This is a genomic window from Luteimicrobium subarcticum (assembly GCF_002798015.1).
GTDB lineage: Bacteria > Actinomycetota > Actinomycetes > Actinomycetales > Cellulomonadaceae > Luteimicrobium > Luteimicrobium subarcticum.
The window spans coordinates 1-115,343 of the sequence record NZ_PGTZ01000012.1; the positions used below are offsets into that span (position 1 = coordinate 1).

A 115,343-nucleotide genomic window follows, 5' to 3' on the forward strand; every position below is an offset into this window, starting at 1 on the left:
CCTCGGAGTAGTTCTTCCTGACCATAGTTCTCGGATCATCTCGCTTCCCCAGCAAACGCTGGAATCAGCGTGTCCAAGAACCGGGGTCAGGCCCCGGTGTACGCGGTGGAGGACTGGTTGTCCTTCACGGTCGAGACCGACCCGGCACCGTTCGCCCCCGGGCCGACGTACGTGGTCGAGGTCACGACCCCGTTGCCGTCGGTGTAGGCGATGGTGCGGCCCCAGGCGTCGTATCCGGTCGAGACTCGCCCGGTCTCGCCGCGGGTGGACGGGTTCTGCGTGCCCGAGTAGTCCACAGCCCCTGTGGCCGAGCTGTAGTGGGTGAACGTGTCGTCCACGGGTGTCGAGCCGGACAGGCCGGCCACGGCGGTGTGCACGAGGGTCGCGCGGCCCGCCGGGTCGAACGTCGTCGCGTTGGTGGGTTGAGACTGCCGTCGATTCTGCGTGAAGACCGCCAGAACGCCACCGGCACGACACGACGATTCGTCGGAGAGTTCGCTGGGGTTAACCACGCCACCACCCGACGAACAGGTCCAGCCGCGCGACTTCGCCCTCCTACTGGGCGAGGTCGCGGCGCAGCGCGGTCGCGCCGTGCAGGTACACGTGCTTGACGTCCGCACGGGGCACGTCGAGCTCCGCGTGCGCCATGATCCGCACCACGCGCGGCAGCGCGCCGGGGACGTCGATCTCGACGGCGCACAGCAGCGGCACGTCCCCGAGCCCGAGCTCGCGCGCGGCCGCAGCGGGGAAGTCGGACCGCAGGTCGGGCGTGCAGGTGAACACGATGGAGATGAGCGCATCGGTGCTGATCGCGTTCTGCTCGAGGACCGCGGTGACGAGCTCGCGCGTGCGGTCGAACAGGTGCTCGCGCTCGTCGACGTCGAGCTGGGTCGCGCCCCGGACCGCGCGCACCGGGCTCACAGGCCGACCCCCGCCATGAGCGACCCCAGCTCCTCGCGGCCGAGGACGCGGGTGGACCCCGGGCGCAGGGTGCCGAGCCGGACGGGCCCGAAGCTCGTGCGCAGCAGGCGCGTGACCGGGAACCCGAGCTCCTCGAACAGGCGTCGCACGATGCGGTTGCGGCCCTCGTGGAGGGTCACCTCGACGAGCGACTGGTCGGGGGTGCGGTCCACGACCTTGTACGCGTCGGGTGTCGCGAGCCCGTCCTCGAGCATCACGCCCGCCTTGAGGGTGGCGCCGAGACCGTTCGGGACGCGGCCCTGCAGGGTCGCGAGGTACGTCTTCGCGACCTCGTAGCGGGGGTGCATGAGGCGGTTCGCGAGCTCGCCGTCGTTCGTGAGCAGGAGCAGGCCCTCGGTGTCGAGGTCCAGGCGGCCCACGTGGTACAGCCGCTCGTTGCGGTCGGCGACGAACTGCCGCAGGTCCGGGCGGCCCTCCTCGTCGTCCATCGTCGAGACGACACCGAGCGGCTTGTTGAGCGCCACGGTGACGAGCGACGTGTCGAGCTGGACGCGCAGCCCGTCGACGTGCACGACGGCCTTCTTCGGGTCGACGCGGACGCCGAGCGCGGTGACGCGCACGCCGTCGACCTCGACGCGACCGGCGGCGATGATCTCCTCGCACGCGCGGCGCGAGCCGTACCCCGCGGTCGCGAGCACCTTCTGCAGGCGGACGCCGTCAGGGTCGTGGACGTCACGCGGCGGAGTGCCGCCCTGGCGCGGCGGGGTGCGGTCGTTGCGGGGGCTCACGGGTTCTCCTGGTCGGTGGTGTCGACGAGGGCGTCGTCGAGGACGGGACCCCCGAGGACGTCCGGCCCGAAGGTGTCGAGGTCGGGCAGGTGGGGGGCGAGCGGCGGCAGCTCGTCGAGCGACGTGAAGCCCATCCGCTCCAAGAAGTATCCCGTAGTCCCGTACAGCACCGCACCGGATGGCTCGGTGCCGACCTCCGCGACCAGCCCGCGGGCCGCGAGGGTCCGCATGACGCCGTCGACGTTGACGCCGCGCACGGCGGAGACCTGCCCCCGGGTCACGGGCTGGCGGTACGCGACGACGGACAGGGTCTCGAGGGCCGCCTGGGTGAGCCGGGCCGTCTGCCCCTCGAGGACGAACCGACCGACGACGTCCGCGAACGCGGGCGCGGACCACACCCGCCACCCGCCACCGGCCTCGCGCAGCTCGAAGCCGCGCGGGCGCCCGCCGGACGCCCCGCGGTACTCGTCGGCGAGCTCGCGCAGCAGCTCCTCGACCCGCGCCGCCGGCAGCCCGAGCACGCTCGCGAGCTGGGCGACAGGCTGCGGCTCGTCGACCACCATGAGGACGGCCTCCAGCGCGGCGCGCGCCCCGCCGGGCAGGGTCTCCACGTCGAGCGCGGGCTCGGCGTCCGGACGGGGCACGGCATCAGCGAGGGGCTGGGCGACGGCGTCGGCGTCGGCGTCGGCGACAGACTCGGTGGCGGCCTGCTGGCTCATACGGGGACCTCCGTGGTCTGCTCGCGCGCCGACGGGGCGTCCCCGTCGTCGTAGTCGGTCGTCACGCTCACGTCCTCGTCCGCCCCGGCCCACCGGACCGTGAGCTCGCCGAGCGCCGCCACCTGGTCGAACCCGACGGCCCCCTCGCGGAACAGCTCGAGGAGCGCGAGGAAGCGCGCGACGACGACCAGCGTCGAGTCGGCGTCCGCGACGAGCGCACGGAAGGTCAGCGCGCCGTCCCGCCGCAGCCGCTCCGCCACGAGGACGGCCTGCTCGCGCACGCTCACGGCCGGCGCGTGCAGGTGGGCGAGGTCCACCCCGGGCGGCGGGGGCTTGGGCGCGAGCGTCCGCGCGGCGAGGGCGGCGAGCTGGTCCGGGCCGAGCTGCCACACGAGATCGGGCAGCAGGGCCGCGAACCGCGGCTCGAGCGCGACCGTCCGGGGGAACCGGCGGCCCTCCGTCGCGAGCCGCTCGCGCACCACGTCCGCGACCTGCTTGTACGCGCGGTACTGCAGCAGCCGGGCGAACAGGAGGTCGCGGGCCTCGAGGAGCTCGAGGTCCTCCGCGTCCTCGACGCCCGTGGACGGCAGCAGGCGGGCCGCCTTGAGGTCCAGCAGGGTCGACGCGACGAGCAGGAACTCGCTCGCGGTCGACAGGTCCCAGCCGGGAGCGTCGGCCCGCTCGGCCGCGCGGATGTAGGCGATGAACTCGTCGGTCACCTGCGCGAGCGCGACCTCGGTGACGTCGAGCTTGCGCTGCGAGATCAGGGACAGGAGCAGGTCGAACGGGCCGCTGAAGTTGTCGAGGTGGACCTCGAACGCGGCCTCGGACCGGTTCTCAGGCGGCGTCGCCACGCGCGACGAGCTCCCGGGCGAGCTGCCGGTAGGCGGTCGCGCCCGGGTGGGTGGGCGCGTACACGGTAATGGGCTCGGCCGCGACGGACGCGTCGGGGAACTTCACGGTCCGGCCGATGACGGTGTGGAACAGGGTGTCGCCGAACGCCTCGTAGACCCGCTGGACGACCTCGCGGGCGTGCAGGGTCCGCGAGTCGTACATCGTGGCGAGGATGCCGTCGACCTCGAGGCGCGGGTTGAGCCGGTCGCGCACCTTCTCGATCGTCTCGACGAGCAGGGCGACGCCGCGCAGCGCGAAGAACTCGCACTCGAGCGGGATCATCACGCCGTGCGCCGCCGTGAGGGCGTTCACGGTGAGCAGCCCGAGCGAGGGCTGGCAGTCGACGAGGATCACGTCGTACTCGTCCACGACGGACCGCAGGGCCCGCGACAGCACCGACTCGCGGGCGACCTCGCCGACGAGCTGGACCTCCGCCGCCGACAGGTCGATGTTGGCGGGCACGAGGTCGAGTCCCTCGACCTCGGTGCGCCGCAGCACGTCGTGCAGGTCGACGTCGCGCTCCATCATCGCGTTGTAGACCGTGAGGTCGAGCTCGTTCGGGTTGATGCCCAGACCGACGCTCGCCGCGCCCTGCGGGTCGAAGTCGACCACCAGCACCCGACGTCCGTACTCCGCGAGCGCCGCCGCGAGGCTGATCGTGGTGGTGGTCTTGCCGACGCCACCCTTCTGGTTGCACATCGCGATGATGCGAGCGGGCCCGTGCTCGGCGAGCAGCGCCGGTTCGGGGAACTCGGGCAGGACGCGCCCGACGGGGTCGTGGCGGACCTCTGCGCCGTCGGTGCTGCCTGAGCCGTCGGTGGCGGCGACTGTGTCGTCGGTGGCGGGCTGGTCCGTGTCGGCCGCGTACCCGTGGGCGCCGGCCGGCGCCGGGCGGACCGGCTCCTGGGTGCTCTGCGTTGCCTCGGTGCTCACGTGGCCAACGTACCTCAGGGCTCCGCCGGGGCCGCGAAGGTCGAGCGGCGCGTCCCGGACGGCCGACGCGTCCGGCCCGCACGCGCACCGGGCACGGGTCGGGTCAGCCGCGGGCGCGCGGGTGCGACGTGAGGTAGACCTCGCGCAGCGCGTCCGGGGTGACCTGCGTGTAGAGCTGGGTGGTCGTGACGGACGCGTGCCCGAGGAGCTCCTGGACCACGCGGACGTCCGCTCCCCCGGCGAGCAGGTGGGTCGCGAAGGAGTGCCGCAGGGTGTGCGGGGAGACGTGCTCGCCGAGGCCGGCGGTGTCGGCGGCGCGGCGCAGCACGGCCCAGGCGCTCTGCCGGGACAGCCGGTCGCCGCGCGTGTTGAGGAAGACGGCGGGGCCGCCGCGCCCCGTCGCGGCGAGTGCGGGCCGGGCGCGCACCAGGTAGGCGTCCACGGCAGCGACGGCGTAGGAGCCCACGGGGACGACGCGCTCCTTGCGTCCCTTGCCGAAGAGGCGGACGGCGGGGGCGGCGCCGGTGAGGTCGACGTCGTCGACGTCGAGGCCGACGGCCTCGGAGATCCGGGCGCCGGACGAGTACACGAGCTCGAGCAGGGCGCGGTCGCGCAGCGGGCCCGGACCGTCGCCGCTGCCGGCGGCGTCGAGCAGGCGGGCGACGTCGTCGACGGCGAGCGCGTGGGGCAGGCGCCGGGGCCGCGCGGGCGGACGGACGTCGCGGGCCGGGTCGGTGGGCGTGTCGCCCTCGGCGGCGAGGAAGGCGTGCCAGCCGCGCACAGCGGCGAGGCAGCGGGCGGCGGACGCGGCGGACAGGACGGCGCCGTCGTCTCCGGTGCGCACGGCCACGAGGAACGCCTCGACGCAGGCCGGGTCGACACCGGTGACGCCGGTGACGCCGCGGGCGTCGAGGAAGCGCAGGTAGCGGGCGAGGTCGCGCCGGTAGGCGGAGGTGGTGTTGCGCGACAGCCCGCGTTCCACGGTGAGGTGCGCGAGGTACTGGTCCAGCGCCTGCTCGGGCGTCCGCGCCGGGCTCACCCGGAGGTCACCAGGGCAGGAACACGTCGACGCACACCGCGACGGACAGCAGCGTCAGGTAGGTGATCGACGCGTGGAAGACCTTCATCTCGTACAGCTTGGCCTTCTGCGCGCCGGCCTCGTTGTTGTGCTCGGCGCGGCGCAGCATCTGGACGCACAGGGCGAGGAACCACACACCCAGGGCGAGCGCCACGACGGCGTACACCCAGGTCATGTGCGCGAGCGGCACGAGGAGCAGCGAGCACACGATCATCGCGACCGTGTACCAGACCATCTCGCGGGCGACGCGGTCGTCCTTCGCGACGACGGGGAGCATCGGGACGCCCGCGTTCGCGTAGTCGCGGCGGAACTTCATCGACAGGGGCCAGTAGTGCGGCGGGGTCCAGAAGAACACCACGCCGAACAGTGCGACGGGCGCCCAGGACACGCCACCGGTGACGGCCGACCAGCCGATGAGGACGGGCATGCAGCCCGCGATGCCGCCCCACACGATGTTCTGCGGGGTGCGGCGCTTGAGGATCATCGTGTAGCCCACGACGTACAGCAGGATCGCGCCGACGGCGAGCAGCGCGGAGGCCACGTTGACGAACGCGACGAACCACGCCATCGAGACGACGCCCAGGCCGAGGCCGAACAGCAGGGCGGCGCGCGGGCTGATCTCGCCGGTCGCGGTGGCGCGGCGACGGGTGCGGTTCATCACCTGGTCGATGTCGCGGTCCAGGTAACAGTTGAGGACGTTCGCCGACCCGGCGGCCAGGGCGCCGCCGACGAGCGTCGCGACGACGAGCCACCAGGACGGGAAGCCGCCCTGCGCGAGGATCATCGTCGGGATGGTCGTGACGAGCAGCAGCTCGATGACGCGCGGCTTGGTGAGCGCGACGTACGCGCCGAGCCGGTGTCGCCACCCCGCCCCCGTGACCTCGGCGCCGCCGCCGTCACCGGAGCGCGCAGGTCGCGAGGTGCCGTCGACGACGGAGGCCGTGTCGTGGCCGGGTGCCTGGCTCATGGTGGTCACGCGGGATCCGTGTTCCGTTCGGCTGCGAGGGGATGTGCTGGGGGCGCGCCACCGGGGCGCGCCGCACCCGCTCATGGTACGTCGTCCGGGGCGACGGCGGGCGCGGCGGCGCCCCGCCCGTCCGTGCGTCGGACCCCGAACTGTGATCCGCTGAACGGACACGGCCCGGCAGCGGTCCCGCGCTGTGGGTAGGCTGGACATCGCTGCGCGGTCCGCCCTCAGACACGCCCGCCAGCACGTCCCGTGCCCGCTCCCCGCGCCGTCTCCTGACGCGCCCCGCGGGCCGGGGTGTCACACACGTCGTGACGAACCGCACACCCGCGGTGCGTCACGACGCCACGTATCGGTGCCGCGAGGGCTGCGCTCCTCGCGCGGGAAATGAGGTTCGGTGAACGCGTTCACACCAGCAGGTCTGCCGCTCGAGTGGTCGGAGCTCGACGACCAGGCCGTCAAGACCATCAAGGCCCTCGCGGCCGACGCGGTCGAGAAGACCGGCAACGGGCACCCCGGGACGGCGATCTCCCTCGCCCCCGCGGCCTACCTGCTCTTCCAGAAGTTCCTGCGCCACGACCCGTCGGACCCCCAGTGGGTGGGCCGCGACCGGTTCGTGCTGTCCGCGGGCCACTCCTCCCTGACGCTGTACCTCCAGCTCTTCCTGTCGGGCTACGGCCTCGAGCTCGAGGACATCGAGTCGCTGCGCACGTGGGGCTCCAAGACCCCGGGCCACCCCGAGGTGGGCCACACGGACGGCGTCGAGATCACCACGGGTCCGCTCGGCCAGGGCCTCGCGTCCGCCGTCGGCATGGCCTTCGCGGCGCGCCGCGAACGGGGCCTGCTCGACCCGAACGCGGCCGCGGGCGAGAGCCCGTTCGACCACACCGTGTACGTCATCGCGGGCGACGGCGACCTCCAGGAGGGCGTGACGTCCGAGGCGTCGTCCCTCGCGGGCCACCAGCAGCTCGGCAACCTCGTCGTCATCTACGACCAGAACCACATCTCCATCGAGGACGACACGAACATCTCGTTCTCCGAGGACGTGCTGGGCCGCTACGAGGCGTACGGCTGGCACACGCAGCGCGTGGACTGGACGAACGGCGGCACCGGGTACACCGAGGACGTGCAGTCGCTCGCCGAGGCTGTCGCGGCCGCGAAGGCGGAGACGGGCAAGCCGTCGATCATCGCGCTGCGCACCGTGATCGGCTGGCCGTCGCCCACGAAGCAGAACACGGGCAAGATCCACGGCTCCGCGATGGGCGCCGACGAGGTCAAGGGCCTCAAGACCGAGCTCGGCCTCGACCCGGAGGCGTCGTTCGCGGTCGCGGGCGACGTGCTGGCGCACGCCCGCGAGGTCCAGGACCGCGGCACCGCGCTGCGCGGGACCTGGCAGACGGCGTTCGACGCGTGGACCGAGGCGAACCCGGAGGGTGCGGCCCTCCTCGAGCGCCTGCGCACCCGCACGCTCCCCGCGGGCTGGACGGACGCGCTGCCCGAGTTCCCGGCCGGCAAGGACGTCTCGACCCGCGCCGCGTCGGGCAAGGTCCTCGCGGCCCTCGCCCCCGTGCTGCCCGAGCTGTGGGGCGGCTCGGCCGACCTCGCCGAGTCGAACAACACCACGATGGAGGGCGAGCCGTCCTTCATCCCGGGCGAGCACTCCACCAAGGCGTGGACGGGCAACGCGTACGGCCGCACGCTCCACTTCGGCATCCGCGAGCACGCCATGGGCGCGATCCTCAACGGGATCGTGCTGCACGGCGGCACCCGTGCGTACGGCGGCACGTTCCTCGTGTTCTCCGACTACATGCGCCCGGCCGTGCGGCTCGCCGCCCTCATGCAGATCCCGACGACGTTCGTGTGGACGCACGACTCGATCGGTCTCGGTGAGGACGGCCCGACGCACCAGCCCGTCGAGCACCTCGCGGCGCTGCGCGCCATCCCGGGCCTCGACGTGATCCGCCCCGCGGACGCCAACGAGGTCGCGTGGGCGTGGCGCACGCTCCTCGAGCACACGGACCGCCCCGCGGGCATCGTCCTGACGCGCCAGAACATCCCGGTGTTCCCGCGCGGCGAGGAGGGCTTCGCCGACGCGTCCGGCACCGCGCAGGGCGCGTACGTCCTCGTGGACGCCCCCGAGGGCACGCCGGACGTCATCCTCCTCGCGACCGGCTCCGAGGTGCAGCTCGCCGTCGAGGCGCGCGAGCAGCTCGCCGGCGAGGGCGTCGGCGCACGCGTCGTGTCCGTGCCGTCGCGCGAGTGGTTCGACCAGCAGGACGCGGACTACCGCGAGTCCGTGCTGCCCGCCGCCGTGAAGGCCCGCGTGTCCGTCGAGGCCGCGGTCGCGCAGGGCTGGCGCGAGCTCGTCGGCGACGCCGGCCGCATCATCAGCCTCGAGCACTTCGGGGCGTCGGCCGACTACAAGACGCTGTACCGCGAGTTCGGCATCACGGCGGACGCCGTGGCCGAGGCGGCCCGGCAGTCCCTGGCCGCCGTCCGCGGCTGAGCCACCCGGTGGCGGGTGACCGGCGCACGTGCGCCGGGCACCCGCCACCGACCCGGCCCGCCCGGCGGGCCACGCAGGACCCGTGCGACGTCGAGAGGAAACGATCACCGTGACCGACAGCAACACCGACAGCACCACCCCCACCCGCGCGCTCTCCGAGGCCGGCGTCTCCATCTGGCTCGACGACCTGTCGCGCGAGCGGCTGCGCTCCGGCAGCCTCGCGGACCTCGTCGCGCGCCGCGACGTCGTGGGCGTGACGACGAACCCCACCATCTTCGCCAAGGCCCTGTCCGAGGGAGACGCGTACGACGAGCAGCTCGGCGCCCTCGCGGGCGCGGGCGTCCCGGCGGACGAGGCCGTGTGGACGATCACGACCGACGACGTCCGCGCCGCGGCCGACGTGCTGCGCCCCGTCTACGACGCCACGGACGGCGTCGACGGCCGCGTCTCGATCGAGGTCGACCCGCGCCTGGCGCGCGACACCGACGGCACCGTCGCGCTCGCCCAGCAGCTCTGGAAGGTCGTCGACCGTCCCAACGTCATGATCAAGATCCCGGCCACCGTCGAGGGGCTGCCCGCGATCACGCGCGTCCTCGCCGAGGGCATCTCCGTCAACGTGACGCTGATCTTCTCGCTCGAGCGCTACGGAGCCGTGATCGACGCGTTCGTCGACGGCATCGAGGGTGCCCGTGCGGCGGGGCTCGACCTGACGCGCATCGGCTCGGTCGCGTCGTTCTTCCTGTCGCGCGTGGACACCGCGGTCGACAAGGCGCTCGAGGCGGACGGGAGCGAGGCGGCGCTCGCCGAGCGCGGCACCGCGGCGCTCTCCAACGCGCGCCTCGCCTACGAGCTGTTCGGCGAGCGCTTCGGCACCGACCGGTGGCAGGACCTGGCCGCCGCGGGCGCGCACGTGCAGCGGCCGCTGTGGGCCTCGACCGGCACCAAGAACCCGGAGTACTCGGACACCCTCTACGTCACCGAGCTCGTCGCGCCGCACGTCGTCAACACGATGCCCGAGAAGACCCTCGACGCGGTCGCCGACCACGGCGACGTCACCGGCGACACGATCACCGGGACGTACGACGCGTCGCGCGCGCACCTCGCGGCCATCGAGTCGTCCGGCGTGTCCATGGCCCAGGTCACCCAGCAGCTCGAGGACGACGGCGTCGCCTCGTTCGTCACGAGCTGGGACGAGCTGCTCGAGACCATCACGGCCGGGCTGGCGCAGGCCGGCGACGGTGCCGGGGCCTGACGCCCCGCCCCGCACGGATCACCCGACGAGACAGGAAGCACCAGTGAGCCCAGCCAAGATCAGCGCGGGGAACAACCCTCTGCGGGACCCGCGCGACCTCCGTCTGCCCCGGATCGCCGGCCCCTGCGGGCTGGTCATCTTCGGGGTGACCGGAGACCTCGCCCGCAAGAAGCTCATGCCGGCGGTGTACGACCTCGCCAACCGCGGGCTGCTGCCCCCCGGCTTCGCGCTGACCGGGTTCGCCCGCCGCGACTGGGACGACCGGGACTTCGCCAAGGTCGTGTACGACGCGGTGAAGCAGCACGCGCGCACGCCCTTCCGGGAGGAGACCTGGCGTCAGCTCGCCGAGGGCATCCGGTTCGTGCAGGGCGAGTTCGGCGACCCCGAGGCGTTCGAGCGCCTGCGCACGACCGTCGAAGATCTCGACCGCGACCGCGGCACCAACGGCAACCACGCCTTCTACCTGTCGATCCCGCCGGGCGCGTTCCCGCAGGTGTGCGAGCAGCTCGCCAAGTCCGGCCTGTCGCACTCGAGCGAGGACGCGTGGCGCCGCGTCGTCATCGAGAAGCCGTTCGGGCACGACCTCGCTTCGGCCCGCGAGCTCAACGACGTCGTGTCGCAGGTGTTCGACCCGGACGCCGTGTTCCGGATCGACCACTACCTCGGCAAGGAGACCGTCCAGAACATGCTGGCGCTCCGCTTCGCGAACCAGCTCTACGAGCCCATCTGGAACGCGAACTACGTCGACCACGTGCAGATCACCATGGCCGAGGACATCGGCATCGGCGGGCGCGCCGGCTACTACGACGGCATCGGCGCGGCCCGCGACGTCATCCAGAACCACCTGATCCAGCTCCTCGCGCTCACCGCGATGGAGGAGCCCCTGAGCTTTGACGCCGCCGACCTGCGCGCCGAGAAGCTCAAGGTGCTCCGGGCCGTCCGGCTCCCCCACGACCTCGGCAAGCACACAGCGCGCGGCCAGTACGCGTCCGGCTGGCAGGGCGGCGAGGAGGTGCTCGGCTACCTCGACGAGCAGGGCATCGACAAGAAGTCGACGACGGAGACGTTCGCCGCGGTCCGCGTCGACATCGACAACCGCCGCTGGGCCGAGGTGCCGTTCTACCTGCGCACCGGCAAGCGCCTCGGTCGGCGCGTCACCGAGGTCGCCGTCGTGTTCAAGCGCGCGCCGCACCTCCCCTTCGAGTCGTCGCAGACGTCCGAGCTCGGCCACAACGCGCTCGTCATCCGCGTCCAGCCCGACGAGGGCGTGACCATCCGCTTCGGCGAGAAGGTCCCCGGGACCGCCATGGAGATCCGCGACGTCACGATGGACTTCGGCTACGGCCACGCGTTCACCGAGTCGTCCCCGGAGGCGTACGAGCGTCTCATCCTCGACGTGCTCCTCGGCGACCCGCCGCTGTTCCCGAGCCACGACGAGGTCGAGCTGTCCTGGAACATCCTCGACCCCGTCGAGAACTACTGGGCGACGCAGGGCCAGCCGGACCAGTACCGGTCCGGCGGCTGGGGCCCCGCGTCCGCCGACGAGATGATGGCCCGCGACGGCCGGACCTGGAGGCGACCGTGATCATCCACCTTCCCGAGACGACGGCGAACGACGTCGGCAAGCGGCTCGTCAAGCTGCGCGACGAGGGCGGCGCCGTGACGCTCGGTCGCGTCCTGACCCTCATCATCCGGGTCAACGAGGACGGCCTCGAGGAGGCCGTGCAGGCGGCGAACGACGCGTCCCGCGAGCACCCCTGCCGCGTGATCGTGGTGTCGCCCGTCGGCGCGCGCAACCACAAGGCGTCGCTCGACGCCGAGATCCGGGTCGGCGGCGACGCGGGCGCCAGCGAGGTCATCCTGCTGCGTCCGACCGGGCCGATCATCGACCACGTCGACACGCTCGTGACGCCGCTCCTGCTGCCCGACGTCCCGATCGTCGTGTGGTGGCCGTCGGAGTCGCCCGAGCGGCCCGCCGAAGACCTGCTGGGCAAGATCGCGCACCGGCGCGTCACCGACTCCACCAAGGAGACCGCCAGCGAGAAGATGCTCCGCCGCCTCGCCGAGCAGCACGAGCCGGGCGACACCGACCTCGCGTGGGCGCGGGTGACGCTGTGGCGGGCCCTCATCGCGGCCGCGCTCGACCAGCCCCCGTACGAGGACGTCACCGAGGTGGTCATCGAGGGCGAGTCGGGGCACACGTCGATCGACCTGCTCGCCGCGTGGCTCGGGCTGCGCCTGAAGTGCGCGGTGACGATCCGCCGGCACCGCGACGCCGACGCCATCACCCGCGTCGAGCTGCACCGTGCGAGCGGCCCGATCGTCCTCGACCGGCCGGACGGTCGCGTCGTGACGATCTCGCAGCCCGACCAGCCCGACCGCCACGTCGCGCTGCCGATCCGGCTCCTCAACGAGGCGCTCGCCGAGGAGCTGCGGCGGCTCGACCCCGACGAGACGTTCGGCGAGGTGCTCACCCAGGGCCTCGCGCGGATCGACGCCGCATGAGCACGCCGCGGCGCGTCGTCGTCCACCCCGACGCGGACGTCCTCGCGCAGGCTGCGGCCGCCCGGCTGCTCGTGCGCCTCACCGACCTGCAGTCCGTGCAGGGCGACGCGCACGTCGTCCTCACGGGCGGCACCGTGGGCATCAAGACGCTCGCGGCCGTCGCGGCCAGCCCGCTCGTCGACGCCGTCGACTGGTCGGGCGTCCACCTGTGGTGGGGCGACGAGCGCTTCCTGCCCGACGGCGACCCCGACCGCAACGAGACGCAGGCGCGCGACGCGCTCGTCGACTCGCTCGTGGCCGCGGGGGCCCTGCCCGCGGGGAACGTCCACCCGATGGCGCCGTCCGACGCGGTGAGCTCGCCCGAGGACTCCGCAGCCGCGTACGCGGCCGAGCTGGCCCGGTTCGCGGGCTCCTCCGGCGGGCTCGACGTGCCGCCCTTCGACGTCCTGCTGCTCGGCATGGGGCCGGACGGCCACGTCGCGTCGCTGTTCCCGGGGCACCGGGAGCTCGACGCCGAGGGAGTCGCCACGGTCGGCGTGCACGGCTCGCCGAAGCCGCCGGCCGAGCGTGTCTCCCTGACGTTCGACGCGATCCGGGCCGCCCGTGAGGTGTGGGTCGTCGCCGCGGGCGCGGAGAAGGCTGAGGCGGTCGCGCGGGCGCTGCGCCAGGACGACGTCCACGCCACCCCCGCCGCGGGGGCCGTGGGGACCGACGTCACGCTGTGGCTCGTCGACGCCGCGGCCGCCGGCACCGACGACGCCTGATCCCGCCCGTCATGCCAGAACGCCCGCCCCGGATCTCCGGGGCGGGCGTTCTGGCATGTCGGGCAGGCCCGCGTTCGCGGGCGGTGCGGTGTCAGCCGCCGCGGCGCGCGCGCAGCGCGGCGAGGGCTTCCTCGAGCAGGGCCGCGCCGTCCTCGTCGGTGCGACGCTCCTTCACGTACGCGAGGTGGGTCTTGTACGGCTCGTGCCGCACGGGCGACGGCGGGTTCGCCTGGTCCGTGCCCGCCGGAAGACCGCAGCGCGGGCAGTCCCACGTCACCGGGATCTCGACCTCGCCGTCGACCGCGAACGTCGGGCTCGTCTCGTGCCCGTTCGCGCACCAGAACGTCACCTTGAGCCGCGGCGCGACCTCGCCCCGCTCGGTCTCCCCCATCGGGCCCGCGCCGACGCGCGAACCCCGGATCGCACTACCCCCAGCCACCTCGCGCGCTCCCTAGTTGATCTTCTCGATGAGCCCCAGCAGCACGATGCACGCCGTCCACGTGAGGGCGATGATGATCGTGATGCGGTTCAGGTTCCGCTCGGCGACCCCGGAGCTGCCGGCGCTCGACGTGATGCCACCACCGAACATGTCGGAGAGACCGCCACCCTTCCCCTTGTGGAGCAGCACGAGCAGCACGAGCAGGAAGCTCGTGAGGACCAGAAGGACCTGAAGGGCGATGCGCAGGGCGTCCACGTGAATGCTTCCTCGAGTTCCGGGTGTCGAACAGGACAAGAGTAGGTGAGCAGGGGCCGATCCGACGAACCCGTCCGCGGCGGCGCCCGGAGGCGCCGCCGCGAGCACGAACGGTCAGACCGCGTGCCCCTGGTAGCGGGCGATCTTCGCGAACTCCTCGGGGTCGAGGCTCGCACCGCCCACCAGGGCACCGTCCACGTCGGGCTGCGCCATGATCGACGCCACGTTGCCGGACTTCACCGACCCGCCGTACAGGACGCGGACGCCGTCAGCCAGCTCCGCGTCGTAGAGCTCGGCGAGGCGGGCACGGATCGCACCGCACACCTCCTGGGCGTCCTCGGGGGTCGCGACCTCGCCGGTGCCGATGGCCCACACGGGCTCGTACGCCACCACGGCCTGGGCGGCCTGCTCGGCGGGCAGCCCGTCGAACGCGCCGTCGACCTGCGCGAGCGTGTACGACACCTGGTCGCCCGCCTTGCGGACGTCGAGGCCCTCGCCGACGCAGATGATCGGGACGATGCCCTGACCGAACGCCGACTTCGCCTTCGCGGCGACCAGCTCGTCCGTCTCGCCGTGGTACTGACGACGCTCGGAGTGGCCGATCACGGCGTACGAGACGCCGAGCTTGGCGAGCATGACAGGCGAGATCTCACCCGTGTACGCGCCGTCGGTGTGCGCCGAGACGTCCTGCGCGGCGTACTTGACCTGCAGCTTGTCCGCGTCGACGAGCGTCTGGACGCTGCGCAGGTCCGTGAACGGCGGCACGACGACGACCTCGACGGCCGAGTAGTCGTGCTTGCCGTCCTTGAGGGTCCACGCCAGCTTCTGCACGTGGTGGGTGGCCTGGAGGTGGTCCAGGTTCATCTTCCAGTTGCCCGCCATCAGCGGCGTGCGGGGGGTGCTCACAGGTGTTCTCTTCTCCGTGCTCGGGGGCCGTGACGGCCCCCTCGGGTCTGGTTGCGAGGGGTCAGGCGCCGAGGACCGCGAGGCCCGGCAGCTCCTTGCCCTCGAGGAACTCGAGGCTCGCGCCGCCACCGGTCGAGATGTGGCTGAAGCCGTCCTCGTCGAAACCGAGCAGGCGCACGGCCGCAGCCGAGTCGCCACCGCCGACGATCGAGAACGCGCCCTGTGCGGTCGCGTCGATCATGCCCTGCGCGACGGCGCGCGTGCCGCCCGCGAACGCGTCGAACTCGAACACGCCCATGGGGCCGTTCCAGACGATGGTCCGGCAGTCCAGCAGGGTGTCGGCGAACTGCTGCGCCGACTCGGGGCCGATGTCGAGGCCCATGGTGCCGTCCGGGATGGCGTCCGCGGCGACCGTGGTGTGCGGCGCGTCCGCGGCGAACGACTCCGCGGCGACGATGTCCGTCGGCAGGACGATCTCGACGCCGTTCTCCGCTGCCGTCGCGAGGTAGCCCTTGACCGTCTCGACCTGGTCCTCCTCGAGCAGCGACGAGCCGACCGAGTGGCCCTGCGCCTTGAGGAAGGTGAAGACCATGCCGCCACCGACGAGGATCTTGTCGGCCTTCGTGAGCAGGTTCGCGATGACGCCGAGCTTGTCCGAGACCTTCGACCCGCCGAGGACGACCGCGTACGGGCGCTCCGGGGACTCGGTGGCCTTCGAGAGCGACTCGACCTCCTTGAGGACGAGCAGGCCCGCGGCCGCCGGGAGCAGCTTCGCGACGTCGTAGACCGACGCCTGCTTGCGGTGCACGACGCCGAAGCCGTCGGACACGAACGCGTCCGCGAGGGCGGCGAGCTCGCCGGCCAGCTCCTCGCGCTCCGCGTCGACCTTGCTGGTCTCGCGCGCGTCGAAGCGGACGTTCTCGAGCAGCGCGACCCGGCCCTCGCCGAGGGCCGCGACCGTCGCGGTCGCCGAGGCGCCCACCACGTCGTCCGCGAGGGCGACGTCCTGGCCGAGCAGCTCGCCGAGCCGCTGCGCGACGGGGGCGAGCGAGTACTTCGCGTCCGGCTCGCCCTTCGGGCGGCCGAGGTGGGCCGTCACGACCACCTTCGCGCCGGCGTCGACCAGCGCCGTCAGCGTCGGCAGCGAGGCGCGGATCCGACCGTCGTCCGTGATGGTCTGCCCGTCGAGCGGGACGTTGAAGTCGGACCGGACGAGGACGCGCTTGCCGCGCAGGTCGCCGAGGTCCGCGATGGTCTTGACTGCCACGAGGGACTCCTTCAGGGGGTGCCGTGGGCCGGCCGCCGGCCGGTCGCGTGCGGGGGCATGACGACGCCCGCGGGGCACCACGGCGGAGAGCCGTGGTGCCGCGCGGGCGCCGGTGTCACGGGTGTCGCTCCGTACGGGGCGAACGGGTCGTCGTCAGAGCTTCTCGCCGACGAAGACCGTCAGCGCGACGAGGCTGTTCGAGTAGCCCCACTCGTTGTCGTACCAGGAGACGACCTTGACCTGGTCGCCGATCACCTTGGTGAGCTTCGAGTCGAAGATGCTCTGGTGCGGGTTCGTGACGATGTCGCTCGAGACGATCTCGTCCTCGACGTACTCGAGGTGACCCTTGAGCGCGCCCTCCGAGGCAGCCTTGACCGCGGCGTTGACCTCCTCGACCGTGACCTCCTTCGAGGCGGTGAAGGTGAGGTCCGTGGCCGAGCCCGTGATGACGGGGACGCGGAGCGCGTAGCCGTCGAGCTTGCCCTTGAGCTCCGGGAGGACCAGGGCCACGGCCTTGGCCGCACCGGTCGACGTCGGCACGATGTTCTGCGCGGCGGCACGGGCGCGGCGCAGGTCGCCGTGCGGGCCGTCCTGCAGGTTCTGGTCACCCGTGTAGGCGTGGATCGTGGTCATGAGGCCACGCTCGATGCCGATCGCGTCGTTGAGCGCCTTCGCGAGCGGGGCGAGGCAGTTCGTGGTGCACGACGCGTTGGAGATGACGTGGTGCGCGGCCGGGTCGTACAGGTCGTTGTTCACGCCCATGACGAACGTCGCGTCCTCGTTCTTCGCCGGGGCGGAGATGATGACCTTCTTCGCGCCGCCGGCGATGTGCGCCTTGGCCTTCGTCGCGTCGGTGAAGAAACCGGTCGACTCGATGACGATGTCGGCGCCCAGCTCGCCCCAGGGGAGGTTCGCGGGGTCGCGCTCGGCGAGCGCACGGATCTTCTTGCCGTCGACGATGATGTTGTCGTCGTCGTAGTCGACCGTCTTGGGGAAGCGGCCCAGCACCGTGTCGTACTTCAGCAGGTGCGCGAGCGTGTGGTTGTCGGTCAGGTCGTTGACGCCGACGACCTCGATGTCCGCACCGGACTCGACCAGAGCCCGGTAGAAGTTGCGACCGATACGGCCGAAGCCGTTGATACCGACGCGGATGGTCACTGTGCCCTCCTAGGGCGCGTCGGTGTTTCTCCGACGCACACGGTTGTTGTCGAACGTGTCGTACATCGGCGTACGGGGACGACCGTTCGTGAGCATGCCGCAGCCTGGGGAAAGAGCGGGACATAGTCAGGACGGTCGCCCGACATGACCAAGCCTATACCGGATGACGGAACGCGACGCGGTGGTGTCCTGCAGCCGAGACGCTCCGTCCCGCACCCCGCACGATAGGCAGGAGTGCTCACAGACCGCCGCAGCCGCGCGGGCGCGCGACACAGCCGATCGACGTGCCCGACCGGGCCGCCGGGACCGTCTCAGAGGTCGAGCAGGTCCGGGGCGAGGCCCGAGGTCGTCCCCGGGATGCCGAGCTCCTCGGCGCGCTTGTCCGCGGTCGCCAGCAGCCGCCGGATGCGGCCCGCCACCGCGTCCTTCGTGAGGGGCGGGTCGGCGCGCTGGCCGAGCTCCTCGAGCGACGCGTCCTTGTTGGCGAGCCGCAGCTGGCCCGCCTCGCGCAGGTGCTCGGGGACCTCGTCGCCGAGGATGTCGAACGCTCGTGCCACGCGGGCACCGGCGGCCACGGCCGCCCGCGCCGAGCGGCGCAGGTTCGCGTCGTCGAAGTTCGCGAGACGGTTCGCGGTCCCCCGGACCTCGCGGCGCGTGCGCCGCTCCTCCCAGACCACGACGGTCTCGTGCGCGCCGAGCCGCGTGAGCAGCGCGCTGATGGCGTCGCCGTCGCGGATGACGACCCGGTCGACACCGCGCACCTCGCGGGACTTCGCCTGCACGCCGAGGCGTCGCGCCGCGCCCACGAGCGCGAGCGCCGCCTCCGGGCCCGGGCACGTGACCTCCAGGCTCGCCGAGCGGCCCGGCTCGGTGAGCGACCCGTGCGCGAGGAACGCGCCGCGCCACGCCGCCTCCGACTCCCCCGCCCCCGCGGCGACGACCTGCGGGGCGAGACCGCGCACCGGGCGTCCCCGACCGTCCAGCAGACCCGTCTGCCGGGCCAGCGACTCGCCGTCCCGGACCACGCGGACCACGTAGCGGCGCTGGCGCTGGATGCCTCCGGCGGACTTCACGATGACGTCGCTGTGGTGCCCGTAGACCTCGAGGATGGCCTGCCGCAGCCGGCGCGCGGCCGCGGCGGTGTCGAGCTCCGCCTCCACCACGATCCGGCCCGAGATGATGTGCAGGCCGTTGGCGAACCGCAGCATCGCCGCGACCTCCGCCTTGCGGTACGACGGGCGTTCCACGGGCAGCCGCGCCAGCTCGTCCTTCACCTGTGCCGTCAACGCCATGGGGTCATCCTGCCATCTCGGCCACCGCGACGTTCACGTCACCGGCCGCCGGTGCGGGCGTCAGTCGGCGCGGCGTCCGACGTCCCCGAGGAAGCCCTCGAACACGTCACGGTAGGCACCCGCGAGCCGGAGCGGGTCGTGCCGGGCCGTGCCGTCGCCGCGGCTGACCTGGCGCAGCAGGAGCCGCGCCCCGAAGCGGCCCGCGGCGTCCGCCAGCGTGTCGAGGTCCTCGACCGCAGACGGGTCGGCCACGACCACGTCGATGCGCAGCTCGGGCGCGTACCGGTGCAGGACCTCGAGGTGCTCCGTGCTCGTCAGCCCGTCGGTCTCCCCGGCCTCGGGCTCGAGGTTGAGCGTGACGCAGCGCCGCGCGGGCGTCTTGTGCAGGGCGGCGGCGAGGTCCGGCACGAGCAGGTGCGTCAGGACCGACGAGTACCAGGACCCGGGCCCGAGCACGACCCAGTCCGCCGCCTCGACCGCCTCGACGGCCTCCGGGCACGCCGCCGGGTCGGACGGTGTCATCCGCAGGTCCATGATCCGGCCGGGCGCCTTCGCGACCTGGCTCTGGCCGCGGACGGTGACGAGGTCGTGGCCGACGCGGCAGTCCGCCTCGATGCGGAGCGGCTCGAGCGAGACCGGCAGCACCCGCCCCCGCACGCCGAGCAGCTGGCCGACCCAGTCGAGCCCCGCGACGGGGTCGTCCAGCATCTCCCACAGCGCCGCGATGATGAGGTTCCCGACCGCGTGGTTGTCGAGCGGTCCGTCCGTGGCGAACCGGTGCTGCATCAGGTCGCGCCACGTGCGTCCCCAGTGCGTGTCGTCGCACAGGGCGGCGAGCGCCATCCGGAGGTCGCCGGGCGGCAGGACGTCGAGCTCGGAGCGGAGCCGGCCGGACGATCCGCCGTCGTCGGCGACCGTCACCACGGCGGTGAGGGTGCCGGCGACGAGCCGCATGGCCTCGAGGGACGCGGCGAGCCCGTGGCCCCCGCCGAGCGCCACGACCGACGGACCGGAGGCGCGCTCGTGGCGCCCGGTGGCGGGCCCCCGGGCGCCCGGGCGTGCCGCGGCGCTCACTCCTTCCCCAGGTCGCGAGTGGTGACGAGCACGCGCTCGCCGGTGTCGCGGAGCCGTCGCGCCATCTCCTCGGCGACGGCGACGGAGCGGTGCTTGCCACCCGTGCAGCCGACGGCGATGGTGACGTTGCGCTTCTCCTCGCGCAGGTACCCGGCGAGGACGGGCTCGAGCGCGGCGAGGTATCGCTCGACGAACTCGGTCGCGCCGGGCTGGGAGAGCACGTAGTCGCGGACGGGTTCGTCGCGCCCGGTGAGGTGGCGCAGCTCGGTGATCCAGTAGGGGTTGGCGAGGAACCGCATGTCGACGACGAGGTCGGCGTCCAGCGGCAGCCCGTACTTGAACCCGAAGGCGACGATGTTGATGCGCAGCGTGTCGGGCGCACCGTCGGCGACCGCGGCCCGGACCTCGCGGGCGAGGTCGTGCACGGACAGCGTGGACGTGTCGATGACGACGTCGGCGTGCTGCTGGACCTTGGCGAGGAGGCGTCGTTCGGCGCCGAGGCCGTCGAGGATGCGTCCTTCGCCCTGCAGGGGGTGGGGGCGGCGGACCTGCTCGTAGCGGCGGACGAGGACCTCGTCGGACGCGTCGAGGTAGAGGATGCGGAAGAAGACGCCGACCTGGCGCAGGTGCGCGAGCACCTCGTCGAGGTCGGAGAAGAACTGTCCGCCGCGGGCGTCGACGACGGCAGCGATGCGCTCGACCGAGCTGTCGCTGCGCGTCATGAGGTCGACGAGCGGCACGATCATGCGCGGCGGGAGGTTGTCGACGACGTACCAGCCGAGGTCTTCGAGGACGGCGGCCGCGCGGCTGCGGCCGGCGCCCGACACCCCGGTCACGAGGACGAGCTCGCGGTCGTGGTGCGCGGGGGGCGCGGTGGCGGCCTCCACGGCGGGGATGCCGGCGGGGACGGTCAGGGGGTCGGGCTCGGTCGTCACGTGTCCAGCATGCCAGCAGGCGGCTGCCGCGCGGGCGTGTCCTGGTCGGGCGCGCGGGCGGCCGTCTCCGGCTCGGGCGCGCGGGCAGCCGTCTCCGGCTCGGGCGCGAGGGCGGCGACGACGGCGCGGGCGAGCGCGTCCCCGAAGCCGGGGACAGTCGCGATCTCCTCGGCGCTGGCGGCGCGCAGCCGCTTCACGGAACCGAACTGGCGCAGCAGCGCCTTCTGCCGGGCCGGGCCGAGGCCGGGGACGTCGTCGAGGACGGAGACGGTCATGCCCTTGCCGCGGCGCGACCGGTGGAACGTGATCGCGAACCGGTGGGCCTCGTCCCGCACTCGCTGCAGCAGGTACAGCCCCTCGGAGGAGCGTTCGAGGATCACGGGGTACTCCTCCCCCGGCACCCAGACCTCCTCGAGGCGCTTGGCGAGGCCGCAGAGGGCGACGTCGGTGATGCCGAGCTCGTCGAGCGCGCGGGCGGCGGCGGCGACCTGCGGCGGGCCGCCGTCGACGACGACGAGGTTCGGCGGGTACGCGAACCGCTTGGCTCCCGCCTCGGCGGGCACGGCGCCCCCCCGGCCTGCGGCGTCCTCCTCGACGGAGTCGAGCTCGACGTCGGACTGGCCGTCGCGGTCCTGCAGGTAGCGGCGGAACCGTCGCGTGATGACCTCGTGCATGGCGGCGGTGTCGTCACGGGCGCCGTCGCCGTCGGGGCCCCGGACGGAGAACCGGCGGTACTCGCTCTTGCGGGGCAGCCCGTCCTCGAAGACGACCATCGACGCCGACTGGTACGTGCCCTGCGTGGTCGAGATGTCGTAGCACTCGATGCGCAGGGGCGCGGTGTCGAGGTCGAGCGCCTCCTGGATCTCGCGGAGCGCCTGCGACCGGGTGGTGAGGTCGCCCGCACGGCGGGTGCGGTGCAGCGCCAGGGCCTGCTCCGCGTTGCGGTGCACCGTCGCGGCGAGGTCGCGCTTGTCGCCGCGCTGCGGCACCCGGACGGACACCCTGGCGCCCCGCAGTCCGCTGAGCCACGCGACGACGTCGTCGAGGTTGCTCGGCAGCTCGGGCACGAGGACCTCGCGCGGCACCGCGTCGGACGTGCCGCGCTCGTCGGGCACCGCGGTGCCGTACACCTGCTGGAGGAGGTGCTCGACGAGGTCGGCGTCCGTGACGTCCTCGACCTTCTCGACGACCCAGCCGCGCTGGCCGCGGATGCGACCGCCGCGCACGTGGAACACCTGGACGGCCGCCTCGAGCTCGTCGCCCGCGAGCGCGAACACGTCCGCGTCGGTGCCGTCGCCGAGCACGACGGCGTTCTTCTCGGTGGCCCGCTCGAGGGCGGCGATGTCGTCGCGCAGGCGGGCCGCCTGCTCGTACTCCATCGCCTGGGCGGCCTCCTGCATGCGTGCGGTGAGCCTCTTGACGAACTTCGCGGTGTCGCCCGCCATGAAGTCGCAGAAGTCGGCCGCGAGCGCCCGGTGCTCGTCCGCGTCGACGCGGCCGACGCAGGGTGCGGAGCACTTGTCGATGTAGCCGAGCAGGCAGGGTCGTCCGGTCTGCTGGGCGCGCCGGAACACGCCGGCGGAGCAGGTCCTGATCGGGAAGACGCGGAGCAGCAGGTCGAGGGTCTCGCGGATGGCCCAGGCGTGGCCGTAGGGGCCGAAGTAGCGGGTGCCCTTGCGCTTGGCGCCCCGCATGACCTGCGCGCGGGGGAACTCCTCGCCCATCGTGACGGCGAGGTACGGGTAGGACTTGTCGTCGCGGTACTTGACGTTGAACCGCGGGTCGAACTCCTTGATCCAGGAGTACTCGAGGGCGAGCGCCTCGACCTCGGTGCCGACGACGGTCCACTCGACCGACGCGGCCGTGGTGACCATGGACTGGGTGCGCGGGTGGAGGTTCGCGACGTCCTGGAAGTAGTTCGCGAGGCGCGAGCGCAGGTTCTTCGCCTTGCCGACGTAGACGACGCGCCCGTGCGGGTCGCGGAACCGGTAGACGCCCGGGTCGGTGGGGATCTCTCCCGGCGCGGGCCGGTAGGTCGCAGGATCGGGCATGCCCCGAGCCTAGTTCGCGGGGCCGACACCGACGCCGCCGGCCGGGGACGACGGACGCCCGCCCCCGGGGTGCGGGGACGGGCGTCCGACGTGTCAGCGGGTCGTCACGGCCAGTAGGCGTCGAAGTTCTTCGTGAACGGGCTCCCGTTGTACAGGTCCCAGTTGATCGACCACGTCATGAGGCCGCGCAGACCCGGCCAGGTGCCATGGGTCTTGTAGCTGCCGCACCCGGTGCCCTTGGTGAGGCAGTTGAGCGTCGTGGTGACGTCGGCGGGCGACGTGTACCCGTTGCCCGCGTACGAGTTGGCGGGCAGGCCGATGGCGACCTGGTCGGGGCGCAGCGCGGGGAACATCTTGGTGGTGTCCTTCGCGACCGGGAACCCGGTGAGCAGCATGTCCGTCATCGCGATGTGGAAGTCCGCGCCGCCCATCGAGTGGTACTGGTCGTCGAGGCCCATGATCGAGCCCGAGTTGTAGTCCTGGACGTGCAGCAGGGTGAGGTCGTCGCGCAGCGCGTAGATGACCGGGAGGTAGGCGCCGCAGCGCGGGTCCTGCCCGCCCCACGGGCCGGAGCCGTAGTACTGGTAGCCGTTCTGGACGAAGAACGTCTCGGGTGCCATCGTCAGGACGAACCCGGCGCCGTACTTCGCCTTGAGGGACTTGAGCGCCGAGATGAGGTTGACGACCACCGGGGTGGTCGGGCTGCGGAAGTCGTTGTCACCCGTGTTGAGCGACAGCGAGTGGCCCTCGAAGTCGATGTCGACGCCGTCGAGGCCCCACGTGTCGATGATGGTGCTCACCGAGCTGACGAACGCGTCGCGCGCGGCGGTCGTCGTCAGCTGGACCTGGCCGTTCTGCCCGCCGATGGAGAGCAGGACCTTCTTGCCGGCGGCGCGCTTCGCGGCGATCGCCGCCTTGAAGTCGGCGTCGGACTCGACGTTCGGGCACTCGCTGACCTTGCACCGCGTGAACCGGATGTCGCCCGACGTGACCGACGTCGGCTCGCCGAACGCGAGGTCGATGACGTCCCACGACGACGGCACGTCGGCCATGCGGACGTACCCCGCCCCGTTCGCGAACGACGCGTGCAGGTAGCCGACCAGCGCGTGCGTGGGGAGCGCGCCGCCGCCGGTCCCCCCGCCGCTCGTCGCGGTCGTGGCGGTCACGGCCGACGACTTCGCGGACTCGCCCGCGGCGTTCGTGGCCGTCACCTGGAACGAGTAGGCGGTGGCGGCCGCCAGCCCGGACACCGTCGTCGACGGGGACGTGGTCGTCGACACCTTCGTCCCGTCCCGGTAGACCGCGTAGCCGGTGGCGCCCGAGACGGCGTTCCACGTGAGGGGAACGCTGCTGGTCGTCGTCGTGCCGGCGGCGAGGCCCGTGGGCGCGGCCGGCACGGTCGGCGTCGTACCGCCGGACGCCGTCGTCGCGCTGACGGCCGACGACTTCGCGGACTCGCCCGCGGCGTTCGTGGCCGTCACCTGGAACGAGTAGGCGGTGGCGGCCGCCAGCCCGGACACCGTCGTCGACGGGGACGTGGTCGTCGACACCTTCGTCCCGTCCCGGTAGACCGCGTAGCCGGTGGCGCCCGACACGGCGGTCCATGACAGCGGGACGGACGACGACGTGGCGGTCCCGACCTTCAGGCCGGTCGGGGCCGCCGGGATGGTCGGCGTCGTGGTGCCGCCGCCGGGACCGACCAGGCTCACGTCGTCGACGACGTACGCGGGCTGGCCGTACCAGCCGTGCAGGAAGATCGTCGCGGTGGAGGCCGTGGCGGACGTCGTGAACGTCAGGCTGAGCTTCTGCCACGTGGCGGCCGACGGGGTCCAGGTCGTCACGGGAGACGCTGTGGCACCGCTCTCGCCGAGGTAGACGTACGAGCCCTGTACCCACGCGCTGAGGGTGTAGGTGGCGTTCGGCTGGACCGTGACGGTCTGGCTGCACTGGGCGTTGTCGCTGCCGGCGGGCGTGGCCTTGAGCGCTCCCGTGCCGGTGTGCACCGGGGTCGAGACGGCCTGCCCGCTGCTCGCGGCGCACGACCATCCGGTGAGGCCCGACTCGAAGCCGCCGTTGGCGGCGAGCTCGCCGTCGGCCGCGCCCGCCGGGCCGGCGACCAGCACGGCCGCTCCGGCGAGCACCGCGGTGGACAGGAGAGCGGCGACCCGGGCGAGCCGGCGCCGTCGTGCTGTGGTGCGTTCCATGATCGACTCCGTCGTCGCAGGGATTGATGCACAGGTATTTGTTAGCGGACCTTTCTCCCGTCCGCCCACGGCTGTCAAGAAGGCGTCCATCTGCCGGACACGTGTCCGCGCGCGGCGAGATGTCTTGATCGTCCGAATCATCGTTCCGTACCCGCGGAACCGGTCACGGCGTCGATCACGGTGTCGGTCCGGCGCCTCGAACTGTGACGCGCATCACGGCTGGCTAGGGTGGCGGCCATGAGCGCACAGCACGGGTACCACCTCCAGGTGCGGTGGACGGGAGCCGGCGAGAGCGGCACGTCGTCCTACACCGCGTACAGCCGCGACCACGACGTCACCCTGCCGGGCCGTCCCCCGCTGCCCGGGTCGGCCGACCCGGCGTTCCGCGGCGACCCCACCCGGTACAGCCCGGAGGAGCTGTTCGTCGCGAGCCTCGCGCAGTGCCACATGCTCTGGTTCCTGCACCTGGCAGCGGCAGCCGGGGTGGTCGTGCGCGAGTACGTCGACGACGCGTCCGGCAGCATGCGGGTCGAGTCCGGCGGCGAGGGCCAGTTCACCGACGTCACGCTGCGCCCGCGAGTCACCGTCGACGTGGTCCCGGACGGCGCGCGCCCGGACGACGCCGCGCTCACCGCGCTCCACCGGCGCGCGCACGACCACTGCTTCCTGGCGCGGTCGGTGAACTTCCCCGTGCACGTCGAGCCGGCGCCGCCGCACGTGGCCTCTCGCACCACCGCCTGACGACCCTGGGCCGGCGCGCGTCGGGCGGTCCGCGTCAGGCGGTGCGGCGCTCCGCGGTCCCCGGCTCGCCGGCGCCCAGCACCTCGGCGAGGAACCGGCCCGTGTGGCTCGCGGGCACGGTCGCGACGTGCTCGGGCGTGCCCTCGGCGACCACGAGACCGCCGCCCGACCCGCCCTCGGGGCCGAGGTCGATCACCCAGTCGGCCGACTTGATGACGTCGAGGTTGTGCTCGATGACGATGACGGTGTTGCCCTTGTCCACGAGGCTCTGGAGCATCAGCAGCAGCTTGCGGACGTCCTCGAAGTGCAGTCCCGTCGTCGGCTCGTCGAGCACGTACACGGTGCGGCCGCTCGACCGCTTCTGCAGCTCGCTCGCAAGCTTGACGCGCTGCGCCTCGCCACCCGACAGCGTCGGCGCCGGCTGACCCAGGCGGACGTACCCGAGACCGACGTCGACGAGCGTGCGCAGGTGACGGGCGATGGCGGGGACCGCCGCGAAGAACTCGGACGCCTCCTCGATCGGCATGTCGAGCACGTCCGCCACGGTCTTGCCCTTGAAGTGCACCTCGAGCGTCTCGCGGTTGTACCGCGCGCCGTGGCAGACCTCGCACGGCACGTAGACGTCCGGGAGGAAGTTCATCTCGATCTTGATGGTCCCGTCACCCGAGCACGCCTCGCAGCGCCCGCCCTTGACGTTGAACGAGAACCGCCCGGGCGTGTACCCGCGCACCTTCGCCTCGGTCGTCTCCGCGAAGAGCTTGCGCACGTGGTCCCACACGCCCGTGTAGGTCGCCGGGTTGGACCGCGGCGTGCGCCCGATCGGCCCCTGGTCGACGTGCACCACCTTGTCGAGCTGGTCGAGCCCGGTGACACGCTTGTGCCGGCCGGCGACCTGGCGGGCGCCGTTCAGCTCGTTCGCCATGACCGTGTAGAGGATCGAGTTCACGAGCGTCGACTTGCCCGAGCCCGACACGCCGGTCACCGCGGTCAGCACGCCGAGCGGGAACGACACGTCGACGTTCTGCAGGTTGTGCTCGCGCGCGCCCACGACCGTCACCTGGCGCTTCGTGTCCACCGGGCGGCGCTCGCCCGGCGTCGCGATCGAACGGCGACCGGCGAGGTACGCGCCGGTGAGCGACGTGCTGGAGTCGAGCAGGCCCTGCAGGCCGCCCGAGTGCACGACGTGCCCGCCGTGCTCCCCCGCGCCCGGGCCGATGTCGACGATCCAGTCGGCCGTGCGGATCGTGTCCTCGTCGTGCTCGACGACGATGAGCGTGTTGCCCAGGTCGCGCAGGCGCGTGAGCGTCTCGATGAGGCGCCGGTTGTCACGCTGGTGCAGGCCGATCGACGGCTCGTCCAGCACGTACAGCACGCCCACGAGACCCGACCCGATCTGGGTCGCGAGCCGGATGCGCTGCGCCTCGCCGCCCGACAGGGTGCCGGCGGGACGCTCGAGCGACAGGTAGTCCAGGCCGACGTCGAGCAGGAACCCGAGCCGCGCCGCGATCTCCTTGAGCACCTCGGCGGCGATCTGCCGCTCGCGCTCGCCCAGCTCGAGCGCGCCGAGGAACGTGTGCGCCTCGCGCAGCGGCAGGCGGCAGACCTCGGCGATGGAGCGGCCGCCGACCTTCACCGCGAGCACCTCGGGCTTGAGCCGCGCGCCGTCGCAGGCCGGGCACGGGACCTCGCGCATGAAGGCCTCGTACTTCTCCTTCGACCACTCCGACTCCGTCTCGGAGTGGCGGCGCTCGAGGAACGTGATGACGCCTTCGAAGCCCGTGGAGTACTGGCGCTCGCGCCCCCAGCGGTTCTTGTACCGGACGTGGACCTTGTGGTCCTGCCCGTGCAGCACCGCCTTCTTGGCGCGCGCCGGCAGGGCGCGCCACGGCACGTCCATCGAGAAGCCGAGATCGTCCGAGAGCGCCGACAGCACGCGCTCGAAGTACTCGGACGAGATCTGCGCCCACGGCGCGACGGCGCCCTCGGCGAGAGTCTTCTCGTCGTCGGGGACGACGAGCTCGGGGTCGACCTCGAGCCGGAACCCGATGCCGGTGCACTCCGGGCAGGCGCCGTAGGGCGCGTTGAACGAGAAGGTGCGGGGTTCGATCTCGTCGAGCGTGAGCTCGTGGTCGTTCGGGCAGGCGCGCTTCTCGGAGAACCGGCGCACGCGCTCGAGGTCGTCGATGTCGGCGTCGACGAGCTCGACGAGGACGATGCCGCCGGACAGCGGCAGGGCGGTCTCGACGGAGTCGGTGAGGCGGCGCTGCACGCCCTCGCGGGCGACGAGGCGGTCGACGACGACCTCGATGTCGTGCTTGAGGTTCTTCTCGAGCGTGGGCGGGTCGGTGAGGCTGACGACCTCGCCGTCGACGCGAGCGCGGGCGAAGCCCTTGGACTGGAGCTCCTTGAACAGCTCGACGTACTCGCCCTTGCGGCCGCGGACGACCGGGGCGAGCACCTGGTAGCGGGTGCCCTCGGGCAGCTCGAGGACGCGGTCGACGATCTGCTGCGGGGTCTGGGCGGTGACCTTCTCGCCGCAGACCGGGCAGTGCTGCGTGCCGGCGCGCGCGAACAGGAGGCGGAGGTAGTCGTAGACCTCGGTGATGGTGCCCACCGTCGAGCGCGGGTTGCGGTTGGTCGTCTTCTGGTCGATCGACACGGCCGGCGACAGGCCCTCGATGAAGTCGACGTCGGGCTTGTCCATCTGCCCGAGGAACTGGCGCGCGTACGCGGACAGCGACTCGACGTAGCGGCGCTGCCCCTCGGCGAAGATCGTGTCGAACGCGAGCGACGACTTGCCGGACCCGGAGAGGCCGGTGAACACGATGAGCGCGTCGCGCGGCAGGTCGAGGTCGACGCTGCGCAGGTTGTGCTCGCGGGCGCCCTGGATCACCAGACGATTCGAGAGACGGTCGGAGGAGTGCGCGACGGCGGAGTTGGTCACCACGACATCGTAGGTCGCCCCACCGACACTCGTACGGGTGTTCGAGGTGACCCCGGACACGTCGCGCGTCGGGTGCGAGGATGTGCGCATGGTGCACGACGACCTCGGTGACGACCTCTGGACCCTGCCCACGCTCACGGTGCGCGCGCTCCACGTCGGGCCCATGGACAACGTCGCGTACCTGCTGACGTGCCCGGTCACGGGCACCCAGGCGCTCGTCGACGCCGCCGCCGAGCCCGAGCGGCTGCTCGCCCTGGTGGCCGCCCACGGCACGGGGCGGCTGGAGACCGTCGTCACGACCCATCGCCACCCCGACCACGTCGGCGCGCTGGCCGCGGTCGTGGCCGCGACCGGGGCCCGGGTCGCCACCGGCGCCGAGGACGCGGACGCCGTCACCGAGGCCACCGGCTGCCCCGTCGACCTGCGGCTCGGGCACGCGGACCGGTTCGTCCTGGGCGGCGCTCTCCTCGAGATCGTGGCCCTGCGCGGCCACACGCCCGGGTCGGTCGCGCTCGTGCACGGCTCCCCCACGGCGCCCGCCGTCCCCGGCCACCGCCCGGACGCCCCGCAGGACGTCCCGGGCGGCGTCGTCGTGCTCACGGGCGACTCGCTGTTCCCCGGCGGCGTCGGGAACACGCAGCACGACCAGGCCCGTTTCACCGCGCTGCTCACCGACGTCCGCGAGCGCCTGTTCGCGCCGTACCCCGACGCGCTGGTGCTGCCCGGGCACGGTGCCCCCACGACGCTCGCGACGGAGCGACCGCACCTCGACACGTGGGAGCAGCGGGGCTGGTGAGGCTGCTTGAATGACCCCCATGCCGTTCTTCGCCGTGTCCTACGCCTACTCCGACGACGTCGCGCTGCGTGACGAGCACCGGCCCGCGCACCGTGCGCACCTGCGCGAGCTGCTCGACGCGGGCGTGCTCGCCGCGTCCGGTCCGCTCGGCGCGGCCGAGGGCGAGCCGGACGGCGCGCTGCTCGTCGTGCGCGCACCCGACGCCGACGGGGCGCTCGCCGTGCTCGACGACGACCCGTTCCTCGCGACCGGCGTCGTCGCGGCGCGCTCAGCCCGCCGCTGGGACCCGGTCATGGGGCCGTGGTCGGACGAGCTCTGACCCTTCGCCCCGGACGTGAGCGGCGGCGGACGGGTCAGTCCGCGTCCCGGGCGGCGTCGCGCGACGTCTTCCACAGGCTCGCGGCAGCCGTGACCGCGAGCACCAGGACGATGACGGCGAGCGACACCCACGTCGCGATCTCCGGGACGTCGACGGGTTGCCCGCCGTTGATGAACCCGACCGTGTTCTCGTGCAGCGCCTCGAGGAAGAGCTTGACCCCGATGAACGCGAGGATGACGGCGAGCCCGACGGGCAGGTAGACGAGCCGGTCGAGCAGCCCGCCCAGCAGGAAGTACAGCTGCCGCAGGCCCATGAGGGCGAGCAGGTTCGTCATGAACACGATGTACGGGTCCTGGGTGAGGCCGAAGATCGCGGGGATCGAGTCGAACGCGAACAGCAGGTCGGTCGTCCCGATCGCGACGAACACGAGCAGCAGCGGCGTGAGCAGGCGGCGCCCGTCGACGGTCGTGACGAGGTGCCCGCCGTCGTACCGGTCGGTCATCGGCAGGACGCGGCGCGCCACGCGGACGAGAGCGTTCTCGCGGTACTCGTCGTCGTCCCCGCCGCCGCGCACCAGCTGCGCGGCCGTGTACACGAGGAACGCGCCGAACAGGTAGAACACCCAGGTGAAGTGGTCGATGATCGCGGCGCCGAGCGTGATGAAGACCCCGCGGAGCACGAGCGCGACGACGATGCCCACCATGAGCACGCGTTGCTGCTGGTCCCGCGGCACGGCGAACGACGCCATGACCAGCACGAACACGAACAGGTTGTCGACGGACAGGCTGTACTCGGTGAGCCAGCCGGCGTAGAACTCGGTGGCCGGGGCAGAGCCGGCGACGGCCCACAGCGCGACCCCGTAGACCAGCGCGAGCCCGACGTAGAAGCCGATCCATGCGGTGCACTCGCGCACGCTCGGCACGTGCGGGCGCCGCGCCACGAACCACAGGTCGGCGAGCAGGAGCACCCCGAAGACGGTCAGGCTCGTGGCCTCGAACCAGCCGGGGATCTCGTGCACGGCGTCAGGCGTCCTTCCGGGCGTCGGTCGGTGCCTCGGCGGGCGGTGTCGCGGCGGCCGCCGCGCGCTGGCGGCGGGCGTCTACCCACAGGCTGAGGACCGTGGTCACCGTCAGCACGACGGCGATGTAGCCGAGCGAGAGGGCCGTGGACACCTCGGGGACGTCGACGTGCTCGCCGCCGTTGACGAACGGGAGCTCGTTGGTGTGCAAGGCGTGCAGCACGAGCTTGACGCCGATGAACCCGAGGATCGCCGCAAGCCCGTAGGCGAGGAACACGAGCCGGTCGAGCAGCCCGTCGACGAGGAAGTACAGCTGGCGCAGGCCGAGCAGCGAGAACGCGTTCGCGGCGAACACGAGGTACGTCTCCTGCGTGAGGCCGAAGATCGCGGGGATCGAGTCGACGGCGAACAGGACGTCCGCGCTGCCGATGGCGATCATGACGAACAGCAGCGGGGTGACGAGGCGTCGTCCGGCGCGGCGCACGACCATCTTGTCGTCGACGAAGTCGTCGGTGACGGGCAGCACCCGGCGGGCGAGCCGCAGGACGCCGTTCTCGTGGAACTCCTCCTCGTCGCCGGCGCGGGCGTGCCGCACCTGCGACCACGCCGTCCACAGCAGGAACGCGCCGAACACGTAGAAGACCCAGCTGAAGTTCTCGATGAGCGCCGCGCCGAGCAGGATGAATACGGTGCGCAGCACCAGCGCGACCGTGATGCCGAACAGCAGGACCTTCTGCTGCACCACCCGGGGCACGCGGAACGTCGCCATGATCAGCACGAACACGAACAGGTTGTCGATCGAGAGCGACTTCTCGGTGACGTACCCGGCGAAGTACTCGCCGGCGTACTCGCCGCCCCAGCCGACCCAGACGAGCCCGCCGAAGACGAGGGCCACGGCCACGTAGGCAGCCGACCAGGTGGCGGACTCGCGCATGCTGGGTGCGTGCGGCACGCGCGCGTGCCCGACGAAGTCGACGGCGAGCATCGCGAGGATCACCGCGACGGTGACGAGCCAGACCCACAGGGAAACGTCCACGAGACCTCCGGTACGACAGTAGGTACCGAAGGTCTCCTCCGCCCGTGGGCCTGCTCCCCGGAACGGTCGTGGGACCGCTCGTGATGACGAGTCGCAGCAGTCGGGAGTACTCCCCTTCGCTGCCGTGAGGCTACCCGACGGGTGTTACGGACGCATGACGCGAACCCTCAGGTCGGCCCGGGACGCGACGGCCCGCACGAGCGCCGCGTTCGCCTCGTCGGACCGCTCGACCCAGGCACGCGCCGCGGCGGGCGAGCGCCCGTGCTCGACGTGACGGGCGACGAGACGCTCGACCCGTTCGGTGTCGTCCGGCTCGACCGACCACACCTCGTCGAGCAGCGGGCTGACGTCCTGCCAGCCGCCCCGGTCGAGCAGCAGGTAGTTCCCCTCGGTGACGACGAGGGGGACGTCGGCGCCCACCGGCACGGCCGACCCGACCGGCTCCTCGAGGTCACGCCGGAACACCGGCGCCCAGACGGGTGGGTCGTGCGGGCCGGCGCCCCGCAGGCGGCCCAGCAGCGCGACGTAGCCGGGCACGTCGAACGTGTCCGGCGCGCCCTTGCGGTCGGCCCGGTCGAGCCGCTCGAGCTCGTGCTGGGCCAGGTGGAACCCGTCCTGGCCGACGACCGCGACCGCGAGGCCCTGCTCGTGCAGGGCGGCCGCGAGCGCCGCGGCGAGCGTCGACTTGCCCGCGCCGGGCGCCCCGGTGATGCCGAGGATGCGGCGGCGGCCGTCCGCGCGCGCGTCGGCGTGCAGCCGTGCGGCGCGCGCGACGAGAGCGTCCGCGGTGAGCTCACCCACGGTGGGCTCGACGAGCGCGGACGGGACGGCGCCCGGGAGGTCGGCGAGCCAGGTGCGCGGGCCGACGACCTGGACACGACGCGCCGCGACCCGTGCGGCCGCACCGAGCGCGACGACGAAGCCGTCGCCGACCGCGAGCGCGTGCGCGAGCGCTCCGTGGAACACGTCCCCGGCGGCGAGGGTGTCGACGGCGGTCACGCGCGGGACGGGCACCGTCCCGGAGGCTGCGGTCGGGGCGTCGGTCGACGGGCCGGCGGAACCGGCCGGGCTCGTCCACCACACGACGGGGTCGCCGCCGTGGGTCACCGCGACCTGCGGCACGCCCGCAGCGAGCAGGGCCGGCCCGACGTCGTCGGCCCCGCCGATCCCGCCGACCCGGAAGTCGGCCGACGCGACGACGGTGGTGCAGCGTGGCACGAGCTCGGCGAGCCACGGCTTCCACCGACCGGCGTCGAGGACGACGGGAGCGCGCCCGGCCCGCGCGTCCAGCGCGTCGAGGACGGCGTGCGCGAGCGCGGGGTGGTGCCCGTCGAGCAGGACGACGCCGGGGTCGGCCGCAGCGGCCAGCAGGTCGGCGAGCACCGCCGGGGCGGGCGCCGCGACGGGCGTGCGGCCCGCGTCCGGCGAGACGACGGACCGCTCCCCGGACGCGTCGTCGACGAGGACCGCCGAGATCGCGAGCTCGTAACCGTCCGGGGCGACGTCGACGACGCGGACGCCGTGCCCCTCCAGGTCGGAGCGGGCGGCGCGGGCGGCTGCCCCGTCGCCGAGTGCGGTGAGCAGGGTGGGCCTGCCGCCGAGCGCCGCGAACGTCACGGCGGCGTTCGCTGCCGGGCCACCGGCGGCCACGTCCTGCCGGCTCGCCGTGACCTTGGTGTTGCGGTCGGGGCGCGTCGCGCGGTGGACGACGTCGAGCGTGGTCAGGCCGACGAACAGGCCCTGTGGAAGGTCGGCCGTCACTGCACGCAGAGCTCGTTGCCCTCGGGATCCTGGAGGACGACCCACGACTCGCCGCGCACCTCGCGCTCCGCGACGACGGTGGCGCCGAGCGCGACGAGCCGTGCGACGTGCGCCCGCACCGCGTCCTGCGGCGCGACGCCCTCGGGGGCGGACCGCCCGACGTTCAGGTCGAGGTGCACCCGGTTCTTCGCGGTCTTGGGTTCCGGCACCTGCTGGAGGAAGAGACGCGGGCCGACGCCGTCGGGGTCGACGAGCGCGTTCGCGGAGTCTCGCTGGTCCGGCGGCACGCCCCAGGCGTCGAGCGCGTCGTCCCACGACGCGAACCCGTCGGGCGGCGGCTGCCGCACGTAGCCGAGCGCGGCGCACCAGAACTCTCCCAGCGCCGCCGGGTCGTGCGCGTCGAACGTGACCTGCACCTGGATCGCCATGCTGCTCCCCCTCTCAGGCCGTCGCGGCCTGCATCTGCCGGAGCTCCTTCTTGAGGTCCCCGATCTCGTCGCGCAGCCGGGCCGCGAGCTCGAACTGCAGCTCGCCGGCCGCGGCGTGCATCTGGTCGGTCATCTCCTGGATGAGTCCGGCGAGGTCGCTCGCGGCGCCGACCGCGAGCCGGTTCGTCGTCACGCCCTCCTTGGTCGCCCCGGCGGCCGGGGCCCCACCGCGGCCGCGGCCCTTGCCGGGCTGGCGGTACCCCGTCGCGAGGAGCTCCTGGGTGTCCATGTCCTCGCGGGCGAGCATGTCGGTCACGTCGGCGATCTTCTTGCGCAGCGGCGTCGGGTCGATCCCGTGCTCGGTGTTGTACGCGAGCTGCCGCTCGCGGCGACGGTTCGTCTCCTCGATCGCCAGCTCCATCGCCGGCGTCTTCTTGTCGGCGTACATGTGCACCTGGCCGGACACGTTGCGCGCCGCACGCCCGATGGTCTGGATGAGCGACTTGCCCGAGCGCAGGAAGCCCTCCTTGTCGGCGTCGAGGATCGCGACGAGCGACACCTCGGGCAGGTCGAGACCCTCGCGGAGCAGGTTGATGCCCACCAGGACGTCGTACAGGCCGAGACGCAGCTCGCGCAGCAGCTCGACGCGGCGCAGCGTGTCGACCTCCGAGTGGAGGTAGCGGACCCGGACGTCCTTGTCGAGCAGGTAGTCGGTGAGGTCTTCTGCCATCTTCTTGGTGAGGGTGGTGACGAGGACGCGCTCGTCACGGTCGACGCGCTCGCGGATCTCGCCGAGCAGGTCGTCGATCTGGCCCTTCGTGGGCTTGACGACGACCTCCGGGTCGACGAGGCCCGTGGGGCGGATGATCTGCTCGACGACGCCGTCCGCCTGGGCCAGCTCGTAGTCGCCCGGCGTCGCGGACAGGTAGACGGTCTGCCCGATGCGCTCGACGAACTCCTCCCAGCGCAGGGGCCGGTTGTCCATCGCGCTGGGCAGTCGGAACCCGAAGTCGACGAGGTTGCGCTTGCGCGACATGTCGCCCTCGTACATCGCGCCGATCTGTGGGACCGTCACGTGCGACTCGTCGATGACCAGCAGGAAGTCCTCGGGGAAGTAGTCCAGCAGGGTGTTGGGGGCGGTGCCCGGAGCGCGGCCGTCGATGTGCCGGGAGTAGTTCTCGATCCCCGAGCAGCTGCCGATCTGCCGCATCATCTCGATGTCGTAGGTGGTGCGCATGCGCAGCCGCTGCGCCTCGAGCAGCTTGTTCTGCCGCTCGAGCTCCGCGAGCCGGTCGGCGAGCTCGGCCTCGATGGACCCGATGGCGCGCTCCATGCGCTCGGGGCCGGCCACGTAGTGCGTCGCCGGGAAGATGAAGGTCGACTGCTCGGACCGCACGACGTCGCCGCTGACGGGGTGCAGCAGCTGGATGTTCTCGATCTCGTCGCCGAAGAACTCGATGCGGATCGCGAGCTCCTCGTACACCGGGATGATCTCGACGGTGTCGCCCCGCACGCGGAACGTGCCGCGCGTGAACGCCATGTCGTTGCGCGTGTACTGCATCGTGACGAACTGCCGGAGCAGGACGTCTCGCTCGACCTGGTCGCCGACGTCGAGCCGGACCATGCGGTCGACGTACTCCTGCGGCGTGCCCAGGCCGTAGATGCACGAGACCGACGCGACCACGATCGTGTCGCGGCGCGTCAGGAGCGAGCTCGTCGCCGAGTGCCGCAGCCGCTCGACCTCGTCGTTGATCGACGAGTCCTTCTCGATGTAGGTGTCCGTCTGCGCGATGTACGCCTCGGGCTGGTAGTAGTCGTAGTACGAGACGAAGTACTCGACCGCGTTGTTCGGCAGCAGCTCACGGAACTCCGTCGCGAGCTGCGCGGCGAGCGTCTTGTTGGGCGCCATGACGAGCGTCGGGCGCTGCACCTGCTCGATGAGCCACGCGGTGGTCGCCGACTTGCCCGTTCCGGTCGCCCCGAGCAGGACGACGTCCTTCTCGCCTGCCCGCAGGCGCTGCGTCAGCTCCGCGATCGCCTGCGGCTGGTCACCCGACGGCGTGTACTCGGACACCACCTCGAACGGGGCGACGGTTCGCTGCAGGTCGGTGACGGGACGCATGTGTCCAACGTACGACGCGCCACCGACACGTGGTGATCCGTGGTTTCACCCGTCACGACGGGGTCACAGACCGAGCGCCCACCGCGCCGCCGCAGGACAATCCGCATAACGTGACACACGTCATGCACCGGGGGAAGGCAGACGAAGAATTGCGAGATGTGATGCAGGCAGCACGGCAAGCAGGACGCCCGGGCGACGGGCGTGGGTGCCGCACGATCAAGGAGGCCCGCTCATGACCCCCACCTCCCCGCGGCACGGACGCGCACCGCGACGCGTCGTCGGCCGCCGGCTCGCTGCCGCCTCCGGGGCGCTCGCGCTCGTCCTCGCCGGCTCGCTGACGTACGTCGCGGCCTCCGTGTCGTCGGCGCCCCCCGCCGACGCGGCCACGGTCTCCGGCCTGCTCCCGCCGTCGTCCGGGATCCTTCCCGGACCGTCGCCGTCGGGCGAGGACGCGAACGACGGCTGGGGTCCGTGCGTCCCCGACCCCGCCCCGGACGAGGCCGGCAACTGCCAGGGGTGGGCCGACGACAAGACCGCCACGATCAACGGCACCGACGACGCCCCCAACGTCATCGTCGGTGGAGACTTCTCGGTCACCGGCACCGCGGCCGAGACGGAGGGCTTGCTCGTCGTCAACGGCAACGCGTCCTTCGACAAGACGTACAACGTCGGCTGGGCCATCGGGAGCGGGGTCATCCCTGCCGACCGGGCGGACTGGCTGATCGTGGGCGGTGACGCCACCGTCACGCCGTCGACGTCCACCGTCAACGTCGGCACGGCCATCGCGCCCTACCGGACCGGCGACATCCGCGTCGGCGGTGCCCACAACTTCCGAGACGCCGCAGTCCCGTCGAGCACGCAGTACGGGCAGCTCGGCCAGTCGGTCGACACCGCCAACCAGACCCCGCCCACGCAGTTCCAGAACGCCGTCTACACCGACACGTCCGTCCTCACCGACGACCACTACGACGACCTGTTCGGCGCGGACGGCACCATGGCGACCTACTCGCAGCAGTGCTACGCCCCCCTGAGCGACCCGGACGTCGCGACGGCGGAGAACCTCGGCGGCACGCTGAGCGTCACGCACGGCACGGTCTCGATCTCCGGCGGCACGATGACGCTCACCGGACCGGGCACGGGCCAGCTGGTGGTGTTCGACCTGCCCGCGACGCTCGGTACGGCCGGCTCGCCGGTCGACGTGGACGTCACGGGCATCCCGACGACCGCGACGATCCTGCTCAACACCAACGCCGCAGGCGCAGTCGCGCAGTTCGTCTCGAACGTCACGGTCGACGGGAGCTCGGACTACGCACCCGCGTGGCGCGACCAGGTCCTCTTCAACTACCCGAACGCGACCTCCGTGCGACTCGGTGGTCCGCTGCAGCTGCCCGGCGCGGTCCTCATGGGTCAGCCCGGCTCGACGCTGACCGTCGGCGTGGCCGGGACGAACGGACGCATCTACACGCCGGGCAGCATGGTCAACGACGGCGGCGCGGGCGTCGGCGCGAGCACCGGCACCGAGAACCACTCGTACCCGTTCACCGGACAGCTCGGCTGCGTCGCGATCGTCCCCGCGACGTTCTCGGTCGCGAAGACCATCACCGGCGACGGCGCCGACTCCGTCCCCGCCGACACCGCGTTCACGGTCCACTACGAGGTCACCGGGCCGGCCGACAGCCCGAACCTCGGCACGGCCGGCGACCTCACCGTCCTCGCCGACGGCACACCGGTCAACGGGCCGGAGCTCGCACAGGGCGACGAGGTCACCCTGTCCGAGCCCACGTTCCCATCCGTCGACGGCATCGACTGGGGCACGCCGACCATCTCTCCCAACCCGGTCACGATCGGCGCGGAGAACACGGTCACGGCGGTCGCGGTGACCAACACCGCCACCCTGCAGCGCGGCGGCTTCACCATCACCAAGGCGGTCACGGGCGACGACGGCGCGTCGACGACGTCCTTCGACGTCGACTGGAGCTGTGACGCGCCGAACGCCGCCGGCGACGACTCCGGGACCGTCACCGTCAGCGACGGCACGAGCTCGACCATCACGGGCTTCCCCGTCGGCACGACGTGCACCGTGACGGAGGACACCCCGACGGACGACAACGGCACGTGGGCCGACCCGGTCGTCTCCCCCACCACCGTCACGATCGCGGACGACGACGGCACCGCCCAGGTCGTCACCGTGACCAACGACTTCACGCACGCCGTGGGCGGGTTCACGATCACCAAGGACGTCGAGGGTGACTCCGGCGCCTCGACCACGACGTTCACGGGCACCTGGACCTGTGACGCCGAGAACGCCGACGGCGACTCGTCGGGCACCTGGTCGCTGTCGGACGGCGACAGCCTCGAGCTCGACGGCTTCCCGACGGGCACCACCTGCTCCGTGGCCGAGGACACCCCCACCGACGACAACGGCACCTGGGACTCGTCGATCGACCCGGACGGCGACTTCGTCATCACCGAGGGCGACGCGTCCACGACCGTCGTGACGGTGACGAACACGTTCACGCACGCCGTGGGCGGGTTCACCATCACCAAGGTGGTCGAGGGTGACCCGGGCGCGTCGACCACGAGCTTCGACATCGACTGGTCGTGCGACGCCCCCAACGCCGCCGGCGACGACTCCGGCACCGTGACGATCGGGGCCGGTGAGTCGGAGTCCGTGGCCGGGTTCCCGACCGGCACCACCTGTACGTTCTCGGAGGACACCCCGAGCGACGACGACGGCACGTGGTCCACCCCGACGATCGACCCGGACAGCGTCACCATCGAGGAGGGTGACGGCAGCACGCAGGTCGTGACGGTGACGAACACGTTCACGCACGCGGTGGGCGGTTTCACCGTCACCAAGGACGTCACCGGCGACCCCGGCGCGTCGACCAGCACCTTCACGGGTACCTGGACGTGCGACGCCGAGAACGCCGACGGCGAGTCGTCGGGCACCTGGTCCCTCGAGGACGGCGCCTCGGCGACGTTCGACGGCTTCCCGACGGGCACCACCTGCTCCGTGGCCGAGGACACCCCCACCGACGACAACGGCACCTGGGACTCGTCGATCGACCCGGACGGCGACTTCGTCATCACCGAGGGCGACGCGTCCGCGACCGTCGTGACGGTGACGAACACGTTCACGCAGGCCGTCGGCGGGTTCACGATCGCGAAGGCCGTGACCGGTGACCCGGGCGCCTCCACGACGAGCTTCGACATCGACTGGTCGTGCGACGCCCCGAACGCCGACGGCGACGACTCCGGAACGGTCACCCTCACGGACGGCGAGTCGAGCGACCCGATCACCGGGTTCCCCGTCGGCACGACCTGCACCGTGGCCGAGGACACCCCCACCGACGACAACGGCACCTGGGCCGACCCCGTCATCAGCCCGGACAGCATCACCATCGCCGAGGACGACGGCACCGCCCAGGTCGTCACCGTGACCAACGACTTCACGGCCACGGTGGGCGGTTTCACCATCTCGAAGGCCGTGACCGGTGACGACGGCGCGTCGACGACGAGCTTCGACATCGACTGGTCCTGCTCGGCGGCGAACACCGCCGGTGACGACTCGGGCACCGTGACGCTCGAGGACGGTGACACGGACGAGGTCACCGGGTTCCCCGTCGGCACCACCTGCACGGTGAGCGAGGACACCCCGACCGACGACAACGGCACCTGGGCCACCCCGACGATCAGCCCGGACAGCATCACGATCGCGGCGGGCGAGCCGTCCGCGACCGTCGTGACGGTGACGAACACCTTCACCCAGGCGGTCGGCGGGTTCACCATCGCCAAGGCCGTGACCGGCGACCCGGGGGCGTCGACGACGAGCTTCGACATCGACTGGTCCTGCTCGGCGGCGAACACCGCCGGTGACGACTCGGGCACCGTGACGCTCAGCGGCGGGGAGTCCAGCGACCCGATCACCGGGTTCCCTGTCGGCACCACCTGCACGGTCTCCGAGGACACCCCCACGGACGACAACGGCACCTGGGCCGACCCCGTCATCGACCCGGCGACCGTCACGATCGCCGAGGACGACGGCACCGCCCAGGTCGTCACCGTGACCAACGAGTTCGTGGCGCCCACGCCCACGCCCACACCGACGCCCACCCCGACGCACTCGACGGCGGCACCCACCACGCCGGCTCCGACGACGCCCGCACCGGTGCCGACGACCCCGTCGGACGACCTCGCGACGACCGGGGCGCAGGTCACGCTCGTCGGGATCGCCGCGCTGCTCCTGCTCACGACCGGCGTGCTGGCCGTGGTGATCACCCGCCGCCGGCGGGCCTGACGCCGACCGTCACGTGAGATGACGTGAGGGTGGCCCCGAGCACGTGCTCGGGACCACCCTCACGTCCGACTGCGGCGCCCGTTCGACGCGCGCGCCGACCCGGTCACTCCTCGGCGGCCTCCTCCGCGCGGGCCTCCTCGACGAGCCGCGGCCACAGCGCGTCGACCTGCGCCCGCAGCGCCTCGACGTCTCCGGACCCGTCGAGGACGACGTCGGCCGCCGCGAGCCGGAGGTCGTCGGGCGCCTGCGCGTCGAGCCGCGCCTCGGCGTCGCGCAGGCTCATGCCGCGCGACTCCACGAGCCGCGCAAGCCGCAGGTCGCGCGGGGCGTCGACGACGAGGACGAGACCGAACGACTCGCCCTGACCGGTCTCGACGAGCAGGGGGATGTCGTGCACGACGACCGCGTCCGGGTCGGCGGCGACGGCGCGCGCCTCCTGCTCCGCGGCGCAGCGCCGGATCTCCGGGTGCACGATCGCGTTGAGCTGCTCGCGGCGCGCCGGCTCTGCGAAGACGACGGCTGCGAGCGCCGGGCGGTCGAGCGTGCCGTCGGCGGCGAGGACGTCGTCGCCGAACGCGTCGACGACGCGTTCGAGGCCGACGCTGCCGGGCCGCACGACGTCTCGGGCGAGCTGGTCGTGGTCGACGGTCGTGGCGCCGAGGGTCGCGAGCTGCGCGAGCACCACGGACTTGCCGGACGCGATACCACCGGTGAGGCCGACACGGAACATCTCCTCATCCTGCCAGCATCAGCCGGGGTGCGGCCCGTCGGTGCGGCAGGCCGCCGACCTGGCGCCGCCCGACCCGGTGCCGTCGGTACCGGTGTCGGCGACGCGGGCGAGCAGGGCGACGAGCGTGCGCTGCTCGTGGGGCGCGAGCCGGTGCAGCAGGCCGTCTGCCCCGGACGCCCGCAGGGCGCCGAAACGGTCGAGGGCGGCGCGACCGACGTCGGTGAGCCCGACGAGGGTGGCGCGCCGGTCGCTCCGGTCGGGCCGGCGGACCACGAGGCCGTCGCGCTCGGCGGCGTCGACCTTGCTCGTGACCGACCGGGGGCTGACGTCGAGCGCGTCGGCGATGCTGCTGGGTCGCAGCTCTCCCCCGCTGCGCGCGAGGACGCGCAGCAGGCGGACCTGCCCGGGGGCGACGACGTCCGCGCCGAGGCGGTCCTGGGTCTCACGTCGGACGGCCCGCAGCGCGGCGTGCAGGACGCCGAGGAAGTCGGCACCGGACGGCGGCTCGCCGGCACCGGCGCCCGGTGGCTCGGCGGGTCCGTCGACGGGCGGCTGGCTCATGCGGTCACCCTAGCGGGAAGAACCAGATGCTGCGCATGGTTCATACTGAGCATTGCTCAGTAACTTTCGGGAGGCTCCGTGTCGTTCCACACCCCCCTGTCCGGCGGCCGCCGCAGCGGCCTGCGCACCTTCACCCAGGATGCCTCGGTAGCCCACCAGCGGCTGCATCGCGGGACCGTCCGCCGCGTCCTCGGCTTCGCCCGCCCGTACCGGCGGCTCCTCACGGTCTTCGTGGCCCTGCTCGTCGTCGACGCCGCGGTCGGCGCCGCGTCACCGCTGATCGTGCGACGCCTCATCGACGACGGCATCGCCCGAGGCGACCGCGCCGAGGTCGTCGGCCTCGCCGCCGTCCTCGCGGCCGTCGCGATCGCCGGCGCATGCCTCACCGTGGGCGAGCGCTGGCTCTCCGCACGCGTCGGCGAAGGACTCATCCTCGACCTACGGACCCGCGTCTTCGACCACGTCCAGCGGATGCCGCTCGCCTTCTTCTCCCGCGCCCGCACCGGGGCGCTCGTCCAGCGCCTCAACGGCGACGTCCTGGGCGCGCAGCAGGCGTTCACGTCCACGCTGTCGAACGTCGTGAGCAACGCCCTGACCGTCGTGTTCGTGCTCGCCGCGATGTTCGCGATGTCCTGGCAGCTCACCCTGCTCTCGCTCGTCCTGCTGCCCCTGTTCGTGCTCCCGGCACGCTGGGTGGGACGGCGGCTCGCCGAGATCACGCGCGAGCAGTACGCCCTCAACGCCGACACCGCCCAGATGATGAACGAGCGGTTCAGCGTCGCCGGCGCGCACCTCGTCAAGGTGTTCGGGCGCCTCCCCGACGACTCGGCGGAGTTCGCCGACAAGGCCGCCAAGGTGCGCGACATCGGGGTCCGTTCCGCGGTGCTCGGGACCTACTTCCGGGCCGCGCTCACGACCGTCGCCGCCGTCGGCGTCGCGCTCGTCTACGGGTTCGGCGGCGTCATGGCCATCGCCGGGACGCTGACCGTCGGCACGGTCGTCGCCATGACGGCGTACCTCGCGCGGCTCTACGGCCCGATCACCGCGATGTCGAACGTCCAGGTCGACGTCATGACCGCCCTCGTGAGCTTCGAGCGCGTGCTGGAGGTCCTGGACCTCGAACCCGCTGTCGCCGACGCGCCGGACGCCCGCGACCTCGCCCCGCTGGTCGCGGCGCACGGCGCCGGGCTCGCGCTGGACCACGTGACGTTCCGGTACCCGGCCTCGTCCGAGGTGTCGCTCGCGTCGCTCGAGGGAACCGCAGTGACGCGCGACGACCCGACGGCCGACACGCTCCACGACGTGAGCTTCACGGTCCCGGCCGGCTCGACCGTCGCGCTCGTCGGGCCGTCGGGCGCCGGGAAGACCACGGTCTCGCAGCTCGCCACGCGCATGTACGACCCGACGTCGGGGACGGTGCGGCTCGCGGGCGTCGACCTGCGCGACGTCACCCAGGAGTCGCTGCACGCCGCCGTGGGCGTGGTCTCGCAGGAGGCGCACCTGTTCCACGACACCGTCGCCGCGAACCTGCGCTATGCGAAGCCGGACGCCACGGACGACGAGCTCTGGGACGCACTGCGCGGCGCACACGTGGGCGACCTCGTCGCCTCGCTGCCCGCCGGGCTCGAGACCGTCGTCGGGGACCGCGGCTACCGGCTGTCCGGAGGCGAGCGGCAGCGCCTCGCCATCGCCCGCGTGCTGCTCAAGCAGCCGCCGTTCGTCGTGCTCGACGAGGCGACGGCGCACCTCGACTCCGAGTCGGAGGCCGCCGTGCAGGCCGCGCTCGACGCCGCGCTCGAGGGGCGCACGTCGCTCGTCATCGCCCACCGGCTCTCGACCGTGCGCGACGCGGACCTCATCCTCGTCCTGGACGCCGGGCGCGTCGTCCAGCAGGGCACGCACCCCGAGCTCCTCGCCGCCGGCGGACCGTACGCCGACCTGTACCGCACCCAGTTCGCCGAGCCGCGCGCGGCGTGATCCGACCGGACCCTGGACAGGACCGTGCCCTCACTGATTCAATGCACCTATTCATTGGTTCATTAGGAGGTCCTGGTGTCACTCGTCGCTCTCGCCCTGCTGCTCGTCGTCGTCGCGGTCCCCACCGCGCTCGTGACCGCCGTCCTCTGGCTCACCGGCAGGACGCACGCCCCCGACCCGGGCTCGAGCACGGGCCTCGTCCGCAAGAACGCCCAGCGCCACGAGACGACCGTCTTCCTCGCTGCCGCAGGCGTCGGCGCGATCGTGGCGGTCGTCCTCCTCGCCGCCCCCGTCTCCGACGGTGACACGTCCCCGCGGCTCGGCGGCGCCGCTCCGTTCGCCGGCGCCGCAGCGTTCGCGGCGGTCCGGGCGGTCGGCGAGCTCACCTGGCCGCGACCTCGCGCGAGCCGCCGTCTCGCACCGCTCGCGCGGCGTGGCGTCAGGAGCGTCGGGGGCAACCGGCTGACGCTCCTGCTGGCGACCGCCGTCGTCGCGACCCTCTCCGTCGTCGCGTTCGGGTTCACCGCCTCGACCGACGGCACCACGATCGACGCCCCCGCCGTTCCCGGCACGACCTCGACCTCGGGCCCCTACCCGGGCTGGCCCTACGGGGTGCCCGTCCTCGTCGCGCTCGGCCTGGCTCTCCTCGCGACCGCGGGCGCGCTGCGCCTCGTGGCACGACGCCGTCCGCTCGACGGCCTCACCGTCGCGCAGGACGACGCCCTGCGCCGCACGAGCGCCGCACGGCTCCTCGGCGGGGTCCAGCTGGGCGTCGGGGGCGGCATCGCGGCCCTCGACCTGTTCACCGGCCTCGTCCTGCACGGTGCGGGGTGGCCCCTGCCCGCCGCCGCCTCCGCCACCGTGGGGCTCGTCGTCGGCGTCGCGAGCGTCACGGCCTTCGTCACGAGCCTCGCGGCGCGCGACACCCGGCCCACGCCGCTCGCACCCGCTCCGGTCGGTGCGGTGTGAGAGCGGTCGACGTCGACCTCGACGCGGCGGTGCCCGTCTACGAGCAGATCCGCGCCCAGGTCGCGGCCCTGGTGGCCGTCGGCGAGCTCGCGCCCGGCGACCGGCTGCCCGCGTCGCGCGACCTGGCCCGCGACCTCGGGATCGCGGTCGGCACCGTCCAGCGCGCCTACAAGGAGCTCGAGGCCGCGCAGGTGGTCGTCTCCCGGCGGCGCGTCGGCACCGTCGTCGCCGCAGGTGCCGGCCCCTCGACTGGCGCCGGCGGGGGCGTCGACCCGGCGCCGCTCGCGGCCGCGCGCGACCTCGTCGTCGCCGCACGGCGAGCGGGCCTCGACGACGACGCCGTCCTCGATCTCGTCCGCGGCGCGCTGCGCACCGTGTGACGTCATCGCCCGGCCACGACGCGCGACCGGACAGCAGGCTCAGCGGCGGACCACGTCCCCGGGGCCGAACGCGACGAGGGCCCGTCCTCCCCAGGGGGAGGACGGGCCCTCAGGCCTGTCGGCCGCCGCACCGTTCCCGGGCGGCGGACCCTGCCGCGTGCCCGGCCGTGACGGCCGGGCACGCTGCGGGATCAGTTGCCGGTCAGCTTCTCGCGGAGCGCGGCGAGCGCCTCGTCCGAGGCGAGCGTCCCGGTCGCCTCCTGGGCCGGAGCCGAGGAGTAGGAGGACGTCGACGACGACGACGACGAGGAGGACGAAGCGCCGGACTCGGACGTGCTGGCCTCGGCGTCCGCCTTGGCGGCGTCGGCGACCTGCTGGCGGTGAGCCGACCACAGCTCGTGCGCCTTGGCGTACTGGCCCTCCCAGGCCTCACGCTGCGTCTCGAAGCCCTCGAGCCACTCGTTCGTCTCCGGGTCGAAGCCCTCGGGGTACTTGTAGTTCCCCTGGTCGTCGTACTCGGCGGCCATGCCGTAGAGCGCCGGGTCGAAGTCCTCGGAGTCGACGTCCAGACCCTCGTTCGCCTGCTTGAGCGAGAGCGAGATGCGGCGACGCTCGAGGTCGATGTCGATGACCTTGACGAAGACGTCGTCACCGACGTTGACGACCTGCTCGGGCAGGTCGACGTGACGCACGGCGAGCTCGGAGATGTGCACGAGGCCCTCGATGCCGTCCTCGACGCGCACGAACGCACCGAACGGGACGAGCTTCGTGACCTTGCCCGGCACGACCTGGCCGATGGCGTGCGTGCGGGCGAACGTCTGCCACGGGTCCTCCTGCGTCGCCTTCAGCGACAGGGAGACACGCTCGCGGTCGAAGTCCACGTCGAGCACCTCGACCGTGACCTCCTGGCCGACCTCGACGACCTCGGACGGGTGGTCGATGTGCTTCCAGGACAGCTCCGAGACGTGCACGAGACCGTCGACGCCGCCGAGGTCCACGAACGCACCGAAGTTGACGATCGAGGAGACGACACCGGGGCGCACCTGGCCCTTCTGCAGCGTCTGCAGGAAGGTGGAGCGGACCTCGGACTGCGTCTGCTCGAGCCACGCACGACGCGAGAGCACGACGTTGTTGCGGTTCTTGTCGAGCTCGATGATCTTCGCCTCGATCTCCTTGCCGACGTACGGCTGGAGGTCGCGGACGCGACGCATCTCCACGAGGGAGGCGGGGAGGAAGCCACGGAGACCGATGTCGAGGATGAGCCCACCCTTGACGACCTCGATGACGGTGCCGGTGACGACGCCGTCCTCTTCCTTGATCTTCTCGATCGTGCCCCAGGCGCGCTCGTACTGTGCGCGCTTCTTGGACAGGATCAGACGACCTTCCTTGTCCTCCTTCTGGAGGACCAGGGCCTCGACCTGGTCGCCGACGCCGACGACCTCGGACGGGTCGACGTCGTGCTTGATGGACAGCTCGCGCGAGGGGATGACGCCCTCGGTCTTGTAGCCGATGTCGAGGAGGACCTCGTCGCGGTCGACCTTGACGATGGTGCCCTCGACGATGTCACCGTCGTTGAAGTAACGGATGGTGGCGTCGACGGCAGCGAGGAAGTCCTCTTCGGTGCCGATGTCGTTGACGGCAACCTGAGGGGCAGACTTCGCGGGGGTGGAGATGGTCATTGAGTTCGAAGCTCCGATGTGGACAGGACGTAGTACGGACAGGGATGCGGCTCACGCGGAAGGTCCCGACCCGCACGTGCGGGACGAGGGAACTGCGCGGACTGCGGTGAGGGATCGCGCCGGGACCCTGCCCGACCGAGACCGGTCCGGGAGCCGACTGAGGAGCCGGTACCAGATTCCAGGCGCAATACACCGTCACTCATAGTAGTCGGACCGTCATGGGTGGGTCAAAGCCCACGGACTACGCCAGCGTGGCCGCGACCCGCAGCAGCTCGGCCGGGACGTGCTTGACCTTCCCCGCCACCTCGTCGAACGGCACGAGGCGGACCTCGTCGCCGTGCAGGGCCGTCATGACGCTCGTACGCCCCGCGACGGCGGCATCGACCGCCGCGACGCCGAACCGCGAGCCCAGGATGCGGTCCGTGGGCGTCGGGGTGCCGCCGCGCTGCACGTGCCCGAGCACGGTGAGGCGCGTGTCGAACCCGGTCCGCCGCGCGATCTCTCCCGCGACCGCCTCGCCCACGGACCCGGCGACGATCTCGCCGAACGGTCCGAGCCGCTGCGTGAACTCCATGCTCGACGCCTCGGCCGGGACCGCGCCCTCGGCGACCACGACGATCGAGAAGCTCGCGTGCGCCCGGTGGCGGTGCTGCAGGTAGCGCACGACCCGCTCGATCTCGAACGGCTCCTCGGGCGCGAGCACGACCTCCGCGCCACCGGCGATGCCCGCGTTCACCGCGATCCATCCCGCGTGCCGGCCCATGACCTCCACGACCATCACGCGGTTGTGCGACTCGGCCGTCGTGTGCAGCCGGTCGATCGCCTCCGTGGCGATGTTGACCGCCGTGTGGAACCCGATCGAGAGGTCTGTGCCCACGACGTCGTTGTCGATCGTCTTGGGGATCGCGATCATCGGGACGCCCGCCTCCGCGACCTTGCTCGCCGCGTGCACCGTGCCGTCCCCGCCGATGCACACCAGAGCGTCGATGCGCTCCGCCTCGAGCGTGCTCACGACGGCCTCGAGGCCTCCGTCCTCGGAGTGCGGGTGGAACCGCGCCGTGCCCAGCAGCGTGCCACCCACCGGGAGGACGTTGCGGATGTCCGAACGCCCGAGCGGGTGCACGTCGCCGTCCGCCACGCCCTTCCAGCCGTTGCGGAACCCGATGATCGAGTGCCCGTACTCCCCCAGCCCCTGCTTGACCACGGCCCGGATCGCCGCGTTGAGCCCCGGGCAGTCGCCGCCACCCGTGAGAAGTCCGATGCGCACGCTCGCTCCTGCCCCGCCGGGACGCCCCGGCCTGTCGCGCCGCGGCACCCGGCCGCGGTCGTCCGTCGTGGTCGGCGGAGTGCTCCGCCACGGCCCCGCCCACTCCGTCGCCGGGGCGCTGCTGCGACCCTATCGGCGCACCGCCCACAATGGGCGCATGACGCACCTCGGATCCGCCGGCTACCGCGACGTGCCCGACGACCAGGGCGGGAACGCCGCGCGCGGGTGGTGGGACGCCGAGGCCCCCGAGTACCTCGTCGAGCACGGCGAGACCCTGGGCGCGGCGGACTTCGTGTGGGGCCCGGAAGGGCTGCGCGAGGCCGACGCGCACCTGCTCGGCGACGTCGCCGGCCGTCGCGTCCTCGAGGTCGGTGCGGGCGCGGCGCAGTGCTCCCGCTGGCTGCGGGCGCAGGGCGTCGACGCGGTCGCGACCGACGTCTCCGCCGGGATGCTCGCCGCGGGGCGCGAGCTCGACCGCACCACCGGGATGCGCGTCCCGCTCGTGCAGGCCGACGCGCGGGCGCTGCCGTTCGCCGCATCGACCTTCGACGTGGTGTTCACGGCGTTCGGTGCGATCCCGTTCGTCCCCGACGCCGGTCGCGTGCACACCGAGGCGGCCCGGGTGCTGCGCCCGGGCGGGCGGTGGGTGTTCTCCGTGACGCACCCCGTCCGCTGGGCGTTCCCCGACGACCCGAGCGCGCACGGGCTCACGGCGAACCGTTCGTACTTCGACCGGCGCCCCTACGTCGAGACGGACACGGACGGCGCGGTCACGTACGCCGAGTACCACCGCACCCTGGGCGACCACGTGCGCGACGTCGTCGCGGCGGGGTTCGTCGTCGAGGACGTCGTCGAGCCCGAGTGGCCCGCGGGCCGCACCACCGTGTGGGGCGGATGGGGCCCCGTGCGAGGCGCCTACCTGCCCGGCACCGCGATCTTCTGCTGCCGGCGCCGCTGAGGGGTCGCCCGAGATCGGCGGACGACGGTCAGTGGCCCGCCTCGTGCCAGCTGCGGCCCACGCCGACGGACACGTCGAGCGGCACCGTGAGGTCTGCCGCCGCGCCCATCTGCTCGCGCACCACCGCCTCGACCTCGTCGCGCTCCCCCGCCGCGACCTCGAGCACGAGCTCGTCGTGCACCTGGAGCAGCAGGCGAGAGGCCAGCCCCCGCCGCTCGATCTCACGGTCGACGCCCAGCATCGCGACCTTGATGAGGTCGGCCGCGCTGCCCTGGATCGGCGCGTTGAGCGCCATGCGCTCCGCCATCTCGCGGCGCTGCCGGTTGTCGCTCGTGAGGTCGGGCAGGTAGCGCCGACGGCCCAGGATCGTGGCCGTGTACCCGGAGGCGCGCGCCTCCTCGACGACGCCGGCGAGGTACTCGCGCACGCCGCCGAAGCGCGTGAAGTAGTCCTGCATGAGCCCCGACGCCTCCGACACCTCGATGCCGAGCTGCTGCGACAGGCCGAACGCCGACAGCCCGTACGCGAGCCCGTAGCTCATCGCCTTGACCTTCGAGCGCATGGCGGGCGTCACGTCGGCCGGGTCGACCTCGAAGACCCGCGAGCCCACGTAGCGGTGCAGGTCCTCGCCCGACCGGAAGGCCTCGACGAGGCCCGCGTCGCCCGACAGGTGCGCCATGATCCGCATCTCGATCTGGCTGTAGTCGGCCGTCAGGAGCTGCTCGTAGCCCTCCCCCACGACGAACGCGCGGCGGATCCGTCGCCCCTCCTCCGTGCGGATCGGGATGTTCTGCAGGTTCGGGTCGGTCGAGCTCAGGCGGCCCGTCGCGGCGATCGTCTGCTGGAACGTCGTATGGATCCGGCCGTCCGCGGCGACGGACTTCAGGAGCCCCTCGACGGTCTGCCGGAGGCGGATCACGTCGCGGTGCGCGAGCAGGTGCGCGAGGAACGGGTGCTCGGTCTTCGCGAAGAGGTCCGCGAGCGCCGCAGCGTCCGTCGTGTAGCCCGTCTTGATCTTCTTGGTCTTCGGCATGGCGAGCTGGTCGAACAGGACCTCCTGGAGCTGCTTGGGCGACCCGAGGTTCACCTCGCGCCCGATCGCGTCGTAGGCCTCCTGGGCCTCGCGGGCCACCTGGTCGCCGAACTGGCCCTCGAGCTCGGTGAGGTACGGGACGTCCGCGGCGATGCCACGGCGCTCCATGCGCGCGAGGACGTCGGAGAGGGGGATCTCGACGTCGCGCAGCAGCCCGGTGGCGCCGCGGTCGCCCGTCTCGCCGACGAGCACCTCGGCGAGCTCGGTGACCGCGGCCGCACGGGTCGCGGACCGGTCGTTCTCCCCCGTGTCGTCGAGCGCCAGGTCGAGCGTGCCCTGCGCGGCGTCGTCCGCGGGGACCAGGTCGCGCTGCAGGAGCCGCTCGACGAGCTCGCCGAGGTCGTAGCCACGCTGGTCCGGGTAGCACAGGTACGCCGCCAGCTCGGTGTCGAACACGACGCCGCGCAGGGTGTACCCGCGTGCGGAGAGCTCGTGCCACGCGGCCTTCGCCCCGTGCAGCACCTTGGGTGCGTCGGCGTCACCGAGCCACGCCGCGAGCGCCTCGTCGGCGCGCGGGTCGAGGTCGGTGAGATCGACGACGATCGCGGCGCCCGACGGGTCGGCCACGGCGAGCGACCAGGCGTCGCCGTCCGCGGGGTGCGCGCGACCCTCGACGACGAGCCCCAGGCGGTCGCCCCGGCGCGCCACGAGCCACGGGCCGGGGCCGTCCGCCCCGAGCACGTCGACGGTCACGGAGACGGACGCGCGCGCCACGGGCTCCTCGTCCTGCACGGCCGGGTCGACGGCGATCAGCCGCTCGCGCAGCGGGCCGAACTGCAGCGCGTCCGCCACCCGGAACAGGGCGTCACGGTCGAAGCCGCGCAGCGCGAGGTCGTCGGGCGCGTACGCGAGCTCGACGTCGCGCAGCAGGGCGTTGAGCTCGCGGTTGAGGCGCACCTGCGCGGCGTGCTCGCGCAGCGCCTCGCCGCGCTTGCCGGTCACGGAGTCCTGCTGCTCGAGCAGGGCGTCCAGGTCGCCGTACTGGTTGATCCACTTGGCTGCGACGCCCGGGCCCACGCCGGGCACGCCGGGCAGGTTGTCGCTCGTCTCTCCCACCAGCGCCGCGAGGTCGGGGTAGCGCTCGGGCGGCACGCCATACTTGGCGGCCACCGCGTCGGGGGTCATGCGGGCGAGCTCGGACACGCCCCGGATCGGGTACAGCACGGTGACGTGCTCCGTGACGAGCTGCAGCGAGTCGCGGTCGCCCGAGCAGATCAGGACGTCCATGCCGGCTGCCTCGGCCTGCCCCGCGAGCGTCGCCAGGATGTCGTCGGCCTCGATGCCCTCGCGGTCGATGGACGGCACCTGCAGCGCGGCGAGGACCTCCCTGATGAGCGGGACCTGGCCGCGGAACGCCTCGGGCGTCGGCGACCGGGTGCCCTTGTACTCGGGGTAGCGCTCGGTGCGGAACGTCTGCCGCCCGGCGTCGAACGCGACCGCGAGGTGCGTCGGCTGCTCGTCGCGCAGCAGGTTGGTGAGCATCGACGTGAACCCGTAGACGGCGTTGGTGACCTCGCCCGTGCTGGTCACCATCGTGTCCGGCAGGGCGAAGAACGCCCGGAACGCCATCGAGTGGCCGTCGATCAGGAGGAGGCGGGGTCGCGCTGCGGTGCTCACGGGTGCCAACCTATCGGTCATGACCGACACCCCCACCCCGCAGTCCCCCGACCCCGCCGACCCGACATGGTGGCAGCAGGCCGCGCGCGGGACGCTCATCGAGCGCATGGGCATCGTGCTCGTCGAGGTGGGCGCGCAGCGCACCGTCGCGACCATGCCCGTCGCCGGCAACACGCAGCCGTTCGGCCTCCTGCACGGCGGCGCGTCCGCGGCGCTCGGCGAGACCCTCGGGTCGGTCGCCGCGCAGGTGCACGCCGGGCCGGGCCGCACCGTCGTCGGGATCGAGCTCGGGGCGACGCACCACCGCGCCGCGCGCGAGGGCGTGGTGACCGGGACGGCCACCGCCGTACACCTCGGCCGGACGACCGCGTCCTACGAGATCGTGGTCACCGACGACAGGGACCGGCGCGTCTCGACCGTCCGGCTGACCTGCCTGATCCTCGACCGCGGCTGACGACCCGGCCGGGCCTGCGACCGGGCCCGCCGACGACACCTCAGCCGACGAGGCGCCCCAGCTCCGTCGGGCGGTCGTCGTCGAGGTCGTCGACGGCGACGTCGATCGTGCGCGGGTCGCGGACCGTCCCGGGCGCGCGCTCCGGCGAGACCCCCGCGCGCGAGCGGCGCCGGCGAGCGATGAGCTCCTCGAGGCCCGTGTGCGCGCGACGGCGCGACGGGTGGTGCTCGACCGCGAGGCGCCGCTGCAACGTCGTGGTCGTCACGACCCGGTGGGTGGCGGCGGGCGCGAACCCCAGGCGCGCCAGGAAGCGCTGCGTGCCCCGGGCACCCGGGGCGGGCATGGCGTAGACCTCCGCCGCACCGTCGGTGACGGCTCGGTCGGCCACCCCGGCGAGCAGGGCGTGCCCCACCCCGTGCCGGCGTGCGTCCGGGCGCACGTACAGCGCCTCGAGGTAGACGACGCGGCGTTCCAGGAAGGCCGTGGGGCCGAGCGTGCGCCCGAGGACGAGCCCGACGACGACGCCGTGGCTCACCGCGACGAGCCCGAACCCGCCCGGGACGCTCAGCAGGACCCCGAGCTGCCCAGCGACCGTCTCGCGCTCGCCGGAGCACACCTGCGCTCCGGTGCTCGCCTCCGAGCGCGCCAGGACGCACAGGGCTGCCAGCTCGGGAACCTCGTCCGGACGAGCAGCACGGACCTCGACATCGACGCGCACGCGGGACCTCCTCGACGGCTGAGCGGACGAGGCTGGGCCTCGCTGCTGCGGCACCACTCTGTGACCGACCGGTCGCCGCGGCCCCTGAGGACCGGCTCGAGGCCGACCCGCGCGACGGACGTCACGCTAGCCCTGGACCGCGCCCCCCGACAAGACCCGCGCGGGGCGGACCGGCGCAGGAGCCGCCAGGGGACGTCAGGCCCCGCCGACCTGGTCGATGACGGCGTCCGCGACCTCGCGCATCGTCAGACGACGGTCCATCGACGTCTTCTGGATCCAGCGGAACGACTCGGGCTCCGTCAGGCCCATCTTGGTCATGAGCAGGCCCTTGGCGCGGTCGACGCGCTTGCGCGTCTCGAAGCGCTCGGCGAGGTCCGCGACCTCGGACTCGAGCGCGCTGATCTGCGCGTAGCGCGAGATGGCGAGCTCGACCGCGGGGAGCAGGTCGGCCGGCGTGAACGGCTTGACGACGTAGGCCATCGCGCCCGCGTCACGGGCCCGCTCCACGAGCTCGCGCTGCGAGAACGCGGTGAGCAGGACGACCGGCGCGCTGCGGTCCTTGCCGATCCGGTCGGCTGCCGAGATGCCGTCGAGCTCGGGCATCTTGACGTCCATGACGACGACGTCGGGGCGCAGCTCGGCGGCGAGGCGGACCGCGGTCTCGCCGTCACCGGCCTCGCCCACCACGTCGAAGCCCCCCTCACGGAGCGTCTCGACGACGTCCATGCGGATCAGGGCCTCGTCCTCGGCCACGACGGCCGTCCGGGCGGGCGTGCCGGTGGGGGCCGGCTTGGCCGGCGCGGCGAGCGGCGGGAGATCGAGGGGGACGGTGGCCGCGGGGGCGTCGGCGGCACCAGGCGTGGGGGTGGTCTCGGTGGCGGGGTTCTCGGTCACGTCCCCCATCGTAGTGCGGCGTTAGTGCGGCGGCGGGCCGGACCGCCGCGACCCGCGGCCGGCGGGCGCCAGGAGCACCGCGCGACGATTCCCGCGGGAGCGCGCGTCTGTGGTTCGATGGGGCCACCAGCCCCGGTAGCCCAACCGGCAGAGGCGTTCGGCTCAAACCCGATCCAGTGTGGGTTCGAATCCCACCCGGGGCACCCCTCCCACCCGCGAAGGCGCGATCGCGTGGGACAGGCGTGGGACAGGCGTGGGACACGGACCGTCGTCCGCGTCCCCCGCGAGCCGTCTCGGCGGACGATCCTGGCGGCCGTGCTCGCACCATCCAGGATGCGGAGCGCCTTCCCGACGTCGGACGTGAACCACGTCCACCCGTCTCCGGGTGAGGCGTTCGATCGGGCGATCCGGGAGGACGGGGGCGGAGCGCGACGCACCTGGACGCACCGTGCCGAGCCACCGGTGCACCGAGCCGTCCGGCTCGCAGACCGACCCACGCTGCGTCGGCGGGTGCGCCGTGCATAACGTCGCAGGACCAGCGAGGACAGCGCGGTCGCCGACGGTGTCAGCGGTGTCACCAGAGCAGAGGAGCCCCATCATGACCCAGCAGCCTGCGCACACCCCCGGCTCCGGGGCCGCCGCACCGGTCGCCGACGACGAGCAGCGCGGCATCGTCCGCGACATCGTCAAGGACGCGCGCTTCGCGATGCTGGCGACGCTCGACGCGACGGGGGCCATCGTCAGCCGACCCATGACCGTCCAGGAGGTCGAGTTCGACGGCGACCTCTGGTTCTTCGCCGACGCGTCGTCAGCACAGGTGTCCCAGATCCGGTCGGGAACCCCGGTGAACGTCGCGTTCACGACGTCGTCGTCATGGTTGTCGGTCGCGGGCCCGGCACGTGTGGTCGAGGACCGCGACAAGGCCCGCGAACTGTGGAACACGGTCGTCGAGGCATGGTTCCCCGACGGCCCCGACAGCCCGGCGGTCGTCCTGCTGAAGGTCGAGGCCGCCACCGCCGAGTACTGGGCCTCTCCGGGCGGCCGTATCTCGACGCTCCTCAGCCTCGTGAGGGCGAAGGTGACCGGGGAGCGTGACGAGGGCGGGACGAACGAGACGGTCGCCCTCTGACCCGCTCGCACCGCGGGAGGGTGTGAGCCGGCGAGCGGACGCAGCCCTCGTCGGCGCGCCGCGTACGGCAGTCTTGTCCTCGCGACCCCGCAGCCGCGGACCCCCGACCGGTCGCCAGGAGCGCGTGCATGAGTCAGGTTCTCGACCCCCCGGCGGTCCCCGACGACGTGGCAGCCCTCGGCCGGCAGGTCCGTGAGCTCGTCGTCGACCGCGGCGTGACGACGTCGGACGGTACCCGTGAGCGCCCGTGGCGGCTCGACCCCCTGCCGTGGCGCGTCGACGCCGCCGAGTGGGAGGGCGTCGCGGCCGGGGTGGCGCAGCGCGCCGAGCTCCTCGACGCCGTCCTGGCGGACGTCTACGGTCCGCGCCGGCTGCTCCGCTCGGGGCTCGTGCCGCCGCGGCTGGTGCTGGGCGACGCGGGCTTCCTGCCGGCGCTCGACGGCGTGCGGCTGTCCGGGCCGCGCCAGCTCGTGCAGGTCGCGGTGGACGTCGCCCGGACCCCCGCGGGCTGGCAGGTCCTTGCAGACCGCACGCAGGCGCCCTCCGGGGCCGGGTACGCCATGGAGGGGCGACGCATCGTGTCGCAGGTGTGCGCGGGCTCCTACCGGCAGTCCGCGGTACTCCGGGTAGGGCCGTACTTCCAGGCGCTGCGCGAGGCGCTGCAGGCCACCTCGCCCGACGGCGCGCAGGAGCCGCGTGTCGCGATCCTCACACCGGGCCCCCGGTCCGCGACCGCGTTCGACCAGGCGTTCAGCGCCGCACACCTCGGCATCCCGCTCGTCGGGGGACGCGACCTCGTCGTGCGCGAGGGGCGCGTGTGGCTGCGCGGCCTCGAAGGCCTCGAGCCCGTCGACGTGCTGTGGCGCCGGGTCGACGGGGCGGACTGCGACCCCCTCGACCTGGTGCGCGGGTCACGGCTCGGCGTCCCGGGGCTCGTGCGCGCCGTGCGGGGCGGTGGCGTGTCCGTCGTCAACCCGCTGGGCGCCGCCGTGCTGGAGAACCCGGCCCTGGGCGTGTTCCTCCCGGCCGCGTGCCGTGCCCTGCGCGACGAGGAGCTGCTGCTGGGCGGCCCGGCGACCTACTGGTGCGGCGACCCCGCCGCCCGCTCCCACGTGGTGACTCATCTCGCGGACCTCGTCGTGAAGTCGACCGACCGCGCGGTACCCGGTGCCACGGTGCGCGGCTGGACGCTCAGCGCCGCCGAGCGCGCCGACCTCGTCGCGCGCATCGGGGCCGACCCCGACGCGTGGGTCGGCCAGGAGCCCGTGCACCCCGACCGCACCCCGACGCTCACGGCCGGCGGCGTGCACGACCGCGAGACCGTGCTGCGGACCTTCGCGGTGGCCGCGCCGGAGGGGTACCGGCTCATGACGGGCGGACTGGCGCTCGCCTCCCCCACCGACGTCACCGGCGCCCTCATCAGCCACACCGCCGGCGCGATCGCGAAGGACCTGTGGGTGGTCGCCGCCGCGCCGGACGACACGGGGACCGGGGCGGGCGCCGGGACGGGCACCGACGACCCGACCTGGGAGGACCTCGTCGCGGGGCTCGCCGACGCGCCGGAACGCTCCCCCCTGCGGGTCTCGCACCCCGGGTCGGCACCGGCCCTGTCCCCGCGCGCCGCCGAGTCGTGGTTCTGGCTCGGGCGGTACGCCGAGCGGGCGGCGTGCGGCGTGCGGCTCCTGCGCGTCGTGCAGGACCGGCACCGCGACTTCCAGCACCGCCCGCACACGCCGGGCGGGGTCGCGCTCGACGTGCTGCTCACACTCCTCGAGGACGAGACCGTGCCCGGCGGACCGGGCGTCCTGCTCGGCCGGCGCGACCTCGACGGCACGATCGCCGCCGACGTCGACCGGCTCGTGGCCTGCTGCTTCGACGTGCGCGACCAGCTCCCCGCCGACACGTGGCTCGCGACCTCCGCGCTCGAACGGGCGCTCGACGCCGCCGACGCCGCCGCGCCGCAGGCGCCGCTGCACGAGCTCCTCGACGCGCTCGGCGAGGGGCTGCTGGCCCTCGCCGGCATCAGCGCGGAGAGCCTCGTGCGGGACGTCGGCTGGCACCTCCTGCAGGCCGGGCGACGCCTCGAGCGCGCCGCCCACCTCGCCCGGACGCTGGCCACCAGCGCCACCGTGCGTCCCGACGCGGTCGAGTCCCTCGTGCTCGACAGCCTGCTGGTCGCGCACGACAGCGTCCTGACGTACCGACGTCGCCACCAGGCGCGGCCCGACCTCGCGAGCGTGCTGGGGCTGCTCGTCCTCGACGGCACCAACCCGCGCTCGCTCGCGGCGCAGGTCGCCGGGCTGCACGACGCGTTCGCGCACGTGCCGGGCGACGCCGCCCGCACCGACCTGCGCGCGCGCCTCCTCGGCGACCTCGACGACCTGCTCGCCGAGGCCGACCCGGACGCGCTGGCGGGTGGCGCCGACGGTAGCGCCGACGGGGACGGCGCCGGCATGCCTCCGGCGGCCGCGGAGCGCACCCGGCTCGCCGAGCTCCTCGAGTCGGTGCGCTGGCGCCTCGACGCCCTCGCCGACGACACCACCCGCCTCGTCACGCCCGAGAGCACGTCGCTCGACCTCGACCTCGCGGACCCCGGCGACCCCTCCTCCCCCCAGGACCCCCGATGACACGCACCTACGACCTCGTGCACCGCACGCGCTACCGCTACGCGCAGGACGTCACGGTCTCCTACGGCCGGCTCACCACCAGCCCCGCCCAGCGGGCCGACCAGACGCTCGAGCACACCGAGGTGGAGATCGTCCCGGCGCCGGGCGACCTCGCTCCCGAGGGGCCCGACCACTTCGGCAACCACAGCGTGTACTTCTGCATCGACACGCCGCACCGGGAGCTCGTCGTGACCCGGCGCTCGCGGGTCCGTGTCGACCGGACCGTCCCGACGGACCTGCCGCACACCCCGTGGGAGGACGTGGCCGGCATCGCGGCTGCCCCCGGCTCGCTGGGCGACGTGGTCGACCTCGCCGAGGCGCTGCTGCCGTCGCAGCACGTCGTCCCCGGACCCGAGGTGGACGCGTTCGCGGCGCCGTCCTTCGTGCCCGGGCGCCCGGTCGGCGAGGTCGTCACCGACCTGGCGCACCGCATCCGGACCGAGCTCACCTACAAGTCCGGCTCCACGACCACGCGGACCACACAGGTCGAGCTGCTCGCACAGCGCACGGGCGTGTGCCAGGACTTCGCGCACCTCATGATCGCCGCGCTGCGCGCGCGAGGTGTTCCCGCGCGCTACGTCTCCGGCTACATCGAGACGCGCCCCGCGCCCGGGCGCGAGAAGCTCCGGGGCGCCGACGCGTCGCACGCCTGGGTGTCCGCCTGGATCCCGGGCGCCGGGTGGGTCGACGTCGACCCGACCAACGACCAGCTCGTCGACGAGCGGTACGTCACGATCGGCTGGGGACGCGACTTCCGCGACGTCGCGCCGCTCACGGGCGTGATCTTCACGGAGGGCTCCGGCTCGACCCTCACGGTCGAGGTGGACCTGGTGCCGGCGGGGTCGGCGCGCTTCGTGTGACGTCGCCGGGAGTCCCCGCGCACGACGACGGCGCGCCACCCCAGGAAGGGGTGGCGCGCCGTCGGCACACCGGGATCAGTCGCGGCGCGCGTTGTCCGACTCGTCGCCCGTCTTGTGGACGAGGATCGAGTTCGTCGTGCCCGACACGCCGATCGGCGCGCCCGAGACGACGACCACGAGGTCGTTCTTCTCGGCGAGGCCGTTGGCCTGCAGGGTCTGGTCGACCTGGTTCACCATCGCGTCCGTCGAGGACACGCTCGGGACGCTGTACGCCTGGACGCCCCACGTGAGAGCGAGACGGGCACGCACGGACTCGTCCGGGGTGAAGGCGAGCAGCGGGATGCGCGAGCGCAGACGCGACATACGACGGGCCGAGTCGCCCGACTGCGTGAACGTCACGAGGTACTTCACGCCCAGGGTCTCGCCGATCTCGGCGGCCGCACGGGTGATCGCGCCGCCACGCGTCGCCGGGGTCGAGCCGAGGGGCGCGATGCGCTCCCGACCCAGCTCCTCGGTCGCCTCGATGATGCGCGCCATCGTGCGCACCGTCTCGATCGGGTAGTCGCCCACGCTGGTCTCGCCCGAGAGCATGACGGCGTCCGCGCCGTCGAGGACGGCGTTCGCGCAGTCGGACGCCTCGGCGCGCGTCGGGCGCGGGTTGTTCGTCATGGACTCGAGCACCTGCGTGGCGACGATGACCGGCTTCGCGCTGCGGCGCGCGAGCTCCACCGCACGCTTCTGCATGATCGGGACCTGCTCGAGCGGCACCTCGACGGCCAGGTCACCACGGGCGACCATGATGCCGTCGAACGCCTCGACGATCTCGGCGAGGTTCTCGATGGCCTGCGGCTTCTCGATCTTCGCGATGACGGGGACGACGCGACCCTCCTCGTCCATGATCCGGCGGACGTCGTCGTAGTCCTTCGCGTTGCGGACGAACGACAGCGCGATGATGTCCGCGCCGAGACGCAGGGCCCAGCGCAGGTCCTCCTCGTCCTTGTCCGACATCGCGGGGACGGAGACCGCGACGCCCGGCAGGTTGATGCCCTTGTGGTTCGAGACCTGGCCGGCGACCTCGACGCGGGTCACCACGTCGTTGCCCTCGACCGCGGTGACGCGGACCTGGACCTTGCCGTCGTCGATCAGCAGCGGGTCGCCCACGCGGGCGTCGCCCGGGAGGCCCTTGAAGGTGGTCGAGACACGCGCGGCCGTGCCCTCGACGTCGTCGGCCGTGATGACGAAGGTGTCGCCCACGTTGAGGTGCGGCTTCACACCGTCCTTGAAGGCCCCGAGGCGGATCTTCGGCCCCTGGAGGTCGACGAGGACGGCGACGTTCCGGCCCGACGCCTCCGCCGCGGCGCGGACACCGTGGTAGACGGCGGCGTGCGCCTCCTGGTCACCGTGGCTCCGGTTGATGCGAGCCACGTCCAGACCCGCGTCGACGAGGGCACGAAGCATCTCCGGCGACTCCGTCGCGGGTCCGATGGTGGCAACGATCTTTGCTCTGCGCATGGCTCCAGCCTAGTTCTCTTGTCTTGTGCGGCGCACCGTCGCCTGACGACGCACCCGGGTCGGCGGGCGGCGCCCGGAGGGTGGGCGCCGACCGCCACGTCTCACATCTCTCAGGCCCGCAGCGACACCGTGTCCGCGGCGACCGGAGCCGGCAGCTCGGTGCCGCCCTGCAGGTACTCGTCCACCGCGGCCGCCGCGGCGCGCCCCTCGGCGATCGCCCACACGATGAGCGACTGGCCGCGGCCCGCGTCGCCCGCCACGAACACGCCGGGGACGTCGGTCGCGTACGTGGACGTGCGCGACACCAGGCCGCGCGACGTCAGCGACACACCCGACTGGCTCGCCAGGGACTCGGTCTCGGGGCCCGTGAAGCCCATGGCGACGAGCACCAGGTCGACCGGGACCTCCCGCTCGGTGCCCTCGGTCGGCACCCGGCGGCCGTCGGGCAGGTACTCCGTCGTCGCGACCTTCATGGCCCGCACGCGGCCGTCGTCGCCGCCGAGGAACTCGACGGTCGACGCCAGGTACTCGCGCTCGCCGCCCTCCTCGTGCGAGGACGAGACCTCGAACACGATCGGGTCGGTCGGCCACGGCTGGCTCGCCGGACGCGAGTCCGCGGGCCGCTTGCCGATCGCGAGGGTCGTGACCGACGCGGCGCCCTGGCGCAGCGACGTGCCGAGGCAGTCGGAGCCGGTGTCGCCGCCGCCGATCACGACGACGTGCTTGCCCGCGGCGCTGATCTGGCCCTCGACGGTGCCGCCCGCGGCCACCACGTTCGCCTGCGTGAGGAACTCCATCGCGAAGTGGATGCCCCCGAGCTCACGGCCCGGCAGAGGCAGGTCGCGCGGCACGGTCGCACCGGTCGCGACGACCACGGCGTCGTACCGGGTGCGCAGCGCGTCCCACGTGACGTCCTTGCCGATCTCGACGCCCGGACGGAACCGGGTGCCCTCGGCGCGCATCTGCTCGAGGCGACGGTCGATGTGCAGCTTCTCGAGCTTGAAGTCGGGGATGCCGTAGCGCAGCAGGCCACCGATCTTGTCGTCCCGCTCGTACACCGCCACGGTGTGGCCGGCGCGCGTGAGCTGCTGCGCCGCCGCGAGCCCCGCGGGACCCGACCCGACCACGGCCACCGTCGAGCCCGTCAGACGCTCGGGGACCTGGGGGGTCACCAGACCACGCTCGAACGCCTCGTCGACGATCGAGACCTCGACGTTCTTGATCGTCACGGCCGGCTGGTTGATGCCGAGCACGCACGCCGACTCGCACGGGGCCGGGCACACCCGACCCGTGAACTCCGGGAAGTTGTTCGTCGCGTGCAGGCGGTCGATCGCGTCCTTCCACTGCCCGCGCCAGACCAGGTCGTTCCACTCCGGGATGAGGTTGCCCAGCGGGCACCCCTGGTGGCAGAACGGGACGCCGCAGTCCATGCAGCGGCCCGCCTGCTCCTTGAGGAACGGCTGGCCCTCCACCCGGTGCTCGTGGACGTCGCGCCAGTCACGAAGACGCAGCTCGACGGGACGGTTCGCGGGCAGCTCGCGCTCGCGGACCTTCAGGAATCCTCGCGGGTCAGCCACGAGCCACCTCCAGGATCTGCTCCCACACACCGGGGGCCGCGGGATCGACGCCGTCGGCCTCGGCCTGGGCGAGAGCGGCCCGCATGCGGGCGTAGTCGGTCGGCAGCACGCGCGTGAACCGCGCCCGCGCAGCCAGGGGGTCTTCGGCGAACGCCTCGGCGAGCTCGGCGGCCAGGGGCGAGCCGGTCTCCTCGTGGTGGCGTCGCACGAGCTGCTCGACGAGGGCGGCGTCGTCGTCGTCGAGCGGGTCGAGCGAGAGCTCGTCGGCGGCCAGGGCCGCGCTGTTCACGGCCTGCTCACGCAGGTCCAGGACGTAGGCGGTGCCGCCGGACATGCCGGCTCCGAAGTTGCGGCCCGTGCGTCCGAGGACGAGGACGGTCCCGCCGGTCATGTACTCGCAGCCGTGGTCGCCCACGCCCTCGACGACCAGGGTCGCGCCCGAGTTGCGCACGCCGAAGCGCTCGCCCACGAGGCCGCGCAGGAAGATCTCGCCGGTCGTGGCGCCGTACCCGATGACGTTGCCCGCGATGACGTTGGTCTGGCCGGTGAGCACGGACGCGCGGTCCTGCCGGACCACGATCCGGCCGCCCGACAGGCCCTTGCCGACGTAGTCGTTGGCGTCACCGAACAGGCGCAGCGTGACGCCCCGCGGCAGGAACGCGCCGAACGACTGGCCGGCCGACCCGGTCAGGGTGACGTCGATCGTGCCGTCGGGCAGGCCCGCGCCGCCGTACCGCTTGGTGACCTCGTGGCCGAGCATCGTGCCGACCGTCCGGTTGACGTTGCGCACCGGCAGGTCGATCCGGACGGGCTCGCTGTTCTCGAGCGCGGCCGCGGCCAGGTCGATCAGCGTGTTGTCGAGCGCCTTGCCGAGACCGTGGTCCTGCACCTGCGTCTGGTGCAGGGTCGAGCCGGGTGCGGGCTCCGGCCGCGCGAGCACGGGACCGAGGTCGAGGCCCTCGGCCTTCCAGTGCTGCACCGCGTCGCGCGTGTCGAGCGCCGCGACGTCGCCGACGGCCTCCTCGAGCGTGCGGTAGCCGAGCTCGGCGAGCAGCTCGCGGACCTCTTCGGCGATGTACTCGAAGAACGTCTCGACGAACTCCGGCTTGCCGGTGAACCGGGAGCGGAGCTCGGGGTTCTGCGTCGCGACGCCCACCGGGCACGTGTCGAGGTGGCAGACGCGCATCATGATGCAGCCCGAGACCACCATGGGGGCGGTCGCGAAGCCGAACTCCTCGGCGCCGAGCAGCGCGGCCACGACGACGTCGCGGCCCGTCTTCATCTGCCCGTCGACCTGGACGACGATGCGGTCGCGCAGGTTGTTGAGCACGAGGGTCTGCTGGGTCTCGGCGAGGCCGATCTCCCAGGGCGTGCCCGCGTGCTTGAGCGACGTCAGCGGGCTCGCGCCCGTGCCGCCGTCGTGGCCCGAGATGAGGACGACGTCCGCGTGCGCCTTCGAGACGCCCGCCGCGACCGTGCCCACGCCGAACTCGGAGACGAGCTTGACGTGGACGCGCGCCGCCGGGTTGGCGTTCTTGGCGTCGTGGATGAGCTGCGCCAGGTCCTCGATCGAGTAGATGTCGTGGTGCGGCGGCGGCGAGATGAGGCCGACGCCCGGCGTCGAGTGCCGGGTCTTCGCGACCCACGGGTACACCTTGTGGCCCGGGAGCTGGCCGCCCTCGCCGGGCTTGGCGCCCTGGGCGAGCTTGATCTGGATGTCGTCCGCGTGCGTGAGGTACTCGGACGTCACGCCGAACCGGCCGGACGCGATCTGCTTGACGCGCGAGCGGCGCTCGGGGTCGTACAGACGCTCCGGGTCCTCGCCGCCCTCGCCCGTGTTGGAGCGGCCGCCGAGGCGGTTCATGGCGATCGCGAGGGTCTCGTGCGCCTCCGACGAGATGGAGCCGTACGACATCGCGCCCGTGTTGAAGCGCGCGACGATCGCGCTGACCGACTCGACCTCGTCGAGCGGGACGGCGGCACGCGTCGGGGCGAAGCGCAGCAGACCGCGCAGCGTCATGAGGCGGTTCGACTGCTCGTTCACGCGGTCCGTGTACTGCTTGAAGATGTCGTACCGGCGCGAGCGCGTGGCGTGCTGGAGGCGGAACACCGTCTCGGGGTCGAAGAGGTGCTCCTCGCCGTCCCGGCGCCACTGGTACTCGCCACCCGACACGAGGCCGGCGTGCGGCTGGTGGTTGCCCGACGCGGGGTACGCCTCGGCGTGCCGTGCGGCGACCTCGGCCGCGAGCACGTCGAGACCGACGCCGCCGAGGCGGCTCGTCGTGCCCGCGAAGTAGTCCGCGACGAGCTCGTGCGACAGGCCGAGGGCCTCGAACACCTGGGCGCCCCGGTACGACGAGATCGTCGAGATGCCCATCTTGGACATGACCTTCAGGACGCCCTTGCCGAGCCCCTTGATGAGGTTCGCGACGGCCTTCTCGGGGGCGACGGCGAGGTATCCGCGGCGCGCGAGGTCCTCGACGGTCTCCATCGCGAGGTACGGGTTCACCGCGGCGGCGCCGTAGCCGATGAGCAGCGCGACGTGGTGCACCTCGCGCACGTCTCCGGCCTCGACGACGAGCGACACCTGGGTGCGCGTGTGGCGGCGCAGCAGGTGGTGGTGCACCGCGGACGACAGCAGCAGCGACGGGATGGGCGCGAGGTCCTGGTTGGAGTCGCGGTCCGAGAGCACGATGAAGCTCGCGCCCGCCTCAACGTGCGCGTCGACCTCGGCGAAGATCTCCTCGAGTCGCGCGAGCAGGCCCGCGCCACCGTCCGCGACCTTGTAGAGGCCCCGCACCGTCACCGCGCGGAAGATGCCCGCGAGGTTCGGGTCACGGTCGACGCGGATGATCTTGGCGAGCTGGTCGTTGTCCAGCACCGGGAACGGCAGGACCAGCTTGCGCGCGTGCAGCGCGGTGTCCTCGAGCAGGTTCGGCTCGGGGCCGATCGCGCCGGCGATCGACGTCACCAGCTCCTCGCGGATCGCGTCGAGCGGCGGGTTGGTCACCTGCGCGAACATCTGCGTGAAGTAGTCGAAGAGCATGCGCGGCCGGCTCGACAGCACCGCGATCGGGGTGTCAGACCCCATCGCGCCGAGCGGCTCCGCGCCGTTCTCGCCCATGGGGCCGAGGATGATCTTGAGCTCCTCGGCGGTGTACCCGAAGGTGCGCTGCCGACGCTGCACCGACGCCGGCGAGTGGGCGACGTGCTCCCGCTCCGGCAGGTCCTTGAGGTACACGGAGTTCTCCGCGACCCACTGCTGGTACGGGCGCTTCGTGGACAGGGAGGCCTTGACCTCCTCGTCCTCGACGATCCGGCCCTGGTGCGTGTCGACGAGGAACATGCGGCCCGGCTCGAGCCGGCCCTTGCGCACGATCGTCGCGGGGTCGATGTCGAGCACGCCGGCCTCGGACGCGAGCACGACCAGGCCGTCCTCGGTGACCCAGTACCGACCCGGACGCAGACCGTTGCGGTCGAGGACCGCGCCGATGAGCGTGCCGTCCGTGAAGGTGAGGCAGGCGGGGCCGTCCCACGGCTCCATGAGCGTCGCGTGGTACTCGTAGAACGCGCGCAGCGCCGGGTCGAGGTCGTGGTTGTTCTCCCACGCCTCCGGGATCATCATCAGCACCGCGTGCGGGAGCGAGCGCCCGGACAGGTGCAGGAGCTCGAGGACCTCGTCGAAGCTCGCCGAGTCGCTCGACCCGTCCGAGCAGACGGGCAGCAGCGGGGCGAGGTCGCCCAGCGCCTCGCTCGCGAGGGTGCCCTCGCGCGCCGCCATCCAGTTGCGGTTGCCGCGCACCGTGTTGATCTCGCCGTTGTGCGCGATCTGCCGGAACGGCTGCGCGAGCGGCCACGACGGGAACGTGTTGGTCGAGAAGCGCGAGTGGACCAGCGCGATCTCGGACGCGTAGCGCGGGTCGGACAGGTCGGGGAAGAACGGCTCGAGCTGGGCCGTCGTCAGCATGCCCTTGTAGGTGATGGTGCGCGACGACAGCGACGCGAAGTACAGACCGAGCTCGTTCTCGGCGCGCTTGCGGACGCGGTAGGTCAGCCGGTCCAGCTCCACGCCGGCCAGCGCGCGCGACGGGTCGGCGAGCACGACCTGGCGGAACGTCGGCATCGAGGCGCGGGCCGTCGGGCCGACCAGGTCGGCCGTCACGGGCACGTCGCGCCACGCGAGGACGTCGAGCTTCTCCTCGGCGGCGATCGCCTCGAAGCGGCGGACGGTCGCGTCCTCGTCGCCGACCGGCAGGAACGCGGTACCGATCGCGTAGAAGCCCGCCGGGGGCAGCTCGGCGGCGACCACGTCACGGACGAACGCGTCGGGGATCTGCGTGAGGATCCCGGCGCCGTCGCCGCTGTTGACCTCGGCGCCCACCGCGCCGCGGTGGTCGAGGTTGAGCAGCGCGGTGAGCCCGGCGTCGACGATGTCGCGTCCCGGGGTCCCGCGCAGCGTCGCCACGAAGGCGACACCACAGGCGTCGTGCTCGGCGGCAGGGTCGTACAGGCCCTGTGCCGTGGGGGCGGTCCGGAGGCCCGGCTGGGCCGGCGGCGTCCCGTCGGTGCGCGGCGTCGTCATCAAGTCTGTCCTCACACGCCCCAGGCGTACGGGTACGCCGGGAGCCCTCGTTCGTTCGGGGGGTACGGGACGTCGTCGGCCCGTTCGGGTGCAGCGCTCACCGGCAGCGGCCGGTGGCGCACGCGCAGTCTCAGGAGGCCGGCGACCCGGTGGGGTCGGTGGCCTCCGTCTGCTCGGGCTCCGTCGCGGCGAGCTGTACCGTCTCTTCGCGCCCGGGGTGGCGGCGCCTGACGACGATGAACGCGATCAGCGCACCGACCCACACGAGGATCGACGTCCAGATGTTGAGCCGCAGCCCGAGGATGTGCTCCGCGGTGTCGATCCTGAGCGCTTCGATCCAGACGCGTCCCGTCGTATAGATCAGCACGTACAGCCAGAATACCTGACCATGACCGAGCCGGAACCGACGGTCCAACCAGATGAGGAGGAACGCCCCCGCGACGTTCCAGAGCAGCTCGTACAGGAACGTCGGGTGGAAGGTCGTGCCCTCCGCGAACGGCAGCCCGGTCGACGGGTCGATCGGCAGGTGCGCGCTGTCGATCCGCAGCGCCCAGGGCAGGTCGGTGGGTGACCCGAACAGCTCCTGGTTGAAGTAGTTTCCGAGGCGGCCGATCGCCTGGGCGAACAGCAGCCCCGGGGCGAGCGCGTCCGCGAACGCCGGATAGCTCACCTTGAGGCGCCGGCAGCCGATGTACGCGCCGACCGCACCGAGCGCGATCGCACCCCAGATGCCGAGACCGCCGTCCCAGATGTAGAGCGCCTTCGCGGGGTTGCCGCCCTTGCCCCAGTAGGGCTCCGGCGTGGTGATCACGTGGTACAGCCGGCCGCCGACGATGCCGAACGGCACCGCCCACAGCGCGATGTCGAGGACGTCGTCGGCGTGGCCGCCGCGCGCGACCCACCGGCGGCGCGTCACGACGATCGCGACCACGATCCCGGCGAGGATCGCGAACGCGTAGGCACGCAGCGGGATGCCGCCCGCGTGCCACACGCCCTGCGACGGGCTCGGGATCGACGCCGAGAGCGTGCCCAGCTGCGCCGTCAGGCTCACGACACGGACCCGGAGCGCGCCTGGGCGACGCCCGCGGCGAGCTCGTCGGCCACCTGGCCCAGCGCGCGCAGGCGCTCGGACCACGGGGCGTCGCCCAGCAGCGGCCGGACGAACGCCGAGCCGACGATCACGCCGTCCGCGTACGCACCCACCTCGGCCGCCTGGTCGCCCGTCGAGACTCCCAGCCCGACGCAGACCAGGTCGCCGCCGCGCTCGCGCGTGGCCTCGACGAGCTGGCGGGCCCGCGGCCCCACGCTCGCGCGGGCGCCCGTCACGCCCATCGTCGACGCCGCGTACACGAAGCCGCGGGACGCGCGCGCCGTGAGCTGCAGGCGCTCCGGGGTCGAGCTCGGCGCGACCAGGAACACCCGGTCGAGGCCGTGCGCGTCCGACGCCGCGACCCACTCCGACGCCTCGTCGGGGATGAGGTCGGGCGTGATGAGCCCCGCTCCCCCGGCGGCCGCGAGAGCGGCGGCGAACGCGTCGACGCCGTAGCGCACCACGATGTTCCAGTACGTCATGACGAGCGTCGGGGTGCCCGTCGGCGCGGTCGCACGGACCGCGTCGAACACGCTGCTCACCCGGAAGCCGGCCTCGAGCGCCTGCTCGGCCGCACGCTGGATCGTCGGGCCGTCCATGACCGGGTCGGTGTACGGGACGCCGAGCTCGAGGACGTCGACGCCGTGCTCGACGAGCGTGAGCGCCGCCTCGATCGACTGCTCGACCGAGGGGAACCCGACCGGCAGGTAGCCCACGAGTGCCGGGCGGCCCTCGTCGCGCAGCCGGCGCAGCAGCGGCGCGACCCCGGAAGCGGTCTGCGCACCGGCTCGGGGTGCGTCCGTGGACGGGTTCGCAGTCACTGGTCGCCTCCGGTGGTCGGCGTGGCCGGCGCGTCCGACGCGCTGGACGAGTCGTCAGCGGCGGCGGCGTGGTCGTGGTCGAGCATCCCGAACCAGCGGGCCGCGGTCGCCACGTCCTTGTCGCCGCGACCGGACAGGTTCACCAGGATCGTGGGGCTCTCCCCGCGCGCGGCGGCCTCACGGCCCACCTGCAGGGCGCCCGCGAGCGCGTGCGACGACTCGATCGCCGGGATGATGCCCTCGGTCCGGCACAGCAGCGCGAAGGCGTCCATGGCCTCCTCGTCCGTGATCGGCCGGTAGGTCGCGCGCCCCAGGTCGTGGAGCCAGGCGTGGGCGGGCCCGACGCTCGGGTAGTCGAGGCCCGCGGAGATCGAGTGGCTCGGCAGCGTCTGCCCGTCGGCGTCCTGCAGCAGGTAGCTGCGGGCGCCGTGCAGGACGCCCGGGGCGCTCGTGCCCGCGAACCGCGCCGCGTGACGGCCCGACTCGATGCCCTCGCCGCCGGCCTCGAAGCCGTACAGCGCGACGTCGGGCTCGTCGAGGAAGGCGTTGAAGATGCCGAGGGCGTTGGAGCCGCCGCCCACGCACGCCACGACGGCGTCAGGCAGGGCGCCCGTACGCTCGCGCAGCTGGTCGCGCGCCTCCTCGCCGATGATCTTGTGGAAGTCGCGCACCATCTCGGGGAACGGGTGCGGGCCCGTCACCGTGCCGAGCAGGTAGTGCGTCGAGTCGACGTTCGCCACCCAGTCGCGCAGCGCCTCGTTGATGGCGTCCTTGAGCGTGCGGGTGCCGATCGTGACGGGCACGACCTCGGCGCCCAGCAGGCGCATGCGGGCCACGTTGAGCGCCTGGCGCTGGGTGTCCTCCTCGCCCATGTAGACGACGCACTCGAGGTCGAGGAGCGCGGCTGCCGTGGCGGTGGCGACGCCGTGCTGGCCCGCGCCCGTCTCGGCGATCACGCGCGTCTTGCCCATGCGCTTGACGAGCAGCGCCTGGCCCAGCACGTTGTTGATCTTGTGGGACCCGGTGTGGTTGAGGTCCTCCCGCTTGAGGAACACCCGCACCCCGGACCCGCCGGCGTGCTCCGCGAACCGCGGCACCTCGGTGAGCGGGCTGGGCCGGCCCACGTAGTCCTTGAGCAGCCGGGCGAGCTCGTCCCGGAACGCGGGGTCGTCGACGGCCTTGCGGTACTCCGCCTCGACCTCGTCCAGCGCCGCGACGAGCGCCTCCGGCACGAACCGGCCGCCGTACTCACCGAAGTACGGACCCTGCTGGGTCTGCAGGAGCGGGTTGAGGAACGCGGGCTCCTCGGGGGGCGTGGAGGGCAGGTCTGGCACAGCGGGCTCCTGGGTCGGGTCGGTGCCGCGCCGGGGGGTGGCGCCGCGCGGACGGTCGGCGGCGACGCTCAGTGGCGCACCGCGCGCAGGGACGGGTGGGCACCGGCGGCGACGAGGTCGGCGACGGAGTCGCGCGGCGCGTCGTCCGTCACGAGGGCCTCGCCCACGAGCACCGCGTGGGCGCCGGACCGGGCGTAGTCCATGACGTCGTGCGGGCCCCGCACGCCGGACTCGGCCACGCGGACGACCTCGTCGGGGATCGCGGGCGCGAGGCGCGCGAACGTCGAGCGGTCGACGTCGAGCGTCTTGAGGTCGCGCGCGTTGACACCCACGACCCGGGCGCCCGCGGCGAGCGCACGCTCGACCTCCTCGAGCGTGTGGACCTCCACGAGCGCGGTCATGCCGAGCGAGTGGACGCGCTCGACGAGCGACTCGAGCACGGTCTGCTCGAGCGCGGCGACGATGAGCAGCACGAGGTCGGCGCCGTGCGCACGCGCCTCCCACACCTGGTACGGCGTGACGACGAAGTCCTTGCGCAGCACGGGGATGTCGACACGGGCGCGCACGGCGTCGAGGTCGGCGAGCGAGCCGTGGAAACGGCGCTCCTCCGTGAGGACGGAGATGACCGCGGCCCCCCCGTGCTCGTACTCGTGGGCGAGCGCCGCCGGGTCGGAGATGGTCGCGAGGGCCCCGCGGGACGGGCTCGACCGCTTGACCTCGGCGATGACCGCGACCGCGTCCTCCTGCTTGAGGCGGCTCACGCACTCGATCGCCGATGGCACGCGCGCCGCACGTTCCTTGAGCTCGTCGAGGGACGTCGCGGCCTGGCGCACGGCCAGGTCGGCGCGCACCCCGGAGATGATGTCGTCCAGGACCGTCATCGTTCCCACTCCCCTTCACCGCTGCCGTCGAGGGACACGGGCCGGCACCCCTCCGCGTCCTCGACCATCGTAGGGCCGCGCGCGGACCGCCCCGACCACGCGTCACCAGCCGAGACGGCCGGTCGTCCCGTCAGTGGCCGAGCCAGGGTGTGACGCCGGGCAGGTTGCGGACGACCCAGAACGTCAGGACGACGACCACCGCGGCGGCCACGAGGACGCGACCGTGGCGCCACCGCACGGGGGGTGCGCCGGTCCGCAGCCGCCACACCCACACGACCCACCCGACGACGAGCAGGGGGGCGAGGACCGTCCACAGGGGGTTGAAGGACCACGCGGCCCCGATGTCGAGGTGCGTGAGGGCGTGCGTCGCGCGGAGGGCACCGCAGCCGGGGCACGCCCAGCCGGTGAGGGCGAGGAACGGGCAGGCCGGGTAGTGCCCGGGCGTGCTCGGGTCGACGACGGCGACGAGCGCCGTGGCCGCCGCGACGGCGCCGCCGACGGCGAGGGCGGTGGTGGTCCGCCGTGCCGACGAGACGGACGACGAGACGTCAGTCCTCGGCGGGCTGCCCGTGACCGGCCTTCCGCAGGAACCAGCCCCCGACGAGGCCCACCAGCACCACGACGACGCCCGCGACCCACACGACGGGGGTCACGACGACCATGCCGATCCCGACGAGCAGCACGCCCACCATGACGCCGATCATCGCGAACCAGGCGGCGAGGGTGTGGCCCTCGTTGGCGCGCGGGGAGGCGGGAGGCAGGTAGTTGTCAGACATGGTTCGCCTTTCGGTGGTGTACAGCAGGGTATCGGACGGCCGCTCAGGCGTCCGGTCGGTCCGTGGGGTCCTCGCCACGGCTCAGCGAGTCCCAGACGGCGTGGTGGTCGTCCGCGTCGATCGCGTCAGCGCTCCCACCGTCGCCGTCGCCGGCACCCGGGGCGGTGTCGGCGGTCCCCGAGGCCGTGGAGGCGGCGGCGGTCGGGGGCGCGACCGTGCCCGCGCGCTCGTGACGCGTCGAGAACGTCCAGGTGCGCGCTCCCACGAGGGCGAGCACGGAGACGACGACGACGAGGACGCCCAGGACGGCCGTGAGCCACGGCCAGACGCTGACGTGCACGGGCTCGATGAGCACGGTGACGCCGGTCGTGTCGGCGGCGGCGCGCACCGCGACGGGGCGCGGGTCGCGCAGGACGCCCACGGCCGCGCCGGTCACGACGACGCCTGCGACGGCGGTGACGACCGGCACGAGGTACCGGCCGAGCCGGCCCACGATCCCGAGCGCGAGCGCTCCGGCCGCCACGACGAGGGCGCCCGCCGCGACGCCGGGCGCGGCCTTGGTGCCCGCGACCGTCACGGCGACGTGCGCGGAGATGGCGGTGGAACCGGCGGACGTCAGCCAGGTCGGCACGGCCGTGCCGAGCGCGAGGAGACCGAGCAGCAGCAGCGTCAGGACGCTCGTACGACGGTCCAGACGGGTGAGCCCGACGCGGCGGCTCATGCCGTCGGCACCGGGGTCGCGTCCGTCGTCGGACCGGTCGTCGGGTCCGTCGCGGCTCGCAGGCGCGCCGCGATCTGGACCGCACGCACGGGCGCCGCGGCCTTGTTGCGCGACTCGGCGTACTCGAGCGCCGGGACCGAGTCGGCGACGATGCCGCCGCCCGCCTGGACGCTCGCCCGGCCGTCCCGGATGAGGGCGGTGCGGATCGCGATCGCCATGTCCATGTCGCCCGCGAAGTCGAAGTAGCCGACCGTCCCGCCGTACACGCCGCGGCGCGCGGGCTCGAGCTCGTCGATGAGGGCGATCGCGCGCGGCTTCGGGGCGCCCGAGAGCGTGCCCGCGGGGAACGTCGCGACGAGCGTCTGGAGCGCGGTGGCGCCCGGGCGCAGCGTCCCGGTGACCGTCGAGCACAGGTGCATGATGTGGCTGAACCGCTTGGTCGCCATGAACTCGACGACCTCGACGGACGACGGCTCGCAGACCTTCACCAGGTCGTTGCGCGACAGGTCCACGAGCATGACGTGCTCGGCGAGCTCCTTGGCGTCCTGGAGCAGCTCCTCGCCGAGGGCGACGTCCTCGGCCGGGGTGGCACCGCGGGGTCGCGACCCCGCGATGGGGTAGGTCATGACGTTCCCGTCGGTGACCTTGACGAGGGTCTCGGGGCTCGAGCCGACCACCGCGAACCGGCGGCCGTCGTGGTCCGCGAGCTCGAAGTAGTACATGTACGGGCTGGGGTTGACCGTGCGCAGCACGCGGTACACGTCGAGCGGCGACGCCGGGCAGTCCACGTCGATGCGCTGCGAGACGACGACCTGGAAGACCTCGCCCTCGCGGATCGCCTCCTTGCCGGCGACGACCGCGGCCTCGAAGTCCTCGCGGCTCGTGCGGAACTCGAGCTCGGGCTCGGGCAGGTCCGCGAGCACGAACGGCGCGCCCGCACCGCCCCCCGCCGCGACGAGGTCGGCCTGCATCGCGTCCAGCCGGGCCACCGCGTCGAGGTAGGCCTCGTCGACGCGCTCGTCGGTGTCGTCGAAGTTGATCGCGTTCGCGACGAGCCAGACGCTGCCCTCGACGTGGTCGACGACCGCGAGGTCGGTCGCGAGGAGCAGCGTGAGCTCGGGCACGCCGAGCTCGTCCGGCGCGAGACGTGGCAGCGTCGGCTCCCAGTGCCGCACGACGTCCCAGCCGAGCGCCCCGGCGAGACCGCCGGTGAACGGCGGCAGCCCCTCGACCGCCGGCGTCCGCAGGGCCTCGAGCGTCGCGTCCAGCACGTCGAGCACGTCGCCCTCGGCGGGCACGCCCACGGGGACGTCGCCCGACCACGCCGCTCGCCCGTCCACGGACGTCAGCGTCGCGCGCGAGCGGACGCCCACGAACGAGTAGCGGGCCCACGAGCCGTCGACCTCGGCCGACTCCAGCACGAACGTGCCGGGCCGCGACGCCGCGAGCGCCCGGTAGAGCCCCACGGGCGTCACGTCGTCGGCGAGCAGACGGCGCACGACGGGAACGACACGTCGGTCCTTCGCGAGCTCGCGGAAGCCGTCCGCGGACGGCCACGTGGTGCCCCAGTCGATCCCGGTGGCACGTGTGGCACGGACCTCGGTCATGCGTCCTCCCCGCTCGGGTCGCGGGTGCCGACGACGGCGCCCAGGTCGCCGCCCGCCTCGAAGCAGGTGCGCGTGCCCGTGTGGCACGCCGCGCCGACCTGGTCGACCCGCACGAGCAGCGCGTCGCCGTCGCAGTCGAGCGACACGGAGCGCACGTACTGCCGGTGGCCCGACGTGTCGCCCTTGCGCCAGTACTCGCCGCGCGAACGGCTCCAGAACGTCACGCGCCCGGAGGTGAGGGTGCGGTGCAGCGCCTCGTCGTCCATCCAGCCGAGCATCAGGACGTCGCCCGTGTCGTGCTGCTGGACGATCGCGGCGACCAGACCGGCGTCGTCGCGCTTGAGGCGCGCCGCCACGGCCGGGTCCAGCGCGCTGCCGCCGCCCGCCACTGAGGGGTCGGACCGGCGAGGGTCGGGGCTGGTGGAAGACACCCCCGAATCTTGCCACGCGCCTGGGCTACCGAAGGAACTCGATACCGTCCCACGCCTGCCGGCGCCGGCCGTCCGGGTCGCGCGCGATCCGCAGCTCGCGGTCCAGCACGAGGACCGTCCGGCCGGAGGGCTCGTAGCGCGGCCACCCGAACTCCGGGCGGCCCGTGCGGGCGAACGCCACGAGGTGCGCACGGATGCGGGCGCCGAGCCGCTCCGCGGCCGCCCGTCCCCCGAGCATGACGATGAGCCGCCCGACGGGTGCGTCGAGCGTGTCGAACACCAGCGGGATCTCGGTACCGTGCGTCGCGTCGAGCCGCGCCATGCGCTCCGACGGCGTCGCGAAGTCGTACCGGTACATCCACACCGGGGCGACCCGGGAGTGCCCGTCGGCGAACCGGGTGGTCGGGATGCGGAAGGTCGAGTCGGCGGCCAGGTCGAGCAGCGCGGAGCGCGCCGGGTAGCCCGGATAGGCCGCGGCGAGCACGTCGCGGAAGGCGACCGAGTCCCCGGGGCGGCCCCCCTGGCGCGCGAGCGAGTCCAGCACCCGGTCCATGCGGTCGACGTCGACGGGGAGGATCTTCGGTCGCGCGCGCACGAACAGCAGCGCCTCGTTCCGGGTCGTGCCGACGAGCAGGGGCACGGGCGCGGTCCGACCACCCAGCGCCGCGTCGACCGGCGGCTCGGGCAGCAGGTCGCCGTCCGTGACGGGCGCGAACGCGATCGTGCCGGTGTCGTGCTCGTCGACCTCCTCGAGCAGCGTCCAGGCCGCGGCGACGAGCGCGTCCGCCGGGACGTCGCGCCAGGTGCCCGGCCGGTCGACGTCCGCGCCGACGAGCCCCAGGAGGCGCTGGGCGTACCGGCGCATGCGAGCCGCGGAGTAGACCGCGGCCACCGCGGGGCTCAGCGCGACGGCCCGGTGGATCAGCCCGCGTGCCGGCGGTGCGGCGAGCAGGCTCGTGACGAGCGTGCCGCCCGCCGACTCCCCCATGAGCGTCACGCACGCGGGGTCGCCGTCGAAGCACGCGATCTCGTCGCGGACCCAGCGCAGCGCCTCGACCACGTCCCACAGCGCCGAGTTCGCGTCGAACACCGGGCCGGCCCTCTCGGCACCGGTCGCCGACGCCCAGGACAGGTCGACGAACCCGAACGCGCCGAGCCGGTAGTTCACCGTGACGACCACGGCGCCCAGCGCGGCGAGCGCCGACCCGTTGAAGTCGTCGAGGCACGACGCCCCCGCGACGAACGCTCCCCCGTGCACCCACACCACGACGGGGTACGGGCCGTCGGATGCGTCTGCGGGGGCCCACACGTTGAGGGTCAGGCAGTCCTCGTCGCGCGGGAACGAGGGGGCGACGCCGCCGCCGGAGCGCGGCCGCACCTGGGGGCAGGCGGCGCCGAACCGGCTCGCGTCGCGGATCCCCGACCAAGGACGTGCCGGCTCGGGACGCCGCCAGCGCCGCTCGCCCGTCGGCGGTGCCGCGTACGGGATCGCGCGCCACACGCGCGCCGGACCGTCGCTCTCGCCCAGGAGAGCGCCACGGCTGGTGTCGACCCGGAAGACCACGAGGTCACCGCCGGGTGCGGTCCTGCGCGAAGCGCGAGTCGAGCCAGCTCACGAGGTCGGCGAGGACCTCGGCCTTGACGGTCTCGTTGAACACCTCGTGCCGGGCGCCGGGGTAGATCATGAGCGACACGTCGCTCAGCCCCGCGCGCCCGCGCAACGACGCGACGAGACGCGTCATGCCGCGCACGCCGCCGAGCGAGTCCTCCGAACCGCCCTGGACGAGCACGGGCAGGTCGTGCCGCCGGCCCAGGTCGCGCGGTGGGCGCCCGAGCAGCTGGAGCATCTGCACCTTGGTGTACGGCGGGATCGCGTTGACGTCGAACGTCAGCGGGTCGTCACGGAACGACACGGCCACCTCCGGGTCGCGCGACAACCACTCGAACCCGGTGGCACCTTCGGCCCGCCACCGCTTGTTGAGGTCGCCGCCGTTGATCACCCCGGGCATCGCGAGCGACGTGCCCGTGAGCACCACGGCGTCGTACAGCGCCGGGTCGCGCGCGACGAGCTTCTGCACGATGAGCGAGCCCCACGAGTGCCCGAGCGCGACCACCGGCAGGCCCGGCCAGGTGGCGCGCACCGACCGGGCGACGTCCTCCACCTGGTCGAACACCGCCTTGTTGCCGCCGCGGCCCAGGTGCCCGAGCCCGCGGTCGCCGAGGCCGGTCTCGCCGTGGCCGAGGTGGTCGTCCGCGACGACCGTGTACCCGCCCGCCCGCAGCGCGCGCGCCACGTGGTCGTACCGGCGCGCGTGCTCCCCCACGCCGTGGGACAGGTACACCACCGCGTGCGGCGCGGGCGCCTCCCAGACGTGCTCGACGACCCTCACCCCGTGGCGGTCGACCAGGGTGCGGCGCTCGGGCCCGTCGTCCGTGCCGTCCATCGCTGCTCCCACACCCGATCCTGATCGTTCCTGCCGGCTCACGCCGTGCGTCCCGGGGCGTGCGCCCGGAGCGCCCACGCTAGCCCCGCGCCGGGCGCGTCACACCTCGGCACGGGCCGCCACCCACGCACGCCTGACCTGCTCGAACCGGGTCGGCAGGGGACGACGACGGCCGCCCTGCTCCGCCGCCGTCCGGTGCACGTAGCGCCGCCACGACAGGACGAGGCCCTGCGCGGTGATGGGCAGCCCCTTGGCGACCGTGACCCCGTCGACGTGGGTGTGGTGGACGGTGAGCAGGAGCGCACGCGGCGGGGAACCCTCGAGCTCGGCGCACAGCTCGGCCCGCACCTCGGCCCACCGCCGCAGCACGACCACGACGCCCGGGTCGAGCTCGTGCCGCCGCTCGACGCGGTGCTTGCCGTGCCGGACGAGCACCGACCCGGCCTGATGGTCGTCGAGGTCGACGTCGTCGACCGTGACGCGCAGCAGGTCGCCGTAGCGCGCACCCGTGCAGCGCGCGAGACCGGCGATCACCGCGAGCCTGACCTCCTCGTGCCGCACCGGGACGCGGGAGGTGCGCGACGCGAGGTCGCGCCACACCCACTCGGCCTCGTCGAGATCGACCGTGGGGCGCGGGTAGGCGCGCGACGCGGCCGACGCCGGCTCCGGGGCGGCCTCGTCGTGGTCTCCGGGCTCGTCGGTCATGGGAGGAGCCTACGGCGCGCTTGGCACAGTATTTCGACTCGACACGCGGTCACGGCCGCACTCGAGGTGTCCGTGCGCTCAGCGCACCACGACGCCCGCGTCGCGCAGCCCCGCCTTGACGTCCGCGACCGTGAGCCGGCCGAAGTGGAACACGCTCGCCGCGAGCAGGGCGTCCGCGCCCGCACGCGCCGCCGCCACGAAGTCCTCGACACGGTGCGCTCCCCCGCTCGCGATGAGCGGCACCGCGACCTCGGGACGCACCGCACCGAGCATCTCGAGGTCGAAGCCCTCGTACGTGCCGTCCGCGTCCATCGAGTTGAGCAGCACCTCGCCCGCGCCGAGCTCGACGGCGCGCGCCGCCCACGCGACCGCGTCCAGGCCCGTCCCGCGCCGGCCGCCGTGCGTCGTCACCTCGTACCCGCTGTCGGTCCGCACGTCGCCCTGCACGCGGCGCGCGTCCACCGACAGCACGAGCACCTGGCTGCCGAACCGGTCGGCGATCTCGGAGAGCAGCTCCGGCCGCGCGATCGCCGCCGTGTTCACGCCCACCTTGTCGGCGCCCGCCCGGAGCAGCCGGTCGACGTCCTCGACCGCCCGCACCCCGCCGCCCACGGTCAGCGGGACGAACACCTGGTCCGCCGTGCGCCGCACCACGTCATAGGTGGTCTCGCGGTCCCCCGACGACGCCGACACGTCGAGGAAGGTCACCTCGTCCGCGCCCTGCTGGTCGTAGCGTGCGGCCAGCTCGACCGGGTCGCCCGCGTCCCGCAGGTTCTCGAAGTTCACTCCCTTGACCACCCGGCCGGCGTCGACGTCGAGGCACGGGATCACACGGACGGCGACGGTCACGGCAGGAGGCTCCTTGTGTGGTGGACCGGGGGCTGCGGGCCGGGCGGGTTCCGACGGACCCGGCCGAGCCCGACGGTACCCGCTCGACGACGCGCCAGGCACGACCGGCTACGGTGCGGACGCGCCCTTCGACGTCGCGCCCCCCGCGGTGGGCGCCGGTGTCGGGGACACGGTCGAGCCCGGCTCCGGGCCGATCCCGGGGTCGTGCGCGTCGAGGATGTCGACCACGTACACGAGCGTCTGGTCGGCGAGCTTCGACGCCGTGTCCTGGTAGCCGAGCGACGGCGGCACGACCAGCAGCACCTCGCTGCCCACGGGCACCTGGAGCAGGCCCTGGTCCCAGCCCTCGATGACGTCGCCGACGCCGATCCGGACGTTCGCGGGCAGCTGGTCGTCGCCCCACGTGGAGGCGAACGTCTTGCCCGTCGACCACACCACGCCCGTGTACTGGACCGTCACGAGCTGACCCGCCTCGATCTGCGGTCCCGAGCCCTTGATGAGCGGGAGCACCGTGAGGTCGTCCCCCGCCTTCGCCTTCTTCGGGATCGTCACCGTCGGGGTCCCGTCGTCGGCGCGCTTCACCTGCGGCACGTCCGGGTCCTGCGGGACGGTGTCGCCCACGGCCCGGCCCGGCAGCACGTCCACGGTCGAGACGAGCGGCACCCCGTCGCTCTGCGCGACGTCCAGGTAGCGCGACCCCGACGGCTTGCCGACGACGAGCGTGCGCAGCTCGCTGCCCAGCGTGCGCTGCGAGACGCGGACGGGCCGGGGGGCGGCGGCCCACGTGTTCGACACGACCTTGCGGGTCCGGCCGTCCTCGGCGTACGTGTCCAGCACCACGACGTCGCCGTCGTGCACGGTCGGCCCGAGGCCCTGCCAGACGGTCTCGCGGCGCGACCCCGTCACGGTCAGCGGCGCCGCGTAGGACAGCTGCGGGGGCAGCCAGGCGGTGCCGCTGACGACGACGTCGTCCTGCGTGACGTTCGGGGCCGTGCCCTCGGCGGCACGCCGGTCGGCCTCGCACCCGGCCAGCGCGAGCGCCCCGACGACCGTGAGCGCGACCGTGGCGGTCACGGTGCGGGCGGCGCTCCCGCGACCTCCGGGACGGTCGGTCGGGGATCCGGTTCGCAGGGTGGGCAGCACCGGGTCAGGGTAGCCGGACCCGCTGCGCGAGCGCTGAGACGTCCTGCCCCGGCGCCGGCCGCTGCCTCACATCGACTCGATGAGCCGTTCCACGCGCTCGTCGACGTTGCGGAACGGGTCCTTGCACAGCACGGTGCGCTGCGCTTGGTCGTTGAGCTTGAGGTGGACCCAGTCGACCGTGTAGTCGCGGCGGGCCTCCTGCGCCTTGCGGACGAAGTCGCCGCGCAGCTTGGCGCGCGTCGTCTGCGGCGGGATCGCCGTGGCCTCGAACGTCTCGAGGTCGGTGACGACCCGCTCGACGAGGCCGCGCTGCGCCATGAGGTTGTACAGGCCGTGGGTGCGCGAGATGTCGTGGTATGCCAGGTCGAGCCGTGCGATGCGCGCGTCGGACAGCGGCAGGTCGTGCTTGGCCTGGTACCGCTGGATCAGCTTGAGCTTGATGACCCAGTCGAGCTCACGGTCCACGAGCGACAGGTCGCCCGACTCGAGCGCCCGCAGGCCCCGCTCCCACAGGTCCAGGACCTGCTTGAGCACGGGGGTGAGGGTGACGTGCGCGTCGACGTGGTCGCGCACCCGCTCGAAGTACTCGGACTGCAGGTCGATCGCGGTGGCCGTCCGGCCGTTCGCGAGCGTGACCGGCGCCTTGCCCGAGACGTCGTGCGAGATGTCACGGATCGCGCGGATCGGGTTCTCGAGCGCCAGGTCACGCATCGGGATCCCCGCCTCGATGAGGCGCAGGACGAGGTCGGTCGCCCCGACCTTGAGCAGCGTGGTCGGCTCCGCCATCGACGAGTCGCCCACGATGACGTGCAGCCGGCGATAGCTCTCCGCGTCGGCGTGCGGCTCGTCGCGCGTGTTGATGATGGGGCGCGAACGCGTCGTGGCGCTCGAGACGGCCTCCCAGATGTGGTCCGCGCGCTGCGAGAGCGTGAACGTCGCGCCGCGCGGCGTCGTGAGGACCTTCCCCGCGCCCGTCAGCACCTGCCGGGTGATGAGGAACGGCACCAGCACGTCCGACAGGCGCGCGAAGTCGCCCTGCCGGCGCACCAGGTAGTTCTCGTGGCAGCCGTACGAGTTGCCCGCCGAGTCCGTGTTGTTCTTGAACAGGTGGATGCGGCCCGGCAGCCCCTCGTGCTCGAGACGCTGCTGCGCGTCCTCCACGAGGCCCTCGAGGATCCGCTCACCGCCCCGGTCGTACGCGACGAGCTGGCGCACGTCGTCGCACTCCGCGGTCGCGTACTCGGGGTGCGAACCCACGTCGAGGTACAGCCGAGAGCCGTTGCGCAGGAACACGTTCGACGAACGCCCCCACGCGACCACCTTGCGGAACAGGTACCGCGCGACCTCGTCCGCGGACAGCCCGCGCCCGTCGTCCGCGGCGCACGTGACGCCGTACTCCGTCTCGAGGCCGAAGATCCGTCGGTCCATGGCGCGGTCCCCTCTCAGGAGTTCTCGGTCGGCTCGGCGGCCGGCGGCGCGAGCGCCCCGAGCAGCGCGGTCAGCGTCGCGGGCGCGAGCCGCCGGAACGACCGGCGCGGCCTGCCCCGCTCGAGCACCGCGGCCTCGAGGTGCGCGGGCGCCACGGGGTCGCCCTCGCTCCCCCCGCCCAGCACGCGCGTCGCGAGGTCGAGGACCTCCGGCAGCGTCATCCCCTCGCGCCACTCGGCGCGCAGGCGCTCGCCGAGCTCGTCGGACTGCCCGCCCATCGCCACGACCCCGTGCTCGTCCGCCACCGAGCCGTCGTACGACAGGCGGTAGATCTGGTCGTCCGCGGGTGTCGCGCCGACCTCCGCGACCACGAGCTCGACCTCGAGCGGCTTCGACTCGGTCGTGAACACCGTGCCGAGCGTCTGCGCGTACGCGTTCGCCAGGCCGCGCGCGTTCACGTCCGCCCGGTCGTACGAGTAGCCCCGCAGGTCGGCGTACCGGACCCCGGCCACCCGCAGGTTCTCGAACTCGTTGTACTTGCCGACCGCGGCGAACGCGATCCGGTCGTAGATCTCCGAGATCTTGTGCAGCGCGCGCGACGGGTTCTCCGTCGCGAACGCGATGCCCTCGTCGTACTGCAGCACCACGACGGAACGGCCCCGGGCGATGCCCTTGCGGGCGTAGTCCGCCCGGTCCTTCATGAGCTGCTCGGGCGAGACGTAGAACGGCATGCTCATGCGAGGTCTCCCGTCGCGTCGGCGGGGGCGTGCGGCTCGGCGTCCGGGTTGGTCGCCGAGCTCCGGCGACCGGCAGGCCGCGCCCGACGCTCCGACACGCCGCGGTCGGCCACGATCTCGTCCGCGAGCGCCGCCAGGTCGTCGTCCGGCACACGCCGGTACCCGTCCTGGTCGACCACCGCGACCACCGGCCAGATCCGGCGGACCGTGTCCGGGCCGCCCGTCGCCGAGTCGTCGTCCGCGGCGTCGTACAGGGCCTCGACCGCGACGTGCACGGCGCCGTCGACGTCGAGACCGCCGTGCCACAGCTTCTTCAGGGCGCCGCGTGCGAACACCGAGCCCGACCCCACCGAGTGGAAGTCGTGCTCCTCGTAGCGCCCGCCCGTGACGTCGTACGAGAAGATCCGACCCTCGTCACGGTCCAGGTCGAAGCCCGCGAACAACGGCACGACCGCGAGGCCCTGCATCGCCAGCCCGAGGTTCGACCGGATCATCGTCGACAGGCGGTTCGCCTTGCCGTCGAGCGAGAGCAGCGTGCCCTCGAGCTTCTCGTAGTGCTCGAGCTCGAGCTGGTAGAGCCGCACGAGCTCGAGGGCCAGACCCGCGGAGCCCGCGATGCCCACCGCGGAGAACTCGTCCGCCGGGAAGACCTTCTCGATCTCGCGGCTCGCGATCATCGAGCCCGCCGTCGCGCGACGGTCGCCCGCCATCACGACGCCGCCCTCGTACGTCACCGCGACGATCGTCGTCGCGTGCACCGAGCGTTCGTGCGACGCCCCGCCCGCGAACGACGCGTCACCCGCCGGCAGCGGCCGGCTGCCCGGCAGCACGTGCGGCGCGTGCGACGCGAGGAACTCGACGAAGGAGGACGACCCCGGGGTCGTGAACGTGTGCGGCAGCCGCGCGCCGTGCTCGGTCGTCATCGGGTCCTACTGCCCGCCCTTCTGGACGAACCCGCGCACGAACGACTCCGCGTTCGACTCGAGGACGTCGTCGATCTCGTCGAGCAGCGCGTCGACGTCGGAGTCCTGCGCCTGCGGGGCAGGCGGCGCCGGCGTGGCAGCGTCGTCGTCCGGCAGGTCGTCGTCCCGACGGACCTCCTGGTGTTCCTGACCAGCCATGTCGCCTCCTCGTCGTCGGGTCGCCGTGCCTGTCGTGCCGCGGCGACCCCGTTGCCCTGCGTCCGTCCCAGCCTAGTCCTCACGGGGCCCTCGGCCCCTCAGCGGGCCCGCGACCCGCTCACGACGACGACAGACCCGCGAGGAGCGTCGCCGCGTCCGGGCTCGCGTCGAGCAGGGCACCGACCTGCTCCTGCGTGCCGCGCGCCGGGTCCAGCATCGGCACCCGCTGCAGCGACGGGGCGCCCGGGACGTCGAAGATGATCGAGTCCCAGCTCGCCGCCGACACGTGGTCGCCGTAGCGCGCCATCACCTCGCCGCGGAAGAACGCTCGCGTGTCGTGCGGGGGGTGGTGCACGGCGCGCGCCACGTCCTGCTCCCCCACGACGCGCTCGACCGCGCCCTTCGCGAGCAGCCGGTGGTAGATCCCGCGCTCAGGACGGACGTCCGACCACTGCAGGTCGGTCGCCGCGAGCCGCGGGTGGTCCCAGTCGAGGCCGTCGCGCCGGCGCAGACCGTCGAGGATGCGCAGCTTGGCGACCCACTCGACCTGCCCGGCGACGGAGAACGGGTCGCCCGCGAGGCCGTCGAGCACATCGCGCCACCGCGTGGTCACCGGCACCGTCTGGTCGTCCGTGCCCAGCGCGTCCAGCGCGCCCGCGACCACGTCCAGGTACTCCCGCTGGACCTCGAGCGCCGTGAGCCGGCGCCCGTCCGCGAGGTCGAGCGGCGCGCCGAGCGTCAGGTCGCGGCTCACCCGGCGGACGTCCTCGACCGGGTCGGCCAGCCGGAGGCCCTGGAGGCGTGCCTGCGCGCCCGGGAGCCCGTCGAGGTGCTCGATCACCCACAGCACGAGGCTCGTCGCCCCGAGCTTGAGGTAGGTCGCGACCTCGAGCATGTTCGCGTCGCCGACGATGAGGTGCAGGCGGCGCCACCGCTGCCGGTCCGCGTGCGGCTCGTCGCGCGTGTTGACGATGGGGCGCCGCAGCGTGGTCTCGAGGCCGATCTCGGCCTCCATGTAGTCGGCACGCTGCGAGAGCTGGAAACCGGTCTCCTGCCCCACCGTGCCGATTCCCACGCGACCCGCGCCCGCGTACACCTGGCGCGTCACGAGGAACGGGATGAGCAGCTCGGCGAGCAGTGCGAACGGCACGTCACGGCGCACCAGGAAGTTCTCGTGGCAGCCGTAGCTCGCGCCCTTGCCGTCCACGTTGTTCTTGTACAGGGCGACCTCGCCGCCCGGGAACGCCGCGAGCTCGCGCGCCGACGCCAGCATGACGCGCTCGCCCGCCACGTCGAACCGCACGGCGTCGAGCGGGCCGGTGACCTCGGGCGACGAGTACTCCGGGTGCGCGTGGTCGACGTACAGCCGGGCGCCGTTCGTCAGCACGACGTTGGCGGCGCTCGGGTCGTCGTACTCCTCGACCTCAGGGCGCTCGAGGTGCTCGGTCGCGCCCTCGGCATGGTCGGCGCCCGCGGTGGGGCCCGGTGCGGCGGGCGCGTCCGGGTCGTCCGTCAGGAGGGACGGGTGCGCCGACGCGCGCTGGAGGTGGAACCCCCGCGCGTCGTGCAGCGGGTCCTCGTCGTCGTAGTCCCAGCGGGTCTTCGTGCCGCGACCGCCACCGACCGCGGACAGCGCCCGGTACGTCGTGACGACCTGGCTCGACAGGAGCATCGGGTTGGCGAACGGGCGGCCCGGCTGCAGGACGCCGTACTCGGTCTCGATCCCCATCACGCGGCGCACGGTCACGACGTCACCCTAACCGCGGGCGGGCCGGCGCACTCCGCGCCGGCCCGCCCGTGAGACACCGTCAGAGGTACTGCCCCGTGTTCGTGACCGTGTCGATCGTCCGTGCCGCCTTGGAGCCCTGACCGTCCTTGTTCTGGACGATCGTGCGGATGAACACGATGCGCTCGCCCTTCTTGCCGGAGATGCGCGCCCAGTCGTCCGGGTTGGTCGTGTTCGGCAGGTCCTCGTTCTCCTTGAACTCGTCGACGCACGCCGCGAGCAGGTGCTCGACCCGCAGGCCGCGCTGGCCCGTCGCGAGCAGGTCCTTGATCGCGGACTTCTTGGCCCGGTCGACGATGTTCTGGATCATGGCGCCCGAGTTGAAGTCCTTGAAGTAGAGGACCTCCTTGTCGCCCGACGCGTACGTCACCTCGAGGAAGCGGTTCTCGTCGGACTCCGAGTAGATGCGCTCCACGACCGCCGCGATCATCGCGTCGACAGCCGCCGCCCGGTCGCCGCCGTGCTCGGCCAGGTCGTCGGCGTGGATCGGCAGGTCGGTCGTGAGGTACTTGCCGAAGATCTCCTCCGCGCCCTCGGCGTCCGGACGCTCGATGCGGATCTTCACGTCGAGGCGCCCCGGGCGCAGGATCGCCGGGTCGATCATGTCCTCGCGGTTGGACGCACCGATCACGATGACGTTGTCGAGCCGCTCGACCCCGTCGATCTCGGCGAGGAGCTGCGGGACGATCGTGGTCTCGACGTCCGACGACAGGCCCGTGCCGCGCGTGCGGAACAGCGACTCCATCTCGTCGAAGAACACGACGACGGGGATGCCCTGGCTGGCCTTCTCGCGCGCCCGGGCGAAGATCAGCCGGATGTGCCGCTCGGTCTCACCGACGTACTTGTTGAGCAGCTCCGGCCCCTTGACGTTGAGGAAGTAGCTGCGCACCGAGGCACCCTCGGCGGTCGCCGGGACGCTCTCGCCGCCCTCGGCCTCGCGCCGGTCGGCCACCATCTGTGCGAGCGAGCTCGCGACGGCCTTCGCGATGAGCGTCTTGCCGCACCCGGGCGGCCCGTAGAGCAGGACACCCTTGGGCGGGCGCAAGCCGTGCTCGCGGAAGAGGTCGGGGTGCGAGAACGGCAGCTCGACCGCGTCGCGGATCTGGTCGATCTGGGGGCCCAGGCCACCGATGTCGGCGTACCCGATGTCGGGGACCTCCTCGAGGACGAGCTCCTCGACGTCGGACTTCGGGATCCGTTCGTAGACGAAGCCGGCACGCGTGTCGACGGTCAGCGAGTCGCCGACCCGCACGGTGTCCGCACCCTGCGCGACGAGCGACCCCGCGAGGCGCACCACGCGCTCCTCGTCGGCACGGCCCACGACGAGCACCCGGTCCGCGCCGAGCAGCTCCTTGACGGTCACCAGCTCGCCCGTGACCTCGTAGGCACCCGCCTCGACGACCGTCATGGCCTCGTTGAGCTTGACCTCCTGGCCCGGCCGCAGGGACGCGAGGTCGAGCGCCGGGCTGGCCCCCACGTGCATCTTGCGGCCCGCGGACATGATGTCGACGCCGCCGTCCGCGTGCGCGGCGACGAACACGGCGTAGGTTCCCGGGGGCTTGGCGAGCTCGTCGATCTGGCGCTTGAGCTCGACGATCTGGTCGCGCGCGGCCGTGAGCGCCCCGACGAGCCGTTCGTTCTTGGCGGCGAGGAGCGCGAGCTGCTGGTCGCGACGGTCCTCACCCCGCTCGGGACGGTACGGGTCGCGGTAGGGCGCGTCGGTCATGTCGTCCTCCCAGGGTCGGCAGGTCTCGACCCTAGACCGAGCCGACGACATGCGGGCGACGTACGCACCGCACCGTCACCGAATCGTGGCGAACGTGGCACAGGTCACATGCGCCCGTCGCGGGCTCCCGCCGGCGGCTCAGCCCGCCTCGGGCGCCTGCCCCACGCTGCGGCGCACCCGACGGATCTTCTTGTCCGACACGGGCCGCTCGCCCAGGTCCTCCTCGGTCCACTCGGGCGTCGCCTCCCCGTCCTGGACGGGGTACGCACCCTTGGCCGGACGACGCTTGCGCTCCGGCACGACCTCGCCGTCAGCCATCCGGCGCGTGGTCAGCAGGAAGCCCGTGTGACCCATCATGCGGTGCTGGGGGCGCACGGCCAGACCCTCGAGGTGCCAGCCGCGGACCATCGTCTCCCAGGCGGTCGGCTCGGTGAAGCGGCCGTCGTCGCGCACGTCCTCCGCGAGGCGCGAGAGCTGCGTCGTCGTGGCGACGTAGCAGACCAGCACGCCGCCCGGCACGAGCGCCTCGGCCACGGCCGCCACGTTCTCCCAAGGCGCGAGCATGTCCAGGACGACGCGGTCGACGGTCCCCGGCTCCGCCACGTCGGGCAGCCGGTCCGCGAGGTCGCCCACCCGCAGGTCCCACGCCGGGTGCGGGCCGCCGAAGAACGCCTCGACGTTGCCGCGGGCGATCGCGGCGAAGTCCTCCCGGCGCTCGATCGAGTGCACGTGCCCGCCGTCGCCGACGGCGCGCAGCAGCGACAGCGTGAGAGCGCCCGAGCCGACGCCCGCCTCGACGACGCGTGCCCCCGGGAAGATGTCGGCCATGGTGACGATCTGGCCCGCGTCCTTCGGGTACACGACGGCGGCGCCGCGCGGCATGGACAGGACGTAGTCGGCCAGCAGGGGCCGCATCGCGACGTAGTCGGTGCCGCCCGAGCTCGTCACCACGGTGCCCTCGGGCGCGCCGATCAGCGTGTCGTGCGTGAAGTAGCCGCGGTGCGTGTGGAAGGAGCCGCCGGGCTCGAGCGTGATGGTGTGCAGCCGGCCGCGCGGGTCGGTGAGCTGGACGCGGTCGCCCACCCGGAACGGGCCGCGCCGGAGCGTGGCGCCGGTGGGGCCGTCCTGGACGTCGGGCGTGGCCGACGGCTCGCGGGCGGGGGCGGGACGGTCGGTCGGGGGCTGCTCGCTGGTCACGGGCGACCAGTCTAGGCGCGCCGGCCCTCCGTCACGGCGCGGACCGCCTGGACGACCGCTCCGACCGGGAGGACCCCCACGACCCGCACCCCGTCCGTCACCGGCACGACGGGTGCGTCGCCACCCCGGTCCGCGACGGCGTCGAGGACGTCGGCGCCGCGGGCCGTGACGGGCACGCCCGGGCCGGGCGGGAGCGGGATCGAGGTCGCCGAGAGCGGCGTGCGTGACGCCTGGTCGACCGGGACGGCGGACAGGGCGGTGGGCTCGACGACCGCGACGGCGGTGCCCGCGGCGTCCACGACGACCATCGCGTGGGTCGACACGACGCTGCGGCGCGCGTCCTCGACGGTCGCGGTCACCGGGACGGTGACCGCCGGGACCATGAGGTCGGTCACGGCGAGGGTCGCGATCGCCATGCGGGCGCGCCCCTGCCGGACCGCCTGCGTGGCCCCGGACCACAGGAACGCGGCGATCAGGGTGCTCCACACGACCGTCGTGAGGTCGATGTCCTCACCCCGCGAGAGGCGCGGCAGCACCGCCCACGCGACGATCCCGACGGCCACGACGCGCCCGATCCACCCGGCGGCGACCGTGCCGCGCGCCCGGTCGCCCGTGACGGCCCAGACGCCCGACTCGAGCACCTGGCCGCCGTCGAGCGGCAGACCCGGCAGGAGGTTGAAGACCCCCACGAACAGGTTGGAGAACGCGCCGGCGTAGAGCAGCATCGCCGGGACGCCCCACGGGTCGGTGGTCTGGAACACGCCCCAGAACGCACCGGCCAGCACCAGGTTCGTCGCCGGTCCCACGACGGCCACGAGGAACGCGTCGAGCGGTCGCCCCACCCCGCCCGTGTACGCGGTGTGCCCGCCCCAGAGCGTCAGCGCGAGCTCGCGGACCTCGTGACCGCGGGCCCGCGCGACGTAGGCGTGCGCGACCTCGTGCAGGAACACGGACGCGAACAGCAGCAGGACGAACGCGAGGGCCACGCCGTACACGCTCGTCGTGCCGAGCCACGGACGGCCCGCGCCCACAGTGTTCGCGTAGAGCAGCGTGAGGGCGATCGCGGCGACGAACCAGCTCGGGGTGATGATGACGGGCGCGCCCGCGAGCCGGGCGACGACCCAGCCCTTCGTCCGGGGCTCGGCCGGGGCGGCGCGTTGCCGGCTCGCGGGGGTCGGCGGGCCGGACGGACGGTCGTCGGAGGTCACGCGGGCAGCGTAGCCGCGCCCGCTGGGCGTCCCGGCAGGGCACCCTGCGCCGCGGACGGCCCTGTGGACGCTCACCGCACCGTGGGTGGCCCGTCGTAGGGTCACGGACGTGATGCCGAGCACCAGCACTTCCACCAGCACTTCCACCAGCACTTCCACCAGCACTGCCACCACCGACACCAGCACCGAGACGAGCGCTGGCACCATGACCGGGAGCACCCCCCGCGTCCCGTCGCTCTCGCCCTCGCGCGCCAACGACTTCCTGCAGTGCCCGCTGCTGTTCCGGTTCCGGACGATCGACCGGCTGCCCGAGCCGCCGAGCCCGGCCGCGGCTCGCGGCACGCTCGTCCACGCGGTGCTCGAGAAGATCTTCGACGAGCCCGCCGGAGCGCGGACCGTGGAGCGGGCGCGCGAGCTGCTCGGCCCCGCGTGGGAGCGCCTGCGCGAGGCGCGGCCCGAGTACGCGGACCTGGTCGCCGACGCGGCCGGGCTGGACACCTGGCTCGCGGGGGCCGGAGACCTCCTCGGCACGTACTTCACGCTGGAGGACCCGAACCGGCTCGAGCCGCGCTCGCGCGAGCTGGCGGTCTCGACGCAGCTCGACGACGGCCCGCTGCTGCGCGGCATCGTCGACCGCCTGGACGTCGCGCCGGGCGGCGAGGTGCGCGTCGTCGACTACAAGACGGGCAAGTCTCCACGTCCCGCGTACGCGGGCTCGACCGAGTTCCAGATGCGCTTCTACGCCCTCGTGTGGTGGCGCGAGACGGGCGTCCTGCCCCGCATGCTCCAGCTCGTCTACCTGGGTGACGGGCAGGTGCTGCGCGCCGAGCCGACCGCGGAGTCGCTCGTCGCGACCGAGACCAAGGTCCGGGACGTCTGGTCGCGCATCACCACGATGGCCCGCGCCGGCGAGTTCCCGCCGCGCCGGTCCGCGCTGTGCGGGTGGTGCGCCCACCAGGCGCACTGCCCCGAGTTCGACGGGACGCCTCCGCCGTACCCGGTCGAGGGTTCGCTGCGGGCGACGGGGGTCGCCCCGGGCTGAGCGCGGCGAGCGGTCCTCCGGGCGGCCGAGCGCTCAGGCGAGGAGGTCGACGACCTCGCCGGACGCCACGCGCGACAGCAGGTCCAGGTCGAGCTGGGTGAGGGCCGCGAGGCGAGTGAGCGCGGGACGCGGCTCGACGGGCACGACCACCTGCACGCCGACGGTGCGCGCCCCGGACGCGAGCGCCGACCGGATGCCGCCGGGCGAGTCCTCGACCGCGACGCAGTCCGCCGGGTCGACCCCGAGGAGCGACGCGGCCGTGAGGTACGCCTCCGGGTCCGGCTTGCCGCGCTCGACCTCGTCGCCGCACACCACGGCGTCGAAGGTGCCCGCGGGCAGCGCGTCGACGACCGCGTCGGCGAGGACCCGGTAGGACATGGTCACGAGGGCCTGCGGCACGCCAGCAGCTCGCACCGCGTGCAGGAGGTCCCACGCGCCGGGCTGCCACGGCACGGCCGCGCGCAGGTGCGCGACCATCCGGCCGACCAGCCGCTCGACGATCTGCCCCGGGGCGAGCGGGACCGGACCGCGCTCCGCGAGGATCGTCGCCGCCTCGAGAAGCGGCCGCCCCACGAGCCCGAGGGCGTCGTCGTGCGTCCACGTGCCGCCGTGCTCGGCGACGAGCTCGGTCTCCGCCTCGATCCAGTAGGGCTCGGAGTCGACCAGCGTGCCGTCGAGGTCCCACAGCACGGCGGCGAGCCGCCGCGGCGGTGCGGGCGTCGTGCGGGCAGGGTCGGTCAGGGACTCCGAGGCGGTGGGGTTCACCGTTCCATCGTAGGTGCGGGCGGCGAGCGCCCCGGCGCCGCGCGCGCATCCGGACGACCCTCGCGCTCTGCGCGAACGCGGGCCGCGGCGCCACCCACCGGGCCTGGCGTGCCCCTAGGCTGGTCCGATGAGCCAGCATGAGCCCGAGCAGGCCCGCCGCACCGTGATGATCGCCGCGTTCGAGGGCTGGAACGACGCGGGTGGCGCCGCGACCGCCGCCGTCGAGCACCTCGCCGACGTGTGGGGAGCCGAGCAGGTCGCGGAGCTCGACCCCGAGGACTACTACGACTTTCAGGTCAACCGCCCGCAGGTCTCCGCGGACGACGACGGCCGCCGGATCCTCACGTGGCCGTCGACGACGGTCTCCGTCGCCGAGGTCCCGGGATCGGGTCGCCGGGTCGTGCTCGTGCACGGGATCGAACCGTCCATGCGGTGGCGCGCCTACTGCCGCGAGCTGCTCGCGCACGCGGACCGGCTGGGCGTCGAGACGGTCGTGACGCTGGGCGCCCTGCTCGCGGACGTCCCGCACACGCGCCCCATCCCGCTCACGGCGACGTCGGAGAGCGTCGGCATGCAGGCCGTCCTCGACGTGGAGCAGAGCACCTACGAGGGCCCGACGGGCATCGTCGGGGTGCTGCAGCACGCGGCGAGCGAGCACGCGCTCCAGTCGGTGTCGCTGTGGGCCGCGGTGCCGCACTACGTCGGGAACCCGCCGTCGCCCAAGGCGACCCTCGCGATCCTCACCCGGGTCGAGGACCTGCTCTCGGAGCCGGTGCCGCTCGGCGACCTGCCCGCCGACGCGGAGGCGTGGCAGCACGGCGTCGACGAGCTCGCGCAGGAGGACTCGGAGATCGCCGAGTACGTGCACCAGCTCGAGGAGGCGAAGGACGCCGAGGAGCTGCCGGAGGCGAGCGGCGAGGCCATCGCCCGCGAGTTCGAGCGCTACCTGCGTCGCCGCGACAGCGGAGACGGTCGCCCGGGCTGAGGTCGCTCGGACGTCCGCACAGGGCGCACGGGCGCCCGTGTCACAGCCTGACGCCGAGCAGCGCGTCGACCGTGCGGGCGACGACGCCGGGGGCGCCCTCGTCCCAGCCGGCAGCGGCTTCAGCACCGTCGGCACCCCCGTCACCGTCCGCACCGTCGGCCCGCGGCGCGAGGGCACGGTCGGCCCACGCGTCCACGGCGGCGAGCGCGGTGGGGGCGTCGAGGTCGTCGGCGAGGGCGGCCCGCACGGCGGCGAGGGTCGCGGACGCGTCGGGGCCCCCGTTGCCCGCGAGGGCGGCGCGCCAGCGGTCCAGACGCGCCTCGGCCCGCTCCAGGACGGCGTCGGTCCACTCCCACGGGGTGCGGTAGTGGTGGGCGAGGATCCCGAGCCGGATCGCGGCGGGGTCGTGCCCCTCGGCGCGCAGCCGCGAGACGAGCACGAGGTTGCCGAGCGACTTGCTCATCTTCTCGCCCTGGTAGGCGATGAGACCCGCGTGCAGGTTGACGCGCGCTGCGGCGTGCGCCGGGTCACGGGTCGTGCCGGCTCCGTCCCCACCGTCACGGGACGCGGCGACGAGCGAGCGCACGTGCGAGCTGGACATCTCGTGGTGCGGGAACAGCAGGTCGGCTCCCCCGCCCTGCACGTCGAACCCGGCTCCGAGGCCGTCGAGTCCGATCACGGCGCACTCGACGTGCCAGCCAGGGCGCCCGGTCCCGAGGTCGCCGGCCTCCCAGGCGGGGTCGCCGGGGCGTTCGCGCCGCCACAGGAGCGGGTCGAGCACGTGCCGCTTGCCGGGGCGGTCCGGGTCGCCACCGCGCTCGGCGAACAGGGCGCGCATGGTGTCGTCGTCGAGGTGTGCCACGTCACCGAACCGCGGGTCGGCCGACAGGTCCGCGTACACGTCGCCGAGGTCGGGGCGGTCTCCCCCGGCGCCGTCCTCGAGGGGCACGCGGTACGCGGCACCCGAGGCGAGGAGGGCCAAGACGGCGGACGCGACCTCGTCGATCGTCTCGACGACCCCGCGGTACACGTCCGGCGGGACGACGCCGAGCGCGGCCATGTCCTCGGCGAACAGCGCGGTCTGCTCGACGGCGAGCCGGCGCCAGTCCACGCCGGTGGCAGTGGCGCGCTCGAGCAGCGGGTCGTCGACGTCGGTGACGTTCTGCGCGTAGGTCACGGTCTTGCCGGCGTCGCGCCAGGCACGGCCCAGCAGGTCGAACGCGACATAGGTGGCCGCGTGACCGAGGTGGGTCGCGTCGTACGGCGTGATGCCGCAGACGTAGAGGGTGGCGTGCTGCCCCGGCGCGGCCTCGACGAGGGCGCGGGACGACGAGTCGTGCACGCGGACCACGTGCGGCTCGTCGGCGGGGGGCAGGTCCGGGATCTGAGGGGCGGGCCAGGCGTGCACCCGGTCAGTCTAGGTGGCAGCCCGGACGGACCGGACGGCAGGTCCGTCAGACGGCGCCCGCGAGCGAGCCCACAGGCTGCAGCACGTCCGTCACGAGCAGCAGGAGGACCAGCAGGCCGACGACCACCCGGTACACCACGAACGGCTTGTACGAGAACATCGAGATGATCTTGAGGAACCCGATGATGACGACGTAGCCGACGAGGAACGACACGATCGTCGCGACGAGCGTCACCCCGAGACCGGGCGTGCCGGCGGGGTGGTCGCCGCCGACGGCCTTCGCGAGCTCGAACAGGCCCGAGCCGAGGACCGCGGGGATCGCGAGCAGGAACGAGTAGCGGGCCGCCGCCTCCCGCGTGAAGCCCATGAGCAGGCCGGCGGTGATCGTGCCGCCCGAGCGCGACACGCCCGGGATCAGGGCGAGCGCCTGGGCGAAGCCGAACGCGGTCGCTCGCCGCGGCGTGAGGTCGCCGAGGGGGCGGGCGTGCGCCCCGCGCTTGTCGGCCCAGCCGAGGACGAGGCCGAACACGATGAGCGTCAGCGCGATGAGGTACAGGTTGCGGAAGTGCGACTCGATCGCGTCCTGGAACGCGAGCCCGAGGATCACGATCGGCAGCGACCCGAGCGCGATGTACCAGGCCATGCGGGCGTCGGGGTCGTGGGCGCCGAACCGGGCGGCGCGGTCGGTGCCGTCGCGCCCGCGCAGCGCCTGCCACCAGGCGACGCAGATCCGCCGGATGTCGCGCCGGAAGTACAGGAGCACCGCGAGCTCGGTCCCGATCTGGATCATCGCGGTGAACGCGGCGCCCGGGTCGTCCGCCCCGATGAGCTCACCGACGATCCGGATGTGCGCGCTCGAGGAGATCGGGAGGTACTCGGTGAGGCCTTGCACGAGACCCAGGAGGACTGCTTGCCACATCGACACGGGGCGCCACGATACCCTGCGGCGCATGGAGTCACGACGTCTCGGACGCAGCGGCCTGCGGGTGTCCGCACTCGGTCTCGGGACCATGACGTGGGGGCGCGACACCGACGACCTGGACGCCGCCGACCAGCTGCGCGACTTCGTCGCGGCGGGCGGCACGCTCGTCGACACGTCCGGCTCGTACGGCGGCGGTGACGCCGAGCGGGTGCTCGGTGGCCTGCTCGCCGGGACGGTCCCCCGCGACGAGCTCGTGCTGTCCACCAAGGTGGGCCTCGTGCGCGACCGCGGCGGGGTCCGCACGGACGCGTCCCGCCGGGCGGTCCTCGACGGGCTCGACGCCTCCCTGCGACGCCTCGGCACCGACCACGTGGACCTGCTGGTCGTCCAGGCGCCCGACCCCGGCACAGCGCTCGAGGAGACCGTGGGCGCGCTGCGGCACGCCGTCGCGTCCGGCCGGGCGCGCTACGTCGGCCTGTCGAACCACCCCGCCTGGGCGGCCGCGTACGCCGCAGGGCTGCTCGCCGCGGACGACACCGTGCTCGCCGCGGTCGAGGTCGAGTACTCGCTCGTCCGGCGCACCGCCGAGCACGAGGTGGTGCCCGCCGCGCTGGCGCTCGGGCAGGGCGTGGTCGCGTGGAGCCCGCTCGGTCGCGGGGTGCTCACCGGGAAGTACCGGGCAGGCGTGCCGGCGGACTCGCGGGCCGCATCGTCACACCTGGCGGGGTTCGTCGAGGAGTACTTCGACGCGCGGTCGGTCGCCGTCGTGGAGGCGGTCGCGACCGCGGCCGCCGGGCTGGGGCGCGAGCCGCTCGAGGTCGCGCTCGCGTGGCTGCTCGCGCGCGCCGGCGTGGGGTCGGTCCTCGTGGGCGCCCGCACCCCCACCCAGCTCCGCGCGTCCCTCGGCGCGGCCGACCTGCGGCTGCCCGCCGAGCTCTACGACGCGCTCGACGACGTGTCGTCGCCGTGCGCGGACGACGCCGAGTCGTGGGAACCGCTCGCCCCGGCCCGCTGAGCGGTCGAGCGGGCCCGGAGCGTCAGTCGATCTCGACGACGACGACCTCGCGGTCGTCGTCGGAGTCGTCCGCGTCGTCGTCGTCCTCGTCGTCCTCGTCGTCGTCCGACTCGTCGTCGTCCTCCGCGAGCGCGAACGGCAGGACCTCGCCGTACTCCTGCAGGACGGCCTCCTCGTACACGTCGAAGGCGTCCGCGAGGACGTCGTACGCGTCGTCCACCGCCGGGTCGTCGTCGCTGCGACGGGCGGCGACGGCGTTGTAGTGGGCCTCGAGAGAAGCGACGAAGCGGTCGAGGGCGGCACGCGGGTCAGCGGTCATATCCGAACGGTAGCGCCGTGAGGCGCACAATGGACACCCGGGAGCACCCCCGGAAGACGCGCAGCACGGAGGAGGCACGGATGGCGTTCGGCTCGTCCCGCGGAACCACCAGCACGTCCCACGACGCGCAGTTCGAGTACCGGGTCCTGCGGTTCGACCGCAGCACCACGCGCAACGACGCCCGCCGGGCGCTCACGGAGGAGGCCGAGTACGGCCGCTGGGAGCTGCACCGGTCGACCCTCTCGATCGGTGGGGAGCGCCGCGTCATGCTGCGCCGCCGGATCATCCGCGTGCGGTCGACGCTCTGACGGCGGCTCGCGTGCCGCCGGACGGCGCGGCCGGCCCGCCGCGGCCGCGAACCGACCCGGGGCCGCGCACCTTCCGCAAGGCGCGGGCGGGCGCGACGGACGGCTTCTTCGCGTGCGAGGCGGCCGGTCTGGAGTGGCTTCGCGTGCCGGGCGGCCCGCGGGTCGTGGAGGTCCGCGGCGTCGACCGGGAGCATCTCGACCTCGAGCGGCTGGAACCCGCGGCGGGGCACAGCGGGCCCACCGAGGACGCGGCCCGCGCCCTGGGCGAGCGCCTCGCCGTCCTGCACACGACGCCCGCGCCGGCGCGGGGGGCACCCCCGGCGGGCTGGACGGGAGACGCGTTCTTCGGGCCTCTGGGCGACCCGCTGCCCCTCCCGACGGGCGCATGGCCCACCTGGGGCGCGTTCTACGCGGAGGCGCGCCTTCGGGCCGTCGCCCAGCAGGGTCACACGCGCGGCGCCCTCTCGTCGGACGAGCGGGACGCCCTGCACCGGCTCGCCGACGAGGTCGAGCGGGTGCGCGACGACGGGCGGCGTCCCGGTCGCGTGCACGGCGACCTGTGGTCGGGCAACGTCGTGTGGACCGCCGACGGCGCCGTGCTGATCGACCCTGCGGCCCACGGCGGCGACGGCGAGAGCGACCTCGCGATGCTCGCGCTGTTCGGTGCGCCGCACCTGGACGCGCTCGTCGCCGCGTACGACGCCGTCAGCCGCCCGCGCCCCGGACGTGCCGGCCGCGTGCGCCTGCACCAGGTGTACCCGGTGGCCGTGCACGCCGTGCTGTTCGGCGGCGCGTACCACGCACACCTCGCGCGGCTGCTCGCCGACCTCGCCGCGCGCCCTGCCCGCTGAGGGGCCGGTCGAGCGGCCGTCTGCGCGCGGGACCGGGCCAGGGCACTCTCAGCAGGTCGCGAGGAACCGGTCCAGCACGCGCGTGCCGAAACGCAGCGCGTCGAGCGGGACGCGCTCGTCGACCCCGTGGAACATCGCCGGGAAGTCGAGGTCGGCGGGCAGGCGCAGCGGCGCGAACCCGTAGCCCGTGATCCCGAGCCGGTGCAGCGACTTGTTGTCGGTGCCGCCCGAGAGCGTGTACGGCAGGACGGACGCGCCCGGGTCCTCGGCGAGCAGCGCGCCCGACATCGCGTCGACCAGGTCGCCCGCGAACGGGTTCTCGAGCGCCACGTCGCGGTGGATCGTCTCGATGCGGACGTCGTCGCCCGCGAGACGCTCGATGGTCGCCCAGCCCTCGTCCTCGAAGCCGGGCAGGAGCCGGACGTCGACCGTCCCCGTGGCGGCCCCCGGGATCACGTTGGCCTTGTACCCGGCGTCGAGCTGCGTGGGGTTGGCCGAGTGGCGCACGGTCGCGCCGACGAACCGGGCGGCCGGACCGAGCGCGGCGAGCAGACGGTCGGTCGTCGCCGGGTCCTCGGGGTCGAACCCGATGCCCGTCAGGTCGGACACGCCGCGCAGCAGCGCCTCGACGGTCGGGGTGAGCTGCTGGGGCCAGCGGTGCGCACCGATGCGCGCGACGGCGGCGGCGAGGCGCGTCACGGCGTTGTCCTCGTTGACCTGCGAGCCGTGGCCCGCCCGCCCGCCCGCGACGAGGCGCAGCCAGGCGAGGCCCTTCTCGGCCGTCTGGAGCAGGTACGCACGGTGCCCGTCGATGTCGACGGACCAGCCGCCGACCTCGCTCACGGCTTCCGTGGCCCCTTCGAACAGCTCCGGCCGGTGGTCCACCGCCCAGCGCGCGCCGTACGTGCCGCCCGCCTCCTCGTCGGCGAAGAACGCGAGGACGACGTCACGGGCGGGGCGCCGCCCCTCGCGGGCCATCTGTCGCACGACCGCGAGCATCATCGCGTCCATGTCCTTCATGTCGACCGCGCCGCGGCCCCACAGGAGGCCGTCCGTCTCCTCGCCGGAGAACGGGTCGACGGACCAGTCCGCGGCCTGCGCCGGGACGACGTCGAGGTGCCCGTGCAGGACGAGCGCCGGGCGCGACGGGTCGGCGCCCGCGATGCGGGACACGAGGCTCGTCCGGCGCGGGGCCGACTCGAAGACCTCGGTCGCGATGCCGACCTCGTCGAGCAGCGCGGCCACGTGCTCCGCGGCGGCGCGCTCCCCGGGGCCCGACCCGTCGCCGTAGTTCGACGTGTCGATGCGGAGCAGGTCGCGACAGATCCCGGCGACCTCGTCCTCGGCGGACGGGCCGGTGGCGGGCACGGAGGAGGACGTGTCGAAGGTGGTCACGTCCCCACGCTACCGGTCCCGTTCTCCGCCCTGCCCTCGGCTACCCTCGACCACCCTCGGGGTCGAGCGGGGAGCCGACCACCTCGAAGCGGAAGCCACCGAACTGGCCGTCGAGCAGCGGCCGGGCGCGTGCGATCGCGTCGACGACGTCGGGATGCTGCAGGGAGTCACGGTGCGCCTGCGCGCTCTCCCACAGCTCGACCACGAAGACCGTGTCGGGCGCGCCCTCGTCGATCCCCACCTCGTAGAGCAGGCACCCGAGTGCGCGCAGCACCGGGCTGTGCCGGGTGAGGTGGGCGACGAGGTCGTCCCGTCGGCCAGGGACGACTCCGAGGGTTCCCGCGTTCGCGAACGTCATGCGCGCGACGGTAGCCCGGACCACCGACACGCGACGACGCCGGCGGCTCCGGCCCGGGCTACCGTCCCGGGACGGTGTCAGGCGAGGCCGCGCCGCTCCAGGAGGGGCCCGATCTCGGGGGCACGGCCCCGCAGGTCGGCGAAGAAGCCCATCGCGTCGCCGGTGCCACCGCGCGACAGGAGCGCGGCACGGAACCGGTCGCCGTTCTCCCGGGTCAGGCCTCCGTTCTCGCGGAACCACTCGACGGTCTCGGCGTCGAGCACCTCGGCCCAGATGTACGAGTAGTACCCGGCCGCGTAGCCGCCCCCGAAGACGTGGTTGAAGTACGTCGTGCGGTAGCGGGGCGGGACGGGCGCGAAGTCGACGCCCGCACGGGCGAGCGCGTCCGCCTCGAAGGCGGTCACGTCGGACGCGTCCGCGGGCACCTCGTCCGGGGCGAGCCGGTGCCACGCCTGGTCGAGCAGCGCCGCCGCGAGGTACTCGGTGGTCGCGAAGCCCTCGCCCCACTGGCGCGTCGCGAGCAGCGTGTCGACCCATGCCGACGGCATGGGCTCGCCGGTCTCGTGGTGCACCGCGTACGCACGCAGGATCTCCGGCTCCCAGGCCCACATCTCGTTGACCTGCGACGGGTACTCGACGAAGTCGCGCGGCACGTCCGTGCCCGACTGCGACGGGTAGCGCACGTCCGAGAGGAGTCCGTGGAGCGCGTGCCCGAACTCGTGGAAGAGGGTGATGACCTCGTCCCACGCGAGCAGCGTCGGGCGACCCGCCGGCGGCTTGACGATGTTGAGGTTGTTGACCACGACGGGCTTCTGTCCGTCCAGGTGGTTCTGGTCCACGAGGTTGTTCATCCACGCCCCGCCGCGCTTCGTGGCGCGCGTGTACCAGTCGGCGAGGAACAGGCCCATGCCCTGGCCCGGCTCTCCCGCGGGGCCGTCGAACACCTCGAAGACGACGACGTCCGGGTGGTAGCCCACCAGGTCGGGGCGCTCGACGAACGACAGCCCGTACAGCAGGTTCGCGGCGCGGAACACGCCGTCGCGGACGACGCGGCCGAGCTCGAGGTACGGGCGCAGCGCCGACTCGTCGAGCGAGAACCGCTCGGCGCGGGCGCGACCGGCGACGTACGACCAGTCGCTCGCCCGGAGCTCGGCGTCCGGGCCGGCGAGCTCCACCGCCTCCCGGCGGGCGTTCGCGACCGCAGCCGGCGCGAGACGTGCCAGCATCTCGGCGACCGCGTCGCCGGTCTTCGCGGTGCCGATCTCCGCCACGTAGTCCGCCCAGTGGGCGTACCCGAGCGCCTGGGCGACCTGGGCGCGCAGGCGCGCGATCTCGAGGACGGTCGACCGCGTGTCGGTCTCGTCGCCCGTCGCACCGCGCGACTCCGACGCCGCCTGCACGCGGGCGCGGACGTCCGCGTCGTCCAGCTCGGCGACGACGCGCTGGTTGGTCGGGAGCTGCATCTCCAGCAGCCACGCCCCCTCGTGGCCGCGGTCCGTCGCCGCCTTCGCCGCACCCTCGACCGCGTCGGCCGACAGCCCGGCGAGCTCGGCGGCGTCGGTGACGAGGACGGCCGCCGCCTTCTCCCCCGCGAGCTCCTTGCGCCCGAACTCCGCCATGAGGGACGTCGTGCGGGCGTTGAGGTCGCGCACGCGCTCCTGCGTCGCCGCGTCGAGCGCGACCCCCGCGCGGCGGAAGTCGCGCAGGATGCGCTCGAGCAGCCACGCCTGGTCGTCGTCGAGCACGACCTCGTCCGCCGCGGCCCGGTCGGCGAGCGCCCGGAAGCGCGCGTGGAGCGCGGCGTCCATGTAGATCGCGTCGCGGTGCGCCGACAGCTCGGGCGCGACCTCCTCCTCGACGGCCTCGAGGTCGGGTGTCGCGTCGGCGGAGAGCTGGTTGTAGAAGACGGTGGCGGCGCGCGTCAGGAGCGCCGCCGAGCGCTCGAACGCGGCGAGCAGGCCCGCGTCCGGTCCGTCTGTGGCAGCGGCGAGGTCGTCCAGAGCGGCACGCTGGGTCGCCATCCCGGCCCGGATCGCGGGCAGGAAGTGCTCGGTGCGGATCGCCGCATGGTCCGGCAGCTCGTACGGGAGGGCCGACCTGCTCGCGAACGGGTTCGCCGGGTCGAGCGGGGCCGAGGTCGGGGTGGCGGAGTCGGTGGTCACGCCCCCATCCTCACACCCGCGCGTCGGTGCGCGCGGGGCGGGCCGGCGCAGCGATCACTCCGTCTCGTCGTCGTCCGGCGCCGTGCCCGCGTGCGGCAGCTTCTCGCCGGGGTCGAGCTCGACGCCTGCGACCTCCGACGTCGACTCCTCGACCGTCATGGGCGGGTCGGGGGTGTGCAGACGCGAGAACACCGCCCAGGTGACGCCGACGAGGGGCACGGCCACGATCGCGCCGAGCAGGCCGCCGACGAGCGTGCCCGCCGTCACCGACAGCGCGACGACCACCGGGTGCAGCGAGACCTGCTTGCCCATGATCAGCGGTTGGAGGACGTGGCCCTCGAGCTGGCCGATGAGCGCGATGCCGACGCCGACGAGGAGGGCGGCCCAGACGCCCTTCGTCGCCAGCGCGACGATCATGGCGATGATCATGGCGCCCGGCGCACCGACCAGAGGGATGAACGCCCCGACGAAGACGAGGACGGCGAGGGGCGCGGCGAGCGGGATCCCGAGGATCGTCAGCCAGATGCCGGCGAGCAGTCCGTCCGTGAGCGCGATGATGACGGTGCCGCGCGCGTAGCCCGAGAACGCGTACCAGCCGGCGCCCCCGGCGAGCGTGAGCGGCTCGCGCGCCGGCTCCGGCGTCTGGTTGAGGAACCAGGTCCACATCTCGGATCCACGGGCGAGGAAGAAGATGGTGCAGAAGATCGCGAGCGCCAGGCAGGTGAACACCTCGGCGACCGACGCGACCTGGGAGAAGGCCGTGCTGGCGATGTCGCCGCTGTGATCCGTGATCCACTGTCGACCCTTGTCGAGCCAGTCGTTGAAGTTGTCGGTGGTCAGGTGGAGGTGGAACGGGCCGCCGTTGAGGAAGTCGAGAATCTGCTGGATGCCGTTGTCGAACTGGTCGGCGAGGTCCTGCCACTGGCCGGCGACCGACGCGACGACGTACGTGATGAGGCCGCCGACGACGGCGATGGACAGCAGCAGGGCGAGCAGCACTGCGAGCCACCGCCACATGACGCGGGCGAACACGTTGACGACAGGTCGCAGCACGGACGTGAACACGAGCGCGATGAAGACCGCGACGACGAGCAGCCGCACCTGGCTCAGCACGTAGAAGACGAGGGCGACCGCGGCCGCGACGATGAGGAGGCGCCAGCCCCAGCCGGCCATCACCCGCAGCCACGTCGGGATCGGGTCGGGCACGTAGCCCGCGACGCTGGGGTTGCGTCGTCCGCCGGCGACGCGACGCGCCGCCGGTGTCACCGGTTGCGGCGTGCGCTGCGGCTTCGTCCCCGTCGTCGCCGCGCTGCCCGCGTCACCACCTGCGCTGTTGGTCACGCGTCACCCTCTTTCGACGTCCTCCGCGGCCGCTCTGTGCCACCGGCGCCACTGTGCCACCGGCGACGTCCCCTGACCTGCCGGGACGCAGCTTTCGACCCGTCTCGTCCCCGACGGACCACGGGGGCGTCCGGCGTGGGGCCCCCTGAGAGCGGATTCGGAAGTTGCCCCCGGACCGTGCTACCTTTCTACCCGCACCTGAGAGGGAGAGCACCAGCGGAAGCCGGGCTCTCGAAACCGATCAGGACCACCTGTCCGGGTGGCGGAATGGCAGACGCGCTAGCTTGAGGTGCTAGTGCCCGTATAGGGCGTGGGGGTTCAAGTCCCCCTCCGGACACTCGTTGAGACAGCGACGCAAGAAGGCCCCTCACCAGCGGAAACGCCTGGTGAGGGGCCTTCTGCGTATCTACGGCGAGAACCCGTGTACCCAGTCGGTGTACCCACCGACTGCCGCCGAACGGTATCGATTCACCGCCGAACGCCCGGCGAGCACCTACCCGCCGAGCGCGTGGCCCAGTCCGAGGACCAGATCGCCGACCCCGTCGAGAACGCCGCCGAGCAGACCCGGGGCCCGCGTCGGCTCGCTCGTCGGCGGGGCCGTGGCCGTGGGCGTCGGCGCGCTGCGCGGCGTCGCAGTTGCCGACGGCGCGGGCGAGCTCGTGGCGCGAGGGGACGGCGCGCTGTTCGTCGGCTTCGGCCCGGGCGAGCTCGTCGGCTTCGGCGTCGCGCTCGCGCGCGGCTCGCTCGCCGGCACCGTCTCGTCGAGCGCGGCCGGAGCGAGCGCGCCCGGCGTCCCCGTGCGCACCGCGTCCTCGCGCGGCGTCGCGCTCGGGCGCGCGGGCGGCGTCTTCTTCCCGCGGGTCGGCTCCGGAGACTTCGAGGGCTTCACGATCGCCGGCACCGCGGCGACGGGCGACGGGCTCGCCGTGCCGGTGCGGATCGAGAAGCCGAGGAACGCGACCGCCGCCGCGAGGAACATGAGCGCGATCGCCAGGAGCGGGCTGCGTCTGCGGGCGGGCGCATGGTCGTCGCGCTCGGCCGCCTCGCGTCGCCGAGCGGGAAGGTGCCGGCCTCGCTCTGGCCGGGAATCGGCGCGACCGTGGAGTACCCGGCCTCGTCGTTGTGTTGCCATACTGGAAACACACGGCTAAGGTTTCCGGCATGGAAACCGGACCTGACCCTTCGCAGTCCCACGATGAGGCCCAGCGGATGCTCGAGCAGCTGGCCCACGACGAAAGCGCTGTTCGCTACCCACCTCTGCCGCATTGGTTCTTCCTGGCGATGGCGGCAGTCGTCGCCGGGTTGGCCCTGGTACAGCTGCTGCCACCAGGCGATGCACACAGAGCGACCCTGGCCATTGGTGCGATTGCCCTCGTCCTCGCCTCGAGATACTGGCTCAACCGCGATGGGGTCTCGTGGGCGTCCGCGCGCTTCGCTGACACGATGCCCTTCCTGTTGAGCATCCTGGGGATCTTCGCCGTGAGCTGGGTGGTCTCGTCGACCACCAGCGCATGGTGGATCTGGATCATCGGCGCCGTGCTGGCGGGCGGCATCGTGGTCCGCACGGGCCGCGCCTACCGCAGGGAGTTCGGCGCATGACCTCCGTCGGGCCGGTCTTCAACGAGGTCATCCACGCACCCCAGCGGCTGCGCATCTGCGCAATGCTGAGCGGCGCGCACAAGGTCGAGTTCCGCCTGCTGCAGGACCAGCTCGAACTGTCCAAGTCCGCGCTCAGCAAGCACCTGACACTCCTCGTCGATGCCGGCTACGTCAGCCAGGACCGCGCCCTGCAGAACTCGCGCAACCGGCTCTGGCTCTCCCTGACGTCCGAAGGGGCCAGTGCCTACGCCGCCCACGTCCAGGCGCTCCAACAGATCGTCGCCACCCACACGACGTGACCTGCAGTGCCACTAGGCCGCAGGAAGGCCGACGAGTGACAGCCTGCTGCTGGACTCATCGAGTGCCCCCGATGCGCGATCCCTCGTCCTTGCAGGTCCGCAGCACGCGGGTCTCTGCTACAGGCAGGTCGGCGCATCCCCCCTGCTGCGTCGACACCGCCGCCCCTCACGCTTCGGCGTGGGGGGCGGCCTTTCGTTGTGCTCCTGGCGAACTCGGGCACCTGGGCGACCGCCTCGGGAGGACGCTGGCGGCATGAACAATCCTCTGTGCGACGAGTGTGGCGATCCGATGGCACCGAAGTACGGCCCGAGGCGCGGCCTCCGGCCCAGCCTCAGGACCGCCAGGGTCACCCAGGTCGGCTGGCGATGCATCAACCCGGACTGCCCCGCCTGCGTCTGACTGGTCCGCCGTCACACCCGGGCGGGACACTGGCCCCATGCCCCGCCCGCCGACGCCCGACTTCGCGATGCTGCCCGTGAACCGTGAGGCGCAGCTCCGGCCCGTCGCGGTGCGCGTGCTCGACGAGCCCGTGCCGGCGCGCGCCACGGGCCCCACCTACGGCGACGGCACCGTCACGGTCGACGTGCTCGTGGTCGCTGCCGCGCGCGGTGCCCTGTGCGTACAGCAGACCGCCCCGGGGTGGCCCGCGTGGCGGGCATGGCTCCCCACGGGCGGCGTCGACCGCGTCACGCCTCCAGCTGCGCCGGCTCGTCCGGCAGGATCGTCGGTCGAGACGCCGTGAGCGCCTGCGACAGCGCGGCCGACACGGCGGCGCGAGCGGCCGGCATTACGTGCCCGTACCGGTCGACGGTCGTCGTGATGCTTTCGTGGCCCAGGTGCGCCTGCACGTAGTTGATCGGGATCCCGGCGCCGAGCAGCCAGCTCGCGCAGGTGTGCCTGGCGTCGTGCACGCGCGGTCGCTTCCCGAGCGGTGGGTCGAGCGGCTCGATCGGCTTCCCGTGGTCGTCGAGGCGGCGGGCGACCCGCTTCGCCTTCGGCCCCGACCGCTGCCCAGGCTCCCCGTTCGCGAGCCGCACCGCGGGCTGCCAGACGTTGTCGTGGAACGTCTGCGGCTTCACCGGCTCGTCGCGCGCGTTGACGAACAGGAACGCGTCGGCCGGGCGACGACCGACGAACGGCGCGAGCACCTCTACGGTCTCCGGCGCGAGCGCGATCGTTCGCTGCGACCGCTTCGACTTCGGCGGACCCAGGACCCTGCCCTCGTCCGCCTCCTTCCAGGCGCGCGTCACGGTGATCGTCCCGTGCTCGAGGTCGACGTCGCCCACGTGTAGCGCCGTGATCTCGCCCCAGCGCAGGCCGGTCGCGAACAGCACCTCGACGAACGGGCGCCACGTCGACGTGAAGCACCCCAGGAACCGCGTGTACTCGTCGTGCGTCAGGAACACCATCGGCTCGACGACAGTCCGAGGCAGGCGCGTGCCGCGGCACGGGTTCGAGGGGATCAGCCCGCGCTTCACTGCCGCCGTCATCGCTGCCGAGACGAAGCCGTGCTTGTTCTTGATGGTCTTCCCGCTCGCGCCCGCAGTCTCGAGCTCGCGCACCCAGCGACCCACGGCGCCCGGCTCGACGGCCGTCAGCGGGAGTTCGCCGAGAGCTCCGAGGTCGTTCGCGATGTACGACCGGTACCTGCTCGTCGTGCCCGACGTCACGCCCGTGAGCGAGTCGACGTGCTCGGTGCACCACGACGCCACCGTGTGATCGCCCGCGCTCGCACCGCGCGACTCCGCGAGCAGGCGCAGGGACTCCTCCACGCCGTAGGTCCCGAGCCACTTCGAGAACCGGCGGGCGTCAGCCTGACGTCGGAAAGTCTCGGACGACTGACGGCCGGCGAGCCGGAAGCGGACCTTCCATGTCTTGTCGCCCTTCGCAGAGACGTGCATCGTGGGCTCTCGCATGGCGCCCATCTTGCCCTCCCAAGTGGGTACACCGTACCCATCTGCCGCCGCTGGGTACCCAGGTTCACCCGCGAGCACCGCCTGGCGCCGTTGTAATCAAGCCGATCCTGACGTCTCCCCTGCTCGCATCCTACCGTCAAAGGGGTTCAAGTCCCCCTCCGGACACTCGTTGAGACAGCGACGAAGAAGGCCCCTTACCTGCGGAGACGCACGGCGAGGGGCCTTGTTCGTACCGTGGCTGGCCGGACGTCCTTGCGCACCGCGGACGGGGTCGAGGTCGCAGACCGCGCCGCGGTGCGTCTCGATGCCCTGTCTGCGGGGCGAACCAGCGTTTCCCCGAGTCCGACCGGCCCGGCCCCGGTCGGAAGCACGTCTCGCGCGGACCTGTCGCGCACCCCGCCCGTCCGCGCCACGATGGCCGGATGGAGGCAGGAGCTGCACCAGGGCACCGCCCCCGCCCGGAGCACCACGCCGCGTGCGGGGTCGCCCCGTGACCGGCGACGTCGGACGCGCCGACGCCGGAACGAGCCGCGCGGCGAGCGCCCCACGAGAGACCTCGGTCGGGCGAGGGACGCTCGTCACGCTCGTCGTCGGGTCGATGGTGGGCGCCGGGGTGTTCTCGCTGCCGGGGCGGTTCGCGGACGTCACCGGCGTCGCGGGCACGCTCATCACGTGGGCGCTCGCCGGGACCGGGATGTTCCTGCTCGCGCTCGTCCTGCAGTCCCTCGCGGTGCGCGCACCGCACCTCGACGCCGGGATCTACGCCTACGCGAAGGCCGGGTTCGGCGAGTACGCCGGGTTCCTGTCCGCGATCGGGTACTGGGCGTCCGCGTGCGTCGGGAACGTCGCCTACTGGGTGCTCATCATGTCGACCGTCGGGCAGCTGTGGCCCGCGCTGGGAGCCGGCGACACCTGGCTCGCGACCGCCCTGTCCAGCGCGGGGATCTGGGGGTTCTTCCTCGTGGTGCGCCGCGGGATCCGCAGCGCCGCGGGGCTCAACCGCGTCGTCACGGTCGCGAAGGTCGTCCCGCTGGTCGCGTTCGTGCTCATCGCCGTGCTCGTGTGCGACCCGCACGTCCTCGCCGACAACTGGTCCGGCTCCCCCGCGTCGGGCTCGCTGGTCAGCCAGGTGCGCGGGACCCTCCTCGTCACCGTGTTCGCGTTCCTGGGCGTCGAGGGCGCGAGCGTGTGGTCGCGTCACGCGCGCGACCGTCGTGACGTGGGGCGCGCCACCGTCCTCGGGTTCCTGTCCGTGCTCGCCGTGTTCGCGTCCGTGACGGTGGTCAGCTACGGCGTGCTGCCGCAGGACCAGATCGCCGCCCTGCCCGAGCCGTCGCTCGCCGGAGTGCTCGAGGCCGCCGTCGGCACCTGGGGGTCCGTCCTCGTGAGCGTCGGCCTCGTGGTCGCGGTCCTGGGCGCCTACCTGTCCTGGACGCTCATGGCTGCCGAGGTGCTGTTCGTCGCCGCCCGCGACGACGACATGCCGCGGTTCCTGCGCCGGACCAACGCCGCCGACGTCCCGGTCGGCGCGCTCCTCCTGTCCGCCGTCCTCGCGCAGGCCGTCCTGCTCCTCAGCCGGTTCTCCCAGGACGCCTTCACGTTCGCGCAGGACCTCACCAGCGCGCTCGCGCTCGTCCCCTACGTCCTCGCCGCCGGGTTCGGGCTGCTCGTCGTCGCCCGACGTACCGGGTACGGGCCGACCGAGCGCGCCGGACCGGACCGGCTCGTCGCCGGCCTCGCGACCCTCTACACCCTGCTCCTGCTCGTCGGCGCCGGACCGAAGTACGTCCTCGTGTCCGCGCTCGTGTACGCGCCGGCGACCGTCCTGCTCCTGCGCACCCGCCGCGAGCAGGGCCGCCGGCTCCTGCGCGCCCCGGAGGTCGTGGTCGTCGTCGTGCTCGTCGCCGCCGCCGCGAGCGCGGTCGTGCTGCTCGCGACCGACCGGCTCGACGTGTGACAGGCGGTCACGACACCGCTGCGACACCCGCCGGACGGCACGACGACACCCCTCCCGCCAGGTACGGTGCGGGCGTGAGCAGTCCACCCGTCGAGCCGTCCCCCGGCTCGCTCTCCGAGCGCCTCGCCCTGCGGGTGCGCTCGACCGTCTCCCTCGCGCGCGACGTCGCGTTCGCCGAGCCGTCGACCGTCGAGGCCGCCGCGCTGCGCCTCGGGTCGTCGCGCCGGTACCTCGCGCCCATCGCCTGGGCCGCCGGCACGCTGATCCTGCTGCTCGCCGGCATCCGGCTCCTCATCCGCAACTGGCGGCTCACGTTCATCGAGCTGCTCCCCGCCGCCTGGGTGTGGCTCGCCATGTGGGACCTCAAGCAGCACACCCTGCGCGGCGAGCCGTTCCGCGACCTGCACCTGCCGGGGATGCTCGCCCTGTCCGCGCTCACGGTGGTCATCAGCATCGCCGCCCTGTGGTGCAACACCGTGTTCGCGTTCGCGATCGAGAACGACCCGCCCTGGATCCGGCCTGCGGCGCGCCGCGCCAACACCGCGTGGCGCGCGATCGTCGTCGCCGGCGTCGCCGTCGGGGTGGTGCTCGCGGTCGCCGTCGCCTGGGTCCCGCGCACCGGCTCCGGGCTGCTGTTCCTCGCCGTGCTCGGCGCGACCCTCGCGATCATGCTGACGTCGTTCGTCACCGTGCCCGCCCGGATCGTGGGGAACGCCGGGCGCAAGAAGCGTCTCGTGCTGCGCGAGACCGTCGGGTCGTGGACCGCGTCCGGCGCGCTCTCCGCCGTCGCCATGACTCCCGGGTTCGTGCTCGACCGCGTCGGGCTCGTCCTCATCGGGCTTCCGGGGTTCCGCATCCTCGGGTTCGTCCTGCTGTCCCTCGGGACCACGCTCTACGCCGCCGGCATGACGTCCGCGCGAGCCGTGAAGCTCACCGTCAAGCTGTCCCCGGGGGGCGGGCCGCGGGCCACGGTGGACGACGACGGCACGGTGGACGACGCCGCGGACGACGCGCCGACGACGTCGGAGCAGCGCTCCGCCTGAGCGGACCGTCAGGGCGCGAGCCGCTCCCCCACCGGCACGTCCACGTCCGTCCGGTTGCCCGCCGGAGCGAGCGGGCACACCCACCGCGGGTCGTAACGGCACGACGGGTGGTACAGGAAGTTGAGGTCGAGGACCATCTCCCCCGAGCTCCGCGACGCGACGCCGCCGGTGCCGAGGTCCGCGCCCTTGGCCGTGTCGAGCAGGTATCGCCCACCGCCGTACGACGTCCTGCCGGACGTGCCGTCGCGCAGCGGCAGGAAGATCCCGCCGCCGTACTGCGCGAGCCACCACACGTCGAGGTCGCCGTCGAACGGCGCGGGCAGGTGCACCCGGCCCACGCGCAGCAACGACGTCACACCGTCCGCGCCCGTCGACAGGTGCAGCGGGGCGGTCGCAGGCGCCGCGTCGAGCGTGACCTCGAACCGCCACGCCGGGTCGTAGCCCGCGTACGGCAGGCCCGTCTCGCGCAGGAGGTCGTCCGGGGCGAGCGGGCTCTGCGGGTGCTCGCGGAACAGGGCGTCACGGCCCGCCCGCCAGCGGGCGTGCCCCGCCTCCGGGTCGGCGCTGCGCCGCACGTCCGCGTAGAGCTCAGCGACCCGGCGGCGCCAGTCCGCGAGGTCCAGGACGGTCCGAGTGCCGGGCCCGGCGTCGTTCGCGGTGCCGTTCTCGGTAGCGGGCCCGGGGCCTGGGGTGTCATCGACGGTCACCCGACCGATTCTGCGCCCGCCGTGCCGCCGTCGCCTGTCCCGCAGACCCGTCGGTGCGCGGCCGTCAGCGTGCGCGCCCGAGCCGGGACAGGGTGCCGGGGTCCACCACGAACCCGTCGGCGTCGAGGACGGCTCCTTCCAGCGCAGCCTGCACCGTCTGCATCGTCCGCGCGATCCAGGGCGCGGCGCGGCGCAGGCACAGCAGGTCCGTCGGCTCGAGCGCGCGCACCGGGTCGTGGTCGGCGGGGACCCACCCGACCGTCACGGTGTGCGGGCCGAACGCGCGCCAGTCGAGCGCGCGCAGCGCCGGCGGCATCTGCCCCGTCGCCGGCCGTGCCTCGACGACGATGGTGCCGTCGTACGCCAGGTCGTGGCGTATCGAGAACGTCGTGCTCGTGGCGTCCTCCGCGTGCGTCCGGGCGGCCGGCAGCACCGAGCGCACCCACGCGCCGGCGGTCTCCGCGTCCACCGGGCTCGGCGCGAAGAGCACCAGCCGCGCGAGCGACGCCTCCGAGACCTCGGGGTGTGGTGGTGCCGAGCCGACGGCGGTCGACCCGCCGACGTGCCGTGCCGCCGCGCTCGCCCACGCCCGCGCCAGGGGGTCGGCCGGGACCCGGTACGCGTCCGACGGCACCCCGACGATCGCGGGAACGCCGGGCCCGGCCGGGAGCGGCCCGTCCACCTCAGCGCCGTCGGCCAGCCGGAACCGCGGCACCACGACCTCCTGGTCGACGGGTGCGCCCCGGAACCGGGCGCCACCGGTCCGGCGCACCGTGCGCGCGGCCGCCGCCTCGGCCGGGTGGACGACCCAACCGGCGTCCGGGAACCACGCCCGGGCGAGCGCGAGCACGTCCGTGCCCGCAGGCACCACGAGCGTCAGCGGGGTGCCGACCGGTCCGGGCGGCGCCGGACGGGCGGCGGGCGAGTCGACAGGTGTCATGTCGACCGACCGTACGGGCGGGATGTCGCCGCCGTGTTACGACGGCGCAACACGTACGAGTCACGGATTTGGTGCTGCTCGGGCACTGATGGTCGAATCGGGCACACAGTCGTGTTTCCGCAGGTCGGGAGGCAGCGCGACGCAGTGACACGGCTCGGAGAGGACCAGGTGGTCGGACGATGATGGGTGGGCACCACGCGGCCTCGGGTGCAGCGGCCTGGGTGGCGGTCACCGCCACGGCGCCGTTCGCGTTCGGCTGGCACCCCGTCTCGTACGTGGGGGTCGTGACCGGGTCGGTCGTGTGCGCGGGTGCGGCGCTCCTCCCCGACGCCGACCACCACGACGGCACGATCGCGAACTCCCTCCCGCCGGTGTCGCACTGGGTGTGCCGGGGCGTCGAGAAGATCTCCGGCGGACACCGGCACGGCACGCACTCCGTCGTCGGCATCGCCCTCATGACGGCCCTCGCCTGGCTGCTCGGGCACTGGCGGCTGCACACCGACCGGTTCGGCACGATCGAGCTCGGCGCCGGGCTCATGACGATCCTGCTCGCGTCGTACGCGCTCAAGGCGCTCAAGCTCGTCCCGGGCCGGCACTTCGCCCCCTGGACCGGGTCGCTCGTCATGGCAGCCTTCGTCGCGCTGTTCGCGCCCGACGAGTGGGCATGGCTCCCGCTCGCCGTCGGCGTCGGGTGCGTCGTCCACGTCTTCGGCGACATGCTCACGACGAACGGGGTGCCGCTGCTGTGGCCGTGGACGCCTCGGCCGCCGCGCCGCTGGCGCCGCATGAACGGGCCGAACGACATCTGGCGCTCCGGGGGCAACATGGCACTCCCCGTCCTGGGCGACGCCGGCTCGGTGCGCGAGTGGATCCTGCTCGTCCCGGTGTCGGCGTACGCCCTCCTCGGGGTGGTGTGGGCGCTGCTCGAGCAGATGGGCTTCGACACGGGCGCGGTGTGGGCGTCGGTGGTCGCTGCCGTCACCCCCGGCTGACGCGGTACCGTGCCGTCGTCGAACGCTGTCCTGACGAGAGGTGGACCCGTGAGCGCCGACCTGTGCTGCCGCTCCCTGCCGACGGCCTGGGGCCGCACCGCCGTCCGCACCGCGGGCCTGCTCCTGCTGCTGGCACTGAGCCTGGCGGCGACCACCGGCTGGTGGCTCGCAACGGCGCTCCTCGGGGGCTCGATCGACATGACATGGGCGCCGGCTGCCTTCCTGACCGCCCTGGCCGCCGCGGTGGCGTACCCCGTCTCCCGGGCGCTGCGCCAGGTCCGTTCCGGCGACGCAGGGCGCGCGACCTTCCTGCTGGTGGCCGCCAGCGGCCTCGCGGTGGTGCTGGCCGCCGCCCTGGCAGTCGCCGCAGACCCCTGGTTCCTGCTCGGCATGTGACCGACCGCGAGCCGCTGCGGTCGCGAACCTCAGTGGAAGTCCCGGGAGCGTGACGGGACGCGCAGCGACAGCGGCGCGAGGTGCTCCGCGAGCAGGTTCGTCGCGTCGTCGGCACGCTCGACGCGCCCCCGCACGACGAGCGCCGCGGACGTCCGCGCGACCTTCTGGAAGCGTCGCCACAGGCCCTGCGTGCAGATGACGTTGAGGATGCCGGTCTCGTCCTCGAGGGACAGGAACGTCACGCCCGCCGCGGTCGACGGTCGCTGCCGGTGCGTCACGACGCCCGCGACCGCGACCCGGCGCTCCGGCTCGTGCGCCAGGACGTCCGCGACCCGCAGCACGCCCTGCGCGTCCAGGCCGCCGCGCACGAACTGCGTCGGGTACGTGTCGGTCGACACGCTCGTCGCCCACACGTCCGCGACCGCGAGCTCGACCGCGCTCATCCCGGGCAAGGTCGGCGCCTCGACCCCGACGCTCACCCCGGGCAGCGTGCCCGGGCCCTCCTGCCCGAGCGCGCCCGCCGCCCACAGCGCCTCCCGGCGCGTCACCCCGAAGCACCGCAGCGCGCCCGCGGTGGCCAGCGCCTCGAGCTGCGCCGTCGTCAGCCGGACCCGGCGGGCGAGGTCCCGCAGGTCCCGGAACGGGCCGTGCGCGACCCGCTCGTCGACGAGCGCCCGCGCGACCTTCTCCCCGACGCCGCGGACGGCCGCCAGCCCGAGCCGCACCGCGAACCCGTGGTCGCGGGCGTCCAGAGGCGAGCCGGCCGGGATCGACACGCCGTCCGACGGACCTTCGACCTTCGCTCGAAGGTCGACCGACGCCCGACCTTCACCATCGACCTCAGGGTGAGGGTCGACCGGTTCTCGGGGGTCCCGCGGCTCCGTCGTCGCCTGCACGTCCGAGACGGCGACGTCCGCCCGGTGCACCACGAGACCGTGCCGGCGCGCGTCCGCGACCAGCGACTGCGGCGAGTAGAACCCCATCGGCTGGGCCGCCAGGAGACCCGCGTAGAACGCGGCGGGGTGGTGCACCTTCATCCACGAGCTCGCGTACACGAGGAACGCGAACGAGTAGGCGTGCGACTCCGGGAACCCGAAGTCCGCGAACGCCCGCAGCTTGTCGAAGATCTCGTCGGACGCGGCACCCGAGATGCCGTTGCGGGCCATGCCCGTCATGAGCCGCTCCCGCAGCTCCTCCATGCGCTCGGTCGACCGCTTCGAACCCATCGCGCGCCGCAGCCGGTCCGACTCCGCCGGGGTGAAGTCCGCGACGTCGATCGCCATCTGCATGAGCTGCTCCTGGAACAGCGGGACGCCCTTGGTCCGGCCCAGGGAGCGCTCCAGCCTCGGGTGCAGGAACGTCACCGGCTGCCGTCCGCGCGCCCGGTCGATGTACGGGTGGACGGACTGGCCCTGGATCGGCCCCGGCCGGATCAGCGCGACCTCCACCACGATGTCGTAGAAGCAGTGCGGCCGCAGACGCGGCAGCGTCGCCATCTGGGCGCGCGACTCGACCTGGAACACCCCGACCGTGTCGGCCGCGCACAGCAGCTCGTACACCAGAGGGTCCTCGTGCGGCAGACCGTGCAGCGCCAGCCGCTCCCCCGTGTGCCGCTCGACCTCCTCGAACATGATCCGCAGCGCCGTGAGCATGCCCAGCCCCAGCAGGTCGAACTTCACCAGACCTGCGTCGGCGCAGTCCTCCTTGTCCCACTGCAGGACCGTGCGCCCCTCCATGCGCGCCCACTCGACCGGGCACACCTCGACCACCGGCCGGTCGCACATCACCATGCCGCCCGAGTGGATGCCGAGGTGGCGCGGCAGCCGCAGCATGCGCTCCGCGAGGTCCAGCACCGGCTCCGGGATACCGGACAGGTCGTCGCTCGTGACCCGCGGGGCACGGTCCCGGCTCCCCCACGGCCGCTCCACGATGCGGTGATGGCCGCGGGCACCCCGGGCGCTGTGGGCGCTGCCGGTGGTGTCGCCCGTCGCGTCGTCGGGGACGCGCCGCAGGTCCCCCCAGCGCTCGATGCTCTTGCTCCACGCGTCCTGCTGGCCCGCGTCGTAGCCGAGCGCGCGCGCCGCGTCCCGCACCGCGGAGCGCGGCCGGTACGAGATGACGTTCGCGACCTGCGCCGCGTGCCGCCGCCCGAACCGCGCGTACACGTGCTGGATGACCTCTTCGCGCCGCCCCGACTCGATGTCCACGTCGATGTCCGGCGGCCCGTCCCGCTCGGGCGCGAGGAACCGCTCGAACAGCAGCCCGTGCCGGACGGCGTCCACCGCGGTGACGCCGAGGGCGTAGCAGACCGCCGAGTTCGCGGCCGACCCGCGGCCCTGCGCGAGGATCCCCTGCTCGGCGCAGAACGTCACGATGTCGAACACCACCAGGAAGTACCCCGGGAAGTGGAGCTGCTCGATGACGCGCAGCTCGTGCTCGAGCATCGCGTACGCGCCCGGGACCCGTTCCGCGTCCGGCGGACCGTACCGGTCCAGCGCGCCGACGCGCACCAGCTCGCGCAGCCACGACGCCTCGTCGTGCCCGTCCGGCACCGGGTACGGCGGCAGGTCGGGCGCCAGGAGGTGCAGGTCGAACGCGCACTCGTCCGCGAGCGCCGCCGCGGTCGCCACCGCGTCCGGACGATCCCGGTGCAGCACGAGCATCTCGGCGGCGGACCGCAGGTGCGCGGACCGACCGGCCGGGAGCCAGCCGTCCATGTCGTCGAGCGACGACCGGGCCCGGACGGCCGCGAGCGCGCCCGCGAGGTCCGCGTCACCCGGTGTCGCGTAGTGCACGGCCCCGGTCGCGACGAGCGGGAGGCCGGCGTCGTCGGCGAGCGCGGCGAGGGCGTCCGCGACCGCGTCGTCGTAGGGGTGCCCGGTGCGGGTCACCTCGACGGCCACCGACCCCTGCCCGAACAGGTCGACGAGCCGGCCGAGCTCGGCCCGGGCCTCGTCGTAGGCGGCGACGGTGACGACGCCGGGGCGGGTGCCACGCCGGGGGCTGTGGCGGGTGCTGCGCTGCCCGGCGCCCCCAGCCCGCCCGGCACCGGACGCCCACCGGCGCGTGAGCGCGGACCGGACGGCGCCCTTGCGGCAGCCGGTGAGCACGAGCCACTCCCCGGCGGCGCGGTCCGCGAGGTCGGCGAGCCGGTAGAGCGCGGCGCCCTTGACCCCGGCGTCGAGGTGCGCGTCGGCGATCGCCGCCGAGAGGTTCCGGTAACCCTGCGGGCTGCGCGCGAGGACGAGCAGGTGCGTGGACCGGGGGTCGGGCACCCCGGTGGGCGGGTCGAGGGCGCCGCGGTCGCGCGGGTCGAGCAGGCCGCCGTCGAGCGCGTCGAGCGGCAGGTGCAGCTCGGCGCCGAACACGGTGGGCAGGCCGACCTCCTTGGCGGCCTGGGCGTGCTTGACCACGCCGTAGAGGCCGTCGTGATCGGTGAGCGCGAGGCCGGTGAGCCCGAGCCGGTGCGCCTGCCCCACGAGCTCGGCGGGCTGGTTCGCCCCGTCGAGGAAGCTGTACGCCGAGTGGGCGTGCAGCTCGGCGTAGCGGGGCTGCTCAGTCATAGAGCGCCTCCAGCCGCCAGGCGGTGCCCGGGCCGGTGCCGGTGCCGGCGAGCAGCGCCCCGCGGCCGTCGTCGAGCACGACCTGCAGGTACGCGGCCGCGCGCGCGTCGGACGACCACCAGCGCTCGTCGACCGTCCACGGCCCGGCCCACTGGTGCACGGCGCGTCCGGTCGCGCCGGGAGTCTCGGGCACGAGCCGCCCGGGCGGCACGACGAGCCGTCCGGCGTCGTCGAGCGTGACCGGCTCCCCGCGCGGGTCGAGCAGCCCCACCGCGACCGGCCGGGCGAGGACGTTCGCGGGCGACGGCTCGGGCAGGGACCCGGGCCACGGGCGGTCCGCGGGGCGCGCGGGTGGTGCGGCGTCGCCCCACGGCGCGACCTGGACGCGGTCGCGCGCGTCCCGGCCGCCCTGGAGCCGCACGCCCAGCACCTGCTCGCCGCCGAGGAGACCCTGGACCCTCTCGAGCGCGCGCCGCGCCCGCGCCTCCTGTCCTGACGACGCACCCCACAGGCCGCCCTGGTGGGTCCCGGCACGGACGACGTCCTCGGCGGTGAGCTCGATCCGGACGATCGGGGCCGGCCGCCCGGCCGGGTCGTCCCCCCGCGGGCCCCCGGCTCGGCGGCCGGGCCGCTGCCGGACGGCCGACGCCGTCAGCCATCCTTCGAGCTGCCAGCGCACCCGGTCGGTCAGCCGGGACGCGGACAGCCCGCCGAGCGCCTCGTCGTCGCAGCGCCACGTGCGCACGAGCTCGGTGCGGGTGCCGTCGACCGGGTGCTGCGCGACGGCGGCTATCCGGAGCCGCCCGCACGTCACCGTCCGGGCGACGAGCATCCCGTAGAGCTCCTCGGCGAGCGCGCGCGCGACGAACGCCGCGGTGTCGACGCGTTCGGCCGGAGGGTCCAGGTCGCGTGCGACCGCGAGGTCGGGCTCGATGCGGCGGCGCGCCGGAGGCCGCAGGTCTTCCCCGCGGGCGAGCCGGTGCGCCCAGGCGCCGACGTCGCCGAACCGGGTCGCGACGTCCGCGGCGGGCAGGGCGCGCAAGTCTGCGAAGGTGCGC

Annotated in this window: 99 protein-coding genes, 2 tRNA genes and 1 pseudogene (1 of these 102 running past the window's edge); 31 read left to right on the plus strand and 71 right to left on the minus strand. The window is 73.4% G+C overall.

Features of this window, described 5'->3' with window-relative positions; all coding sequences use genetic code 11:
* Positions 1–86 precede the first annotated feature (86 nt).
* From CLV34_RS14535 to CLV34_RS14570, 8 genes are all read right to left on the minus strand, one after another.
* The gene (locus tag CLV34_RS14535; protein WP_157803872.1) at positions 87–512 is read right to left on the minus strand and encodes a hypothetical protein; all 426 of its coding nucleotides are present in this window, start codon (positions 510–512) and stop codon (positions 87–89) included.
* Positions 513–555: 43 nt separating this feature from the next.
* Positions 556–921, minus strand: a complete 366-nt coding sequence (gene aroH / locus CLV34_RS14540; protein ID WP_100351045.1) for a chorismate mutase — start codon at positions 919–921, stop codon at positions 556–558.
* The gene (locus tag CLV34_RS14545; RefSeq protein WP_100351046.1) at positions 918–1,709 is read right to left on the minus strand and encodes a pseudouridine synthase; all 792 of its coding nucleotides are present in this window, start codon (positions 1,707–1,709) and stop codon (positions 918–920) included. The genes aroH and CLV34_RS14545 overlap by 4 nt, the downstream gene beginning before the upstream one ends.
* The gene (gene scpB, locus CLV34_RS14550) at positions 1,706–2,428 is read right to left on the minus strand and encodes an SMC-Scp complex subunit ScpB (RefSeq protein WP_100351047.1); all 723 of its coding nucleotides are present in this window, start codon (positions 2,426–2,428) and stop codon (positions 1,706–1,708) included. Before scpB ends, CLV34_RS14545 begins: the two co-directional genes overlap by 4 nt.
* The gene (locus tag CLV34_RS14555; protein WP_100351048.1) at positions 2,425–3,282 is read right to left on the minus strand and encodes a segregation and condensation protein A; all 858 of its coding nucleotides are present in this window, start codon (positions 3,280–3,282) and stop codon (positions 2,425–2,427) included. Before CLV34_RS14555 ends, scpB begins: the two co-directional genes overlap by 4 nt.
* Positions 3,266–4,081 carry a ParA family protein gene (locus CLV34_RS14560; RefSeq protein ID WP_245859280.1) on the minus strand — a complete coding sequence of 272 codons (816 nt, stop codon included), beginning with the start codon at positions 4,079–4,081 and terminating at the stop codon, positions 3,266–3,268. Before CLV34_RS14560 ends, CLV34_RS14555 begins: the two co-directional genes overlap by 17 nt.
* Before the next feature lie 277 nt (positions 4,082–4,358).
* Positions 4,359–5,294 (minus strand): site-specific tyrosine recombinase XerD, encoded by a 936-nt coding sequence (locus CLV34_RS14565; RefSeq protein WP_100351050.1) that lies wholly within the window; start codon positions 5,292–5,294, stop codon positions 4,359–4,361.
* Between the two features lie 7 nt (positions 5,295–5,301).
* Positions 5,302–6,300, minus strand: coding sequence for a heme o synthase (locus tag CLV34_RS14570; protein ID WP_100351142.1), 999 nt, complete (start codon positions 6,298–6,300; stop codon positions 5,302–5,304).
* A 397-nt stretch (positions 6,301–6,697) separates the two neighbouring features.
* Here CLV34_RS14570 and tkt point away from each other — a divergent pair, with 397 nt between their 5' ends.
* From tkt to pgl, 5 genes are all read left to right on the plus strand, one after another.
* A complete protein-coding gene (gene tkt, locus CLV34_RS14575) occupies positions 6,698–8,806 on the plus strand; it encodes a transketolase (protein ID WP_100351051.1) in 2,109 nt (702 codons plus the stop codon).
* 109 nt (positions 8,807–8,915) lie between these two features.
* Positions 8,916–10,058 (plus strand): transaldolase, encoded by a 1,143-nt coding sequence (tal, locus tag CLV34_RS14580; protein WP_100351052.1) that lies wholly within the window; start codon positions 8,916–8,918, stop codon positions 10,056–10,058.
* A 43-nt stretch (positions 10,059–10,101) separates the two neighbouring features.
* Complete coding sequence (zwf, locus tag CLV34_RS14585; protein ID WP_100351053.1) at positions 10,102–11,643, plus strand: glucose-6-phosphate dehydrogenase; 1,542 nt, start codon at positions 10,102–10,104, stop codon at positions 11,641–11,643.
* The gene (locus CLV34_RS14590) at positions 11,640–12,563 is read left to right on the plus strand and encodes a glucose-6-phosphate dehydrogenase assembly protein OpcA (RefSeq protein ID WP_100351054.1); all 924 of its coding nucleotides are present in this window, start codon (positions 11,640–11,642) and stop codon (positions 12,561–12,563) included. The genes zwf and CLV34_RS14590 overlap by 4 nt, the downstream gene beginning before the upstream one ends.
* On the plus strand, positions 12,560–13,327 hold the full coding sequence (pgl, locus tag CLV34_RS14595; protein ID WP_100351055.1) for a 6-phosphogluconolactonase: 768 nt from the start codon (positions 12,560–12,562) through the stop codon (positions 13,325–13,327). Before CLV34_RS14590 ends, pgl begins: the two co-directional genes overlap by 4 nt.
* Positions 13,328–13,418: 91 nt before the next feature.
* Here pgl and CLV34_RS14600 read toward each other — a convergent pair whose 3' ends face one another.
* From CLV34_RS14600 to CLV34_RS14645, 10 genes are all read right to left on the minus strand, one after another.
* The gene (locus CLV34_RS14600; protein ID WP_100351056.1) at positions 13,419–13,766 is read right to left on the minus strand and encodes an RNA polymerase-binding protein RbpA; all 348 of its coding nucleotides are present in this window, start codon (positions 13,764–13,766) and stop codon (positions 13,419–13,421) included.
* A 12-nt stretch (positions 13,767–13,778) separates the two neighbouring features.
* Positions 13,779–14,021, minus strand: a complete 243-nt coding sequence (secG, locus tag CLV34_RS14605; RefSeq protein WP_100351057.1) for a preprotein translocase subunit SecG — start codon at positions 14,019–14,021, stop codon at positions 13,779–13,781.
* A gap of 114 nt (positions 14,022–14,135) precedes the next feature.
* A complete protein-coding gene (gene tpiA / locus CLV34_RS14610; RefSeq protein WP_100351058.1) occupies positions 14,136–14,927 on the minus strand; it encodes a triose-phosphate isomerase in 792 nt (263 codons plus the stop codon).
* Between the two features lie 61 nt (positions 14,928–14,988).
* Positions 14,989–16,194, minus strand: coding sequence for a phosphoglycerate kinase (locus CLV34_RS14615; protein ID WP_100351059.1), 1,206 nt, complete (start codon positions 16,192–16,194; stop codon positions 14,989–14,991).
* Between the two features lie 153 nt (positions 16,195–16,347).
* Positions 16,348–17,352 carry a type I glyceraldehyde-3-phosphate dehydrogenase gene (gene gap, locus CLV34_RS14620; RefSeq protein WP_100351060.1) on the minus strand — a complete coding sequence of 335 codons (1,005 nt, stop codon included), beginning with the start codon at positions 17,350–17,352 and terminating at the stop codon, positions 16,348–16,350.
* A gap of 311 nt (positions 17,353–17,663) precedes the next feature.
* The gene (gene whiA / locus CLV34_RS14625; RefSeq protein WP_100351061.1) at positions 17,664–18,644 is read right to left on the minus strand and encodes a DNA-binding protein WhiA; all 981 of its coding nucleotides are present in this window, start codon (positions 18,642–18,644) and stop codon (positions 17,664–17,666) included.
* A 60-nt stretch (positions 18,645–18,704) separates the two neighbouring features.
* Positions 18,705–19,718: a gluconeogenesis factor YvcK family protein gene (locus CLV34_RS14630; RefSeq protein ID WP_100351062.1), complete on the minus strand. Its 1,014-nt coding sequence runs from the start codon at positions 19,716–19,718 to the stop codon at positions 18,705–18,707.
* Entirely contained in the window at positions 19,715–20,653 is a 939-nt protein-coding gene (rapZ, locus tag CLV34_RS14635) for an RNase adapter RapZ (RefSeq protein ID WP_100351063.1), read from the minus strand. Before rapZ ends, CLV34_RS14630 begins: the two co-directional genes overlap by 4 nt.
* The gene (gene uvrC, locus CLV34_RS14640) at positions 20,650–22,704 is read right to left on the minus strand and encodes an excinuclease ABC subunit UvrC (RefSeq protein WP_100351064.1); all 2,055 of its coding nucleotides are present in this window, start codon (positions 22,702–22,704) and stop codon (positions 20,650–20,652) included. The genes rapZ and uvrC overlap by 4 nt, the downstream gene beginning before the upstream one ends.
* A 104-nt stretch (positions 22,705–22,808) precedes the next feature.
* Positions 22,809–24,908 carry a glycoside hydrolase family 18 protein gene (locus CLV34_RS14645; protein WP_100351065.1) on the minus strand — a complete coding sequence of 700 codons (2,100 nt, stop codon included), beginning with the start codon at positions 24,906–24,908 and terminating at the stop codon, positions 22,809–22,811.
* Between the two features lie 237 nt (positions 24,909–25,145).
* On the opposite strand from CLV34_RS14645, the gene CLV34_RS14650 reads away from it, so the two are divergent.
* Positions 25,146–25,649, plus strand: coding sequence for an OsmC family protein (locus CLV34_RS14650; protein ID WP_100351066.1), 504 nt, complete (start codon positions 25,146–25,148; stop codon positions 25,647–25,649).
* Positions 25,650–25,683: 34 nt separating this feature from the next.
* Here CLV34_RS14650 and uvrA read toward each other — a convergent pair whose 3' ends face one another.
* Complete coding sequence (uvrA, locus tag CLV34_RS14655) at positions 25,684–28,683, minus strand: excinuclease ABC subunit UvrA (protein WP_100351067.1); 3,000 nt, start codon at positions 28,681–28,683, stop codon at positions 25,684–25,686.
* Between uvrA and CLV34_RS14660 the strand changes: the two genes are divergently transcribed.
* Entirely contained in the window at positions 28,682–29,389 is a 708-nt protein-coding gene (locus CLV34_RS14660) for an MBL fold metallo-hydrolase (RefSeq protein WP_100351068.1), read from the plus strand. The genes uvrA and CLV34_RS14660 overlap by 2 nt on opposite strands.
* Positions 29,390–29,399: 10 nt before the next feature.
* Positions 29,400–29,708: a YciI family protein gene (locus tag CLV34_RS14665; protein ID WP_342747240.1), complete on the plus strand. Its 309-nt coding sequence runs from the start codon at positions 29,400–29,402 to the stop codon at positions 29,706–29,708.
* A gap of 34 nt (positions 29,709–29,742) precedes the next feature.
* Here the strand turns inward: CLV34_RS14665 and CLV34_RS14670 are convergent, their stop codons facing one another.
* From CLV34_RS14670 to uvrB, 5 genes are all read right to left on the minus strand, one after another.
* On the minus strand, positions 29,743–30,726 hold the full coding sequence (locus CLV34_RS14670) for a TerC family protein (RefSeq protein ID WP_100351070.1): 984 nt from the start codon (positions 30,724–30,726) through the stop codon (positions 29,743–29,745).
* A 4-nt stretch (positions 30,727–30,730) separates the two neighbouring features.
* Positions 30,731–31,762 carry a TerC family protein gene (locus CLV34_RS14675; RefSeq protein WP_100351071.1) on the minus strand — a complete coding sequence of 344 codons (1,032 nt, stop codon included), beginning with the start codon at positions 31,760–31,762 and terminating at the stop codon, positions 30,731–30,733.
* Between the two features lie 144 nt (positions 31,763–31,906).
* Positions 31,907–33,523, minus strand: coding sequence for a nucleoside/nucleotide kinase family protein (locus CLV34_RS17290; protein WP_342747241.1), 1,617 nt, complete (start codon positions 33,521–33,523; stop codon positions 31,907–31,909).
* Positions 33,520–33,951, minus strand: coding sequence for a VOC family protein (locus CLV34_RS14690; protein ID WP_100351072.1), 432 nt, complete (start codon positions 33,949–33,951; stop codon positions 33,520–33,522). The genes CLV34_RS17290 and CLV34_RS14690 overlap by 4 nt, the downstream gene beginning before the upstream one ends.
* A 13-nt stretch (positions 33,952–33,964) precedes the next feature.
* Positions 33,965–36,073: an excinuclease ABC subunit UvrB gene (gene uvrB, locus CLV34_RS14695; RefSeq protein ID WP_100351073.1), complete on the minus strand. Its 2,109-nt coding sequence runs from the start codon at positions 36,071–36,073 to the stop codon at positions 33,965–33,967.
* A 232-nt stretch (positions 36,074–36,305) separates the two neighbouring features.
* On the opposite strand from uvrB, the gene CLV34_RS16785 reads away from it, so the two are divergent.
* Positions 36,306–40,373, plus strand: a complete 4,068-nt coding sequence (locus CLV34_RS16785; RefSeq protein WP_211289470.1) for a DUF5979 domain-containing protein — start codon at positions 36,306–36,308, stop codon at positions 40,371–40,373.
* 103 nt (positions 40,374–40,476) lie between these two features.
* Here CLV34_RS16785 and coaE read toward each other — a convergent pair whose 3' ends face one another.
* Both coaE and CLV34_RS14710 read right to left on the minus strand, forming a co-directional pair.
* Positions 40,477–41,103 carry a dephospho-CoA kinase gene (coaE, locus tag CLV34_RS14705; protein WP_100351074.1) on the minus strand — a complete coding sequence of 209 codons (627 nt, stop codon included), beginning with the start codon at positions 41,101–41,103 and terminating at the stop codon, positions 40,477–40,479.
* Positions 41,104–41,121: 18 nt separating this feature from the next.
* A complete protein-coding gene (locus CLV34_RS14710; protein WP_100351075.1) occupies positions 41,122–41,664 on the minus strand; it encodes a MarR family winged helix-turn-helix transcriptional regulator in 543 nt (180 codons plus the stop codon).
* A 78-nt stretch (positions 41,665–41,742) separates the two neighbouring features.
* On the opposite strand from CLV34_RS14710, the gene CLV34_RS14715 reads away from it, so the two are divergent.
* From CLV34_RS14715 to CLV34_RS14725, 3 genes are all read left to right on the plus strand, one after another.
* Positions 41,743–43,641, plus strand: a complete 1,899-nt coding sequence (locus CLV34_RS14715; RefSeq protein WP_100351076.1) for an ABC transporter ATP-binding protein — start codon at positions 41,743–41,745, stop codon at positions 43,639–43,641.
* Between the two features lie 75 nt (positions 43,642–43,716).
* On the plus strand, positions 43,717–44,610 hold the full coding sequence (locus CLV34_RS14720; RefSeq protein WP_100351077.1) for a hypothetical protein: 894 nt from the start codon (positions 43,717–43,719) through the stop codon (positions 44,608–44,610).
* The gene (locus CLV34_RS14725; protein ID WP_100351078.1) at positions 44,607–44,990 is read left to right on the plus strand and encodes a GntR family transcriptional regulator; all 384 of its coding nucleotides are present in this window, start codon (positions 44,607–44,609) and stop codon (positions 44,988–44,990) included. Before CLV34_RS14720 ends, CLV34_RS14725 begins: the two co-directional genes overlap by 4 nt.
* Before the next feature lie 191 nt (positions 44,991–45,181).
* Here the strand turns inward: CLV34_RS14725 and rpsA are convergent, their stop codons facing one another.
* Together rpsA and CLV34_RS14735 are read right to left on the minus strand one after the other, a co-directional pair.
* A complete protein-coding gene (rpsA, locus tag CLV34_RS14730) occupies positions 45,182–46,669 on the minus strand; it encodes a 30S ribosomal protein S1 (RefSeq protein ID WP_100351079.1) in 1,488 nt (495 codons plus the stop codon).
* A 241-nt stretch (positions 46,670–46,910) separates the two neighbouring features.
* On the minus strand, positions 46,911–47,936 hold the full coding sequence (locus tag CLV34_RS14735; RefSeq protein ID WP_100351080.1) for a 6-phosphofructokinase: 1,026 nt from the start codon (positions 47,934–47,936) through the stop codon (positions 46,911–46,913).
* Between the two features lie 157 nt (positions 47,937–48,093).
* Between CLV34_RS14735 and CLV34_RS14740 the strand changes: the two genes are divergently transcribed.
* A complete protein-coding gene (locus CLV34_RS14740) occupies positions 48,094–48,894 on the plus strand; it encodes a class I SAM-dependent methyltransferase (protein ID WP_100351144.1) in 801 nt (266 codons plus the stop codon).
* 28 nt (positions 48,895–48,922) lie between these two features.
* On the opposite strand, the gene polA is transcribed toward CLV34_RS14740, so the two are convergent.
* Positions 48,923–51,625 carry a DNA polymerase I gene (gene polA / locus CLV34_RS14745; protein ID WP_100351145.1) on the minus strand — a complete coding sequence of 901 codons (2,703 nt, stop codon included), beginning with the start codon at positions 51,623–51,625 and terminating at the stop codon, positions 48,923–48,925.
* Here polA and CLV34_RS14750 point away from each other — a divergent pair.
* Positions 51,624–52,058 carry a hotdog fold thioesterase gene (locus CLV34_RS14750; protein ID WP_100351081.1) on the plus strand — a complete coding sequence of 145 codons (435 nt, stop codon included), beginning with the start codon at positions 51,624–51,626 and terminating at the stop codon, positions 52,056–52,058. The two genes, polA and CLV34_RS14750, sit on opposite strands and share 2 nt — an antisense overlap.
* A 40-nt stretch (positions 52,059–52,098) precedes the next feature.
* On the opposite strand, the gene CLV34_RS14755 is transcribed toward CLV34_RS14750, so the two are convergent.
* Both CLV34_RS14755 and CLV34_RS14760 read right to left on the minus strand, forming a co-directional pair.
* Positions 52,099–52,776: a GNAT family N-acetyltransferase gene (locus CLV34_RS14755; RefSeq protein WP_157803873.1), complete on the minus strand. Its 678-nt coding sequence runs from the start codon at positions 52,774–52,776 to the stop codon at positions 52,099–52,101.
* 195 nt (positions 52,777–52,971) lie between these two features.
* Positions 52,972–53,670 carry an ANTAR domain-containing response regulator gene (locus CLV34_RS14760; protein WP_100351083.1) on the minus strand — a complete coding sequence of 233 codons (699 nt, stop codon included), beginning with the start codon at positions 53,668–53,670 and terminating at the stop codon, positions 52,972–52,974.
* 129 nt (positions 53,671–53,799) lie between these two features.
* On the opposite strand from CLV34_RS14760, the gene CLV34_RS14765 reads away from it, so the two are divergent.
* The 4 genes from CLV34_RS14765 to CLV34_RS14780 all read left to right on the plus strand — a co-directional run bounded on the left by CLV34_RS14765 (position 53,800) and on the right by CLV34_RS14780 (position 58,325).
* Positions 53,800–53,873, plus strand: a tRNA-Leu gene (locus CLV34_RS14765).
* A 395-nt stretch (positions 53,874–54,268) separates the two neighbouring features.
* Positions 54,269–54,799 (plus strand): pyridoxamine 5'-phosphate oxidase family protein, encoded by a 531-nt coding sequence (locus CLV34_RS14770; protein WP_100351084.1) that lies wholly within the window; start codon positions 54,269–54,271, stop codon positions 54,797–54,799.
* Positions 54,800–54,927: 128 nt separating this feature from the next.
* The gene (locus tag CLV34_RS14775) at positions 54,928–57,426 is read left to right on the plus strand and encodes a circularly permuted type 2 ATP-grasp protein (protein WP_100351085.1); all 2,499 of its coding nucleotides are present in this window, start codon (positions 54,928–54,930) and stop codon (positions 57,424–57,426) included.
* Positions 57,423–58,325, plus strand: coding sequence for a transglutaminase family protein (locus tag CLV34_RS14780; protein ID WP_100351086.1), 903 nt, complete (start codon positions 57,423–57,425; stop codon positions 58,323–58,325). Before CLV34_RS14775 ends, CLV34_RS14780 begins: the two co-directional genes overlap by 4 nt.
* 75 nt (positions 58,326–58,400) lie before the next feature.
* On the opposite strand, the gene pyk is transcribed toward CLV34_RS14780, so the two are convergent.
* From pyk to CLV34_RS14905, 26 genes and pseudogenes are all read right to left on the minus strand, one after another.
* A complete protein-coding gene (gene pyk / locus CLV34_RS14785) occupies positions 58,401–59,837 on the minus strand; it encodes a pyruvate kinase (RefSeq protein WP_100351087.1) in 1,437 nt (478 codons plus the stop codon).
* A gap of 110 nt (positions 59,838–59,947) precedes the next feature.
* Positions 59,948–61,414, minus strand: coding sequence for a glutamate synthase subunit beta (locus tag CLV34_RS14790; RefSeq protein WP_100351088.1), 1,467 nt, complete (start codon positions 61,412–61,414; stop codon positions 59,948–59,950).
* Positions 61,407–65,996 carry a glutamate synthase large subunit gene (gltB, locus tag CLV34_RS14795; protein WP_100351089.1) on the minus strand — a complete coding sequence of 1,530 codons (4,590 nt, stop codon included), beginning with the start codon at positions 65,994–65,996 and terminating at the stop codon, positions 61,407–61,409. Before gltB ends, CLV34_RS14790 begins: the two co-directional genes overlap by 8 nt.
* 130 nt (positions 65,997–66,126) lie before the next feature.
* Positions 66,127–67,047: a prolipoprotein diacylglyceryl transferase gene (gene lgt / locus CLV34_RS14800; RefSeq protein ID WP_245859273.1), complete on the minus strand. Its 921-nt coding sequence runs from the start codon at positions 67,045–67,047 to the stop codon at positions 66,127–66,129.
* Positions 67,044–67,907 (minus strand): tryptophan synthase subunit alpha, encoded by an 864-nt coding sequence (trpA, locus tag CLV34_RS14805; RefSeq protein WP_100351090.1) that lies wholly within the window; start codon positions 67,905–67,907, stop codon positions 67,044–67,046. Before trpA ends, lgt begins: the two co-directional genes overlap by 4 nt.
* Positions 67,904–69,232 carry a tryptophan synthase subunit beta gene (gene trpB, locus CLV34_RS14810; RefSeq protein WP_245859286.1) on the minus strand — a complete coding sequence of 443 codons (1,329 nt, stop codon included), beginning with the start codon at positions 69,230–69,232 and terminating at the stop codon, positions 67,904–67,906. The genes trpA and trpB overlap by 4 nt, the downstream gene beginning before the upstream one ends.
* 77 nt (positions 69,233–69,309) lie before the next feature.
* Entirely contained in the window at positions 69,310–70,122 is an 813-nt protein-coding gene (gene trpC, locus CLV34_RS14815; RefSeq protein ID WP_100351092.1) for an indole-3-glycerol phosphate synthase TrpC, read from the minus strand.
* A gap of 130 nt (positions 70,123–70,252) precedes the next feature.
* Positions 70,253–70,396: a hypothetical protein gene (locus CLV34_RS17110; protein ID WP_245859274.1), complete on the minus strand. Its 144-nt coding sequence runs from the start codon at positions 70,394–70,396 to the stop codon at positions 70,253–70,255.
* A gap of 15 nt (positions 70,397–70,411) precedes the next feature.
* Positions 70,412–70,534 (minus strand): annotated as a pseudogene (locus tag CLV34_RS17235) (DUF2752 domain-containing protein); the annotation flags it as partial.
* Between the two features lie 136 nt (positions 70,535–70,670).
* Complete coding sequence (locus CLV34_RS14825) at positions 70,671–70,898, minus strand: HGxxPAAW family protein (RefSeq protein WP_100351093.1); 228 nt, start codon at positions 70,896–70,898, stop codon at positions 70,671–70,673.
* 43 nt (positions 70,899–70,941) lie between these two features.
* Positions 70,942–71,619 carry a Trp biosynthesis-associated membrane protein gene (locus CLV34_RS14830; RefSeq protein ID WP_100351094.1) on the minus strand — a complete coding sequence of 226 codons (678 nt, stop codon included), beginning with the start codon at positions 71,617–71,619 and terminating at the stop codon, positions 70,942–70,944.
* On the minus strand, positions 71,616–73,226 hold the full coding sequence (locus tag CLV34_RS14835) for an anthranilate synthase component I (RefSeq protein ID WP_100351095.1): 1,611 nt from the start codon (positions 73,224–73,226) through the stop codon (positions 71,616–71,618). The genes CLV34_RS14830 and CLV34_RS14835 overlap by 4 nt, the downstream gene beginning before the upstream one ends.
* Positions 73,223–73,615 (minus strand): phosphoribosyl-AMP cyclohydrolase, encoded by a 393-nt coding sequence (gene hisI / locus CLV34_RS14840; RefSeq protein WP_100351096.1) that lies wholly within the window; start codon positions 73,613–73,615, stop codon positions 73,223–73,225. The genes CLV34_RS14835 and hisI overlap by 4 nt, the downstream gene beginning before the upstream one ends.
* Before the next feature lie 67 nt (positions 73,616–73,682).
* Positions 73,683–75,221, minus strand: a complete 1,539-nt coding sequence (locus tag CLV34_RS14845; protein WP_100351097.1) for a carboxylesterase/lipase family protein — start codon at positions 75,219–75,221, stop codon at positions 73,683–73,685.
* A 4-nt stretch (positions 75,222–75,225) separates the two neighbouring features.
* Positions 75,226–76,101, minus strand: a complete 876-nt coding sequence (locus CLV34_RS14850) for an alpha/beta fold hydrolase (protein ID WP_100351098.1) — start codon at positions 76,099–76,101, stop codon at positions 75,226–75,228.
* Positions 76,102–76,200: 99 nt separating this feature from the next.
* On the minus strand, positions 76,201–76,806 hold the full coding sequence (locus CLV34_RS14855) for a tyrosine-type recombinase/integrase (protein ID WP_100351099.1): 606 nt from the start codon (positions 76,804–76,806) through the stop codon (positions 76,201–76,203).
* 78 nt (positions 76,807–76,884) lie between these two features.
* Positions 76,885–77,655, minus strand: a complete 771-nt coding sequence (gene hisF / locus CLV34_RS14860) for an imidazole glycerol phosphate synthase subunit HisF (protein WP_100351100.1) — start codon at positions 77,653–77,655, stop codon at positions 76,885–76,887.
* Positions 77,656–77,763: 108 nt separating this feature from the next.
* On the minus strand, positions 77,764–78,798 hold the full coding sequence (locus tag CLV34_RS14865) for an FKBP-type peptidyl-prolyl cis-trans isomerase (RefSeq protein ID WP_100351101.1): 1,035 nt from the start codon (positions 78,796–78,798) through the stop codon (positions 77,764–77,766).
* 66 nt (positions 78,799–78,864) lie between these two features.
* Positions 78,865–80,226, minus strand: coding sequence for a Pup--protein ligase (gene pafA / locus CLV34_RS14870; RefSeq protein ID WP_100351102.1), 1,362 nt, complete (start codon positions 80,224–80,226; stop codon positions 78,865–78,867).
* Between the two features lie 14 nt (positions 80,227–80,240).
* Complete coding sequence (gene prcA, locus CLV34_RS14875; RefSeq protein WP_100351103.1) at positions 80,241–80,963, minus strand: proteasome subunit alpha; 723 nt, start codon at positions 80,961–80,963, stop codon at positions 80,241–80,243.
* The gene (prcB, locus tag CLV34_RS14880; RefSeq protein ID WP_100351104.1) at positions 80,960–81,886 is read right to left on the minus strand and encodes a proteasome subunit beta; all 927 of its coding nucleotides are present in this window, start codon (positions 81,884–81,886) and stop codon (positions 80,960–80,962) included. The genes prcA and prcB overlap by 4 nt, the downstream gene beginning before the upstream one ends.
* A 6-nt stretch (positions 81,887–81,892) precedes the next feature.
* Positions 81,893–82,084, minus strand: coding sequence for a ubiquitin-like protein Pup (locus CLV34_RS14885; RefSeq protein WP_100351105.1), 192 nt, complete (start codon positions 82,082–82,084; stop codon positions 81,893–81,895).
* 118 nt (positions 82,085–82,202) lie between these two features.
* Positions 82,203–83,813, minus strand: coding sequence for a depupylase/deamidase Dop (dop, locus tag CLV34_RS14890; protein WP_100351147.1), 1,611 nt, complete (start codon positions 83,811–83,813; stop codon positions 82,203–82,205).
* Positions 83,814–83,892: 79 nt separating this feature from the next.
* Positions 83,893–85,596: a proteasome ATPase gene (gene arc, locus CLV34_RS14895; protein ID WP_211289471.1), complete on the minus strand. Its 1,704-nt coding sequence runs from the start codon at positions 85,594–85,596 to the stop codon at positions 83,893–83,895.
* A 138-nt stretch (positions 85,597–85,734) separates the two neighbouring features.
* The gene (locus CLV34_RS14900; RefSeq protein WP_100351107.1) at positions 85,735–86,793 is read right to left on the minus strand and encodes a tRNA (adenine-N1)-methyltransferase; all 1,059 of its coding nucleotides are present in this window, start codon (positions 86,791–86,793) and stop codon (positions 85,735–85,737) included.
* Between the two features lie 11 nt (positions 86,794–86,804).
* Positions 86,805–88,001, minus strand: coding sequence for a site-2 protease family protein (locus CLV34_RS14905; protein ID WP_157803874.1), 1,197 nt, complete (start codon positions 87,999–88,001; stop codon positions 86,805–86,807).
* Between the two features lie 205 nt (positions 88,002–88,206).
* Between CLV34_RS14905 and CLV34_RS14910 the strand changes: the two genes are divergently transcribed.
* A complete protein-coding gene (locus tag CLV34_RS14910; protein WP_100351108.1) occupies positions 88,207–89,043 on the plus strand; it encodes a RecB family exonuclease in 837 nt (278 codons plus the stop codon).
* 33 nt (positions 89,044–89,076) lie between these two features.
* On the opposite strand, the gene CLV34_RS14915 is transcribed toward CLV34_RS14910, so the two are convergent.
* A complete protein-coding gene (locus tag CLV34_RS14915) occupies positions 89,077–89,808 on the minus strand; it encodes an HAD family hydrolase (RefSeq protein ID WP_245859275.1) in 732 nt (243 codons plus the stop codon).
* 127 nt (positions 89,809–89,935) lie between these two features.
* Here CLV34_RS14915 and CLV34_RS14920 point away from each other — a divergent pair, with 127 nt between their 5' ends.
* Positions 89,936–90,793: a PAC2 family protein gene (locus CLV34_RS14920; protein WP_100351109.1), complete on the plus strand. Its 858-nt coding sequence runs from the start codon at positions 89,936–89,938 to the stop codon at positions 90,791–90,793.
* 40 nt (positions 90,794–90,833) lie between these two features.
* On the opposite strand, the gene mshC is transcribed toward CLV34_RS14920, so the two are convergent.
* Entirely contained in the window at positions 90,834–92,201 is a 1,368-nt protein-coding gene (gene mshC, locus CLV34_RS14925) for a cysteine--1-D-myo-inosityl 2-amino-2-deoxy-alpha-D-glucopyranoside ligase (protein WP_100351110.1), read from the minus strand.
* A 46-nt stretch (positions 92,202–92,247) separates the two neighbouring features.
* Positions 92,248–93,120 carry an undecaprenyl-diphosphate phosphatase gene (locus tag CLV34_RS14930; RefSeq protein ID WP_425436256.1) on the minus strand — a complete coding sequence of 291 codons (873 nt, stop codon included), beginning with the start codon at positions 93,118–93,120 and terminating at the stop codon, positions 92,248–92,250.
* A 31-nt stretch (positions 93,121–93,151) separates the two neighbouring features.
* On the opposite strand from CLV34_RS14930, the gene CLV34_RS14935 reads away from it, so the two are divergent.
* On the plus strand, positions 93,152–94,138 hold the full coding sequence (locus CLV34_RS14935; RefSeq protein WP_100351112.1) for an aldo/keto reductase: 987 nt from the start codon (positions 93,152–93,154) through the stop codon (positions 94,136–94,138).
* 22 nt (positions 94,139–94,160) lie between these two features.
* Here the strand turns inward: CLV34_RS14935 and CLV34_RS14940 are convergent, their stop codons facing one another.
* Positions 94,161–94,457, minus strand: coding sequence for a primosomal protein (locus tag CLV34_RS14940; protein ID WP_100351113.1), 297 nt, complete (start codon positions 94,455–94,457; stop codon positions 94,161–94,163).
* An 80-nt stretch (positions 94,458–94,537) separates the two neighbouring features.
* Between CLV34_RS14940 and CLV34_RS14945 the strand changes: the two genes are divergently transcribed.
* Both CLV34_RS14945 and CLV34_RS14950 read left to right on the plus strand, forming a co-directional pair.
* On the plus strand, positions 94,538–94,765 hold the full coding sequence (locus CLV34_RS14945) for a DUF5703 family protein (protein ID WP_100351114.1): 228 nt from the start codon (positions 94,538–94,540) through the stop codon (positions 94,763–94,765).
* 11 nt (positions 94,766–94,776) lie between these two features.
* On the plus strand, positions 94,777–95,616 hold the full coding sequence (locus tag CLV34_RS14950) for a fructosamine kinase family protein (protein WP_100351115.1): 840 nt from the start codon (positions 94,777–94,779) through the stop codon (positions 95,614–95,616).
* Positions 95,617–95,664: 48 nt separating this feature from the next.
* On the opposite strand, the gene CLV34_RS14955 is transcribed toward CLV34_RS14950, so the two are convergent.
* The 4 genes from CLV34_RS14955 to CLV34_RS14970 form a co-directional block, all read right to left on the minus strand.
* Entirely contained in the window at positions 95,665–97,011 is a 1,347-nt protein-coding gene (locus CLV34_RS14955; protein ID WP_245859276.1) for a M20/M25/M40 family metallo-hydrolase, read from the minus strand.
* 40 nt (positions 97,012–97,051) lie between these two features.
* A complete protein-coding gene (locus CLV34_RS14960; RefSeq protein ID WP_100351116.1) occupies positions 97,052–97,369 on the minus strand; it encodes a putative quinol monooxygenase in 318 nt (105 codons plus the stop codon).
* A gap of 77 nt (positions 97,370–97,446) precedes the next feature.
* A complete protein-coding gene (locus tag CLV34_RS14965) occupies positions 97,447–99,531 on the minus strand; it encodes a M3 family metallopeptidase (protein ID WP_100351117.1) in 2,085 nt (694 codons plus the stop codon).
* 54 nt (positions 99,532–99,585) lie between these two features.
* Complete coding sequence (locus CLV34_RS14970; protein WP_245859277.1) at positions 99,586–100,872, minus strand: AI-2E family transporter; 1,287 nt, start codon at positions 100,870–100,872, stop codon at positions 99,586–99,588.
* 253 nt (positions 100,873–101,125) lie between these two features.
* Between CLV34_RS14970 and CLV34_RS14975 the strand changes: the two genes are divergently transcribed.
* Positions 101,126–101,209 (plus strand) — tRNA-Leu (locus tag CLV34_RS14975).
* 156 nt (positions 101,210–101,365) lie between these two features.
* On the opposite strand, the gene CLV34_RS14980 is transcribed toward CLV34_RS14975, so the two are convergent.
* Positions 101,366–101,851, minus strand: a complete 486-nt coding sequence (locus tag CLV34_RS14980) for a hypothetical protein (RefSeq protein ID WP_100351118.1) — start codon at positions 101,849–101,851, stop codon at positions 101,366–101,368.
* 182 nt (positions 101,852–102,033) lie between these two features.
* On the opposite strand from CLV34_RS14980, the gene CLV34_RS14985 reads away from it, so the two are divergent.
* The 3 genes from CLV34_RS14985 (at position 102,034) to CLV34_RS14995 (ending at position 103,513) form a co-directional block, all read left to right on the plus strand.
* The gene (locus CLV34_RS14985; protein ID WP_157803875.1) at positions 102,034–102,471 is read left to right on the plus strand and encodes a hypothetical protein; all 438 of its coding nucleotides are present in this window, start codon (positions 102,034–102,036) and stop codon (positions 102,469–102,471) included.
* The gene (locus tag CLV34_RS14990) at positions 102,468–102,770 is read left to right on the plus strand and encodes a transcriptional regulator (RefSeq protein WP_100351120.1); all 303 of its coding nucleotides are present in this window, start codon (positions 102,468–102,470) and stop codon (positions 102,768–102,770) included. The genes CLV34_RS14985 and CLV34_RS14990 overlap by 4 nt, the downstream gene beginning before the upstream one ends.
* A 437-nt stretch (positions 102,771–103,207) precedes the next feature.
* Entirely contained in the window at positions 103,208–103,513 is a 306-nt protein-coding gene (locus tag CLV34_RS14995; RefSeq protein WP_100351121.1) for a hypothetical protein, read from the plus strand.
* Here the strand turns inward: CLV34_RS14995 and CLV34_RS15000 are convergent.
* The gene (locus CLV34_RS15000; RefSeq protein WP_157803876.1) at positions 103,458–104,687 is read right to left on the minus strand and encodes a tyrosine-type recombinase/integrase; all 1,230 of its coding nucleotides are present in this window, start codon (positions 104,685–104,687) and stop codon (positions 103,458–103,460) included. The genes CLV34_RS14995 and CLV34_RS15000 overlap by 56 nt on opposite strands.
* Positions 104,688–105,177: 490 nt before the next feature.
* Between CLV34_RS15000 and CLV34_RS15005 the strand changes: the two genes are divergently transcribed.
* Positions 105,178–106,644 (plus strand): basic amino acid/polyamine antiporter, encoded by a 1,467-nt coding sequence (locus tag CLV34_RS15005; RefSeq protein WP_281255207.1) that lies wholly within the window; start codon positions 105,178–105,180, stop codon positions 106,642–106,644.
* Between the two features lie 74 nt (positions 106,645–106,718).
* Positions 106,719–107,687, plus strand: a complete 969-nt coding sequence (locus CLV34_RS15010; protein WP_100351123.1) for a hypothetical protein — start codon at positions 106,719–106,721, stop codon at positions 107,685–107,687.
* An 8-nt stretch (positions 107,688–107,695) separates the two neighbouring features.
* Here CLV34_RS15010 and CLV34_RS15015 read toward each other — a convergent pair whose 3' ends face one another.
* A complete protein-coding gene (locus CLV34_RS15015) occupies positions 107,696–108,394 on the minus strand; it encodes a DUF1684 domain-containing protein (protein WP_100351124.1) in 699 nt (232 codons plus the stop codon).
* Between the two features lie 64 nt (positions 108,395–108,458).
* Complete coding sequence (locus CLV34_RS15020) at positions 108,459–109,334, minus strand: hypothetical protein (protein WP_100351125.1); 876 nt, start codon at positions 109,332–109,334, stop codon at positions 108,459–108,461.
* A gap of 182 nt (positions 109,335–109,516) precedes the next feature.
* Here CLV34_RS15020 and CLV34_RS15025 point away from each other — a divergent pair, with 182 nt between their 5' ends.
* The gene (locus tag CLV34_RS15025; protein WP_281255208.1) at positions 109,517–110,326 is read left to right on the plus strand and encodes a metal-dependent hydrolase; all 810 of its coding nucleotides are present in this window, start codon (positions 109,517–109,519) and stop codon (positions 110,324–110,326) included.
* A 48-nt stretch (positions 110,327–110,374) separates the two neighbouring features.
* Positions 110,375–110,722, plus strand: coding sequence for a hypothetical protein (locus CLV34_RS15030; protein WP_100351127.1), 348 nt, complete (start codon positions 110,375–110,377; stop codon positions 110,720–110,722).
* Between the two features lie 29 nt (positions 110,723–110,751).
* Here the strand turns inward: CLV34_RS15030 and CLV34_RS15035 are convergent, their stop codons facing one another.
* Together CLV34_RS15035 and CLV34_RS15040 are read right to left on the minus strand one after the other, a co-directional pair.
* Positions 110,752–114,285 (minus strand): error-prone DNA polymerase, encoded by a 3,534-nt coding sequence (locus CLV34_RS15035; RefSeq protein ID WP_100351128.1) that lies wholly within the window; start codon positions 114,283–114,285, stop codon positions 110,752–110,754.
* Positions 114,278–115,343 carry the 3' portion of a Y-family DNA polymerase gene (locus tag CLV34_RS15040; RefSeq protein ID WP_100351129.1) on the minus strand. Its footprint extends 587 nt past the window's final position, so the window shows 1,066 of its 1,653 coding nt (coding positions 588–1,653); its start codon lies beyond the right edge, outside the window — the gene reads right to left on this strand; it ends in the stop codon at positions 114,278–114,280. The genes CLV34_RS15035 and CLV34_RS15040 overlap by 8 nt, the downstream gene beginning before the upstream one ends.

Excerpts from the sequence above, each read along its gene's own strand:
- CLV34_RS14960 (WP_100351116.1), bottom strand. The coding sequence starts at position 97,369 with ATGACGTTCGCGAACGCGGGAACCCTCGGAGTCGTCCCTGGCCGACGG.
- CLV34_RS15035 (WP_100351128.1), bottom strand. The coding sequence starts at position 114,285 with ATGACTGAGCAGCCCCGCTACGCCGAGCTGCACGCCCACTCGGCGTAC.
- CLV34_RS14945 (WP_100351114.1), top strand. The coding sequence starts at position 94,538 with ATGGCGTTCGGCTCGTCCCGCGGAACCACCAGCACGTCCCACGACGCG.
- CLV34_RS14940 (WP_100351113.1), bottom strand. The coding sequence starts at position 94,457 with ATGACCGCTGACCCGCGTGCCGCCCTCGACCGCTTCGTCGCTTCTCTC.
- CLV34_RS14740 (WP_100351144.1), top strand. The coding sequence starts at position 48,094 with ATGACGCACCTCGGATCCGCCGGCTACCGCGACGTGCCCGACGACCAG.
- CLV34_RS15025 (WP_281255208.1), top strand. The coding sequence starts at position 109,517 with ATGGGTGGGCACCACGCGGCCTCGGGTGCAGCGGCCTGGGTGGCGGTC.
- CLV34_RS14835 (WP_100351095.1), bottom strand. The coding sequence starts at position 73,226 with ATGACCGAGGTCCGTGCCACACGTGCCACCGGGATCGACTGGGGCACC.
- CLV34_RS14645 (WP_100351065.1), bottom strand. The coding sequence starts at position 24,908 with ATGGAACGCACCACAGCACGACGGCGCCGGCTCGCCCGGGTCGCCGCT.
- CLV34_RS14850 (WP_100351098.1), bottom strand. The coding sequence starts at position 76,101 with ATGGACGGCACGGACGACGGGCCCGAGCGCCGCACCCTGGTCGACCGC.
- uvrC (WP_100351064.1), bottom strand. The coding sequence starts at position 22,704 with ATGCCCGATCCTGCGACCTACCGGCCCGCGCCGGGAGAGATCCCCACC.
- polA (WP_100351145.1), bottom strand. The coding sequence starts at position 51,625 with ATGACCGATAGGTTGGCACCCGTGAGCACCGCAGCGCGACCCCGCCTC.
- CLV34_RS15000 (WP_157803876.1), bottom strand. The coding sequence starts at position 104,687 with ATGCGAGAGCCCACGATGCACGTCTCTGCGAAGGGCGACAAGACATGG.
- prcB (WP_100351104.1), bottom strand. The coding sequence starts at position 81,886 with ATGACGACCGAGCACGGCGCGCGGCTGCCGCACACGTTCACGACCCCG.
- CLV34_RS14750 (WP_100351081.1), top strand. The coding sequence starts at position 51,624 with ATGACCGACACCCCCACCCCGCAGTCCCCCGACCCCGCCGACCCGACA.
- CLV34_RS14775 (WP_100351085.1), top strand. The coding sequence starts at position 54,928 with ATGAGTCAGGTTCTCGACCCCCCGGCGGTCCCCGACGACGTGGCAGCC.
- scpB (WP_100351047.1), bottom strand. The coding sequence starts at position 2,428 with ATGAGCCAGCAGGCCGCCACCGAGTCTGTCGCCGACGCCGACGCCGAC.
- CLV34_RS14570 (WP_100351142.1), bottom strand. The coding sequence starts at position 6,300 with ATGAGCCAGGCACCCGGCCACGACACGGCCTCCGTCGTCGACGGCACC.
- CLV34_RS14935 (WP_100351112.1), top strand. The coding sequence starts at position 93,152 with ATGGAGTCACGACGTCTCGGACGCAGCGGCCTGCGGGTGTCCGCACTC.
- pyk (WP_100351087.1), bottom strand. The coding sequence starts at position 59,837 with ATGCGCAGAGCAAAGATCGTTGCCACCATCGGACCCGCGACGGAGTCG.
- coaE (WP_100351074.1), bottom strand. The coding sequence starts at position 41,103 with ATGTTCCGTGTCGGCCTCACCGGTGGTATCGCGTCCGGCAAGTCCGTG.
- CLV34_RS14990 (WP_100351120.1), top strand. The coding sequence starts at position 102,468 with ATGACCTCCGTCGGGCCGGTCTTCAACGAGGTCATCCACGCACCCCAG.
- trpC (WP_100351092.1), bottom strand. The coding sequence starts at position 70,122 with ATGACGGTCCTGGACGACATCATCTCCGGGGTGCGCGCCGACCTGGCC.
- CLV34_RS14885 (WP_100351105.1), bottom strand. The coding sequence starts at position 82,084 with ATGGCTGGTCAGGAACACCAGGAGGTCCGTCGGGACGACGACCTGCCG.
- CLV34_RS16785 (WP_211289470.1), top strand. The coding sequence starts at position 36,306 with ATGACCCCCACCTCCCCGCGGCACGGACGCGCACCGCGACGCGTCGTC.
- uvrB (WP_100351073.1), bottom strand. The coding sequence starts at position 36,073 with ATGCGTCCCGTCACCGACCTGCAGCGAACCGTCGCCCCGTTCGAGGTG.
- CLV34_RS14825 (WP_100351093.1), bottom strand. The coding sequence starts at position 70,898 with ATGTCTGACAACTACCTGCCTCCCGCCTCCCCGCGCGCCAACGAGGGC.
- CLV34_RS14980 (WP_100351118.1), bottom strand. The coding sequence starts at position 101,851 with ATGTTCCTCGCGGCGGCGGTCGCGTTCCTCGGCTTCTCGATCCGCACC.
- CLV34_RS14985 (WP_157803875.1), top strand. The coding sequence starts at position 102,034 with ATGGAAACCGGACCTGACCCTTCGCAGTCCCACGATGAGGCCCAGCGG.
- prcA (WP_100351103.1), bottom strand. The coding sequence starts at position 80,963 with ATGAGCATGCCGTTCTACGTCTCGCCCGAGCAGCTCATGAAGGACCGG.
- CLV34_RS14995 (WP_100351121.1), top strand. The coding sequence starts at position 103,208 with ATGCCCCGCCCGCCGACGCCCGACTTCGCGATGCTGCCCGTGAACCGT.
- rpsA (WP_100351079.1), bottom strand. The coding sequence starts at position 46,669 with ATGACCATCTCCACCCCCGCGAAGTCTGCCCCTCAGGTTGCCGTCAAC.
- CLV34_RS14780 (WP_100351086.1), top strand. The coding sequence starts at position 57,423 with ATGACACGCACCTACGACCTCGTGCACCGCACGCGCTACCGCTACGCG.
- CLV34_RS14770 (WP_100351084.1), top strand. The coding sequence starts at position 54,269 with ATGACCCAGCAGCCTGCGCACACCCCCGGCTCCGGGGCCGCCGCACCG.
- pafA (WP_100351102.1), bottom strand. The coding sequence starts at position 80,226 with ATGGACCGACGGATCTTCGGCCTCGAGACGGAGTACGGCGTCACGTGC.
- CLV34_RS14920 (WP_100351109.1), top strand. The coding sequence starts at position 89,936 with ATGAGCCAGCATGAGCCCGAGCAGGCCCGCCGCACCGTGATGATCGCC.
- CLV34_RS14710 (WP_100351075.1), bottom strand. The coding sequence starts at position 41,664 with ATGAGCCAGCCGCCCGTCGACGGACCCGCCGAGCCACCGGGCGCCGGT.
- CLV34_RS14930 (WP_425436256.1), bottom strand. The coding sequence starts at position 93,120 with ATGTGGCAAGCAGTCCTCCTGGGTCTCGTGCAAGGCCTCACCGAGTAC.
- uvrA (WP_100351067.1), bottom strand. The coding sequence starts at position 28,683 with ATGCGCACATCCTCGCACCCGACGCGCGACGTGTCCGGGGTCACCTCG.
- dop (WP_100351147.1), bottom strand. The coding sequence starts at position 83,813 with ATGGGGATCGAGACCGAGTACGGCGTCCTGCAGCCGGGCCGCCCGTTC.
- CLV34_RS14665 (WP_342747240.1), top strand. The coding sequence starts at position 29,400 with ATGACCCCCATGCCGTTCTTCGCCGTGTCCTACGCCTACTCCGACGAC.
- CLV34_RS14650 (WP_100351066.1), top strand. The coding sequence starts at position 25,146 with ATGAGCGCACAGCACGGGTACCACCTCCAGGTGCGGTGGACGGGAGCC.
- CLV34_RS14910 (WP_100351108.1), top strand. The coding sequence starts at position 88,207 with ATGACCGGGAGCACCCCCCGCGTCCCGTCGCTCTCGCCCTCGCGCGCC.
- gltB (WP_100351089.1), bottom strand. The coding sequence starts at position 65,996 with ATGACGACGCCGCGCACCGACGGGACGCCGCCGGCCCAGCCGGGCCTC.
- CLV34_RS14830 (WP_100351094.1), bottom strand. The coding sequence starts at position 71,619 with ATGAGCCGCCGCGTCGGGCTCACCCGTCTGGACCGTCGTACGAGCGTC.
- CLV34_RS15020 (WP_100351125.1), bottom strand. The coding sequence starts at position 109,334 with ATGACACCTGTCGACTCGCCCGCCGCCCGTCCGGCGCCGCCCGGACCG.
- CLV34_RS14855 (WP_100351099.1), bottom strand. The coding sequence starts at position 76,806 with ATGACCGACGAGCCCGGAGACCACGACGAGGCCGCCCCGGAGCCGGCG.
- arc (WP_211289471.1), bottom strand. The coding sequence starts at position 85,596 with ATGACCGACGCGCCCTACCGCGACCCGTACCGTCCCGAGCGGGGTGAG.
- whiA (WP_100351061.1), bottom strand. The coding sequence starts at position 18,644 with ATGGCGTTGACGGCACAGGTGAAGGACGAGCTGGCGCGGCTGCCCGTG.
- CLV34_RS14690 (WP_100351072.1), bottom strand. The coding sequence starts at position 33,951 with ATGGCGATCCAGGTGCAGGTCACGTTCGACGCGCACGACCCGGCGGCG.
- CLV34_RS14660 (WP_100351068.1), top strand. The coding sequence starts at position 28,682 with ATGGTGCACGACGACCTCGGTGACGACCTCTGGACCCTGCCCACGCTC.
- pgl (WP_100351055.1), top strand. The coding sequence starts at position 12,560 with ATGAGCACGCCGCGGCGCGTCGTCGTCCACCCCGACGCGGACGTCCTC.